We start from the raw sequence: 111912 nt of genomic DNA on the forward strand, positions 1-111912 counted from the left end.
TCGGGCGTCCCGAGGTCCTCCTCGGCAACCGGCTCCGGCGCGGCCGCGGCCGACGGGGCCTCCGGCTCCGCAGGCTGCACGGCCTCCGGTGCCGGGTCCACCGCCGGGGCCAGCGCGGCGGCGACCTGCTCGGCCGTCGCCCGGGTGATGCTGGACTGGGCGCTGCGGATCTCGTGGCCCAGTCCGCTCAGGGCGCCCAGGACGTCCCGGCTGGCCCGGCCGAGCAGCTTGGCCAGTGCGTGGACCCGCATCTTGTCCGGCAGGTCCTGGATGGGCGCGGGCTCCGACACACCGGAGGGCCCGCCGGTGCCACCGGCGGGCGCGTCGTTCACGGACATTCAGCTCCTTCGCCCCCGGGCGCCTCACGTCGGAGGCGGCCACGCAGGGACCTTGCGCGTACTCGTTCCGCAGCTCGCGCGGGTGCGCGGTGCGGCACATCTGGTGTCGCTGCCCCGGATCTCCGGGGTGGTTGCTCGACGACGCGCCGGCAGCTCCTCGCCGCCCGTGTCAGGACGTTCCGGGCCGGCCCCGGGTCGCCGGTGCCGATCCGAGCGGATCCACCAGGTCGCCCCCGTCGTCGAGCAGGCCCTGCGCCAACCGGGTGGCCGTCACCGGAACCGGTGGCGTCAGGTCTGCGACAACGCTGAGCGCACCCAGCACGTCATCGGGTCGAACGGTCGGTGTGGTCTGCCGAACGACCGCCGTCAGTATCGCACAGCCGGTGGCCGCCTCCGGGGAACCCGCCGCCTCGGCCGCGGCATGATCGGCCGGCTCGCCGTTCACCTGCGGTTCGACCGCCAGCGCCACGAGCGCCGCCCGGACGTCGATCTCCTTGCGCCCGGACGGTGTGACCCGGGTCACGACGACCGAGTCCCGCTCCAGGAGCGCGGCCGCCGCGGAGGCGACCTCCTCGTGCGGCACGCCGCGGATCTCCAGCCGCCACCGGGCCGCGTCGATCCGGTCGGCCAGCGCCGGCGGCTCGGCGACCGCGACCGCCAGCACGTCCAGCCCGTCCGGCAGTGCCCGGTCCAGCGCCGCCCGGACCAGCTCGGGATCGACCTCGCGGGTCAGGCCCATCTCGACGTACTCGGCCTCGCTGGCCGCACCGGTCGGCGCCGCCCCCACCCAGGACAGCCGCGGATGCGGGCTGAACCCGTGCGAATGCGACACCGGGACGCCGGCCCGGCGCACCGCCCGCTCGAAGCTGCGGGCGATGTCGCGGTGCGACAGGAAGCGCAGCCGGCCCCGCTTGGCGAAGCGCAGCCGCACCCGCTGCACCGTCGGTGGTGCCGGGTTCGCCGCCGCTCCCGCCTTCACGCGTGCCATGCCCGGGAGTCTAGGAGCCCCCGCCTGCCGCGGGCGCCGCGCGGTAGCGGTCCGGGTCCTCGCGACCACGTCCATGATCGCCGTCGTGGTGCGTCCGGCCACGCGGATCGCGGCCCTGCGCACCGGCACGGCGATCACATCGCTGTCCGGACGGGTGTCCCGGCCGGCGGACATCGCGTCGCACCCGCTCCCGGGACGTCGTACGGTCACCGACGTAACGATCCCCCCTCGAGGAGACGCGATGTTCGTCGGCGTGCGACGGCGCCACGTGGACCTGCTCCGCACCGCGAGCGCGACCTGTCGCGCCCGCCGCAGCCCCGACCCGTCGCCCCCTTCCGAGAGGACCTCCCGTGACCAGCACCCAGACCCCGCGTGACGCCGCGCTGAGCGAGATCGTCACCGCCACCACCCGCGCCGTCGACGCCGACCCGGACAACGCGCACGCGCTGTTCCGGGCCACCGGCTCCGGCGGCGACGGGGTCCGATCCGAGATCCGGATCGGCCGCCACGACGTGGTCGTCGACGAGCCGCCCGCGCTCGGCGGCGACGACGCCGCCCCGAACCCGGTCGAGTTCGCGCTCGCCGGGCTGCTGTCCTGCCAGGTCGTGACCTACCGGTTCTGGGCGGCGAAGCTGGGCATCCCGTTCGACGACGTGCAGGTCGACGTCGAGGGCGATCTCGACGTCCGCGGCTTCTTCGGCCTCGACGACGGCGTCCGGCCCGGCTTCGGCGAGGTCCGCCTGGTCGTCGACCTGCGCGGCCCCGCCTCCGACGAGGACTACCGGCGGCTGCGCGAGACGGTGGACGCGCACTGCCCGGTGCTCGACCTGTTCCGCAACCCGACGCCGGTCAGCACCGCCGCACCGGCCTGAGCGCTACTGCTCCAGCACGAGCAGCGTGTCGCCGGCGGGCCGGAACCCGGCCCGCCGGTAGAACGCCGTGCTGCCCGCCGTCGGGGCCAGCATCAGCCGCCGGTAGCCGCGGTCGCGGGCGTGCGCGACGACCGCCGCGAGCAGCGCGCGCGGCACCCCCGCCTCGGCGAACGAGCCGAGCACGAACGCGTTGCCGACCTGGCCGGTCCGCGTGCCCCGGCCGCCCGGGCGCGGCATCTGCACGGTCTCCAGCACGTTGATCGAGCCGATCGGGGTGTACCCGGCGCGCTCGCTGCCCGCCTCGGCGATCCAGAACGCCCGGCGCGGCTGCTCGACCCGCCACCAGGCGGCGAACGCCTCCTCGAACCCGGGATCGGCCACCGGCCGGCCGGCCCGCTCCTCCAGCCACTGCCTGCGCAGCCGGGCCAGCCCGGCGACGTCGCGCTCGTCGGCGACCCGCACCCGCAGGCGCCTGCCGCCGTGCTCCCACTCGGAACCGCGGGCGCCCGAGCCCGGATCGGGGATGGAGGACAGGCCGTTCGCCGCTCCGGTCGTCTCAGTCACCCGATCCCTGCCGAGACCCCGGCGCCATCGCGCCCGCCGACGCCGTCGGGTTCACCACGGTCAGCGGCAGCAGCGTGGTGCCGCTCGGGCCCACCTCGATGTCGGTGCCGGTGGACGGGCACACGCCGCAGTCGAAGCACGGCGTCCAGCGGCAGTCGTCCTGCTCGCGGCCGGCCAGCGCGTCCTGCCAGTCCTCCCAGAGCCAGTCCCGCTCCAGGCCGGAGTCGAGGTGGTCCCACGGCAGGATCTCGTCGGCCTCCCGCTCGCGGGTGGTGTACCAGTCCAGGTCGACGCCCATCGGCTCCAGCGCCTCGGCCGCCGAGTCCACCCAGCGCCGGTAGGAGAAGTGCTCGGACCAGCCGTCGAACCGGCCGCCGTCGCGCCAGACGCGCTCGATCACCGCGCCGACCCGGCGGTCGCCGCGGGCGAGCAGTCCCTCGATCAGCGAGGGCTCGCCGTCGTGGTAGCGCATGCCGATGTTGCGGCCGATCTTCCGGTCGGCGTTGACCGCCTCGCGCAGCTTGCGCAGCCGGGCGTCGACGACCTCGGGATGGCACTGCGACGCCCACTGGAACGGGGTGTGCGGCTTCGGCACGAACCCGCCGATCGAGATGGTGCAGCGGACGTCGTTGCGGCCGGACGCCTCCCGGCCCGCCTTGATGACGCGGTGCGCCATGCCGGCGATCTCCAGCACGTCCTCGTCGGTCTCGGTCGGCAGGCCGCACATGAAGTACAGCTTGACCTGCCGCCAGCCCTGCGAGAACGCCTCGGCACAGGTGCGGATCAGATCGTCCTCGGACACCATCTTGTTGATCACCCGGCGGATCCGCTCGGAACCGCCCTCGGGGGCGAAGGTGAGCCCGGAGCGGCGGCCGTTGCGGGAGATCTCGTTGGCCAGGTCGATGTTGAACGCGTCCACCCGGGTGCTCGGCAGCGACAGCGAGGTGTTGGTGCCCTCGTAGCGGTCGGCCAGGCCCTTGGTGACCTCGGCGATCTCGGAGTGGTCGGCCGAGGACAGCGAGAGCAGGCCGACCTCGTCGAACCCGGACGCGCGCACGGCGTTGTCGACCATCTCGCCGATGCCCTGCAACGAACGCTCCCGGACCGGCCGGGTGATCATCCCGGCCTGGCAGAACCGGCAGCCACGGGTGCAGCCGCGGAAGATCTCCACCGACGCCCGCTCGTGCACCGTCTCGGCCAGCGGGACCAGCGGCTTCTTCGGGTACGGCCAGTCGTCCAGCTCGACCGTGGTGCGCTTCTGCACCGACGCCGGGACCCGCTCGTCGGCCGGGGTGACCGAGGCGATGGCGCCGTCGGCGCGGTAGCCGACGTCGTAGAGCGACGGCACGTAGCAGCCGGGCGTCCCGGCCAGCCGGACCAGCAGCTCGCGGCGCCCGCCGGGGCGGCCCTGGGCCTTCCAGTCCCGGACGACGTCGGTGATGTCCCCGACGACCTCCTCGCCGTCGCCGATCGCGGCCACGTCGACGAAGTCCGCCACCGGCTCCGGGTTGAACGCGGCGTGCCCGCCCGCGACGACGACCGGATGGGTCTCGTCCCGGTCCGCCGCGTGCAGCGGGGTCCCGGCGAGATCCAGCGTGGTGAGCAGGTTCGTGTACCCGAGCTCGGTGGAGAACGAGACGCCCAGCAGGTCGAAGTCGCCGATCGCGTGGTGCGCGTCGACGGTGAACGCCGGGACCCCGTGCTCGCGCATCAGCGCCTCGAGATCGGGCCAGACCGCGTAGCAGCGCTCGGCGAGCGCGTCGTCCCGCTCGTTGAGCACCTCGTAGAGGATCTGCACGCCCTGGTTGGGCAGGCCGACCTCGTAGGCGTCCGGGTAGAGCAGCGCCCACCGGACCTGCACCGAGTCCCACGGCTTGACCTGCGAGTTCCCCTCACCGCCGACGTACTGCACCGGCTTCGAGACTCGGGGCAGGATCGACTCGAGGGCGGGGAAGACGGAGGTGGGTGCCACGCTGAACCAGGGTAGCCCCGTCCGAACCGGACGACCCGGCGGGTCGGCGCGGTCGCCGGCTCAGTGCACGATCGGCCCGCTGCCCGGCGCCGGGCCGGGCCCGCCGGCACCGCTGCGGGGTGCGGGCCGGGCGGCGGCCGCACCCGGCCGGGCCACCAGCGCCGCGACCAGCAGCACCGCCCCGATCGCCGTCCCCACCTGCATCAGCACGAGATCGGCGATCCCACCGGAACCGAGCAGGCCGTACGCCGTGCGCGGGTCCAGCATCGACAGCGCGCCGAGGGCCAGCAGGGCGGCGCCCGCGGTCACCGGCGCGGCGGGCAGCCGGTGCGCGGCCCCGGCGAGCACCCCGAGCACCGCACCGCCGAGCAGCACGGTCAGCGCGCCGACCGGCAGGTCCTCCAGGCGCATCATCATCATCGCCCGGCGGGTCGACTCCAGGCCGTGGCCGAGCAGTGCGACCCCGATCCCCACCCCGACGAGCCCGCCGACCACCCCGTTGACCGTCCGCATCGCGACTCCCCCACCGGCGTTCCCCCAGGACGGAACGGACACCAACCAACCGGTACCCCGCTCCGGACACGTTCAGGACAACTCCCCTGATATCGCCTGCAGTGCCGCGCGGGTGGCGTCGTCGGCGGGCAGGAAGGTCTCCAGTGCCAGCTCGGCGAGGGTGACGTCGTGCGGCGCACCGAAGGTCGTCATCGTCGAGTGGAACGCCAGCGGCCCGGCCGGTGAGTCGAGCAGCATCGGGAGCAGCACGTCCGACCCGGGCGACGGCAGCGCCGTCGCCGGCGGGGCCGGGTAGCCGCGGCACTCGTCGAGCAGGGCGCCCAGTCGCGGGTCCGCGGTGACCCGGACCTGCCGTTCCAGGCGGTGCAGCAGGTGCTCGCGCCACTGCGCGAGGTTCCGGATCCGCGGCGCGAGGCCACCCGGGTGCAGGCAGGCCCGGTAGACGTTCACCGGCGGCCCGAGCGCGGCCGGATCCAGCCCGTCGAGCAGCGCGGCGACCGACCGGCCGGCCAGCTGCACGTCGCCCCATCGGTCGACGACCAGCGCCGGATACGGGTCGTGCGCGGCGACCAGCCGGTCCAGCGCCTCCCGGACCGGTGCGAGATCCGGGTCGTCGAGCGGGCGCTCGGCGTAGGCGGGCGCGAACCCGGCGGCCAGCAGCAGCGCGTTACGCTCGCGCAGCGGGATCTCCAGCTCCGCGGCCAGTGCGCCCAGCAGCTCCCGGCTCGCACCGGAGCGGCCGGTCTCGACGAAGCTCAGGTGCCGGGTGGAGACGCCGGCGGCGAGCGCCAGGTCCAGCTGGCTGCGGCGCCGCCGGGCCCGCCAGAACCGGAGCATCTCCCCCGGCCCGGCGTTCCGGGACGGCCGGACGTTCGCGCTGGTCACCGGGATCACGCTAGCCGCGCCCCGGCCCGGCGACGACTACCTCGCGGGTCATCGCCGCGCCCACCGGTGCACCGCACGCTGGGCAGCGACCGGCACGACACCGACCAGCAGGGAGCGCACCGTGACCGACCGGACGACCGACCCGACGACCAGCCATACGACCGACTTCGCCGCGCTCGCCCAGCGCTACGTCGACGCCTTCAACGAGACCGACCCGGCCGCCCGCAGGCGGCTGGTCGCCGGCCTGTTCACCGCGGACTGCCGCTACGTCGATCCGCTCGCCGACGTGACCGGGCACGACGGCGTCGACGGCTTCCTCGGCGTCGCCCAGGACCGGATGCCGGGATTCGAGTTCCGGCTGCTCGACGCCGTCGACGCGCACCACAACCGGGCCCGGTTCCGCTGGCAGGCCGCGCCGCCGGAGGTGTACGCGACCGGCGCCGAACCACCGGTGATCGGGTTCGACGTGGTCGTGGTGGACGCCGACGGCCGGATCGGCCAGGTGCACGGGTTCCTCGACCGGGTGCCCGCGCACTGAGCCTGCGCACCGGGCCGGCGCACCGGGCCGGCACACCGGAGCCGTGCTCAGCGCTTCCCGTTGGGCAGCGCCAGCCGGTTGATGGTGCCGAGCACCTGCAGGTACTGCGTCCAGAGCGGGCCGGAGGTGTACTCCAGGCCGTACTCCTCGCAGAGCGCCCGCACCTCGGGCGCGATCTCGGCGTAGCGGTTGCTCGGCAGGTCCGGGAACAGGTGGTGCTCGATCTGGAAGCTGAGCTGGCCGGTCATCAGGTGGAAGAACCGGCCGCCGTCGAGGTTCGCCGAGCCGAGCAGCTGACGGACGTACCACTCGCCACGGCTCTCCTCCGCCAGCTGCTCCTCGGAGAACTGCACCGCACCCGCCGGGAAGTGCCCGCAGAAGATCACCGCGTGCGACCAGATGTTGCGCACCACGTTCGCGGTCAGGTTCCCGGCCAGCACCGGCAGGAAGAACGGGCCGGCCAGCGCCGGGAACGCCAGGTAGTCCTTGAACACCTGCCTGCCGGTCTTGCGGCCGATCGACTTCACCTGCTGCCACACCCGCGACCAGGGCTTCTGCCCCGCGAGGACCTTCTCGACCTCCAGGTCGTGCAGCGCGACGCCGTACTCGAAGAACAGGCTCAGCAGGAAGTTGTAGAGCGGATTGCCCAGGTGGTATGGCGTCCAGCGCTGCTCCTCCGAGAGCCGCAGGATCCCGTAGCCGACGTCGCGGTCCTTGCCGACCACGTTGGTGTAGGTGTGGTGCAGGTAGTTGTGCGAGTGCTTCCACTCCGTCGACGACGAGACGTTGTCCCACTCCCAGCTCGACGAGTGGATCTTGGGGTCGCGCATCCAGTCCCACTGGCCGTGCATGACGTTGTGCCCGATCTCCATGTTCTCCAGGATCTTGGCGATCGAGAGCATAGCCGTGCCGGCGATCCAGGCCGGGGGCAGGACACCGGCGAACAGCAGCGCCCGGCCGCCGATCTCCAGCGCCCGCTGCTTGCGGATGACGTCCCGGATGTAGGCGGCGTCGGACGCGCCGCGCTCGTCGAGGATGCGGTCCCGGATCGCGTCGAGCCGGCGGCCCAGCTCCTCGATCTGCTCGGCGGTCAGCCGGGTGGTGGCCTGCACGTCCTCGCGCCGGCTGGAGGGCACGAGCTCCAGCACCGGGCGCTGCGGCTGCCGGACGGCGGTCGTCTCCTCCGGGCCGGGCTCGTGGCCGGGCTCCCGGCCGGTGACGGACGTGTCGAGCGTGGCGGTCATGGCGGACCTCCTCGGGTCTATGTGGCGCCGGGCCGGACGATCCGGACCCCGGTGACGGTGCTGCGGGCCGGGACGGGCCCCGCGGTCAGGGCAGGTCGATGCTGGCCGGCCCGCAGGCGGAGTTGACGCAGGTCTGGACGAGATCGCCGGGCTCGCCGTGCGCCTGCCCGGTCCGCAGGTCGCGGACCCGGCCCTCGCGCAGCGGCAGCACGCAGCCGAAGCAGATCCCCATCCGGCAGCCGCTGGGCATGATCCGCCCGGCGGACTCGCCCGCCTCCAGCAGGCTCTGGCCCGGCTGCACCTCGACGGTGCCGGTACCGAGCTCGACGGTGCCGCCGGTCCCCTCGACGGCCCGTGCGGGCGGGGTGAACCGCTCGACGACGACGTCGTCCCAGGCGTCGGTGAGGGCGTCGAGCAGCCCGTCCGGGCCGCAGGCGTACACCGTGCGATCGGCCCGGTCCGGGACCGCCGCGTCCAGGCTCGCCGGATCGAGCCGGCCGGTGACCCCGCTGTGCCGCTGCACCACGCGCAGTCCGGGGTGCCGGGCGGCGAGCCCGGCCAGCTCGGCGGCGAAGATCGTGTCCTCGGGGGTGCGGGCACTGTGAACCAGCACCGTGTCGGGCATCGGCGCGGCGCCCGCGTCGAGCGTGCGGAGCATGCTCATCACCGGGGTGATCCCGCTGCCCGCGGTCACGAACAGCAGCCCGGCCGGCAGCGGATCGGGCAGGGTGAACCCGCCGTCGGCCTGCTCCAGGTCGACCACGGTGCCGATCGGGAGATCGCGGACGAGCTTCGTGGAGACCACCCCGCCCGGCACCTCCTGCACGGTGACGGTGAGGTAGCGGGCCCCCTCCGGGGAGGACAGCGAGTAGCTGCGACGGTGCCGCACCCCGTCGACGTCGATCCCGACGCCGACGTACTGGCCTGCCCGGTGCCCGCCCCAGGCCCGCCCGGGCTCGATCGTGACCGACACGGCCCGGCCGGTCTCCCTGCGCCGGGCGACGACCCGGCCGCGCAGCGACGTCGTCGACCACAGCGGGTCGAACAGGGTCAGGAAGTCCTCGGGCAGCAGCGGCGTCGTGAGTGCGCTCGCAGCGGCCAGCAGACGCCCGGGCCGGCCGGGCGCCGGAGCAGCGGAACGGAACATGACATCAACTCTGCACAACTTGATGTCACATAGCAAGTCGCAACGGTCGATCGTCTGTGTCACATGATGTGCTGCTATGGTCCATGTCATGGTGGACGAGCACGCCGACCTGGAGGGCTGGCGCACCATCGACGAGCTGGCCCACGCCAGCGGAGTCACGGTGCGCAACATCCGTGCCTACCAGTCCCGCGGGCTGCTCCCTCCGCCCGAGGTGCGGGCCCGGACCGGCTACTACGGGCCGGGGCACGCCGCCCGGCTCGAACTGATCAAGGACCTGCAGGACGAGGGCGTCAAGCTCGACACCATCAAGAAGCTGCTCGACACCACCGGCGGCTCCACCGAGCAGGTCGTGCAGTTCATCCGGACCGTCCGCGAGCTGTTCGCGCCCGAGACCCGGCAGATGGTGCACCTCGCCGAGCTCGCCCAGCGGTACGAGTCGACCGACACCGGCCTCGCCAAGCGCGGGGTGAAGATGGGCCTGCTGCGCGAGGTCGGCGAGGACACCTACGAGGAGATCAGCCCGCGGCTGATGACCGCCGCCGCCGAGCTCACCGGCCTGGGCATCCCGATCAACCGCTCGCTCGACGTCGTCGAGCAGGTCCGCAAGCACGCCGACGCCGTCGCGAAGCTCTACGTCGATCTGTTCCTCGGCGAGATCTGGCAGCCGTTCGACGCGTCCGGCCGCCCGGACGACCAGTGGCCGCGGGTCTACGAGACGATCGAGCGGCTGCGCCGGATCTCCGGCGAGGTCATGATCGCGGTGCTGGAGCTGGCCGTCGCCGAGCGGGTCGACGTGACGTTCGGGCGGGACATCGTGCGCAACGTCCGCACCAGCAGCGCCGGGCCGACCAGCGGGCCGGACGCCGCGGACCCGGCGGCCGGGCCGGGCCTGCCCGACCCGGCCTGACCGGGGATCAGTTCAGCAGGCCGGCGGCCCGCAGCGCCGCCCGGACGTCCTCGTGGTGCCACTCGTCCAGCGGCACCAGCGGCAGCCGGATGCCGCCCGGCATCAGGCCCAGCTCGGCGAGCGCCCACTTGACCGGGATCGGGTTCGGCTCAGAGAACAGCGCCGAGTGCAGGCCCGCCAGGTCGGCGTCCAGCGCGGCCGAGGTCTCGGCGTCCCCGGCGACGGCGGCCTTGCACATCCGGGCCATCGGCTCGGGCGCGACGTTCGCGGTCACCGAGATGTCGCCGTGGAAACCGGCCAGCATCGACGCGCGCGCGGTGCCGTCGTCGCCGGAGTAGAGGGCGAAGTCGTCCAGGCCGAGCGCTACCAGCTCACGCACCCGGTCCAGATCGCCCTTGGCCTCCTTGAGCCCGACGATGTTCGGGATCTCGGCCAGCCGCGCGACCGTCGACGGCAGCATGTCGCAGGCGGTCCGGCCGGGCACGTTGTACAGGTACTGCGGGATCGCGACGGTCTCCGCGATCCGCTTGAAGTGCTGGTAGAGGCCCTCCTGCGGGGGCTTGTTGTAGTACGGCGTGACCAGCAGGGCGCCGTCGGCGCCCGCGGCGCGCGCGGCCCGGGTCAGGTGGATCGCCTCGTCGGTCGAGTTCGCGCCGGTCCCGGCGATCACCGGGACCCGGCCGTTCGCCACCTCGATCGTGCGGCGCATCACCTCGGTGTGCTCGAGCACCGACAGCGTCGACGACTCGCCGGTGGTGCCGACCGACACGATGGCGGACGTGCCGGCGTCGATCTGCCGTTCGACGAGCTCACCGAGCGCGGAGTGGTCGACCTCGCCGTCCTCGTGCATGGGGGTCACGATCGCGACGATGCTTCCGGTGATCATGCCGAACCTCCTGGTACCTCTGTCGTCGCGGCCGACCGTAGCAAGTGGCCGGGAGAGTTCCAGCGGGTAACGGCGGCTCCGGCCGGGCTCAGCCGAACGCGAGCCGGGCCGGCTCGACCGACCGCCGGATGCGGCGCGCGGCCTGCACCGCGACCAGCACCGCCGCCACCACCGCGACCAGCACCACCGCGATCGGCCGGTCGTTCGCCGCGATCCCGGCGAGCGCCCACACCACGGCCGCGGCGAACCCGGCGAACCCGGCCGTCGTGCCGATCACCGACAGCACCACCGCGGTCAGCATCACCAGCAGCAGCACCGCCGCCGTCTGCGGGAGGGCGCCCTCGCCCGGCAGGCCGACCGCGACCCCGGCCGCCATCAGCCCGAGCAGCAGCGCCCCGGACGTCCAGCCCAGGTAGAGCGCCACCGGCAGCCGGAACGCCAGCCGCTCCGCCCAGCCCTGCGCGGTCTCCCGGGACAGCCGCCCGTAGGTCACCGCCAGCACGACGACCAGCACGATCAGCACCAGCTGCGCGGTGATCACCCAGCCGTTCGAGAACGCCAGGATCCACAGCGGGTTCAGCACCGCCGACGCGGCGAGCCACCAGCCGACCCGCCGGTGCACCGCCCGCCCGCGCTGGCCGGGCAGCAGCGCGTACCCCGCGTAACAGAGGAACCCCAGGTAGATCAGGCCCCAGATGGAGAACGCCCAGCCGGCCGCGAGCAGGGGCGTGTCGTAGGCACGGGCGACCTCCCCGACGCCGGTACCGCCGAACGCGGAGACCAGCACCTGCACGATCGCCAGTGCCGCCACGACCACGCCGCGGACCAGGTCCGCGGTGGTCGGGCGGGGGGTGAGCACCGTCATCCGCACATGGTGAACCTCAACCGGCCCGTCTGCCATCCGGCCAACGGGCGTCACACGATCATCAGGTCGTCAGGAGGTCAGCGGCAGCACGAAGAGATGGACGTCGCGGGCGTCGTCCGGGGCGAGCCGGACGCCGCGCGGGAGCCGCCCGTACTCGACGAAGCCGCGGGCGGCGTAGAAGCCGGGCAGCGCCGTCCCGCCGCGGGCGCCGAGCGTCAGCATCTCGACGCCCATCTCCCGGCCGAGCGCGACGACCGCGTCCAGCAGGACGGTGCCGAGCCCGCGACCCTGCAGCTCCGGCCGGACCATCAGCCGCTGCACGTCCGCCCGGTGTGCGGCGATGCCGCTGCCCCGGGCGAGGAAGACGGTGCCGTCGGGGGCGGCCGGGTCGCCGAGGACGATCATCCGCAGCGCCCCCGACCGGACGTCGTCGATCGTGGCCGCGGCCAGGTCCCGGATCTCGGCGGGATCCCAGCCGGGCACGAAGTCGACCGCGCCACCGGCCTCGGTGACGGCGATCCAGAGCTCCCCGAGCGCGCGGGCCGCGTCCGGGGGCGGGTCGACGACCCTGTGCGGGACGCCGACCTGCGCCGTCACCGGTTCGGGAACCAGAGCTTGATCTCCCGGTCGGCCGAGGACGGCGAGTCCGAGCCGTGCACCAGGTTCGATCCGGTCTCCAGCGCCAGATCGCCCCGAATGCTGCCCGGGGCCGCCTTCTCGACCGGGTCGGTGCCGCCGGCGACCTGCCGCCAGGCGGCGATCGCCCGCGGGCCCTCGACGACCGCGGCGAGCACCGGGCCGGAGGTGATGAAGGAGATCAGCTCCTCGAAGAAGGGCTTGCCGTCGTGCTCAGCGTAGTGCTGGGTGGCCAGCTCGCGGTCGACGGTGCGCAGATCGAGCGCGACGAGATCGAGGCCCTTGCGCTCGATCCGGGAGACGACCTCACCGACGAGCTTGCGCTGGACCCCGTCGGGCTTGACCAGGACGAGAGTGCGTTCAGTCACGCCCGCCAGGGTAACGACGGCCGGTGCCGGCCCCGGACCCGGTGTCACGCACCCTCGGTCAGGTCACGCAGCGCCGCGGCCTTGAGGTGCACAGCCGGATAGGCGTCCTGCCCGAGCACGGTCGTCGCCGGGCGGGCGAGCGCTGACTCCAGGAGCCCGAAAGTCGCGGACCACCGGTTGCTCGCCGAGTGCCGCCTCCGCGAACCTCAGGACGTCGGCCAGGTCGAGGTAGCGGGCCACGCCCTGCCGAGCCGGTCGAGCGCCTCCCGGAAGTTCCTCGTCACCCAGGCGGCGGCGTGGTCGACCTCGTCGGTGTGGTCAGTGGTATCTCGGGCTACTCCTCCTGCTGCGACGGGAGCATCCCGGCCGCCATCCGCCGGGCCACCTCCCGGCGCATCCAGACGAGGATTGCCCAGACGATCACGAACGCGAAAGCGACGATCGCCAGCGACGGCAGGAACACGAACGCCGCGACCACCAGCAGGACCTGCAGCACCAGCGCCGCGTTCAGCCCCCACGGGCGGCGTTGCAGCCCGCTGGTGACGATCATCGCCGCGGCCAGGCCGATGATCACGCCGACGCCGAGCCCGGTGGAGCCGCTGCCGAACTGCGGCAGCACCAGCAGCGCCAGCAGGACCACGATCGCCTCGAGGATCAGGGTCGCCGCGAACACGCCGCGGGCGCCCTTCATCGGGTCGGTGGGCGGCGGCCGCACGCCCTCGGGGACCCCCGGGATGTCGCTCATTCCGGCTCCCTGCCGAACAGGGCGCGGGCCTCGCCGGCCGTCACCACCGAACCGGTGACGACGACGCCGACGCCCGAGCCGCCCGCCTCCTCGGCGAGCTCGCCCGCCTGCTCGATCGCCAGCTGCAGGGACGGCTCCACGCTGACCCGGTCGGCGCCGAACACCTCCGCGGCGAGCGCGCCCAGCTCGTCCGGGTCCATCGCGCGCGGCGAAGAGTTCGCGGTGACGACGACCTCGTGCAGCACCGGTTCGAGGCCAGCGAGGATGCCCCGCGCGTCCTTGCCCTCCAGCACGCCGATCACCCCGACCAGCCGGGTGAACCGGAACTCCGAGGTCAGCGCGGTGGCCAGGGCGGCGGCGCCGGCCGGGTTGTGCGCGGCGTCGAGCAGCACGGTCGGCACGTCCGGCCCGCCCTGCACCGGCTCCAGCCGGCCCGGGGAGCGCACCGACGCGAACGCGGCGCGGACCGCGTCCGGGTCCAGCGGCTGCGCGGTGCCCGCACCGACGAGCGCCTCGGCGGCGGCGAGCGCGATCGCCGCGTTCGACGCCTGGTGCTCGCCGTGCAGCGGGAGGAACACGTCGTCGTAGCGGCCGGACAGGCCCTGCAGCTCGAGGCGCTGCCCGCCGACGGCGATCTCGCGCTCGCGGACGCCGAACTCGGCGCCCTCCCGGGCGACCTGCGCGCCGACCTCGGCGCAGCGCTCGATCAGCACCTCGGCGACCTGCTTGTCCTGCGCCGCGAGCACCGCGACCGAGCCCGGCTTGATGATCCCGGACTTCTCCCGGGCGATCGCGACGACGTCGTCGCCGAGGTACTCGGCGTGGTCGACGCCGACCGGCAGGACGACGGCGACGTGCGCGTCGGCGACGTTGGTGGCGTCCCAGCGGCCGCCGAGCCCGACCTCGATCACGGCGGCCTCGACCGGGGCGTCGGAGAACGTCGCGAACGCCATCGCGGTGAGCACCTCGAACTTGCTCAGCTGCGGCCCGTCGCCGCGCTTCGCGTCGAGCAGCTCGACCACCGGCTCCACCTCGCGGTAGGCCGCGACGTAGCGCTCCGGGCTGATCGGCCGGTTGTCCAGGTTGATCCGCTCGGTGGCCCGCTGCAGGTGCGGGCTGGTGTAGCGGCCGGTCCGCAGGCCGACCTCGGTGAGCAGCGCGTCGATCATCCGCGACGTCGAGGTCTTGCCGTTCGTGCCGGTCAGGTGCACCACCGGGTAGCCGCGCTGCGGCTCGCCGAGCGCGTCGCAGAGCGCCTGCATCCGGTCCAGCGACGGCTCCATGACCGACTCCGGCCAGCGCCGGTCCAGCGCGGCGTCGACCGCGAGGAACTCGGCGAACCCGGTGACGGTGGACTGGGCGGGCACCACGTCCGGGTCCTCGCCGCCGCGGATCCGCTCCAGGACGGCCGCGATCACGGCCTCCTGGGCGTCCTTCTCCGGTGCCTCCGCGGCGTCGGCGCGGGTGGCGGCGTCGGCCCGGTCCCCGTCCCCGTCATCTGCCTCGTCATCGGACTCGGAATCGGCGGTGGCCGTACCGTCCGGGCTGCCGCCGTCGCCGTCGCCGTCGCCGCCGGCGGCGCTGCGGGGGCCGCCAGCCCCCTCGGCGCCGTCAGCCGATCCGCCGTCGGGGTCCTCGTCGTCGCGGCCGAAGCCGCCCTCGGCCCAGCGGTCCCCGCCGTAGGTCGGCGAGTCCTCCTCGTCGAACTGGTCGTAGGTGTACCGGTCGTCCCGGGGTGCCACGCCGCTCAGACCTCCGGCAGCGCGGCCAGCCGCGCCGCGATCCGCTCGATGTCCGCCAGCGCCGTCGCGTGCCGCTCGCGGATCCCGTCGACCACCTCGGCCGGGGCCTTCTCGGTGAACTTCGGGTTGTTCAGCTTCTTCTCCGCCTGGTCGCGCTCCTTCTCGGCGACGGCCAGGTCCTTCCCGAGCCGGGACCGCTCGGCGGCGACGTCGATCGCGCCCGAGGTGTCCAGCTCCACGGTGACCGGGCCCCCGGAGGTGGCGACCTCGAACGTCGCGGTCGCGGAGAACTCCGGGCCGGCGGCGTCGAGCCGGTTCAGGAACCGGACCGCCCGCTCGTGCGCGGCCAGCCCCGCGCCGGACAGCCCGACCAGCCGCGCCGCGACCGAACGACGGTCCGGCAGGCCCTGCTCGGTCCGGAAGCGGCGGATCTCGGTGATCACCTTCTGCACGTCGGCGATCCGGGCGTGGGCGGCCCGGTCCACCGGCGCGCCGGTGTCCGCGGCGGTCGGCCAGGCCGCCGTCACGACGGTCTCCCGACCGGTCAGCGCGGTCCACAGCGCCTCGGTGACGAACGGCGCGATCGGGTGCAGCATCCGCAGCAGCGCGTCGAGCACGTGCCGCAGGACGGCCCGGGTGCCGCGCTCGGTCGCCGGGTCGTCGAGCTGGGTCTTGCACAGCTCGACGTACCAGTCGGCCAGCTCGTCCCACGCGAAGTGGTAGAGCCCCTCGGTCGCCTTCGCGAACTGGTAGGCGTCGAGCAGCTCGTCGGTCTGCTCCCGCACCTCGGCGAGCCGGCCGAGGATCCAGCGGTCGGCGTCGGTCCGGTCGGCCTCCGCGGGCAGGTCCGCGGCGTCGGCGGCCGTGACCCCCTTCGCGAGCGCGAACCGGGTGATGTTCCACAGCTTCGTGGTGAAGTTCCGGGACCCGGCGACCCACTCCTCCGACAGCGACATGTCGGTGCCCGGGTTGGAGCCGCGGGCGATGGTGAAGCGCAGCGCGTCGGCGCCATAGCCGTCGATCAGCGCGAGCGGGTCGATGACGTTGCCCTTGGACTTCGACATCTTCTTGCCGTGCTCGTCGCGGATCAGGCCGTGCAGGTAGACGTCCCGGAACGGGGTCTCCCCCATCGCGTACGTCCCGAACATCATCATCCGGACGACCCAGAAGAACAGGATGTCGTAGCCGGTGACCAGCACCGAGTTCGGGTAGTACGCGGCCAGGTCGGGCGTCTCGTCCGGCCAGCCGAGCGTCGAGAACGGCCACAGCCCGGAGGAGAACCAGGTGTCCAGGACGTCGGAGTCCTGCCGCCAGCCCTCGCCGGACGGCGGCTGCTCGTCCGGCCCGACGCACACGACCTCGCCGGCCGGGCCGTACCAGACCGGGATCCGGTGCCCCCACCACAGCTGACGGCTGATCGTCCAGTCGTGCATGTTGTCGACCCAGTCGAAGAAGCGGCGCTCCTGCTCCTTCGGGTGCAGCGTGGTCGCCCCGGAGCGGACGGCGTCGCCCGCGGCGCGGGCCAGCGGCTCGACCTTCACGAACCACTGCAGGCTCAGCCGCGGCTCGATCGGCACGCCGGTGCGCGAGCAGTGCCCGACCGAGTGCAGGTAGGGGCGCTTCTCGGCGACGATGCGCCCCTGCGCGCGCAGCTCCTCGCGGATCGCGGCGCGCGCCTCGAACCGGTCCATCCCGTCGAACCGGGTGCCGGTCCCGGCGATCGTGCCGGTCTCGTCCATGATCGTCGGCATCGGCAGGTCGTGCCGGCGGCCGACCTCGAAGTCGTTCGGGTCGTGCGCCGGGGTGATCTTGACGGCGCCGGAGCCGAACCCGGGATCGACGTAGTCGTCGGCGACCACCGGGATCCGCCGGCCGGTGATCGGCATCTCGATCTCGGTGCCGACCAGGTGCCGGTAGCGCTCGTCGCCGGGGTGCACGGCGACCGCGGTGTCACCCAGCATCGTCTCGATCCGGGTGGTCGCGACGACGACCGAGGCGTCGCCGTCGCCGTAGCGCATCGAGACCAGCTCGCCCTCGACCTCGGCGTGGTCGACCTCGATGTCGGAGATCGCCGAGCGCAGCGCCGGGGACCAGTTGACCAGCCGCTCCGCCCGGTAGATCAGGCCGTCGTCGAACATCTTCTTGAACACGGTGGCGACCGCGCGGGACAGACCCTCGTCGAGCGTGAAGCGCTCGCGGGACCAGTCGACGCCGTCGCCCAGGCGCTCCATCTGGCCCAGGATCGAGCCGCCGGACTCGGCCTTCCACTCCCAGACCTTCTCGACGAACGCCTCCCGGCCGATCGCGTGCCGGTCCGGCTCGCCCGCGGCGGCCATCCGCCGCTCGACGACCGACTGGGTCGCGATGCCCGCGTGGTCCGTGCCGGGCAGCCACAGCGCGTCGTAGCCCTGCATCCGGCGGCGCCGGGTCAGCACGTCGATCAGCGTGTGGTCCATCGCGTGGCCCAGGTGCAGGCTGCCGGTGACGTTCGGCGGCGGGATGACGATGCTGAACGCCGGCTTGCCCGACGCCGGATCGGCCCGGAAATAACCGCGCTCGACCCAGCGGCGGTACATGTCGCCCTCTACCTCGCCGGGGGTCCACTTGGCGGGCAGTTCGGCAGTACGCGCTGGCAGGGTCTCGGTCACATGTCAAGTCTACGAGTCGGCACCGACAGGATTCCGGCCCGGGTTCGGCGGTTCAGGTCGGGAAGTGCGCCTTCGGGATGACGCCGTGGATGCCGACGGTCCGGTCGACCACCTGGGACACGGAGAAGTCCGCGGCCGCCGACAGGTAGGCGTAGGCGGTCGCCCGGTCCATCCCCCGGTCGGCCTCCAGGAAGTCCAGCGCGTTCACCACGGCCCGGCGCATCGCCACGCCCAGGTCGGTCTCCTGGCCGCCGATCACCCCGTCCGGGTCGGACAGCCCGATCGGCACCCAGGCGTCGGGCGTCTCGCCGAACGGGTAGCCGAACGCGGGCGACGGCGCGGTCCCCTCCCCCGGCCGGCACACGGTCAGCCGGAAGGTGGCGCGCAACGAGCCCTCCAGCGCGGTCAGCGCCACCTCGCCGTCGCCCATCGCCAGGTGCGGGTCGCCCACGTAGAACAGCGCACCCTCGGACCGGACCGGCAGGTAGAACGCCGAGTCCGGGCCGAGCAGCCGGATGTCGATGTTGCCACCGCCCAGCGTCGGCGGGATCGAGTTGAGCTCCGGGGCGTTCTCGCTGCCCGCGGCCGCGTGCGCGACGCCCATCGTGCCCATGAACGGGCGCAGCCCGAACGCCACCTCCTGCCCGTCGCCGTAGGGCAGGACGCCCTGCGGCAGGCCGTCGGCGCCCGGCCGGACGGCGGTGAACAGCGAGACGTTCCCCTGCTGCTGCGGGTCGCCGGTGGGCCTGCCGTCGGTGCCGACCGGCGGCATGATCTCGTCGACCGTGATGCCGTCCGGGGCGCCGCCGTCGCGGGTGCGGGCCAGCGCCCCCTTGCCGTGCCGGCTGGAGATCACGCCGTAGGGCACCCGCGGCACCGCGGACAGCGTCTCGATCTTCAGCACGTCGCCCGGCCGGGCACCCTCGACGAAGATCGGCCCGGTGATGACGTGCGGCCCGTCGGCGTCGAAGTCGCGCGGGGTGCGGCGGTAGTCCCGGGCGATCGCGACCGCGTCGGTCAGCACCCCGTCGGCGGCGACGCCGTGCCGGGCGAACCAGGCGACCGGGTCGCGCCCCTGGTCCTCCAGGATCCCCTCGTGCGAGACCGTGTCGATGGTGACCGTCTGGCCCGAGCGGACGGTCAGCACCGGCTCGGCGCCGATCGCGGGCACGTAGCCCCAGCGGACGGCGTCCGGCTCGGAGCCCAGGTAGTGGTCGCCGGGGATGTCGCCCTGGCCCGGCTGCAGCGGACCGTCCGGCAGCACCCCGTGCGCCGCCGCGGGCAGCACCGCCCCGGCGCCCGAGCAGCCGAGCAGCCCCCCGGTGGCGGTGACGGCGGCGGCCGCCCGGAACAGGTCACGACGGCCGAGTGCGGAGAACAGGGAGCGGGGGTCCGACATGCCCCGAACCCTCACCCGTTCCCGTTACGTTCGGATCACCGCCGGAGCACGCCGCGTTACGACGCTAGGCCGGCAGGAGTACCGCCCAGGCCCGCGGCCACCCGGCCGAGCGCGCCGCCGAGCCGTCCCGGAACGACTCCGGATCGACCGTGCGCACCTGCCCGGAGGACGGCTCGTAGGTCCGCCACCGGCCGTCCGCACCGGCACCGACCACCAACACCCAGTGCCGCGGCAGCCACCGGGAGCCGACCAGCACCGGCACCGGGTGACCGGCGGCGGCGACCCGGCCCAGCACCGCCCGGGTGGCCGGGCGGACCCGGAACCGGCCCGCGGCGGGCGCGTGCCGGTGCAGTCACGCCCGCATGCCCCAGGGCGTGGTGCCCAGCGCCCGCGGCCACAGCCGGTTGGCCTGCCGGTGCGCCAGCCGCTGGGCCGCCCCGAACCGGGCGCCGACCGCACCGGGCCAGCCGGCGCCGGTCAGCGCGGCCGTCACCACCAGCACCGACGGGCCGCAGGACACGCCGTCCACCTGCCGCCCCAGCACCGTCCCCGCCCGCAGCGCCGGTGCGCCGTCCCGGGTGCTCATCGCGGCGCCGCGCCCGGCAGCGGCTCGTCGGCCGGGCGCCCGGCCACCCGCATCAGGGCCCGGCGGAGCACCTCGGCCTCACCGTCCTCGAGCCGCGCGACGAAGTGGGTGCGGATGCTGTCCAGGTACACCGGCGCCGTCGCGCGCAGGGCCGAGCGGCCCGCCTCCGAGATGACAGCCCAGCTCACTCGCCGGTCGTGGGGGTCCGGCCTGCGCAGGACCAGCCCGTCCCGGACCATCTCGTCGACCAGCCGGCTCACCCTGGTCCGGCTGAGCACCACCCGCTCGGCGAGATCCTGCATCCGCAGGCCGTCACCACCCGCCAGCCTCAGCTCGAGAAGCACGTCGTAGCAACTGAGCGAGACCTGCCCGTAGCGCTGCACGTCCCGCTCGATGGCCCGCACTGCGGCGCCGTGCGCGAGCAGCACGGCCCGCCACGCCTCGATCCCCGTCTCCTCGGCCATGCCGACGAGCCTAACCCTTGCGTGCGTACACACCCGTCGATATAGTGCGTGCGTACACACATAAATGGGAGGTGCCAGATGATCCGGACGGTCCATCGGGACGAAGTCAAGGACAAGATCGATGCAGGACGCACCATCGTGGTGGAGGCGCTGCCGCCGGAGTACTACCGCAAGGCCCACCTGCCGGGCGCCCTGAACCTCCCGGTCGACGAGGTGGACAGCCTCGGCCCCACGCTCCTGCCGAACAGGTCCGCCGAGATCATCGTCTACTGCGCGAACTCCCCCTGCCGGAACTCGGCGACGGTCGCGCGGGAGCTGAGCGCCCTGGGCTACACCAATGTCCTCGACTACGACGAGGGCAAGGACGACTGGATCGCCGCCGGCCTCCCGACCGAGTCCGGGGACTAGCCGGGAGGGCGGTCACCCACCAGCCGCGCGACGAGGGCTGCCACGGCCTCGCGCGCGCGGTCCGCGGAGACACCTCGGCCGCGCAGCGCATGGTGCAGGTCGGCACCCAGCGGTGCGAGCAGCAGGTGGGCGGTCACCGTCGCGTCGACCGCCGGTTCCGCCTCGGCCAGAAGGATGACCAGGTGGTGGTGCCAGAACCGGTACGACCCCACCCGGAACCGGGCACCCGGAGACGCGGTCTCCGACAGTCTCAGCAGGTCCAGGCTGACGTCAATCAGTTCCAGGTAGGCGTCGAAGAACGCGAAGATTCTGACCGCCGCCGGCGCACCGGGTCCCAGCGGTGGGGGGCCGAACACGATCCGCTGCTGGAGGTCCCGATCCCGGTCGTCGAGAAGTGCGGCGGCCAGACCCGCCTTGTCCCCGAAGCGCCGGAAGACCGTCCCCTTGCCGACGGACGCGCGCTCGGCGATCGCGTCGAGGGACACCCGGTCGGCCCCGCGCTCCTCGAACAGCTCGGCCGCAGCGGCGAGGATCCGGCTCCGGTTGCGGGCGGCATCCGCACGCTCCCGGGGAGCCGGCGCCGTCGCGGGGAGCGGAACGGGCTCGTTGGCGAGGCCCGCGGGAGCGACGGCGTACACCTGACCGAGCCCGTCGTTCATGAGGTCCGCCTCCATCCCGGAGGTCTGATTGGGAGCGCGCTGATCGTACGCAGTGGTTCGCGGTTCGAGGCCGGGCGGGCACCCCGGACGACGATGGTGGTGACGACCCGCCGTCGCCACCGTCCACCGATCCGTCGTCCGAATTGGCAAGGTTCCGGATACCCACTCGGACATTCGGTCGCCGGACGTGCATCCATTTCCTGATCGGCGCAGCGCGAGCCGAATCGACCCCTTGCCTGCCCATGAGCGCTATGGCACCCTCACTGAAGCGGACTCCAGTCCGCTCGGGGGAAGGGAATGGACCGGGAATCACGTTCACTCGCCCATCGGTCTGGATCTGCGGGTGTCCACGATGCGCTCCACGAATATTCACGGGTCCGCATCATTTACTCACTCGACCAACCGGTCAGACATTTTCCACGACGCGTCCCGTCGACACCCTCGATCACCCTCCACCACATCGGTCGAGCGGGCCCGGAGCCGGTTCGCGACCAGGTGTGGCCGGTCACCGACATCGACGGAGAATCTATGCACGCGAACTGGACGCCCCCTCCCGGCCCCTTGCGGATCGCGGAAGCGGACGCACGTTCGGTCGACCTGACTCAGCACGAGATCGCCGCGCTGCGCACACGGTTCAATCTTGCCGACGCGCACACCCACCAGTCCCAGTCCCCGGCTCAGGAGCTGATCGTCGCCGATCTCCCACAGATCTGGTACGGGGCCGAGTCCGACTTCCAGTCGGCCTGCGAGGACGATTTCATCGACGCCTTCTTCCGGCTCCAAGGCCAGCACACGGCGCGGGGCCTGCGCCGGTCGATGCTGTCCTATGCCGCGTCGGTGTCCACCGTGGTCGTCGGCATGTACCTGCACCGGCACCGGCTCTCCGTCACCTTGATCGAACCGTGCTTCGACAACCTGCACGACGTGCTCGCCAACCAGGGGGTCCCGCTCCGACCGCTCGACGAGTCCGCCATGTACGACGTCGACCGCATCTACGAGACGCTGCGCAGCCGGGTTCGGACCGACGTGCTGTTCCTCGTCGATCCCAACAACCCCACCGGCTCCACCCTGCTCGCCCACGGCACGCGCGGGTTCGAGGAGGTCGTGAGATTCTGCCGAGACCACGACGTACTTCTCGTGCTGGACTTCTGCTTCGCCGCGTTCACCCTCTTCGACCCCATTCTCGATCGGTTCGACGTGTACGAGATGCTGGAGCGTTCCGGCATCCGATACATCGCGATCGAGGACACCGGGAAGACCTGGCCGGTGCAGGACACAAAAGCAGCGATGATCACCGCGAGCAGGGATGTCGAGCCCGAGATCTACAACATCCACACGAGCGTCCTGCTCAATGTCTCTCCCTTCGTGCTCCGACTCCTGACCCGCTACGTCGAAGATTCCGTAACCGACCGGATGCGTTCGGTCCGGAGCCTTCTCCGGACGAACCGGGATGAGGTCCGGAAAGCCCTCGACGGAACGTTCCTCGAACTGATCGACCCGGTCGCGAGCGTCAGTGTCGCGTGGGCCAGAGTCACGCATCCGGTGCTGACCGCGACCAGAATCCAGGAACGATTCGCGCAGGACGACGTGTACGTACTTCCCGGTCGTCACTTCTTCTGGAGCGACCCCGGACGGGGCGAGTCGTACATCCGGCTCGCGCTCGCCAGGGAGCCGCAGATGTTCGCGGCCGCCGTCGGCCGGATGCGCCACCTGATCGACCGTGATGACTTCTGACTACGTGGACGCGGCGCTCTTCCTCGGCATGCACAGCAGCGACGAGCGACTGCGGATAGCCTGCAAGTCGTTCTTCACGTCCCGGATGGACGCCCGGCTCGTCATGAGCATGGAGCAGATCGGCCGCTGCGACGACACGATCTGGAGCCTCGACCGCGCCCTGCAGGACTTCTACTACCCGTTCATGGACAACCTGCACACCCTGGTCGACATCCACCGGCCCGCCTACGACGAGGCCGACGTCCGGCGCGGCCTGTCCAACCCGCTCTGCCGCCGGTTCCCGACGCACGAGCGGCTGCTGCTCGGCATGGTCATGCGGCGGGAGGGGCGGCTGACCTCCGCCAGCCCCCGGCTCGTGCGGAACCGGAAAGCCTGCCTGCCGGTGTACCCCCCGGACCCGGTGACCGGCCCGGAACCGCGCTTCCCGGAAGCACTCGAACACCTCTACCGGGAGTCCCTCGTCGTGCGCCTGCCGCGAGAGGTCCTGTGAGCCGCCGGCCAACGGGGGGCTGGCTCACCGGGGTCGTCGCCGCGCTGGTCACCCCGCTCACCGAGCGCGGCGCCGTCTCGGGTGACTCGGTGGGGCGGATGATGGCGACGGTCCGGCCGCATGTGAACGCGGTGCTGCCGACCCTGAGCACCGGGGAGGGCGCGCTGCTCGGGCGACGGCACTGGCGGGACATGGTAGCCGCGACGGTCCGGCACGCCGGGGACCTCCCGGTGGTCGCAGGGGTGCTCGCGCCCACGACCGGGATCGCACTCAGCCGGATCCGGACCGCCCGCCGGGCCGGGGCCAGGGCCGTCGCGGTCAGCACGCCGTTCGGGGAACGCGTCTCCCAGCAGGACGCCTACCTGCACTTCGCGCAGCTCGCCAGGGGGCAGCTGCCGATCGTCGTCTACCTGGAGCCGGTGGCGGCCCCGACCCCGCTCGAGCTGGACTGCCTGCACCGGATCTGCCGGATCCCGGGCGTCATCGGGATCAAGGACTCCGGCGGCGACCCGGACTTCACCCGCAGGCTGGTCGACTCCGACCCCGGCGTGCCGGTGCTCCAGGGGCTCGAACACCTCGTGGGCAGCCCGACCGGTGTGGACGGCTACGTGCTCGCGCTCGCCAACGTCGAGCCCGAGCTGTGCGCGGCCCTGGCCAGGGACCCCGCCTGCCCGGTCCTCGCCGACCGGCTGACCGCGGCACGCGCGCGGTACGGGCTCGACGCGCCCGACTTCGTCCGTCATCTCAAGGCCGAGCTGTACCGGCGGGGAGTGCTCAGCTCCGCCGCCGACGGAGCAACCATCGCGACCCGGGCGGAGGAGAATCGTCCATGAGTGCACTGTCCGAACCCGTGGCCCACGCGGCAGTGCCGCCGCACCGCCACCAGGAGCTGCTGTTCCGGCTGAACCGCTCGCTCCCGACCGCTGCGAGCAGTGCGGCGATCGAGCGTCTCGAGCAGCAGTGGATCGTCCCGCACGTCGAGCGACTGACCAGGGCCACCACGCCGGTGCGGTCGCGGCGCGACTGGCTCGATCTGCTGCACGCGCTCCTCGAGGAGGAGCGGTCGGGCAGCGACACCGGGCGCTATCTCGCGGAGCACGCGACCAGGGCCCAGTTCACCGACGTCGTCCGGGAGTTCGCGCTCGACGGGCTGACCGAGGCGCAGAACTTCTTCCCGGCCGTCCCGCGGCTGCCGATCAGGGCCCAAATGGCCGTCATGCGTGTCCTGATCGACGAGTTCGGCTGCGGCAACATCATGCAAGCCCACTCGATGCTCTACGCCGACCTGCTCGCCGAGCTCGGGCTCCCCACCGAGCCGGAGCACTACCTGGCGGGCACCGCCGACGAGACCTACCGGTTCCTGAACGCCTTCTACTGGCTCAGCCAGCGGGCCCCCCGGATCGAGTACTTCCTCGGTGCGCTGGCCTACCTGGAATCGAGCATCCCGAACGCCTTCCGGGTCCAGGCCAGGGCCTGCGAGCGACTGCGCATCGCCGGCGGCCGCTACTACACCGAGCACCTGCACATCGACACCTTCCACACCGAGGAACTGCAGGTCGCGATCCGCGAGGTCGAGAAGGCGAACGGGCTCGACGCGACCCGGCTGTGGGTGGGTGCCAGGTTGCTCTCCGGCCTGCTCGACGACGCCTTCGAGGCCGCCGTCGACCGGGCGAGGTCGGCGTCGTGACCGAGGAGTCCTCGATCGAGGAGCTGCCCGGTGAACGGCTGCGGATCCGGGTGGACGGCCGGGAGATCGTGGTCGACTCGCTGTGCCCGCACCGGCTCGGCCGGCTGTCCCACGGCTACCTCAACGCCCGCGCCCTGCGCCTGACCTGCCCGCTGCACCGGACGACGTTCGACCTCACCACCGGGATGCCGGTCGCCGGCCCGGGGACCCGTCCGCTGACGATCCACCGGAGCGGGGTGCCCGGCCGGATCTACCGGGCCGAGCAGGTGTGGCTGCCCGCGTCGGAGCGTCTGGTGGAGTGGGACGACGGCTTCCACGACCTCATGCTCGGCGACGTCCTGCGGATGGCCGCGTTCCGGGCCGCGGTCCTGGATACGGTCCGGCCCGGCGACACCGTGCTCGACCTGGGCACGGGGACCGGGATCCTGGCCCGCTGGGCGCTGGAGGCGGGGGCCGACACGGTGTTCGGGCTCGACCGGGACGAAGGCGTACTCGCCGTCGCCGCCCGGCGGCTCGCCGACGCCGGATTCGGTGCGGACCGCTTCGTCCCCGTGCCGGGGACCTCCTTCGGCGTCGAGCTCCCCCGCCGGGTCGACGTCATCGTCTCGGAGATCCTCGGGAACCTGACCGACAACGAGAACTGCGTCGCGATCCTCGCCGACGCCCGGCGCCGGTTCCTGGCGCCGGGCGGCCGGATGATGCCGCTCCGCTCGGCCACCCATCTGGTACCGGTGGACGCCGGGTACGCGCACCACCAGGTCGGCCGGGCCACCCCGGCGGATGCGGTCTCCCGGGCCCGGTTCGACGAGGCACTCGACGCGACCGGCGCGCTCGGTCCGTTCGACCTCTACTACGACGTGATCGTGCCGCGCAGCTGCTACCTCGGCACCCCGCAGACCGTGCGCATGCACGATCTCGAGACCGCACTAACCGCGGCCGAGTACTCCGTGGCACTGGGCTACCGGGCGACCCGGGACGGCACCCTGACCGGGTTCAAGGGTTGGTTCGTCGCGCAGCTCTCCCCGGCCGTCACGCTGGACATCTCCGGGGACGACATCGAGCGGCGAGCCACCTCCGACAGCTGGAAGCACTGCTACCTCCCGATCGCCGACCCGGTGCCTGTGCGCGCGGGCGACAGGATCTCGGTCCGGTTCGGACGGATGTCGCTGCCCGGCCGCGACGGCGTCGGGCAGAGCTACAGCTGGCAGGGCACGGTCACCTCGCGGGGGCGGACGGTGGCCACGTTCGCGCACGGCACCCGCCCCGTCCACCGCGCTGCGGGGCGCCGATGACCGGATCTGTCCCGGCGCCCCCGACCGGCGATCCCCGGCTGCCGACCGAACCCGGCATCGTCGTCGTCTACGCCGACCTGAACTGCTCGTTCGCGCACGTCGCGGTGCACCGGCTGCACACCACCCGGACCCGGCTCCGGCTGGACGGCGTGGTCCGGTTCGACATCCGGGCGTTCCCGCTGGAGCTGTTCAACCGGGAGGTCAACCCGCGCCCCGGGGTGGACTCGGAGATCTCGGTGCTCGGCGCCGTCGAACCCGGCGCCGGCTGGCAGCTCTGGCAGGGCCCGGACTGGACCTACCCGGTGACCACCCTGCTGCCGCTGGAGGCGGTGCACGCGGCCAAGGCCCAGGGCTGGGCGGCCAGCGAGCAGCTCGACCGGGCGCTGCGCCGGGCGTTCTGGCGGTACGGCCGGTGCATCTCGATGCGGCACGTGGTGCTCGACGTCGCCGCGGAGACCGGCGCGGTCGACGTGCCCGCGCTGGCGCTGGCGCTCGACGCCGGCACGGCGCGGGCCGCGGTGACGGACCAGTTCGACACCGCCCGCGACGGCCGGGTGCTGTGCAGCCCGCACCTGTTCCTGCACGACGGGACCAACATCGCCAATCCCGGCATCGACGTCCGCTGGTGCAACGGCGGCTTCGGCCGCGGCCACCCGGTGATCGACGCCGACCGCCCGGCCGTCTACGAGCAGCTGGTCAGCCGGGCGGCCGGACCGGCGGGGTTAACCTCACGCGATGAGTGACAGCACGCTGACCCCCGAGATCGTCGAGTTCCTCAACGCGGGCACCCGGACCGGCATGCTCGGCTGGACCGCGCGGGACGGCAGGCCGCTCGTCGCCCCGGTCTGGTTCCTCGTCGAGGACGGCCGGATCGTGTTCAACACCGGTGCCGGCACCGCGAAGGGCCGGGCCATCGCCCGCGATCCCCGGGTGGTGCTCAGCGCCGACCTCTCCGCCCCGCCGTACGCGTTCGTGCAGGTCCAGGGCGTCGCCGAGACCAGCGACGATCCCGCCGAGCTGCTGCGCACCGCGACCGCGCTCGGCGGCCGGTACATGGGCGCGGACCGGGCCGAGGAGTTCGGCAGGCGCAACGGGGTGCCCGGCGAGCTGGTCGTCCGGATCCGGCCGACGAAGGTCATCGCCTCGCTCGACGCGACCACCTGAACCCGCCCGTCAGGCCGCCGGGTCACCCCGGAGGCGGTGCAGCCGCAGCGCCAGCTGCATCTCCAGGGCACCGCGGGGCTCCCGCCAGCCCACGTCGCCGAGCACCCGGTCGACCCGGTCCAGCCGCTGGTACACCGTGTTCACGTGCACCCCGAGCGCCCGGGCGGCGTCCGGGGCGTTGCGCCCGGCCCCGAAGTAGCCGTCCAGCGTGCCGACCAGCTCGGTGCCGTGCTCGACGTCGTAGCGCAGCAGCGGGCCGAGCGTCCCCTCCAGCAGCCGGCCCACCTGGGCCGGGGTGACGTCGTCGAGCACCGAGCCCACCACCCCCAGCTCGTCGATGCCCGCGCCGGTCCCGGCCCGGTCCAGCGCCAGCAGCAGCCGGTGGCAGCGGGTGGCGGCACCGTGCAGCCGGCGCAGCGCCTCCGGGCCCCGGCCGGGGCCCGCGGCCCCGACGGTGACCCGCCCGCCGGTCACCCGGCCGAGCCGGGCCGCCACGGTCCGGGCCACCGCGCCCGCCGACTCCCCGTCCGCGCGGTCGGCGGGCAGCAGCAGGACGACCCGGCCGTCGCGTTCACCGGCGGCACCACCGACCGGCGCGGCCAGCGCCGCCACCGCCCGCAGCAGCCGCCTGCGGGGCACCGCCATCGCGGTGAACACCAGGACCGTGTGCGGACGGTCGGTGTCCAGCACCCCCAGCCGGTGCGCCCGTCTGCGGAAGTCCTCCGGATCCGGGGCGGGATCGGCGAGCAGGTCGTCGACCAGCTCCGCCTGCATCTCCTCGGTCACCAGGGTGGCCTGCCGCTCCATGAGCAGCAGCAGCGCCGCGGTCTGCGCGGACCGTTCCAGGGTGCGCACGTCGACGTCGGTGATCGCCCCGGCCCGGGACAGCACCAGCCTGCCGAACGACTCCTGGCCGGCCCGGACCGGCACCGTGCGCACGCTCGGCCCGTCCGGGCCGTTCCGCTGCGCCGGCAGCGACGGGCGACCGGGCGCCGCTCCTCTGGCCAGCACCTCCCCGCTCGGGCCGAGCAGCAGCACGGTGCCCTCCAGCAGACCGGCCAGGGTGCCCACCAGGTGCGGCAGGTCGACCCGGGTCAGCGCCATCGGGATCAGCTGCTCGTGCACCCGGGCCGCCCGCTCCAGGGCCTGCCGCTGCGCCTGCAGCCGCCCGTTCGCGTCCCGCAGCTCCACCGAGTCCTGCTGCACCCGCTCGTAGAGCCGGGCGTTCTCGATGACGACGGTGGCGTGCACCGCGAGCGAGGTCAGCAGCGCGATCTCGCGCTGCTCGAACGCCCGCTCCCGGCGCTCGGCGGCGAACAGCGCGCCGATCACCCGGGCGCCGCGCTTGATCGGCACGCCGGCGATCGCGACCAGCCCCTCCTCGTCGACCGCCGAGACCACCGCGGGCTCGCGCAGCAGCCGCGGATCGCGGCGGTAGTTCGCGGTCGCGGCCGGCTGGCCGGTCTGCAGCACCCGGCCGCCGACCCCGGAACCGGGCCGCTGCCGGACCGTCGCGATCGCCGGCGTCCGCGTCCCGGAGGTCACCCGGACCGCGGCGATCCCGGTGTCCGGGTCGACCAGCGCGAGATAGCTGCAGTCGCAGCCGAGCAGCCGGCGCACCCGCTCGACGATCGCGCCGAGCACCTCGTCGGTGCCGCGCAGCGACGTCAGGTCGCGCGCGGTCTCGTAGAGCCCGTGCATCTCCCGCTCCCGGTGCGCCCGCAGGTCCAGCAGCGACCTGACCCGGACGACGTCCTCCAGCGCCTCCCGCACGAACGGTGCGACGTCGAGCCGGGACAGCTCGCGCACCGCGGCGGAGAGCTCCTCGGCGGGGGCGTCGTCGGCGAGCAGGTGCAGCAGCGTGGAGAGCAGCCTGGTCACCGCACCGGGGGCGGGCGTGTGGTGGGCGGGGTCGTGGATGGTCAGGGACATCGATGGCCCTTCATCGGGGGGACGGGACGGATGGCGGTCGCTGCCCTCAGCCCGGTGCGGGGAGCAGCTCCTCCACCGGGATCCGGTCGAGGACCCGGCGCAGCTGCAGCGCGACCTGCATGGCGAGCGCACCGTCCGGGTCCCGCCAGTGGCTGCCGCCGAGCACCCGGTCGATGCGGTCCAGGCGCTGGTAGACGGTGTTCGGATGGACCTGCAGCGCGCGGGCGGCGGACCGCGGGTTCTCCCCGTTGTCGTAGTAGGACTCCAGGGTGGCGACGAGCATCGCGTTGTGCTCCTCGTCGTAGCGTTCGAGCGGCCGGATCGTCTCCTCCAGCAGCGAGCGGAGCTGGCGCTGCGACGACCCGTCGAGCACCAGGCCGAGCGCGCCGAGCCCGTCGCGGGTGGTGCCCTCGCCGTCCCGGCCGAGCGCGAGGAGCAGCCGCAGGCAGCGGCGGGCCTCGTGGTGGCCGGTGCGCACCGCCCGGGCCGAGGTCGCCGGTCCGGCGACCCCCGCGGTGACCGGGCCGCCGGTGGCCCGGGCCAGCTCGGCGGGGAGCCGCCGGGCCACCTCGCCCGGATCGGCCTTCGGGAGCAGCAGCACCACCCGGGAGGCGTGTTCCAGGGCGAGCCCGCCGTGCCGGGCGGCGTGCTCCGCGGCCGCGAGCACCAGCGACCGGCGGCCCGCCTCCGCCGAGGCGAGCACGACCACGGTGTGCGGCACCGCGAAGTCGATCCCGCCGGAGCGGCGGGCCCGCCGCTCGAACGCCGTCCAGTCCGGTTCGCGCTCGGCCAGCAGGTCGTCGATCAGCTCCCCGCGGACCTGCTGCTCGGCCCGCCACACCTGGCGTTCCATCAACAGCAACAGCGCGGCCGTCTGGGCGGCGCGCTCCAGGGTGCGCACGTCGGTCTCCGGCAGGTCCGGCTGGTCCGGCGGGTCGCTCGCGGGCGTGAGAAACACCAAGTGGCCGTAGTCCTCCGCGCCGGCCCGCACCGGGACCGTCCAGACGCCGGGGGCGGCCAGCTGGGCGCCGAGCGCCCCGGCCCGGGGGGCCGGCAGCGGATCCGGGACCGGGGCCGCACCGGCGACGGCCAGCACGGCGCCGTCCGAGCCGACGGCGACCACCGTCCCGTCCAGCATCCGGGCGACGGTCTCCGCCAGCTCCCCGATGTCGGCCCGACGCAGCGCCAGCGGCATCAGCTGCTCGTGCGCGGTGCCCGCCCGCTCCAGCAGCTCGCCCTGGTGGGCCAGCTCCTCGTTGGCCGCGCGGAGCCGGCGGGCGGTGGCCTCGGCCTGCTCGAACAGCCGAGCATTCCCGATCACCACCGAGGCGTAGTCGGCCAGCGAGGTGAGCAGGTCCACCTCGGACGGGTCGAACGTGCGCTCGTGCCGGTTGGCGACGAACAGCGCCCCGATCACGTCGCTGCCGACCCGCACCGGCACCCCGATCATGCTGACGATGCCGTCCTCGATGACCGCGTCGGTGACGCTCGGGTCGCGCTGCAGCCGCGGGTCGTTGAGGTAGTCCGAGGTCGCGAACAGCTCGCCGGTGGCGATGATCCGGCCACCGGCGCCGGTGCCGAGCGGCTGGCGGATCGACTCGATCGCCCGGGTCACGGTGCCCAGGGTGGTCCGCATGTAGACGTCGCCGATCTCGTCGTCGCGCAGCGCCAGGTAGGTGGTGTCGGTGCCGAGCAGCTGCCGGGCCCGGTGCACGATCGCCTCCAGCACCTCGTCGACGTCGCGCAGCGACGCCAGGTCCCGCGCGATCTCGATCAGCGCGAGCGTCTCCTTCTCCCGGCGCTTGCGGTGCGCGAGCAGCTCCCGGACCCGGCCGGCCCGGCCGATCGCGACCAGGAGCTCGTCGCGGTCGTGCTCCGGCGGGCCGGCGGCGGCGTCCTCCAGCGAGCCGGTCAGCCGGTCGAACTCGGCGCCGGGTGCCTCAGCGGCCAGCAGGTGCAGCAGCCGGGCGATGATCCCGGCGGCGGCGGGCCGCTCGTCCCCCTCCGCGATCACCACAGGCTCCACCGCCCTCTCCGCGCACCACGCCGTCGGTGCACCCACGCTAGGTCACGACCGGGCGTTCCGGACAGATCAGTCGCGGCCGCACCGCCCGCTCCCGGTCCGGGCGGCACCCGCGGAGGCGGCCCGGCCGGGAGCGGGCGAGGGGCTCACGCCGCGATCCCGCCGAACTTCGCCGCGACCCGGTCCTGGCTGATCCGCGGCGTCCAGCGGTCCTCCTCGTCGGCCCACAGGTCGCGCAGCTTCGGGATGACCCGGGTGCCGAACAGCTCGTTGTTCCGGGCCGCCACCTCCTCCGGCAGGTCGCCCACGTGCATGCAGGTGATGAGCTGACCGATGCGCAGGTCGGTCGCGAGCTCGCGGACCCGCTGCTCCACCCGCTCCGGGGTGCCGGCGATGATGTAGCCCAGCTCGTCGTACTCCCAGAAGGACAGCTCGCCGCGGGTCGCCCTGAGCCGCTCCTCGGCGGACTGGGTGCGGGCCCTGGTCAGGTTCGCCCGGATCGACGCCGGCGTGTTGTAGCCGGGCGGCGTCGCGAACTCGATGCCGGTCGGGTTCTGCCGGTAGAAGTAGCGCACCGCGTCGCCGTAGAGCCGCTCGGCCTCGGCGTCGGAGTCGGCGGTGCAGATGATCTGGGTGAACGCCATCCGGTTCGGGTTCATGTTGGCGCCCTGGCTCTCGGTGTAGTCCCAGAAGCCGCCGACGATCGGAGCGGCGCTCTGCTTACCGGAGAACGACAGGTAGCCGTAGCAGTAGTCGAGGGCGTTGACGACGTCCCAGGTCTCCGGGCTGCCGGAGCCGGGGATCCAGACCGGGATCTCGTCCTGCACCGGCCGCGGCCACGGGTTGACGTAGCGCAGCTTGGTGTAGCGGCCGTTGAAGGCGAACGGCTCCCGGGCGGCCCAGGCCCGGGTGATCAGTTCCCGGGCCTCGTGGAACCGTTCGCGGAGCTCGATCGGCGGCACGCCGTAGGCGAACGCGGTGTCCATCGGCGTGCCGAACACGATGCCGGCGATGATCCGGCCGCCGGACAGGCAGTCCAGCATCGCGATCTCCTCGGCCACCCGGATCGGCGGGTTGTACAGCGCCAGCGAGTTGCCGCAGAGCGCGATCGCCGCGTTCTCGGTGGTCGCGGCCAGGATCGAGGCGATCAGGTTCGGCGACGGCGTCATCGCCAGCGAGGTCTGGTGGTGCTCGTTGAGCAGCAACGAGTCCCAGCCGAGGCCGTCCGCCTGCTGCATCAGGCGCAGGTAGGTGTGGTAGTCCTCGCCGACCTGCACCGGATCGGCCACCGAGGCCGGCGGCGTCACCCACGAGCTGTGGACGGTGTCGCCGTAGTCGGCGGGCAGCTTGGTGTAGTACTGCTGGGCGAACCAGTGGAACTTCACGGTGCTCCTTCGGGTGGTCAGGCGACGGAGCCGAGCAGCCTGGTCGCCGGGGTGCCGCCGAGGTTGGCGACATCGGCGCCCAGTGCCCGGCCCTCCGGGGTGGCGAGGGCGGCGCCCATCGCGTCGGCGTCGGCGAAGTAGAGCTCCGCCATCAGGTGGAACTCGGGTGCGGCGCCGTCGGCACCCGGCTGGAAGCGGGTGACCTCGACCTTCTCGATCCCGGGCACCCGCTGCGCCAGCGGGACGTGGGTGCCCAGGTAGTGGGCGTCGAAGGCGTCGACGTCGGACGGGGTGCCGTACAGCACGGTCAGCTTGATCACGGGGTCTCCCGGGTCCGGTGGTGCAGGGTCGGTCGCAGGGTCATCGGGGGCCTGCGGCCATCGCGCCGCCGTCGACCCGGTAGACCTCGCCGTTGACGAAGGCCGACTCGTCGGAGGCCAGGAACAGCACCATGTTCGCGATGTCGGAGGGCTCGCCGACCCGCGGCGACGCCACCCCGGGCAGCGCCTGGGCGGGCAGGTCGGGCACCGCGTCGAGCAGCTGGCGGGTCCGGATCACGCCCGGCGCGACGGCGTTGCAGCGGATCCCCTGCTTGCCGTGCTGGGCGGCGACGAAGCGGGTGAAGCCGATCACGGCGGCCTTCGTGGTGCCGTAGGCGGTGAGCGCCGCGCCGCCGCGCATGCCGCCGACCGACGCCATGTTGACGATCGACCCGCCGCCGGTCCCGATCATGTGCGGGAGGGCGTTCTTGCAGATCAGGAAGATGCTGCGGACGTTGGTGGCGAACGCGCGGTCCCACATCTCGACGCTGGTGCCGACCACGGTGCCGTCGGTGAACCAGGCGTCCGGGCCGACCAGCGCGGCGTTGTTGTGGATGACGTCGATCCGGCCGTGCTCGGCGACCACCCCGGCGACCAGGTCCTCGATGGAGCCCTGGTCGGTGGCGTCGAACCGGACGGCGGTGGCGGCGTCGCCGATCCCGGCGGCGGTCTCCTTCGCCCCGTCGACGTTGATGTCGGCGACCACGACGCGGGCGCCCTCGCGGGCCAGCGTCCGCGCCGTCTCCCGGCCGATCCCGGCGGCACCGCCGGTGACCAGGGCGACCTTGCCCTCGACTCGTCCCATGCTGCGGTCTCCTCGCTGTTCGACGCGGTTCACTGGTTGAGGAAGTCGGTGACGAGCGAGACGAAGGTGTCCTCCTGCTCGACCATCGGGTAGTGCCCGGCGGACTCGACCGGGGCGAGCCGGGCGTCCGGGACGAGCCGGACGAACTCCTCGGCGTAGGACAGCGGGAGCAGTCCGTCGGAGGTGCCGTGCACGACGAGCGTGGGGGCGGCCACCAGCGGCAGCCGCCTGCGCAGGCCGCGCTCGGCGATCGGCCACATGAACTTCGTGGCCGAGCCGAGGTTCTGCGCGTCGAACAGGATCGCGGCGTGCGGGTCGTCCGGGTCCGGGGTGAAGTTCGACGGCTCCCGGGCGGGCGGTTCGCCGTGCCACTTCGCGGCCTTCACCTCAGCGGCCGCACCGAACGGGTCCAGCGTCGGCTGCTCGTCGAGCCACAGGCCGTAGGCGTTGACCAGGACCAGTCTGCGGACCAGCTGCGGGGCGAGCACCGCCAGCTCCGCGGCGAACATGCCGCCGAGCGAGTGCCCGACGACGTCGATCGAGTCGATGCCCCAGGACCGCACGAGCTCGCGGTGGTAGAGCGCGACGTCGTGCACGTCGACGAACGACTCGAAGCCGGTCGACCCGCCGTACCCGGGCTGCTCGGGCGCGAGCACCCGCCGGTCCTCGGCCAGGCGGCGCAGGAAGCCGGCGCCGCCCGGGTGCCGCTCGTATCCGTGCAGGTACAGCAGCGGCTTCCCACTGCCCTGGTCCCACAGCTCGACGTCGAACGTGCCGACGTTCGGAATCTCCAGGGTGGTCATGTGGTCCTCTCTCGGATTGCCGGATCGGGGATCAGAAGTCGGGGCCGAGCCCGCCGAGCGGCGGCATCCCGGAGTGCGCCCACAGCCCCCCGTCGGCGACGACGTGGGTGCCGGTGACGAACGCGGCCTCGTCGGAGGCGAGGAACAGCACCACGGCGGCGATCTCCTCCGGGCGCCCGTAGCGGCCCATCGGGATGGCGTCGCGGATGTCCTCCCAGGTCTGCGGTGCGCGCTCGCGGAGCCGGTCGATCGGCGGGGTGCCGATCGGGCCGGGGCAGACGGCGTTGCACCGGATGCCCTTGCGCGCGTACTCGATCCCGGTGACCCGGGACAGGTTCACCACCCCGGCCTTGAGCACGTTGTAGGCGCCGAGCCCGAAGTCGCCCGCCAGCCCGGACACCGACGCCGTGTTGACGATCGAGCCGCGGCCGGCGGCCAGCATCGGCACCAGCGCGACCTTGGTCGCGTACCAGTACGAGACGAGGCCGATGTCCAGCGAGCGGCGGAAGCCGTCGAGGGTCAGGTCGCCGATCCGCCCCGCCTCGAAGCCGACGTGGTTGTTGTGCAGGATGTCCAGCCCGCCGTGCTCGCCGACGGCGAACCCGACGACCCGGTCGATCTCGGCCGGGTCGGCGGCGTCGGCGTGCAGGAAGTCGATCGTGGCGCCGCCCGCGCGCAGCTCGGCGGCCACCCGCCCGCCGGCGTCGGCGTCGATGTCGGCGAGCACCACCCGGGCCCCCTCCCGGGTGAACGCGCGGGCGGTCGCGGCGCCGATGCCGGAACCGCCGCCGGTGATCACGGCGACCTTGCCGTCGAGACGCATGGGGGTCCTTCCAGATGGGGTCACAGCAGGGACGACCGGGGCCGGCGGGATGGTCACGCCCGGCGCGGGACGGTGTCGCACATCGAGTCTGTGCAGATCGGGCCGCCCGGACAATGGGAGGCCGTCCACGGCTGTCGCCGTTGTCGTGGACGGCCTCCCACGCCGCGGGCGGGTCAGGGCGTCACGAGGTGACGCCGACCCCGCGGAAGGTGGGCGCGTACGCCGGCCGGTAGCCCTCGGGGAACACGGCCCGGTCGGTCCACGCGCTCGGCGGGTAGTGCGCGTGCAGCGGGAACACCTTCCGGACGTTCTTCTCCTCCTGGATCATCCGGTGCATCGCAGGTGTCCGCGCCTCCCGGTCGGCGCCGGCCAGCGCCTGCAGCCAGGCGTCCTGGAACTCCGGTGTCGAGGTGTTCCACGGGTTGGCGAACTGGCCCGGCAGGCTGGCCTGATAGACCGTCGTCGGGTCCTGGAACGGGGCACCCATGCCGGGGAAGGCGTCGCCCTCCTGGCGGCCGTAGAAGGTGACCGCGGTGGTCGGCGACTCGACGACCCGGGTGCTCGCCCGGAGCCCGGACTCGGCCAGCATCGGCACCAGCGCCTCCGCGACGGCCCGGTGGTCGTCCAGCCCGGGGACGATCATCTCGAAGTCCACGCCGTCGGGATGGCCCGCCTCGGCGAGCAGCGCGCGGGCCCGCTCCGGGTCGTAGGCGTAGTCCGGGTTCGCCGGGGTGACGGTGGGATCGAACGCCCAGTAGTCCGGCGGCATGTACTGGGCGACCGGGGTGCCGATCCCGAAGAAGACGCCGTCGACGATCGCCTGCCGGTCGATCGCGTGTTCCATCGCCCGGCGCACCCGGATGTCGTCGAACGGCGGCCGGCCGGTGTTCATGTACATCGACATGATCGACAGGCTCTTGGACGGGGCGGTCTGCAGCCCGGCGGCGGCCGCCTGGTCTGCCTGCGACGGGTCCAGGTAGGTCAGCTCGGCCTGCCCGGTCTGCAGCATGTTCAGCCGGGTCGGCGCCGAGGTCTGGACGTAGATCTCGTAGTGCGCCGCGCGGGCGGCCTCCGGGTCCCAGTACTCCGGGTTGCGGTCGTAGCGGGTGATCTGGCCGGGGATGTACTCGGCGAGGGTCGCCATGCCCGAACCGACCGGGTTCTGGTCGAGATCGGGATTGTCGAACGCCGCCGGGCTGATCATCGACCCGGCCGAGCCGCTGAACAGCGCGGGCAGGTTGCCGCCCGGGCCGGACAGCTCGACGCGGGCGGTGAACTCGTCGACGACCTCGACGCCGGACACCCGGGCCAGCGCCCCGCGCTGGGTGCTCTCCTCCATCGTGCGGGCGCGCTCCAGGTTGGCGCGCACCGCCTCGGCGTTGAACGGGGTGCCGTCGACGAACGTCACGTCCTCGCGCAGGGTCAGCACGATCGCGGTGTCGTCGTCGACGAACTCCCAGGACGTGGCGAGCTGCGGGACGAGCTCACCGTCCTCGTCCTCCATGACGAGCTGGTCGTAGACGAGCCGGAAGAAGATCATGTCCCACGGGTTGGCGGACCGGTGCGGGTCGAACGTCGACGGGTTCTGCACGAACACGTAGCGGAACGTGCCCTCGGGGTCGATCTCGCCGTTGCCCGCGGCCCGCGACGCCCCACCGCACGCGGACAGGGCCAGTGCGAGCACCGCTATCACGGCGATCGGCCAGCGGGAGCGCGGACGCAGCACCATTGCTGTGTTCACTCGGATCTCCTGACGGGATGGAAGGGGTCAGCGGCTGATCGCCACGCCCCGGAAATGTGCTGCATAGGCGGGGCGGTAGCCCTCGGGGAACAGGACGTCGTCGCTCCACACGCTGGGCGGCTGCGCGGCGAAGATGCCGAACTGGCGCAGCAGGCCCTTCTCCTCCTCGATCATGCGGTGCACCGCGTCCAGCCGGTCCTCGCGGGTCTCCCCGCGCAGCGAGTCGTCCCAGGCCTGCTCGAACTCCGGGGAGGTGGTGCCCCACGGGTTCATGAACTGGCCGGGCAGGTTCGACTCGTACTGGTTGGACGGGTCGACGAACGGGGCCTGGGCGCCGATGTAGGCGTCGCCCTCCTGGCGGCCGAAGAAGGTGGCCGGCGTGGTGGCCGGCTCGACCACCTGCGGCCGGGCCCGGATCCCGACCTCGGCGAGCATCGGGATGACCGCCTCCGCGACGGTGCGGTGGTCGTCCAGCGCCGGGATGAGCATGTCGAACTCGAGGCCGTCCGGATGGCCCGCCTCGGCGAGCAGCGCCCGGGCGCGCTCGGGGTCGTAGCCGTACTGCGGATCCTCGGCGCCGATTCCCGGGTGGTGGGCCCAGTGGTCCGGCGGCACCAGCTGCGCGACCGGTTCGCCGATCCCGAAGAACACCCCGTCGACGATCGCCCTGCGGTCCACCGCGTGCTCCATCGCCTGCCGGACCCGCAGGTCGTCGAACGGCGGGGACCCGGTGTTCATCGTCATCCGGAAGATCGTCGTGCTGACCGACGGCTGCACCTGCAGACCGGCGGCGACCGCCTGGTCCTGGGTGGACGGGTCGAGGTAGGTCATGTCGATCTGGCCGGTCAGCACCATGTTCAGCCGGGTCGGCGACGAGGGCTGCACGTAGATCTCGACACCGGCCACCCGCACGGCGTCCGGATCCCAGTACCCCTCGGCGCGGGCGTACCGGGAGACCTGGCCCGGCACGTGCTCGGTGAGGGTGAACATGCCCGAGCCGACCGGGTTCTGGTCCAGGTCCGGATTGTCGAACGCGCCCGGGTTGATCATGGAGCCGTGCCGCTCGGTGAACAGGGCGGGCAGGTTCCCGCCGGGGCCGTCGAGCAGGATCCGCACGGTGGTCGGGTCGGGCGTCTCGATCGACCCGATCGCCCGCAGCGCCCCGGCGACGGTGCTGCCCTCCAGCTCGCGGGCGCGCTCCAGGTTGGCGGCCACCGTCGAGGAGTCGAACGGGGTCCCGTCGTGGAAGGTGACGTCGTCGCGCAGCGTCAGCTCCAGCACCCGGCCGTCGTCGAGGAACTCGTAGCCGGTGGCGAGCATCGGCAGGATCTCGCCGTCGGAGTTCTCCTGCAGCAGCTGGTCGTAGACCAGGCGCAGGTTCACCATGTCCCAGGCGTTGCCGGAGCGGTGCGGGTCGAACGTCGACGCCGCCTGCACGAACGCGTAGCGGAACACGGCGTCCGGATCGGGTTCGCCGGACGCGGCGGCCTGGCCGCCGCCGCCACAGGCGGTCAGCACCAGCGCGAGTGCGGCGACGAGGGCGCCGAGCAGGCGCCCACGTCGGGTGGGGGTGGTCATCGGGGTTACCTCCGGGGAGCGGGTCAGCCGGTGAACTGCCCACCGGCGGGCAGCAGGAGCTGGCCGGTGGTGAACGACGATTCGTCGGAGGCGAGGAACAGGCAGCTCGCCGCGATCTCCTCGGGGCGGCCCAGCCGGTTCATCGGGGTGATGCTCATGGCCATCCCGAGCGCGGTGGCGTCGTCCTCGATGCCGGCGATCATCGGGGTGGCGGTGTAGCCGGGGCCGACGGCGTTGACCCGGACGCCGGTGGCGGCCAGCTCCAGCGCCAGCACCTTGGTCAGCATGAACACGCCCGCCTTGGACACGCAGTACGGCGCCGCCCCGGCGAGCGGGATCTTCGCCGCGCTGGAGGCGATGTTGACGATCGACCCGCCGGTGCCCTGCGCGAGCATCTGCCGGGCCAGCGCCCGGTCGGTGAGCATGACGCCGGTGACGTTGATGTCGAGCACCCGCCCGAACGCCTCGGTGTCCAGGTTGACCAGGTGGGTGCTCTGCTCACCGGCCGCCCGGTTCTGCACGTTGCTGCGCCCGGCGGCGCTGGCGACACCGGCCGAGGCGACCCCGACGTCGACCCTGCCGAAGCGCTCGACGGCGGCCGCGACGAGCGCGTCGCACTGCTGCCCGTCGGTGGTGTCGGTGCGCACGTACAGCGCGCTGCGGCCGGCCTTCTCGACGAGCGCGACGGTCTCGTCGGCCGGGGCGATGTCGCCGACGACGACGTCGGCGCCCTCCTGCGCGAACCGCTCCGCGGTGGCCCGGCCGATCCCGCTGGCCCCGCCGGTCACGACCGCGACCCGGCCCTCCAACGCCCTGCCCATGGGGTGCTCCTCTCCTGCGTGTGATCGTTCGGGGGTGGTTCAGCGGTCCGGGACGACGACGACCTTCACCGAGCCGTCGACGGCGTGCTGCGCGGCGAACGCCTCGTCCACCCGGGACAGCGGCACCCGGTGCGACACCAGCGACGTCACGTCGACCGCTCCGCCGGTCAGCAGCCGGAACGCCTCCGCCCCGTCGTCGGCGGTGTAGGCGAAGCTGCCGCGCAGCCGGAGCTCCTTCTGGACCACGGTGTCGACGTCGACCGGCGGGACGTGCCCGGCCAGCCCGGCGAGCACTACGGTGCCGCCGGCCCGGGTGAGCGCGGTCGCCGCGGCGAGCATCGGCCCGGCCCCGGAGCACTCGACGAACGCGGCGACGTTCCCGCTGCCCGGCTGGTAGGGCGAGTCCGAGGTCCCCCAGCGCTCCCGGACGTGGGCGACCGGATCGGTGCGCCGGGCGTCGATCACGGCGGCGCCGGTCTCCGCGGCCCGTTCCAGCCGGGGCGGCGAGACGTCGATGCCGAGCACGTCGGTGACGCCGTGGGCGGCGAGCACCCGCAGCACGCACTGACCGATCGACCCGAGGCCGGCGACCACGACCGGGCCGCCGCCGGCGGTGGCGCCGGACAGCCGCACCGCGCGGACCGCGACCGACAGCGGCTCCAGGAACGCGCCCTCCTCGAAGGTGACCGGATCGGGCAGCCGGTAGAGCTTGCCGTCCTCGGCGTCGGGCACCAGCACCTGCTCGGCGAGCCCGCCGCCCGCGCTGCTGCGCGGGCCGGCGCACAGGTTGGTGCTGCCCTCCCGGCAGCGCGTGCAGGAGCCGCAGGGCCCCATCGGGATGACGGCGACCCGGTCGCCGGGGGCGAGCGTGGTGATCCCCTCCCCGACCGACGCGACGGTGCCTGCGTACTCGTGGCCCATCCGGGCGCCCGCGGTGATCCAGGCGCCCTCGGCGTAGGCGTGCACGTCGGAGCCGCAGATGCCGCAGGCCCGCACGTCCAGCACGACGGCGCCGGGGCCGGGATCCGGGGCGGGCTCGTCGACGAGCCGGACGTCGCCGACACCGTGCCAGCGGGTGGCCCTCATGCCGACACCTCCGCCCCGGACGGCGCGCGCGGCGGCCGCGCCCCGGCGGCCGGCCGGTCCAGCGTCCGCACCGACGCCCCCGACAGGCGCGGGCCGGTGGTGTGCAGGTGGCAGGCGACCTCGCCGGCGCCGGGCACCCGGGTCGGCAGCGGGACCTCGGTGCGGCACAGGTCCATCACGTACGGGCAGCGGGTGTGGAACCGGCACCCCGGCGGGACCCGGGACGGGTCCGGCGGGTCCCCGGCCAGCACGATCCGTTCGCGCCGGCGCTGCACCCGCGGCGCGGGCACCGGCACCGCCGACAGCAGCGCCTCGGTGTAGGGGTGCGCCGGGGCGTCGAACACCCGGGCGGCCGGGCCGTGCTCGACGATCTGCCCGAGGTACATCACGGCGACCCGGTCGGAGATGTGCCGGACCACCGACAGGTCGTGCGCGATGAACAGGTAGGTCAGCCCGATCGCCGCGGAGAGCTCCTCCAGCAGCGCGATGACCTGGTTCTGGGTGGACACGTCGAGCGCGCTGACGGCCTCGTCGAGGACCAGGATCCGCGGCTCGGCGGCGATCGCCCTGGCGATCGTGATGCGCTGGCGCTGGCCGCCGGAGAACTCGTGCGGGTAGCGCATCATGTACTCCGGCGGGAGCCCGACCCGCCGCAGCAGCTCGGCCACCCGCTCCACCCGCTCCCGGCGGTCCAGCCGCAGGTGCACGTCGAGCGGCTCGGCGACCGAGTCCCGGACCAGCATCGACGGGTCCAATGAGGAGTACGGGTCCTGGAACACCATCTGGATGTCCCGGCGCGCCGACCGCAGCGGGCGGGCCGGCAGGTCCAGCAGCTCCCGGCCGTCCAGCCGGACCGAGCCGGACTCCGGCTCGACCAGCCGCATCAGGCCGCGCGCGGTGGTGGACTTGCCGCATCCGCTCTCGCCGACCAGCCCGAGCGTCTCGCCCTGGTGCAGCTCGAAGGACACGCCGTCGACCGCCCGGACCGGCGCCGGGCGCCTGCGCAGCAGCGAACGCCGGGCCGCGAACGACACGACGAGGTCCTGCACCTCCAGCAGCGGGGTCACGACGCACCTCGCAGGGTCAGCTCGGTGTGCCGCAGGCAGCGTGTGCTGTGTGCGCTGCCCGCCCGGTGGGCGCCGTCGGCGGGTCGGGCGGCCCGCAGCTCGGGCGCGGAACCGGTGGTGCACCCGTCGGTGGTGTAGGGGCAGCGCGGATGGAACCGGCAGCCCGCGGGCATCCCGCCGACGCGTGGCGGCTGACCCTCGACCACCGAGAGCTCCGCGGCGGGCCGGTCCATCCGGGGCATCGCCGCCAGCAGGCCCTCCATGTACGGGTGGTGCGGCGCGTCGAACAGGTCGTCGATCGCCGCACTCTCCACGATCTGCCCGGCGTACATCACCAGCACCCGGTCGCAGACGTCGGCGACGACGCCGAGATCGTGCGTGATGACGATGACCGACATGCCGTGCTCGCGCTGGATCTCGCGCAGCAGCTCCAGGATCTGCGCCTGCACGGTGACGTCCAGCGCGGTGGTGGGCTCGTCGGCGATGATCACGTCCGGGTTGCAGGCGAGCGCGATCGCGATCATCACGCGCTGGCGCATCCCGCCGGAGAACTCGAACGGGTACTGCGCGGCCCGCCGTCGCGGATCGGGCACCCCGACCCGTTCGAGCAGGCCGACCGCGCGGTCCCGGGACGCCCGCCGGGACAGGCCCTCGTGCCTGCGGAGCACCTCGGCGATCTGGTCGCCGACCGTGAACGCCGGGTTCAGGCTGGTCATCGGCTCCTGGAAGATCATCGCGATGTTGGGACCGCGGATGTCGGACATCTCCCGGGGGGTCAGCCTGGTCAGGTCGTGATCGAGCACCCGCAGCACCTCGGCCCGCACCCGGGTCTGGCGGGCCGGCATCAGCCCGGCGATCGACAGGCAGGTCACGCTCTTGCCGGAGCCGGACTCGCCGACGATGCCGAGTGTCTCGCCGCGGGCGACGGCGAAGCTGACGCCGTCCACGACGCTCGCCCAGCCGTCCTCGGTGAGCACCTCGACGACGAGGTCCTCGACCTGCAACGTGTACCGGGTGTCGGGTGCGCCGGTTCCGGGCGCCGGGGCGGGTCCGCTGTGCGGCACGGGAATCTCCGTCCGGGATACGGGGGTCATCGGCTCTCGGTCCGTTCCTCGCGGCCCAGCGCGTCGCGCAGGCCGTCGCCGAGGGTCACGAAGGTGAAGACGGTCAGTGCGATCAGCGCACCGGGGAAGATCCCCAGCCAGGGCGAGCGGCCGTAGTACAGGAAGCCCTCGCGGATCATCGATCCCCAGCTCGCGTCGGGCGGCTGGACACCCAGCCCGAGGAAGCTCAGCCCGGCCTCGGCGAGCATCGCGTAGCCGGCGGTGACCGCGATCGCCACGGTCAGCGGGGAGAGCGTGTTCGGCAGCACGTGCCGGACGATGATCATCCAGGTGGGCGTGCCGATGCTGCGGGACGCCTCGACGAAGGTCTCCTCCTTCAGCCCCATGACCACACCGCGGACCAGCCGCAGGAAGCGCGGGGCGAGCAGCAGCCCGACCGCCAGCATCGCGTTGCGCAGGCTCGGGCCGAGCACCGCGACCAGGGCGATCGCCAGCAGCAGCGGCGGGAAGCTCATCGCCGCGTCGTTGAGCCGCATCACCACCGCGTCCAGCCGGCCGCCGACGAAGCCGGTGAGGAAGCCCAACGGCACCCCGATCACCATCGCGACGGCCAGCGCCAGGCAGATCGCGAGCAGCGAGACCCGGGTGCCGACGATCAGCCGGCTCAGCGTGTCCCGGCCGAGCTGGTCGGTGCCGAGCAGGTGCCCGGGCGAGAACGGGTCGAGCAGCACGCCACGCAGGTTCTGCGCGTTCGGGTCGGCCGGGGTGATCAGCGGGCCGAACAGGGCCACCAGCACCAGCACCGACAGCACACCGAGGGCGATCATCGCGGACCGGTTGCGGCGCACCCGCCTGCGGAAGTCGGCGAACGCCCCGCCACCGCCGTGGGTGACGGCCGCGGGCACCGGCGCCGGTTCGTCGTTCGTCATCGGGGTCGCACCTTCGGGTTGAGGTAGCCGTACGCGAGATCGACCAGCAGGTTCGACACGACCGCCACCAGCACCGCGACCAGCACGATGCCCTGGATCACCGGGATGTCCCGGGTGGTGACGGCGTTGATCGCGACCTGGCCGAGCCCCGGCACGCCGAACACCTGCTCGACCAGCACCGCGCCGCCGAGCAGCGCGGTGATCTGCAGGCCGAGCACCGTCACCAGCGGGACGCTCGCGTTCTTGAGGACGTGTTTCCCGATCACCATGCGGCCGCGCAGGCCCTTCGCCCACGCCGTGCGCACGTAGTCCTGTTGCAGCACACCGATGATGGAGCCGCGCAGCTGCCGGGCGCTCTCCGCGGCGCCGGCGATGCCCAGCGTCAGCGCGGGCAGCAGCAGGTGCGAGAGCCAGCCGGTCGGGTCCTCGGTCAGCGGCACGTAGCCGGTGGCGGGCAGCCAGCCGAGGGCGAGGCTGAAGATCAGCACGAACACCAGGCCGAGCCAGAACGACGGCATCGCGATCCCGAGCGACGAGCCGATCCCGGCGATCCGGTCGATCCAGGTGCCGCGGCGCAGCGCCGAGACGATCGCCGTGGGGACGGCGATGAGCAGGGAGAACACCAGTGCCGTCGCGGCGAGCGCGATCGTGACCGGCAGGCCGTCGCCGATCGAGGTGGCGACCGGGCGGCTGGTGAACAGCGAGGTCCCGAGATCGCCGGCGACGGCGGCGGTGACCCAGTCCCAGTACTGGACCGCGGTCGGCCGGTCCAGCCCGAGCCGGTCGCGCACGGCGGCGACCTGCTCGACCGTGGCGTCCGGGCCCGCGATGGTCACGGCCGGGTCGCCGGGGATGAGCAGCACGAGGCCGAAGGCCACGAACGTGACCAGGACCAGCACCGGCACCGTGGCCAGCACGCGCAGGGCGAAGAACTTCAGCACCGTTGGTCGACCTCCTCGTTGACGTCGGCATGCGGCGGTGCGGCCGGGCGCCCGCGCAGCGGCCCGGTCGGCAGGAGTGGGGAATCGCCGTTTCCGGCGGAGTCAGAACGGCGGGGTGACGCCGGACACGGACGCTAAGCGCAGCGCCGCGCGAGCCGCAATGGGCTCGTCGGATTTTCCGGAATCCCGGCCCGGTTGTGTGTGGATGCCCACCGGGGACGAGCCGAAAGTGGACACCGTCCCATTGTTCGGCATTCTCGGCGGCCCACACGATAGCGCGGTCCACACCGTGGACGCCGAGAGCACCCGCTCGTGTGGAGGGGACAGCGATGAAGTTCCACTGGTTCGCGGAGGTCACCTACGACGGCCTGCCGGACTCGTTCCCAGCCCCCGGGCAGGGCGCCTGGGTGGACAGCCCGGTCGCGATGGCCGACCCGCACCGGATCGGGGCGAACTACCGGAGCTTCGTGCGGCTCATGCAGCAGGCCGACCGGGAGGGGTTCGACGGCCTCGCCGTCAACGAGCACCACCAGACGCCGTTCGCGATGACGCCGTCGCCGAACCTGCTGGCCGCCAGCCTCGCGAGCTCCACCGAGCACGCCGCCATCCTGGTCATCGGGGACTCACTGGCGCTGTACAACCCGCCGGTCCGGGTCGCCGAGGAGCTTGCCTACCTGGACTGCCTGTCCGGCGGGCGGGTGATCGCCGGCTTCGTGTTCGGCACCCCGATGGACTCCTCCTACGCCTATGCGCGACCGCCGGTGGAGCTGCGCGAACGCTTCCACGAGGCGCGCGAGCTCGTGCTGCGGGCCTGGCGCGAGCCGGAGCCGTTCGCGTTCAACGGCAGCTACACCCAGCTGCGCTACGTCAACCTGTGGCCGCGCCCGATCCAGCAGCCGCCGCCGATCTGGGTCCCCGGCTCCGGCAGCCCGGAGACCTGGGAGCTGGTCACCCGGGAGAACTACTGCTACGGGCACCTCTCGTTCTCCGGCCTGCGCGCGGCGAAACCGATCGTGAATCGGTACTGGGATTACGTGGCCGACCACGACGGCGACCTGAACCCGCATCGCATGGCATTCACCCAGCTGATCTGTGTCGCGGATTCCGATGCCGAGGCGGAACGGAAGTACGCGGATGCCGTGCGCTATTTCCAGCGGGTGCGCGATCCCGCACTGCGGTTCGCGACGCCGCCCGGCTACACCAGCCCGGCCGCGCTGCGCGGGATGCTCGCCCGGACCACCGACCCGCAGGCGATGGAGGACAAGCGGCGCGCGGTGGCCGGCGAGATGAGCTTCTGGGAGTACGACGAGAAGGGCTACATCATCGCCGGCACCCCGGACCGGGTCGAGCAGCGGGTCCGCGAGCTGGCGACCGAGCTGCGGGTCGGGCAGCTGATCGCGTCGCTGCACATGGGCGACCTGCCCGAGGAGACCGCGGCCGAGAACACCCACCTGTTCGCCACCCGGGTCATGCCGAAGCTGCGTGACCTGTGGGCCGACCGGCCCGACCACTGGACCCCGGCCGGGCTGCGCCCGGGACCGGCGATCGGCGACGCGGCGCTCGCCGGAGGGAGCTGACCATGCCCACGGTCACCGTGAACGGTGTCGGGATCCACCACCAGATCCACGGCGAGGGACCGCCGCTGCTGCTGATCTCCGGGCTGGGGGCGAACTCCGCGGCCTGGGCGGGCGTGCTGCCCCGGCTGGCCGCGACGCACCGGGTGATCACCCTGGACAACCGCGGGACCGGGCGCAGCGCCGTCCCGCCCGGCCCGTACCCGGTCGACACGATGGCCGACGACGTCGCCGCGCTGCTCGAGCACCTCGGTCCCGGCCCGGTCGCGGCCGTCGGCTGGTCGATGGGCGGCTCGATCCTGCAGTCGCTGCTGGTCCGGCGGCCCGAGCTGCTCTCCCGGGCCGTGCTGCTCAACGCGTTCCCGTCCTACACCCCGGTCCAGCACGCCTGGCTGGACTGCGGGCTCGCGCTGCGGCGGGCCGGCGTCGATCCGGTGGCGATCGCGCTGCACGGCCTGCCGTGGGGCTTCACCGGCGCCGCGCTCGCCGACCACGATCTCGCCGCCGCCCAGGCCGGGCTCGTCGCACAGGACCCGTACCCGACGTCGCGGGCCGGCTTCGAGGCGCAGGCCGCCGGCCTGCGGGTCTACGACTCGCGCGCCGGTCTCGGCTCGGCCCGGACCCCGACGCTGGTGCTGACCGGCGCCGAGGACGTGCTCACCCCGGTCGCGCAGTCGGTGGAGATGGCCGCGCTGCTGCCGGACGCGACGCTGCAGGTACTGCCCCGCGGCGGGCACGGCATGATCGTCGAGTACCCCGAGCCGACGCTGGCCGCGATCACCGCCTTCCTCGCCGCCCCGGCCGGGGTGCCGGCGTGAGCCGCCCGGCCCGGGACCGCGGCCGGACCGCCCGGCGGGACGCCCCGTGACCCGGCCGGCCGGTACCGCCGGGTCCGGCCTGTCCGCGGCGCTCGACGCGCTGCACGCCGGCCGGCCGGTCGGGCTGCTCGACGATCTCGTCCCGGCACCCGCGGCCGCCGGCGCGATCGTCGTCGCCGGGGACCGGATCGACACCGCCACGATGGCCCTGCTGGTCCGGGTCACCAGCGGCGTCGTCGCCGTCGCCGCACCCGCCGAGCGGCTCGACGCACTGCGGATCCCGCCGATGCCGGGCGGGCACGGCGATCCCGGCCGGCCCGGGTTCGCGGTCGCCGTCGACCTGGCCACCGGCATCACCACCGGCATCTCCGCCCGGGACCGCTCGGCCACCGTCCGGGCGCTGGCCGATCCGTCGAGCTCGGCCGAGGCGTTCACCCGGCCCGGTCACGTGCTCCCGGTGCGGTCCCGCGACGGCGGGGTGCTCGCCAGGGCGCGGCCGGCCGAGGCCGCGATGGACCTGTGCCGGGCCGCGGGCCGGGAACCGGTCGCGGCGCTCGCCACCGCCGTCGACGACGCGGGTGGCGCCGGCTCCGCGGCGGTGCTGGAGTCGGTCGCCGCGCGGCACCCGATGCCGCTGGTCCGCGTCTCCGAGGTGCTCTCCCACCGGCGGGCGGAGATCGCCCGGGTGCTCGGCGACCTCGGCGCCGGCCGCGGGGTCCTCATCGGCGGAACGGCGCTCGGCGGGACGGCGGTCGCCTGAGCCGTGCACCCTCCCCTTCCGGACGGTCCCCCGACCACCCGCCCGGCCGGGACCGCACCCGCGGTCACCCGGCGCGGCCTGTTCCTCGCGCTCGTCTGCAGCACCCAGTTCGTGCTGCTGGTCGGCGGGACCGTCGTCACCGTGTCGCTGCCCGCCATCGGCGCCGAGCTGGCGTTGTCCCCCGCGGGCCTGCAGTGGGTGCTCACCGCGTTCATGCTGACCTTCGGCTGCCTGCTCCTGCTCGGCGGGCGCACCGCCGACGTGCTGGGCAGGCGCCGGGTGTTCCTGGCCGGCCTGGTGCTGTTCGCCGCCGGATCGCTGCTCTGCGCGCTCACCACCACCCCCGGCCTGTTCATCGCGGCCCGGGCCGCCGCCGGAGCCGGCGCGGCCCTCGCATCACCGGCCGCGATGTCGCTGCTCACCACGGTGTTCGTCGCACCCGGCGAACGCAGCCGGGCGCTGGGCGCCTGGGCGGCGGTCGGGGCCGCGGGGGCGACGCTGGGCAACGTGGTGGGCGGACTGCTGACCACCGCCGGGGGCTGGCGCTGGATCTTCCTGGTGAACGTCCCGATCTGCGTGCTCGCCGTCGTCGGGGCGTTCCTGCTGGTACCGGCGCTGCCCGGGGTCCGCGGCCAGCGGCTGGCGATCGTCGACGGGCTGCTCGGCACGGTCGCGGTCGGCATGCTGATCCTCGGGCTGACGCTGGTCCAGACCCGCGGCGTGGACCCGGTCGCGATCGCGCTGCTCGCCGGGACCGTGCCGGTGGCCGGGCTGTTCCTGCTGATCCAGGCCCGGCACCCGGATCCGCTGCTGCCGCTGTCGCTGTTCCGCTCCCGCACCGCGATCGCCTACCTGTTCATGCTGGTCACCGCCGGGACGTCGATCGGGCCGTACTACGTCAGCTCGCTGTTCATGCAGCAGACGCTGGGCTGGACGGCGCTGCAGGCCGGGGCGGCGTTCGTCCCGTGGGCGGTGCTGATCGCGGTCGTCGCGCAGGTGGTGTCCCGGGTCCTGCAGCGGACCGGGCCGCGGCTGGTCATCCCGCCCGCGCTGCTGGCCGTGGCCGCGGGCGGTGCGGTGCTCGCGACGGCGATGCGGCCGGACGCGACCTACCTCGGCGGGCTGCTGCCGGCGTTCCTGCTGCTCGGCCTGGGCACCGGCGCGGCGGGCGTCGCCTGCACGGTGACCGCGATGTCCGGCATCCCGCCCGAGCGGCACGGGGTCGGCGCCGGGGCGCTGAACAGCACCCAGGCGGTCGGCAGCGCGCTCGCGATCGGGATCGCCGTGCTGCTCGCCGGGGCCGGCGGGTCCGTCCCCGGCGCGGCCCCCGGCCTGGACGGCTACCGGTTCGCGCTGCTCACCGTCGCCGGTGTGGCCCTGGCCGCCGCCGCGCTGGCCGCGGCCACGCTCCCGCCCCGGAACCCGCACACCCCCTGAGCCCGCCGCACACCTGTTGCGGCGGGTGTGCGGCGGCGCGCAGGGGTGTGCGGTCAGGACGCGGTGAGCGTCCGGCTCCAGAGGGAGGCGCCGGTCTGGTCGCGCAGGTGCACGGTCAGGGCGGAGCCGTCGCCGGCCACGTCCAGCTCGCCGAAGTGCTGGAAGCCCTCCAGCGGGGACGCGCCCGGGCGGTCCGGGCCGCGGACGAACTCGGCGCGCGGGCCGAACGTCGGGTCCAGCTCGTTCGGCCCGAACGCCCCGGCGTGCAGCGGCCCGGACACGAACTCCCAGAACGGGTCGAAGTCGTCGAACGCGGCCCGGTCCGGCGAGTAGTGGTGGGCGGCGGTGTAGTGCACGTCCGCCGTCACCCAGACGACGTCGCGGACCTGCCTGCGGTGCAGCGCCGCGAGCACCCCGGCGATCTCCGACTCGCGCCCGGACGGCGGCCCGGGGCGGCCGTTCGCGACGGCCTCCCAGGCGGTGTCGCCGTCGGGGACCAGCACGCCCAGCGGCATGTCCGACTGGACGATCTTCCAGGTCGCCCGGGACGACGCCAGCGCGTCGACCAGCCAGCGCGCCTGCCGCTCCCCCAGGATCCGCTCGTCCGGCCCGGTGTTGGCGGTGTTCGGGCCGCGGTAGGAGCGCATGTCGATCACGAACACCTCGACGTGCGGGCCGAACGTCAGCCGCCGGTACACCCGCCCGTCGACGGCGGCGCGCGGATCGAGCGGCTGCCACTCGTGGAACGCGCGGAACCCCCGGGCGGCGAGCACGTCGACCCGCCGCTCGGTGTAGCCCTCGGCGGGCCCGCCGGTGAGGACCTCCCCCGGGTACCAGTTGTTGGTGACCTCGTGGTCGTCCCACTGCACGATCTGGGCGACCGACGCGGCGTACCGGCGCAGGTGCTCGTCGAGCAGGTTGTAGGCGTACTGGCCGCGGAACTCGGCGAGCGACTCGGCGACCTTCGCCTTCTCCGGGGTCAGCTCGTTGCGCCAGATCCGGCCGTCCGGCAGCGTGAGGGACTCGGTCAGCGGCCCGTCGGCGTACACCGTGTCGCCGCAGTGCAGGAACAGGTCGGGTCGGCGGTCGGCCATCGCGGAGAAGATCCGCATGCCGCCGTGGCCGCGGTCGATCCCCCAGCCCTGCCCGGCGACGTCGCCGGACCACTGGATCCGGACCGGCTCGCCCGGCCCGGGCGGGGCGCGGAACGACCCGGTCAGCGGCTCGCTCGCCGGCCCGCCGTCGAGCGGATCGGCGCGGACCCGGTAGTGCACCCGGCCGGTGCCCGCGGGCACCCGCAGCTTCCCGGCCAGGTCGGTGTCCGGGGTCAGCACCGGGCCGGGGATCCGGCGGGCGCGCCGGAACCCCGGATCGTCGGCGACCTCGACCACCATCCGGGACGGCCGGTCGGCCCGGGTCCACACCAGACCCGAGCCAAGCCGGACGTCGCCGGCCTGCACCCCGTGGGTGAGGACGGGACGGCCGGTCCGGAGCAGGGCCGGTCCGGCGGAGGCGGCGGCGGGCAGCCCGAGCGCGGCGGCACCGGCGATGCCGCCGGCGACCGCGGTGCGCAGCAGGGCGCGTCGGTTCAGGACGTGTCGTTCGGAGACCACGACGACCGATGCTCACCCGTCGGGGTGACCCGGTGCCCCCGTCCGGCCGACGTCCGGATGAACGTCGGGTGCCCGGCCGGTCAGCCGAACAGCGCCGGGATCTTCAGCACCAGCTGGTACAGGCCGTAGGCGAACGGCACCCCGACCCAGATCCAGGCCAGCACTGCGCCGACCCACTGCAACGGCCCCCACGTGGCGGCGGCCTCCGGTGTGCTCACGACTGCGCTCCCTTCGACGCGACGGCCTCGCGGTCGGCCGGTTCGTCCGGCTCCGGCTCGTGGTGCTTCGGGTCCACCGGCTTGATCAGCTCGTTGCAGACGAAGGCGATCACGAGCAGTACGATCATGATCGCGAACGCCGCGGTGTAGCGGCCGGGGCCCTCGACCCCGGCGTCGATCCGAGCGTCGGCGATCGCGTTGACGATCAGCGGCCCGAGCACGCCGGCGGTGGACCAGGCGGTCAGCAGCCTGCCGTGGATCGCGCCGACCTGGTAGGTCCCGAACAGATCGCGCAGGTAGGCGGGCACGGTGGCGAACCCGGCGCCGTAGAACGACAGGATCAGCACCGACGCGACCAGGAACAACGCCCGGCTCTGGTTCGGGATCAGCGTGATCAGCAGGTACAGCAGCGCACCGACGCCGAGGTAGATGCGGTACATGTTCTTCCGGCCCAGCACGTCGGACAACGACGACCAGGCGATCCGGCCCAGCGAGTTCGCCAGCGACAGGATCGAGACGAACCCGACCGCGGCGGCGGCCAGCGTCTCCGCCGTGCCGGTCTCGGCGAAGAAGTCCTGGAAGATCGGGTTGGCCCGCTCCAGGATGCCGATGCCAGCCGTGACGTTGAAGCAGAGCACCACCCAGAGCAGCCAGAACTGCGGCGTCCGCAGCGCGTTGCGGGCCGACACCTGGCCGGTCGAGATCATCCCGGACTTCTTCGCCTGGCCCGGCGTCCATCCGGCGGGCGCCCAGCCCTCGGCGGGCACCCGGATGAGCAGCCAGCCCACCGACATGAACACCAGGTAGATGGCGCCCATCGCGAGGAACGTGTTCCCGATCCCCGGCACCGACGGCGAGTCACCGCTCGCGCCGAACGTCGACAGCAGCGACGCGGTCAGCGGCGATGCGATCAGCGCACCGCCACCGAAACCCATGATGGCCAGCCCGGTCGCCAGTCCCGGCCGGTCCGGGAACCACTTGATGAGCGTCGACACCGGGGAGATGTAGCCGACCCCGAGACCGATCCCGCCGACGAAGCCGTAGCCCAGCACCACCAGCCAGAACCAGCCCAGGTGCAACCCGATCCCGGAGATCATGAAGCCGGACACGAAGCAGGCCGTCGCGACCACCATCGCCCAGCGCGGCCCGTTGGCGTCGACCTTGGTGCCGAACAGCGCGGACGACAGCCCCAGCATGATGATCGCGAGGGTGAACGGCAGCGCGCTCGCGACGCCGGAGATGTCCAGCCCGCTCTCCAGCGGCGCCTTGAACGCGCTCCACGCGTACGCCTGGCCGATCGCCAGATGGATGGACAGCGCGGCCGGCGGAACGAGCCAGCGGCTCCATCCCGGCGGTGCGACGATGCGCTCCCTCGTCAGAAACCCGGCCGTCATGGCCCTCCTTCAAGCTCGTTGATAGCGCAACGCTAAGTAACCGTTCGGAGTACAGCAACCGGAGTAGCCGATCGATCGGCTCACCCCGCCGCACACACGACGACGCCGGTCCCGCCAGATGGCGGGACCGGCGTCGGCCGGGTACGAGGGTACTCAGGCGGAACGGTCGCGGCGCTCCCGGCGCGGGGACTGCGTCCGCGGGACGATCGTCGGGTTCACGTTCTCCTTGACGGTCTCCGCGGTGACCACGACCTTGGCGACGTCGTCGCGGCTCGGGATGTCGTACATGACCGGCAGCAGGACCTCCTCCATGATGGCGCGCAGGCCGCGGGCCCCGGTGCCGCGCAGGATCGCCTGGTCGGCGACGGCGTCCAGGGCCTCCTCGGCGAAGTCCAGCTCCACGCCGTCCATCTCGAAGAGCTTGCGGTACTGCTTCACCAGCGCGTTGCGCGGCTCGGTGAGGATCTTGACCAGCGCGTCCTTGTCCAGCGAGGTCACCGACGCGACGATCGGCAGCCGGCCGATGAACTCCGGGATCAGGCCGAACTTGATCAGGTCCTCGGGCAGCGTCTCGGCGAAGCTCTCCGCCGGGTCCATGTCCTTCTTCGAGCGGATGTCGGCGCCGAAGCCGATGCCGGACTTCCCGACCCGCTCGCCGATGATCCGCTCCAGCCCGGCGAACGCGCCCGCCACGATGAACAGCACGTTCGTCGTGTCGATCTGGATGAACTCCTGGTGCGGGTGCTTGCGGCCGCCCTGCGGCGGGACGCTCGCCGTGGTGCCCTCCAGGATCTTGAGCAGCGCCTGCTGGACGCCCTCGCCGGAGACGTCCCGGGTGATCGACGGGTTCTCCGACTTGCGGGCGATCTTGTCGACCTCGTCGATGTAGATGATCCCGGTCTCGGCGCGCTTCACGTCGTAGTCGGCGGCCTGGATCAGCTTCAGCAGGATGTTCTCGACGTCCTCGCCGACGTAGCCCGCCTCGGTCAGCGCCGTCGCGTCGGCGATCGCGAACGGGACGTTGAGCAGCTTGGCGAGGGTCTGCGCGAGGTAGGTCTTGCCGCAGCCGGTCGGGCCGAGCATCAGGATGTTCGACTTGGCGATCTCGATGTGGTCGCCGCCGTCGCCACCGGCGGCGCGGTTCCGCTCGCCGGCCTGGATGCGCTTGTAGTGGTTGTAGACCGCCACCGACAGCGTGCGCTTGGTGCCGGACTGGCCGACGACGTACTGGTCGAGGAACTCGTGGATCTCGGCGGGCTTGGGCAGCTCGTCGAGCTTCACCTCACCGGCCTCGGCCAGCTCCTCCTCGATGATCTCGTTGCAGAGATCGATGCACTCGTCGCAGATGTAGACGCCGGGGCCGGCGATGAGCTTCTTGACCTGCTTCTGGCTCTTCCCGCAGAACGAGCACTTCAGCAGGTCCCCGCCGTCGCCGATGCGTGCCATAGGTGTCGATCCCCAGTCCTGGTCCGGCGTTCTAGCGTCTACCCGTCCGACGAGCCCGAGCTCGACCGACGCAGCGTGGCTCCGACTCTCACCGCAGGCCCCCGAAGCCACGTCGAGGTCTCCGGAGGAGACGGTACCTGCCCGGACCCGCCGCCGGGGACTCTCGGGGAGTCCGATTCGGCAGCGGGTCGGCGGGCGGTCACCGGTGGCACGGCGGCCACCGGTGACCGGATGTCGCTTACCTGCCGCTGGTGGCGGACAGCTTCCTGCTCTGCACGATCTCGTCGACCAGGCCGTAGTCCTTGGCCTCCTCGGCCGTCAGGATCTTGTCCCGGTCGATGTCCTCGCGCACCTGCTCGGCGGTGCGGTTCGAGTGCCGCGCGATGACCTCCTCCATCCGCTTGCGGATGCGGGAGATCTCGGTCGCCTGGATCTCCAGGTCCGACACCTGGCCGTAGACGCCCTGGGTGGCCGGCTGGTGGATCAGGATGCGGGCGTTCTCGACCGCCATCCGGCGGCCGGGGGTGCCGGCGCAGAGCAGCACCGCCGCGGCCGACGCCGCCTGCCCCAGGCAGACGGTCTGGATGTCGGGCCGGATGAACTGCATCGTGTCGTAGATGGCCATCAGCGACGTGAAGGACCCGCCGGGCGAGTTGATGTACAGCGAGATCTCGCGGTCCGGGTCCAGCGACTCGAGCACCAGCAACTGGGCCATGGTGTCGTTCGCCGAGGTGTCGTTGATCTGCTCACCGAGGAAGATGATGCGCTCCTCGAAGAGCTTGTTGTACGGGTTCGACTCCTTGACCCCGTAGCTGGTGCGCTCCACGTAGGACGGCAGCACGTACCGGGCGCGGGCCGGGTCCGGGGCGTAGCCGCCGGGGCCGCGCAGGTCGGCCATTGACTCCGGGTGGCGCGGATCGAAGGTGCTCATCAGGCGCTCCCGTTCTGCGATCCCGCGCCCGGCGCCCGGCCGGCGTGGGTCACGACATGATCGACGAAGCCGTACTCGAGGGCCTCCTGCGCCGAGAACCAGCGGTCCCGGTCGGAGTCCCGCTCGATGGTCTCGACGGTCTGGCCGGTGTGCTCGGCGATCAGCTCCGCCATCTCCCGCTTGGTGCGGCGGAACTGCTCGGCCTGGATCGTGATGTCGGCCTCGGTGCCGCCGACGCCCGCGGACGGCTGGTGCATCATGATCCGCGCGTGCGGCAGCGCGAAGCGCTTGCCCCGGGCCCCGGCGGAGAGCAGGAACTGCCCCATCGACGCGGCCATCCCCATCACCGTGGTCGACACGTCGCACGGCACCAGGTTCATGGTGTCGAAGACGGCCATGCCGTCGGTGACCGAGCCGCCCGGCGAGTTGATGTAGAGCTCGATGTCCTTCTCGGGGTCCTCGGCCGCGAGCAGCAGCATCTGCGCCGCGATCCGGTTCGAGATCTCGGCGTCGACCTGCTGGCCGAGCACGATGATCCGCTGCTGCAGCAGCCGCTCGTAGACCGAGTCGGACAGCGACATGGCGCTGAGTCCGGACCGCATCTGCGCCCCGGTTCCGCGGCCCTGGAGCGGGCCGGTGTCCTGCTGGCTCACTTCACCCTGCTTTCCGAAGTCTCGCCCGGCCGGCGCGAGGCGCCCGCCGGATCGGAGAAAGTCTTCCTCTGGATCGCTCTCGTTCTCCGGTGTCGGGTCTTGCGAACCCGCTCCGGCCCTCGTGGGGACCGGTTCGGGGCCGACCCTACGCGGACCGGGAGGCCCACGTGGGGAGCGACGCCCGATGTTCGCCGAGAGCGCACCGACCGGTCCGCCGGAGCGCCGGCCGGACCCGGCCGGTCGGCGCTCCGGCGCCGTCGGTGGACCGGATCAGGCCTTGGCGTCGGCCTTCTCGTCGGCCTGCTCGGCCGTGCCGTCCTCGGTGGACCCGGCGGTCCCCGTGTCGGTCCCACCGTCGGTCGCGACGACCTCGCCGGGGACCTCCTCGACGGTGCCGTCCTCGGTGCCGTCCTCGGTGCCGTCGTCCGAGCCGAGCAGGTCGGACAGGTCGACCGCCTCGCCGCCGGGCAGCGTCACCGACGCCGACCGGACGGCCGTGATGAGCGCCTTCGAGCGGCGGACGTCCTGGTAGATCACGCCGAGCTGGCCGGCCTGCTGGATCTGCTGGACGAACTGCTCGGGCGGCATCCCGTACTGCTGGGCCTGGTAGACGATCCGCTCGGTGAGCTCCTGGTCGCCGACCGAGATCTGCTCGGAGTCGGCCAGGGAGTCGAGCACCAGGCGGTACCGGACGGCCTTCTCGGCCTCCTCGCGGGTCTCGGCGTCGAACTGCTCGCGGGTCTTGTCCTGCGAGGACAGGAACTCGGCGAACTTGTCCTCGTCGTGGTCGAAGGCGTGCACCGCGTCGTGCGCGCGGGTGTCGACCTCGGCCTGCACGACGCTCTCCGGCAGCGGGACCGGGTCCTCGCCGACCCGGGCGCCCTCGACCAGCTTGTCGAGCAGCCGGTCGCGGGCCTGCGCGGCCTGCTCCATCCGCTTCGACTGGCCGAGCCGCTCGCGCAGGTTCTCGGTCAGCTCGTCGAGGGTGTCGAACTCCGACGCGAGCTGGGCGAACTCGTCGTCGGCGTCGGGCAGGTGCCGCTCCTTGACCGTCGTCACCTTCACGGTGATCTCGGCCTCGCGGTCGGCGTACTCGCCGGCGACCAGCGTGGAGGTGAAGGTCTTCTCGTCGCCGGCCGACATGCCCTGCAGGGCCTCGTCGATGCCCTCGATCAGGCCGCCCTGGCCGACCTCGTAGGAGAAGCCGGTGGTGGTGGCCTCCTCGATCTCCGTGCCGTCGACGGCCGCGGAGAGGTCGATCTGGACGTAGTCGCCGTCTTGGGCGGGACGCTCAACGCCGGCGAGGGTGCCGAACCGGGCGCGCAGCTGGTCGAGCTGCTCGGTCACGTCGTCCTCGGAGACCTCGGTCTCGTCGACCTCGACGGTCAGGCCGGCGAGGTCGGGGAGCTCGATCTCCGGGCGCACGTCGACCTCGGCGGTGAACGCGAGGCGCTCGCCGTCGGCGATCTCGGTGACCTCGATCTCCGGGCGGCCGATCGGGGTGACGTCCTCGGACGACACCACGGCCTCCTGGTACTTCGTCGGGATCGCGTTGTTCACGACCTCGTCGAGGACCGGGCCGCGGCCGATGCGGGCCTCCAGGATGCGGGCCGGCGCCTTGCCCGGGCGGAACCCGGGGATGCGGACCTGCTCGGCGATCTTCTTGTACGCGCGGTCGAAGTCGGGCTTGAGCTCGTCGAACGGCACCTCGACGTTGATCCGGACGCGCGTCGGGCTGAGGTGCTCGACGGTGCTCTTCACGGTGGAACTCCTTGGGCGGTACGGCTGTGCGAACGGGCCGCGTGCAGCGGCCCCCGGTCTGTGCTGTGACCCACCTGCCGGTACGGCGGACGACCCGGGGGGTCGCTCCTGGCCGGGTGCGGGCACGTCGGACGTGCTCGGCTGGCGGCGGGGCGCCCGCGCGAGTCTAGGCGAGGCCGGTCACGGTGCGTCGGGCCGGGCGTCGCGTCGCGTCGCAACGCCCCCGGCCTCAGCTCGCCACGGCCCCGACGTCGGCGACGGTGACCTCCACCTCGAGGGTCTCGTCGCCGAGCACGACGCGGACCCGCGCGGCGACCTCGTCGGCGATCTCGCCGAACGGCCTGCCCAGCGCGACGACCACGGCGATCTCCACCGGGTCGCCCAGCCGGACCCCGTACACCCGCAGGCCCGGCAGGTAGGAGGCGACGGTGCCGAACGGGCCACCGTCGAGCCGCAGCACGGCGGGATGCGCCAGCACGGCCGCCGCCACGTCCTCGGGCCCCGGTCCCGTCCGCTCGGTCACCCGGGCAGCCTAGCGACCGGAACCGGCCCCGCGGCACCGGAACACGACCGCGCCCCCGGACCGGGTCCGGGGGCGCGGTGGCGTGCGACGGCGGGATCAGTCCTTGGTGAAGGCGTCCTTGATCTTCTCGCCGGCCTGCTTCAGGTTGCCGGTGGCCTGGTCGGCCTTCCCCTCGGCCTGAAGGTCCTTGTCGTCGGTGGCCTCGCCGGCGGCCTCCTTGGCCTTGCCGCCGAGCTCCTCGGTCTTGTTGCTGACCTTGTCGCCGAGTCCCATGCGCGTTCCCCCTCCGGAGTGCGTGTCCGACGGGCGCGAGGACGACGCCCTCGCTACCGTCGCTGTCCCGGAACGGGTACCCGACAGCCCCGTTCCCACACATCGAGGAGCGAGGCGCCGCCGTGCAGGCCACCGACCCGGCATCCGGGGCGTCCGCGGTCCCGGAGGCCGCCGCGCCGGCCGCGGCCCGCCCGGCGCTCGACGACCTGACACTGGTCGCGAGGGCCCAGGACGGCGACGTCCACTCCTTCGCCGAGCTCGCCCGCCGGCACCAGGACGCCCTGTTCCGGGTCGCGGTCCGGGTGCTCGGGCACCGCGCGGACGCCGAGGACGCGCTGCAGGAGGCGCTCATCGACGCCTGGCGCAAGATCGGGACCTTCCGCGGCGACGCCGCCTTCTCCACCTGGATGTACCGGATCGTGACCAACCGGTGCACCGCGCTGATGCGGCGGAAGCGGCCCACCGTGCCGCTCCCGGACGACGACGCCGCCGGTGCCATGCTCGTCGCCGGGTCCGGCTCGCCGGAGCGGGCCGCCGAGGTGGACGCCGAGCTGGCCGCGCTGTCCCGCGCACTCGCCGACCTGCCCGGCGACCAGCGCACCTGCTGGGTCCTCCGCGAGCTGGAGGGACTGGGCTACGCGGAGATCTCGCACATCACCGGGGCCTCCGAGACGGCCGTGCGCGGTCGTCTGCACCGGGCACGGACGGCGCTGGCGGAGAGGATGCGGGCATGGCGGTAGAGCAGGTGGAGCCGTTGGCCTGCGGCCGCGACGCCGCCGACGTCTGGGACCACGCGGACGCGGGCACGCTCGACGAGCACGAGCTGGGCTGCCCGCACTGCCGGTCGGCGCGGGCCGACCACGACCGGCTCGGCGGGCTGGTGACCCGGATGGCGGCGGAGCCGCTGCGGCCGCCGCCGTCGGTGCTGGAACAGGTGCTCGGCGCGGTCGTCGCCGACCTGCGCCCGCACGAGCTGCTGGCCCTCGGCCCGGACGCCTGGCTGGGCAGGCCGACCGCGGAGGCCGCGCTGCGGCACGTTGTCGACTCGATGGGCGGGCTGCGCGCCCGGCACTGCCGGATCGAGCAGCGCAGGCCCGCCGAGCCCGGCGCCGCACCGGTGTGGGTCCGGATGACGGTGACCGCCCGGTTCGGGGTCGACCTGGCGTCGGTCACCGCCCGGGTCCGGCAGATGGTCATCTCGGCCGGGGAGCGCACCCTCGGCGTCCCGATCGCCGGCGTCGACATCCATGTGGAGGACCTGTGGGACGACACGGCGGAGGCCCGGCGATGACGACCAGGCTGCGGATCTCCGATCTGGCGCTGGCCCGGGTCGCCGCGTACCGGGCCCGCTCGGTGCCCGGGGTGGAGATGCTGGTCGGCGACGTGGCGCAGACGCTGCTCGGGCTGGCCGCGGAGTGGCTCCCTCGCGAGCCGGTACCCGCGGAGCTGCGCAGCCAGGGCGTCGTCGCGACGGTGCACGGCTCGGAGGCCGAGGTCCGGGTGACCGTGGCGGTCCGGTTCGGCACCGAGTGCGCCGCCCTCGCCGCCCGGGTGCGGGCCGAGGTGTCCGAGGAGATCGCCGCGACGACCGGGCTGGTCCCCCGGGTCCGGGTCACGATCGCCGAGATCGCCCTGCCCGACTAGCGCACCGGCGCCGCCCTCCCCCGGGTCAGCGGAGCACGCAGTCCCCGCACGCCCCGCCGCCGGGGACGTGCACGTAGAGGCAGCAGGAGCGGCGCCGGAAGGCCCAGCCGCCGGACGGCCCCCGGTCGCCCGCCGGGTGCCGCAGCAGCGCACCGGTCGCCCCGGACGGCAGCGGCCCGCGCAGCGCCGGATGGTCGGCGAGCGCGCCGAGCAGGGCGAGGAACGCGGGCCGGGCGGCCGGGCGGGCCGGGTCCAGCACCCGGGCCGCCCCGGCGACGGCGGACACCACGTTGCCGCGCAGCACCCGCCCGGACACCCGCACCCGGGCGGTGACCGCGGCGTACAGCGGCTCCAGGTGGGTCCGCGCGAGCTCGCGGGCCAGCAGGTCGGCGGCGCCGGCGGGGTCCCGGAGCGGGTCCGGCGTCCGGACGGCGGCCGGGCCGGGATCGCCGTCGGGCAGTCCCGGGGCCCAGGGGTCCTCGCCGCCGGGGTCCCGGCGCAGCCCGGCGAGCCGGGGCAGCGTCGCGTGCAGCGCGACGGCCGCGAACGGCGCCGACACCAGCCGGGCCGCCATCCCCTGCACCGCGATCGACGCGGCGATCCGCCGGCCGGTCCCGAGCGCCGCGGCCACCTCGTCGATCCGGGCCGACAGCGGATCGCCGCCGGCCCCCGGCGGGCGGTGGAGCTCGTCCCACCGCTGCCAGCCCGGCCCGGCCGGGACGGTCACGGCGAACCAGGGGCCGATCCGGGCGACGTCGGCCAGCACGGCGGCGGCCTCCTCCGGGGGGACCGGCGGGGCGGGCACATCGGCGGGAATGTCGGGCGGGCGCATCGGGCTCCAGTGTCCCCGCCCGCGCCGCGCAGCGGCGGTCCTGTAACGGTTCGACCACGGTCGGCGATCTCAACGGGCGAGAGGCTGCTCCCGGCCGCTGGTCACGCCTCGCTCACCGTCCGGACACGGGACGGCAACGTCTGCCTGCTCGAATGGCCAGCGATCCACATCACGGGGCCGACGGCCGATCATCAGTAGCGCGCTCGGGTAGCGGCGTGCGACTCTGTGCACTCGCCAGACCGCACTCGCCGGGGTGTGCGGTCGAACCGTGCCGCAGGGAGTTGGCCGGGTACTGAAAGTCAGCGCCCGGCCGCTAGGCGTGCCCGGAGGAGGAATCTCCGCCGGTCGCCCCGCCCGATGGCACGGTGCACCCGAACGGTCCGCATCGTACGCCCCATCCCGGGTGCTCGCTGTATTCTGGAAACCCTTTCGGACCGCAGCGAGCTGCCGGTTCCCGGGTCGTCCGATGCGGGTGGCAGAGGTGCACCGAGACGACAGGAGGAGCAGTTGGCCGCGATCAGTGACCAGACGCGTCGCCCCTCGCCCGGTGGTCTGTATGCCGCCGATCACGAGCACGACGCCTGCGGTGTGGCCATGTTGGCCGACGTCACCGGCAAGCGCGACCACGCCATCGTGCAGAAGGCCATCGAGGCACTTCTGCGCCTGGAGCATCGTGGTGCGCGCGGTTCCGAGCACAACACCGGTGACGGCGCAGGGATCCTGATCCAGGTCCCCGACGGGTTCTACCGCGAGGTCACCGACTTCGAGCTGCCCCCCGAGGGCGCCTACGCGGTCGGCATCGCGATGCTCCCGCAGGATCCGGAGCGGGCCGACGCCGCGGTCGCCGCGGTGGACGCGCTGGCCGCCGAGGAGAACCTCACGGTCCTGGGCTGGCGCGAGCTGCCGACCGACCCCGACGCCGCCGACCTGGGCCCGACCGCGCTCGCCGCGATGCCCACGTTCAAGCAGCTGTTCGTCGGCGGCGCCGAGCTGACCGGCGACTCCCCGGAGAGCGCGCCGACCGGGATCGACCTGGAGCGGCGCGCGTTCTGCCTGCGCAAGCGGGTGGAGCACGCGCACGACACCTACTTCGCGTCGCTGTCCCCGCGCACCATCATCTACAAGGGCATGCTCGCCGAGCCGCAGGTCGCCGCGTTCTACCCGGACCTGACCGACGAGCGGGTGACCTCGGCGCTGGCGATCGTGCACTCGCGGTTCTCCACGAACACGTTCCCGGCCTGGCCGCTGGCGCACCCGTTCCGCTACGTCGCGCACAACGGTGAGATCAACACGCTGCGCGGCAACCGGAACTGGATGGCCGCCCGCGAGGCGCTGCTGGAGTCCGCGAAGCTGCCCGGGGACCTCTCCCGGCTGACCCCGATCGTCACCCCGGACGCGTCGGACTCGGCCACCTTCGACGAGGTCCTGGAGCTGCTCCACCTGGGCGGGCGCAGCCTGCCGCACGCGGTGCTGATGATGATCCCGGAGGCCTGGGAGCACAACACCGAGATGTCGCCCGAGCGGCGGGCGTTCTACGAGTACCACTCCACCCTGATGGAGCCGTGGGACGGCCCGGCGCTGGTCGCCTTCACCGACGGCACCCAGATCGGCGCCGTGCTCGACCGCAACGGCCTGCGCCCGGCCCGCTACTGGGTCACCGAGGACGGGCTGGTCGTGCTCGCCTCCGAGGTCGGCGTGCTGGACGTCGAGCCGGACAAGGTGGTCCGCAAGGGCCGCCTGGAGCCGGGCCGGATGTTCCTCATCGACACCGAGCGCGGCACGATCGTCGACGACGACGAGATCAAGGGCGAGCTCGCCGCCGAGCACCCGTACGCGGAGTGGCTGCACGCCGGCCTGATCCGGCTCGACGAGCTCCCCGTCCGCAAGCGGGAGATCCCGTCGCACGAGGCGCTGACGCTGCGCCAGCAGGCCGCCGGGTACACCGAGGAGGAGCTGAACCTGCTGCTCCGCCCGATGGCCGTGTCCGGCGCCGAGCCGATCGGCTCGATGGGCAACGACGCGCCGCTGGCCGCCATCTCCGAGCGCCCGCGTCAGCTCTACGACTACTTCATCCAGCTGTTCGCGCAGGTCACCAACCCGCCGCTGGACGCGATCCGCGAGGAGCTCGTCACCTCGCTGTTCAGCCAGCTGGGCCCGGAGCAGAACCTGCTCGACGCCACGCCGGCGCACTGCCGGACGATCGTCGTGCCGTTCCCGGTGCTCACCAACGACGACCTCGCCAAGGTCGTGCACATCAACGACGACAAGGAGTTCCCCGGGTTCGCCTCGCACGTCGTCCCCGGGATCTTCCTGGCCCGCGACGGCGGCAAGGGCATGCTGTCCCGGCTCGCCGAGATCAAGCAGGAGGTCTCCCGCGCGATCGACGGCGGCGCCCGGCTGATCGTGCTCTCCCAGCGCGGCGTCGACGCCGAGCACGCCGCCATCCCGTCGCTGCTGCTCACCGGCGCGGTGCACCACCACCTGGTCCGGGAGCGCTCGCGCACCCGGGTCGGGCTGATCGTCGAGTCGGCGGACGCCCGCGAGGTGCACCACATCGCGCTGCTGCTCGGCTACGGCGCCTCCGCGGTGAACCCGTACCTGGCGATGGCCACCGTCGAGGACCTCGCCGAGCGCGGCGACATCCCCGGCGTGGACGGGCGCACCGCGGCCAAGAACCTGGTCAAGGCGCTCGGCAAGGGCGTCCGCAAGACCATGTCGAAGATGGGCGTCTCGACCGTCGCGTCCTACACCGGCGCGCAGATCTTCGAGGCCGTCGGGCTCGGCCAGGACGTCGTGGACTCGGCCTTCACCGGGACCACCTCCCGGCTCGGTGGCGTCGGCTTCGACGTGCTCGCCGAGGAGGTGCTGGCCCACCACCGCCGCGCCTTCCCGGCCGACGACGTCCGCGCCTCGCACCGGGCGCTGCCGGTCGGCGGCGAGTACCAGTGGCGCCGCGAGGGCGAGCTGCACCTGTTCAACCCGCAGACGGTGTTCAAGCTGCAGCACTCCACCCGGTCCGGGCGCTACGACGTCTTCAAGGAGTACACCCGGGCCGTCGACGACCAGGCGAAGCGGCTGATGACGCTGCGCGGCCTGTTCACCTTCAAGGAGGGCCTGCGCCCGCCGGTGCCGATCGAGGAGGTGGAGCCGGTGGAGTCCATCCTCACCCGCTTCGCCACCGGCGCGATCTCCTACGGCTCCATCTCCCAGGAGATGCACGAGACCCTGGCGATCGCGATGAACCGGATCGGCGGTCGCTCGAACACCGGCGAGGGCGGCGAGGACCCGGACCGCTTCACCCCGGACCCGAACGGCGACTCCCGGCGCAGCGCGGTCAAGCAGGCCGCGTCCGGCCGGTTCGGCGTCACCAGCGAGTACCTGGTCAACGCGGACGACATCCAGATCAAGATCGCGCAGGGCGCCAAGCCCGGCGAGGGCGGCCAGCTGCCCGGCGGCAAGGTCTACCCGTGGATCGCGACCACCCGGTACTCCACGCCCGGGGTCGGCCTCATCTCGCCGCCGCCGCACCACGACATCTACTCGATCGAGGACATCAAGCAGCTCATCCACGACCTGAAGAACGCCAGCCCGCGGGCCCGCATCCACGTGAAGCTGGTGTCCCAGGTCGGCGTCGGGACCGTGGCGGCCGGGGTGTCCAAGGCGCACTCCGACGTCGTGCTGATCTCCGGGCACGACGGCGGCACCGGCGCCTCGCCGCTGTCCTCGATCAAGCACGCCGGCGGCCCCTGGGAGCTCGGCCTGGCCGAGACCCAGCAGACGCTGGTCGCAAACAACCTGCGCGACCGGATCGTCGTGCAGGCCGACGGCCAGCTCAAGACCGGCCGGGACGTGGTGATCGCCGCGCTGCTCGGCGCCGAGGAGTTCGGTTTCGCCACCGCCCCGCTGGTCGTCTCGGGCTGCATCATGATGCGGGTCTGTCACCTGGACACCTGTCCGGTCGGCGTCGCGACCCAGAACCCGGAGCTGCGCAAGAAGTTCGACGGCAAGGCCGAGTACGTCGTCAACTTCATGAAGTTCGTGGCCGAGGAGGTGCGGGAGTACCTGGCCCGGCTGGGCTTCCGCTCGATCGACGAGGCGATCGGCCGGGCCGACGTGCTCGACGTCGACGCCGCCGCGCAGCACTGGAAGTCCCGGCACCTGGACCTGTCGCCGATCTTCAAGGTCGGTGAGTACGGCGAGGACGTGCCGCGCAAGCGCACCCGCGAGCAGGACCACGGCCTGGACAAGGCGCTGGACAACACGCTCATCCAGCTCGCCGAGGGCGCGCTGCGCAACGGCGACCAGGTCCGGCTCGACCTGCCGGTCCGCAACGTGAACCGCACCGTCGGGACCATGCTCGGCTCCGAGCTGACCCGGATCCACGGCGGCAAGGGCCTGCCCGACGACACGATCGACATCACGTTCACCGGCTCGGCCGGGCAGAGCTTCGGCGCGTTCGTGCCGAAGGGGATCACGCTGCGGCTGGTCGGCGACACCAACGACTACTTCGGCAAGGGCCTGTCCGGTGGCCGGCTGACCCTGCGGCCGGACCCGTCGGCGCCGTTCGCCGCCGAGGAGAACGTGATCGCCGGCAACGTGATCGGCTACGGCGCCACCTCGGGCGAGATGTACGTCCGCGGCGTCGTCGGCGAGCGGTTCTGTGTCCGGAACTCGGGCGCGGTGGCCGTCGTCGAGGGCGTCGGCGACCACGGCTGCGAGTACATGACCGGTGGGCAGGTCGTCGTCCTCGGGCGGACCGGGCGGAACTTCGCCGCCGGCATGTCCGGCGGCGTCGCCTACCTGCTCGACGTCGACCGCAACCGGGTCAACCCGGAGATGGTGGACCTGGACCCGCTCGGTGACGACGACCGGGCGATCCTGCGGGACCGGGTGGAGCGCCACCACGCCGAGACCGGCTCCGAGGTCGCGCGGGCGCTGCTCGCCGACTGGGACGTCGCGGTCGAGCGGTTCGGCAAGGTCATGCCCAAGGACTACAAGCGCGTGCTGCTCGCGACGGAGAACGCCGAGCGCGAGGGGCGCGACGTGAACGAGGCGATCATGGAGGCTGCTCATGGGTGACCCGAAGGGCTTCATGACCACCCCCCGCCGGACGCCCGCCCGGCGGCCGGTGGACCTGCGGCTGATGGACTGGCGCGAGGTCTACGAGGACTTCCCGCGCAAGAGCCTGGAGTCGCAGGCGGGCCGCTGCATGAACTGCGGCATCCCGTTCTGCCACCAGGGCTGTCCGCTCGGGAACCTCATCCCCGAGTGGAACGACCTGGTGCACCGCAAGGACTGGCGGGAGGCGATCGAGCGGCTGCACGCCACCAACAACTTCCCGGAGTTCACCGGGACGCTGTGCCCCGCGCCCTGCGAGGCGGCCTGCGTGCTGGCCATCAACGACGACGCCGTCACCATCAAGCAGGTCGAGATCGAGATCATCGACCGGGCCTGGGACGAGGGCTGGGTCAGCCCGCAGGCGCCGTCGGCGAAGACCGGGAAGAAGGTCGCCGTCGTCGGGTCCGGGCCGGCCGGGCTGGCCGCCGCCCAGCAGCTCACCCGGGTCGGGCACGACGTCGTCGTGTTCGAGCGGGCCGACCGGATCGGCGGGCTGCTGCGCTACGGCATCCCCGAGTTCAAGATGGAGAAGGCCCGCCTGGACCGGCGGCTGGAGCAGATGGTCGCCGAGGGCACCCACTTCCGGGCCTCGGTCGACGTCGGCACCGACATCACCGTCGAGCAGCTGCGCTCCGAGTACGACGCGGTCGTGCTCGCCGGCGGGGCCACCGCGTGGCGCGACCTGCCCGCCGACGGCCGCGACGCCGAGGGCGTCTACCAGGCGATGGAGTTCCTGCCGTGGGCCAACCACGTGCAGCAGGGCGACATCGACGCGCCGCCGATCTCGGCCGAGGGCAAGGACGTCGTGATCATCGGCGGCGGCGACACCGGCGCCGACTGCCTGGGCACCTCGCACCGCCAGGGCGCGCGCTCGGTGACCCAGCTGGAGATCATGCCGACCCCGCCGGAGCACCGCACCGAGAACATGCCGTGGCCGACCTACCCGACGGTCTACCGGGTGTCCTCGGCGCACGAGGAGGGCGGCGAGCGGCTGTTCTCGTGCAACACGACCGAGTTCGTGAAGGACGCCGACGGCAAGCTCGCCGGCATCCGGATCTGCGAGGTCAAGCGCGGCGACAACGGCTTCGAGCCGGTCGAGGGCACCGAGCGCGAGCTGCCCGCCCAGCTGGTCCTGCTGGCGATGGGCTTCGTCGGCCCGGAGAAGGGCAAGCTGCTCGACGACCTGGCGGTCGAGCTCGACGAGCGCGGCAACGTCGCCCGCGACGACAGCTACATGTCCTCGGCGGACGGCGTGTTCGTGGCCGGCGACATCGGCCGCGGGCAGTCGCTGATCGTGTGGGCGATCGCCGAGGGCCGCGCGGCGGCCGCCGGGGTGGACGCCTACCTCACCGGGCGGAGCGTGCTCCCCCGGCCGATCAACCCGACCGACCGGCAGATCGGCTGACCGGACGGACGTTCGACGGGGCCCGGCCGCACGGCCGGGCCCCGTCGCGTTCAGTCCACCCGCTCCAGCTCGAACGCGTCGTCGCCGATCCAGATGCGCAGGCCGTCGCCGTCGTCGGTGACGTAGCCGTCCTCCTCCTCGCCGAGCTCCCGGATCGCGCCCATCGCGAGCCGGTTGAACTCGACGATCCCCTCGCCCGCGTCGACCGGGCGGTACTCGCGGGCCAGCCGCGCGGTGCGGCACTCGGTCGCCAGCCAGGCAGCGTTCTCCGGACCGACCTCGACCCGCCAACGTTCATCTCGCATGGATTCGATTATGGCGCAGGTCACCCCGTCCGTCGCCCGTCCGCTACCGACAATCGCGGCATTGCGCCGCGCACCGTCGTGAACGGAACCGATTCACCGCCCGCCGCGGGCACGGCGCCGCTCGCGGTCGGATCCGAGACTGACGCCACTCCCCCCACAACTCGCGGCGCTCTCGTGCGTTGAACCGGGCGACCGGCACCTGCAGAACCGGGAGCCCCTGTCGGTGCCGGGCACCATCGGGACACCGGGCATCGCGACTCCGGTCGCGATCCCGGTTCCCGGTGGTGTATCCCCTCCGGACGCCCCGGCCGCCGTGATCGGCGCGGCCGATGAGTCCCGGCGCCCCGGGCGGTCCACTCCGGTGAGCGCTGCGGGAGGTCCGCGGCGACCGCATCCCGGAGGTCCACCGTGTCCACCCAGCCGAGCGCCCGTCCCGTCCTCTCCCCCGTCGCGCACCGCGCCCTGTGGGTGCTGCAGATCCTGCTCGGGCTGTTCTTCGTGTTCGCCTCGGCGGTGCCGAAGTTCTACGGCGACCCGTACGCGGTGCTGATCTTCGAGGAGATCGGCGCCGGCCAGTGGCTGCGCTACGTCGTCGGGGCGCTCGAGCTGGCCGGCGGGATCGGGCTGATGACCAGGCGGTTCGCCGGTCCCGCCGCGGTCGGGCTGGTGCTGCTGATGGTCGGCGCCGGCCTCACCCAGGCGTTCGTGCTGCACGGCGGGTTGCTGGTGCTGACCCCGGTCGTGCTGGGCCTGCTCGCCGCCGCGATCGCGTACGGGCGCCGGGAGACCTTGCGCACAGGGCGCTGACCAGCGTTTACCTCCGCGACGGCCCGGGAATCCACCGGCAGCACGAGCGCCGGAACCCGGCGCCACCCGTGATTTCCACGTACAGGAGGACACCGCCATGGCCGACCGCCATGTGAAGCCGGCCGACGACGGCTGGACCGTCGAGAAGCAGGGCGCGCAGCGCCCCAGCGCCAAGGCCGGTACCCAGGCCGAGGCGATCACCCGGGCGGTGGAGATCATCGCCAACGACGGCGGCGGCACCCTCGTCGTGTACGGCACCGACGGCGCGGTCCGCGAGCGCCGGTCCGTGGATTCCGGGTCCGACGGCACCGGCAGCACCGCGGGGACCGCGGCGGGCGCCGTCGCGGGTGCGACGGCCACCGCCGCGCGCGACACCGCGTCGAAGGCCGCCTCCGCGACCGCGCGGACCGCCGACGAGGTCGCCTCCGACACCCGGACGACCGGGAAGAAGGTCGCCGGCGAGACCCGCAGCGCCGCGTCGAAGGCGGCGGACACCGCGCGGTCGGGCGCCGAGGACGTCGCGAAGGAGGCCCGCAAGGTCTCCCGCAACGGCAAGGCGCCCGGCAACGCGGGCAAGGCGGCCGCCGACGCCGCCCGGACCACCGGCCGGCAGCTGGCCGGCAACGCCTCGCGCACCGGACGTCAGGTCGCCGGCGAGGTCAACGCCTCCGCCGAGCGCTCCGCGGCGACCGTGCAGGCCGCGGCCGATCGCGGCGCGGACACCGCGGTGCGCACCGCGGACCGGGCCGCCCGGGTCGGCGAGACGATCTCCGACGACATCGACGACACCGGCGCGAAGCTCGCCCGCAGGCTCTACGAGGGCGGCGAGCGGGCCGCGACCCAGCTCGACGAGTTCGCCGCGCGGGTCTACCGGCCGCTCAACCCGATCCGGTTCGGCAGCCGGGTCGCCGCCGGCGCGGTCGCGACCGCGTTCGGTGTCTCCGGCGCCGTGGTCTCCCGGGCCGGCACGCTGTTCCAGCGCGGCACCCGCCGGGCCACCGGCCGCTGACCGGTCCCGCTCCCGACGAGGGCCCCGCCACGGCGGGGCCCTCGTCGCGTGTCAGGAGCGCGGGCTGAGCACGTAGTCGCCGGTCTCGTCCTGCCAGGCCATCCCGATCAGCTCCCGGGCCCGGGCCGCCTTCGCGAAGGACAGGAAGCTGCCGAAGCCGTAGCGCTTCTCGGAGAAGTCCGGCACCCGCTTGCGCAGCTGGTCCTTCAGCCCGGACAGCTGCGGCGGGCCGCCGGCCGCGGTCAGGTCCCGCACCACGTCGACGAGCAGGGTGAACGCGTCCTGGTCGGCGTCCGGGTCGTCCGGGACGGCGACCTCCGGGTCGCCCTGCGCGGAACCGGGGGTGAGCGCGACCGCACCCTGCCCCTCCAGGTGCCGCAGCAGCTCGCCGAACCCGCGGAAGCCGTGGTCGGACTCGTCGAAGGTGGGGTCCTTGCGCAGCACCGCCCGCTTCAGCCGGGACGCCAGCACCGGGCCGTCGGCCTGCCGGGACAGCCCGGCCAGGGTGCTCACGACGAGCCCGGCGACGTCGCGCTCCTCGGCGCCGGTGGTCGCGGTCTCCTCCGCGTCGGGTGAGCCGGGCGCGGCCCGGAAGGTCAGGTCGAACGGGGCGGGCTCGGGCTGCGGCTCGGCAGGCGCGACCGGGGCGGGCGCCGGTGCCGTGGTGCTCGCGGCGGGCGGGCGGGTGCCGCGGCGGCGGCGCGGCGGGGCCGGTTCCCGGCTCGGCTCCAGGCCCGGCAGCCGGTCGTAGAACAGGAACTCGTCGCAGGCCGGGGGCAGCAGCGCCGAGGTGGACGACTGCACGCCGATCCCGATCACCCGCTTGTCCAGCTCGCGCAGCTTGTGCATCAGCGGCGTGAAGTCGGAGTCGCCGGTGGCGATCGCGAAGGTCGTCACGAACTCGCGCTCGTAGGCGAGCTCGATCGCGTCGACCGCGAGCTTGATGTCGGCGGCGTTCTTGCGGGAACCGCCGATCCGCTGCGGGATCTCGATCAGCTCGACCTGGGCGCGGGCCATCAGGCGCCGGTCCTCGTCGAACGACGACCAGTCGGCGTAGGCGCGCCGCACCACGACCCGGCCGCGCTCGGCGAGTGCGTCGGCGACCGGCCCGAAGTCGAACGGGACGACTCCGAGACCGTCGCGCGCGCCGATCGCCAGGTTCTCGTAGTCGAGCAGCAGTGCGATGCGTTCGTCCTCGTGGGCCACCGCGGAAGCCTACGGCCGGTGCGCCGGGCGGGCGGGTCGGGTCCTCCGTCCGAGAGCCGGGTGACCGACGGCCCTGCCCGGCCGGTCCGGCCGGGGGCACGCTCGGGGGGCCACCGAGGGGAGGACCCCATGACCGACCGGATTCCGCAGGACGGCACCGTCCTGATCGCGCTCACCTCCGCCGACCACCGCACGCTGCGGGCGGCCGCGGAGATCGGGCACGAGCTGTCCCTGCGCGGGTTGCGCCCGCTGATCACCACCGCCGCCGACGTGCCGTCGCTGGCCGGGGTCCGGGCCGTCGTGCTGGGTGGTGCCTGGGACCGGCCGTGGGCGCGGTCGGCGGCCCGGCGGTTCCTGCGCAGGCACCGCGTCGTGCTGCGGGTCCGGCCGCTGTGGATGTTCGACGCCACACCCGCGGGCGGGGCGCACCCGCATCCCGCGCCGGCCCCGGAGCTGGAGCTGCGGGCGCCGGTGCAGGCGCCCGGCGCGGACGGCTGGGGCGCCTGGGCCGCCACCGTCGCCGCCGAGCTGACGGCGGCCGGTCCCGCGCCGGACGGCGGGCAGGGCGCTGCGGCCGGGACGGCGGTGGCCCGGTGAGCGCCGCCGAGGCCCCGGCGCTGCCCCGCCCGGACACCGTCCGGCACGCCGTCGCGACCGCGCTGACCGCGCCGTCGGTGCACAACGCGCAGCCGTGGCGGTGGCGGATCGCGGCCGACCGGGTCGAGCTGTACGCCGATCCGGACCGGCGGCTGCCGTTCACCGACCCGGACCGGCGCGACCATCTCGTCAGCTGCGGGGCGGCGCTGGCCACCCTGCACGTCGCGCTGGCCGCGTCCGGGATCGGGCACCGGACCGAGCGGTTCCCGGACGACGACCGCGACCATCTGGCGACCGTCCGGTTCACCGGCCGGCCGCCGACCGCGGCGGACCGCAACGACGCGCAGCTCGCCCCGGCGATCCGGCGCCGCCGGACCGACCGCAGGCCGTTCCGCGACGGCGGGCTCGCCGACCACACCCGGGCCGCGCTCGGCGCCCGCGCCGCCCGCTACGGCGTCACCCTGCACACGGTCACCGATCCGGTGGCCCGCAACCATCTCGTCGAGCTGGAGCAGGAGGCCGCCCGGGAGCTGCGGGCGCGGCCCGGGCACGCCGCCGAGCTGCTGGTGTGGACACACCGCTACGCGGACTCCCGGGACGGCGTGCGCACCGGCTCGGTGCCGGCGGGGGTGCCGTGGCCGCGCGAGCCGGAGATCGGTGTCCGGTTCCCCGCGGGATCGCTGCCGGTGCCGCCGCTGGTCACCGACCGGGCGACGATCCTCGCGCTGAGCACCCCGGCCGACGACGACCCGGCGCGGCTGGCCGCCGGTGAGGCGCTCGGGATCGTGCTGCTCGCCGCGACCAGGGCCGGACTGGCGACCTGCCCGCTGTCCCGGATCCTGGAGACCGTCCGCACCCGGTCCGGGCTGGCCACCCGGGCGCTGCGCACCACCGAGCACCCGCAGCTGATCATCCGGGTCGGTCGCGCCCCGGACGGCCGGGAGCTGCCCGCCACCCCGCGGCGCCGGCTGGGGGACGTGCTGCTGCGCGGCGAGTAGCCCGGCGGGTGACGGCCGACACGGACCATCGACCCACCCGTCCGGGGCCGATCGGTCGCTGCGGGAGTCGGCCGCCTGCCACTACCGTCGCTCTCGACCGGCCCGCGACCCGGAGGCGACTGTGACGATCTCGGTGTTCCTGCTCGACGACCACGAGATCGTCCGGCGTGGGCTGGCCCAGCTGCTCGAACTGGAGGACGACATCGAGGTCGTCGGCGAGGCCGCGACGGCGGCACAGGCCGCGGCCCGGCTGCCGGCGCTGCGACCGGACGTCGCGATCCTCGACGTCCGGCTGCCCGACGGCGACGGCGTGAGCGTCTGCCGGGACATCCGGTCCACGGTCACCCCACCGCCGGCCTGCCTGATGCTGACCTCCTACGCCGACGACGAGGCGCTGTTCGGCGCGATCATGGCCGGCGCCTCGGGCTACCTGCTCAAGCAGGTCGCCGGGGTGGACCTGGTCGGTGCGGTCCGCACGGTCGCCGCGGGCGGCTCGCTGCTCGACCCGAAGGCGACCGCCGCGGTGCTGGACCGGCTGCGCCGCGGCGTCGACGCCGACGCCGATCCCCGCTACGACGCGCTGAGCCCGCAGGAGCAGCGGATCCTGGAGCTCATCGCGGACGGCCTGACCAACCGCCGGATCGGCGACGAGCTCCACCTGGCCGAGAAGACCGTCAAGAACTACGTCTCCTCGGTGCTGCACAAGCTCGGCTACTCGCGGCGCACCGAGGCCGCCGTGTACGCCGTCGAGCGGCGCCGCGCCCGGCGCTGAGCCGAGGGCGTCACGGCAGCGGGACGGTCCAGAGCACCCGGGTCCCGGTGGCCGGGGAGTCGAGCGTGCACTCCCCGCCCAGCTGGGCGGCGCGATCGGCGAGATTGCGCAGCCCGCTGCGCCGCTCGGTGTCGCCGAGGCCGCAGCCGTCGTCGGAGATCTCGGCGCTCAGGTCCCGGCCGGCCGCGACGATGACCGACAGCGTGTTCGCCCCGGAGTGCCGCACGGCGTTCGTCGCGGCCTCCCGGACGACCGCCAGCAGATGGGCCGCGACGGTCGGCGGGACGAGCGTGTCGACCGGCCCGGTGGTGTGCACCGAGGTCGCGATCCCGGACTCCGAGGTGACCTCGGCGACGGTGTCGAGCAGCGCGCGGCGCAGCCCGCCGGTGCCGTGATCGGCGGTGTGCAGGTCGAAGATCGTCGTCCGGATCTCGCGGACGGTCCGGTCCAGCTCGTCGACGGTCTGCTCGACCCGCTCGCGCACGTCGGCGTCGGTGGTGCGGCGCAGCGTCCCCTGCAGCTTCAGGCCGACCGCGAACAGCCGCTGGATCACGTGGTCGTGCAGGTCGCGGGCGATCCGGTCGCGATCGGCGAGCACCGCCAGCTGCTGCTGCGCCCGGTTCTTCTCCCCCAGCTCCAGGGCCAGCGCCGCCTGGTCGGCGAACGACACCAGCAGCGGCACCTCGGACGGCCGGAACGGCGGGTCGCCCGGCTCGCGCTGCGCGATCAGAACGCCGATCACCCGCTCGACCGCCCTCATCGGGACCGCGACGGTGGGGCCGCCGCCGGCCCGGTCGTCGTGCGCGGGGGCGTTCATGAACGCCCGCGGGCTCTGCGCCAGCACCGGCTGCAGGCCCTCGACGACGTCGCGCAGCAGAGTCCCGCCGAGCCCGCCGGACGGCCACGGCCGGCCCGCGGTGGCGCCCTCGCGGAACTCGCGGTCCTGGTCCGGGCCGAGCGCGATCAGCGTGCCGCTGGCCCGGGACAGCTCCAGGCAGCGGCGGGCCACCAGGGCCAGCGAGTCGGCCTCACCGGTCCCGGCCAGCACCTCGCCGCGGATCTCGGCGGACGCCTCCAGCCACTGCTGGCGGAGCAGCCCCTGCTCGAACAGGTCGGCGTTCTGCACGGCGATCCCGGCGGCGGCGGCGAGCGCCTGCAGGATCAGCTCGTCATCGGCGGTGAACTCGGCCGCACCGACCTTCTCGGTGAGGTAGATGTTGCCGTAGACGGCCTCCCGGACCCGGATCGGGACGCCGAGGAAGCTGCGCATCGGCGGGTGGTTCGGCGGGAAGCCGACCGACGACGGGTGCGCCGACAGATCGGCCAGACGCAGCGGCCGGGGGTCCTCGATCAGCTGCCCGAGCAGGCCCTTGCCCTCCGGCGGGCGGCCCAGCGCGGCGCGGGTACCGGCGTCCAGTCCGACGTCGATGAAGCGGGCGATCGAGCCGTCCGGGGCGAGCACGCCGAGCGCGCCGTAGCGGGCGTCGACCAGGTCGACGGCGGACTGCACGATCCGCTCCAGGGTCGCGTCGAGCTCCAGCCCGGCCGCGACGCCCAGCACGGCGTCGAGCAGCTTCTGCATCCGCCACCGCGCGGTCGCGATCTGGCCGAGCCGGTCCTGCACCTCGCCGATGAGCTGGTCGAGCCGCAGACCGGACAGCATCCGGGCGAGTTCGCCCGACGCCGGATCCCCCATACCGCCCACCTCGTTTCCGCTCCCGGCGCCGAACCTGGCACCCCAGGTGTACTCGCACAAGCGTTCCCGGCGGTTACCCACCGGCGGGTGGGCCCGCGGTCCCGGGCACGACGGGACCTTCGCACCTGACCGGCCGGCCCGGGCCGGGCCACCATCGGCCCGTCGACCGGGCGGGACCCAGGCACCGCCCGCAGAGGGGGACCGCATGGACGCGACCTGTCACTCCGGGGCGGTCACCGGCGCGCTCGGGCTGGACGAGGAGACGACCGCAGCGGTGGTCCGGCTCGCCACCCGCGCGCCGTCGCTGCACAACAGCCAGCCGTGGCGGTTCCGGCTGCTGCCCGACCGGATCGAGCTGCGCGCCGACCCGCAGCGGCTGCTGCCGGTCGCCGACCCGACCGGCCGGGAGCTGCGGATCGGCTGCGGCGGGGCGCTGTTCACGCTGCGGCTGGCGCTGATCGGCTCCGGGATCCGGCCGCTGGTCAGCCGCTACCCGCAGCCCGGCCGACCGGACCTGGTCGCGGTCGTCCGGCACGGCGGCATCGTGCGCGCCACCCCCGAGCAGCGCAACCTGCTGGAGGCGGTGCCGCGGCGGCGCACCAACCGGCGGCCGTTCCGGGACACCGCGGTGCCCGATCCGGCCCGGTCCGCGCTGCGCCGCGCCGCCTTCGAGGAAGGCGCGTGGCTGCAGCTGGTCACCGACCCGATGCAGCTGGCCGAGCTGGGCAAGCTGGCCCGCGAGGCGCACCTGCTGCAGCAGGCGGACGCCGCCTTCACCGCCGAGCTGGCCGCCTGGACCGGGCGGTCCCCGGCCCGCGACGACGGCGTCCCCGCCTCCGCGGGCGGCCCCTGCCCGCCGCCGAACCAGCCGTGGGTGGTGCGCGACTTCGGCGGCGACGCGCATCCGCGCCCGGCCCCGGCCGCCTTCGAGTCCGATCCGCTGATCGCGGTGCTGAGCGTGCACACCGACGGGCCGCGCGAGGAGCTGCGCGCCGGGGAGGCGCTGCAGCGGGTGCTGCTGACGGCCACCGTCGCGGGCCTGTCCGCGTCGTTCCTGTCCCAGCTCGTCGAGGTCCCCGACATCCGCGAACAGGCCCGGCGGCTGTTCGGCGGAACCCGTCCCCCGCAGGTCGTCCTGCGGCTGGGGCACGGCGTCCCGGTGCCCGCGACGCCGCGGCGGGCGCCCGAGAAGGTCGTCGACGCCCTCTGAACGCCGGTCCGGGCCCACGTGGGGGTGGGCCCGGACCGGTCCCGCGCGGTGCCGGGGACCGGCCGGGGTGGGCCGAACGTCCCGGTCCCGGCCGGACCACCGACGCCGCACGGCCGGTCCTCCGCCCGGTCCGCCCCGCCCCCGCGGCGGCGAGGCTCGGAGCCGACGGCCCGGACGACCGGGCCACTCATCGGCTCGGAGGGGCGCTGAGATCGGATGAATCTCGACCTGGCGCGGTGGCAGTTCGCCGTCACCACCGTCTACCACTTCCTGTTCGTGCCGCTCACGATCGGCCTGTCCGTGCTCGTCGCGAGCATGCAGACGGTGTGGGTCGCGACCGGTGACGACCGCTGGCTGCGGATGACGAAGTTCTGGGGCAAGCTGTTCCTGATCAACTTCGCGATGGGCGTCGTCACCGGGATCGTCCAGGAGTTCCAGTTCGGGATGAACTGGAGCGACTACAGCCGGTTCGTCGGCGACGTCTTCGGGGCGCCGCTGGCGGTCGAGGGGCTGCTGGCCTTCTTCCTGGAGTCCACCTTCCTCGGACTCTGGATCTTCGGGTGGGACCGGCTGTCGAAGCGGGTGCACCTGGCCTGCATCTGGCTGGCCGCGATCGGCACGATCCTGTCGGCGTACTTCATCCTGGCCGCGAACTCGTGGATGCAGCACCCGGTCGGGTACGCGGTCAACCGGGCCACCGGGCGGGCCGAGCTGAACGACTTCGGTGCTCTGCTCACCAACTCGACGGCGGTCGCCGCGTTCGGCCACACGATCACCGCCTGCTTCGTCACGGCCGGCATGTTCCTGGTCGCGATCAGCGCCTGGAACCTGGCCCGGAGCCGGTACCCGGAGGTCTTCCGGCCCTCGATCCGGCTGGGCCTGTGGACGGTGCTGGTCGCGAGCCTCGGCGTCATCCTCACCGGCGACATCCAGGCCCGCCTGATGACCCAGCAGCAGCCGATGAAGATGGCCGCCGCCGAGGCGCTCTGGGACACCGTCGCGCCGGCGTCGTTCTCGATCTTCACGATCGGCACCCCGGACGGCACCCAGGAGCTGTGGAGCCTGCGCGTCCCGCGGCTGCTGTCGTTCCTGGCGACCGGCACCTGGGACGGCCGGGTCGAGGGCATCAATCAGCTGCAGGCGCAGGCGGTGGCCGTCTTCGGGCCCGGCCTCTACACCCCGGACATCGCGATGACGTACTGGATGTTCCGGCTGATGATCGGGTTCGGGCTGCTCGCCGCGCTGGTGTCGGTGATCGGGCTCTGGCTGACCCGGCGCCGGGCGGGCCGCTTCCCCGCCTGGTTCGGCACCGTCGCGCTGCTCGGGCTGGTCACCCCGTTCGCGGCGAACTCGGCGGGCTGGATCTTCACCGAGATGGGCCGCCAGCCGTGGGTGGTGTTCGGCGTGCTGCAGACCGCGGACGGGGTGTCCCCGTCGGTCGGGTGGGCGTCGGTGCTGACCTCGCTGATCGTGTTCACCCTGCTCTACGGGGTGCTCGCGGTGGTCGAGGTGGTGCTGCTGATCCGGGCGGTGAAGGCGGGCCCGCCGCCACCGGGCGGGGCCACCGCCGGCGAACCGGCGTCCGTCGCCGATCCCGTACCGAGCTACTGAGGAGGACGGCGTGGAACTCGTCGACGTGTGGTTCGTCCTGATCGCGTTCCTGTGGACCGGCTACCTGTGCCTGGAGGGCTTCGACTTCGGGGTCGGGATGCTGCTGCCCGCGGTGGCCCGCGACGAGCACGACCGGCAGGTCGCGCTCGGCACGATCGGCCCGGTCTGGGACGGCAACGAGGTGTGGCTGCTGGTCGCGGGCGGCGCGACGTTCGCGGCGTTCCCCGAGTGGTACGCGAGCCTGTTCTCCGGGTTCTACCTGGCGTTCCTGCTGCTGCTCGTGGCGCTGATCCTGCGCGGCATCCCCTGGAGTACCGGTCCAAGGAGCCGCGCTGGGCGCCGGTACTGGACCGGATCCTGACCGGGTCGTCGCTGGTCGCGGCGCTGCTGGTCGGCGTCGCGTTGTCGAACATCGTGCACGGTGTCCCGCTGGACGCCGACCACGAGTTCACCGGGACCCTGCTCACCCTGCTCAACCCCTACGCGCTGCTCGGCGGGGTGACCCTGGTGCTGGTGTTCGCGCTGCACGGCGCGGCGTTCCTGGCGCTGAAGACGGACGGGCCGGTGCGCGAGCGGTCCGCCGCCGTCGCGGTGACGGCCGGGCTGCTCGCCGTCCCGGCCGGCGGGGTGTTCCTGGTGTGGACGCTGCTCGACGGCGCACCGCTGTGGGCGCTCGCCCCGGTCGCGGGCGCCGCGCTCAGCCTGGTCCTGGCGACCGTGCTGGTCGCCCGCGGCCGGGAGGGCTGGTCGTTCACGGCGACGACGGTGGCGATCGTCGCCGTCGCGGTGACCCTGTTCGGGTCGCTGTACCCGGACGTCCTGCCGTCCACCATCGATCCCGCCCACTCGCTGACCGTGGTGAACGCGGCGTCCACCCCGTACACGCTGACGATCATGACCTGGGTCGCGGGGATCTTCACCCCGATCGTGATCGGCTACCAGGCGTGGACGTTCTGGGTGTTCCGCAGGCGGTTGACCCGCCAGGACCACGGCGCCCCCGCCGAGGTCGCCGGGGGTGTGTCGTGAGCGCCGCCGACGAGCCGGTCCGGCTCGCCGCGCCACCGGAGACGCTCGACGAGCGGCCGGACCCGCAGCTGCGGCAGATCATGTCGGCCCGGCTGGTCGCGGTCACCCCGGACACCCCGGTGCGGACCGCGCTGGAGGCCATGCTCGCCCAGGACGTCCATCACCTCCCGGTGCTCGCCGGCGGCCGCTGCCGCGGCATGGCCACCGAGGCGGACCTGCTGCGCGGCATCGCCGCCCAGCGCAGCCCGCTCGGCTGGACCGTGCTGCGGGTCGCCGACGTGCACGGCCCCGCGCTGCTGCTGCCCGGCACGTCCCGGCTCTCCGAGGCCGCGCGGGTGATGGCGGCCCGCGGGCGGGACGCGGTGCTGGTCGAGACCGGCGGCCGCATCCGCGGGATCGTGACCGCCGCCGACCTGGTGCGCCGCTGGCGGCCCTGAGCCCGGCTCAGGGAGCGCCGAACCCGGCGGCCTCCAGCACCTGGCGTCCCTCGTCGCCGTTCACGAAGTCCACCCACTGCTGGGCGAGGGCCTGGTTCGGCGCGTCGCGCAGCACCACGATCGGGTACTCGTTCACCGCCTGCGCCGCCTGCTCGAAGTCGACGCCCTGGGCCTGGCCGCCCGAGGCGGCGACGTCGGTCCGGTAGACCAGCCCGGCGTCGGCGTTGCCGGTGGTGACCTTCTGCAGCACCGACTTCACGTCCTGCTCCTCGGACACCGCCGGGATGTCGACGCCGGCGGCCTGCTCCACCTTCTCGGTGGCCGAGCCGCACGGCACCTGCGGCGCGCACACCACCGTGCGCAGGTCCGGGTTCACCAGGTCCTGCAGCGACGCCACCGCCTTCGGGTTCTGCGGGGCGACCGCGATCTGCAGGGTGTTCGTCGCGAAGACCACCGGCTCGCCCTCGGCGTTGTCGCCGTCGGTCACCTTGGTCATGTTGTTCTGGTCCGCCGAGGCGAAGACGTCGGCCGGGGCGCCCTGGTTGATCTGCTGGGCCAGCGCGGAGGACCCGGCGAAGTTGAACACCACGTCGGTCCCCGGGTTCGCCGCCTCGAACCGCTGCTCCAGGTCCTCGAAGGTGCCGGTCAGCGAGGCGGCCGCGAACACCGTCAGCGTGCCGCCCGCGGCCTCCCCGCTCGCCGGGGGCTGCTCCCCGCCGGTGTCTCCCCCGCCGCAGCCGGCCAGCACGGCCAGCGCGGTCGCGGCCAGTGCGGCACCGACGGTGCGGGGAACGGATCGGCTCTTCACGTGGGATCTCCCGGTGCTCGGCGACATGTCCGCAGCGCCGATCGCCGAAACCGGGGCTGCGGTACCGCGAGGATGATAGGGACGCATCAGCGTCATTGCCACCCATGGATCGACGCAGATCGGAGATCGGCTCCCGCTCCGCCCGGGTGCGGGTCGCCCGCCCCGTGCCGCGTGCGCGGGAGGGTGCGCGGGTCCGGTGCGAACCCGGTCGTGCCGGCGGAACAGCGGCTGTCCGGGTGCGGGGCGGGGTGCTCAGGGTGTCGCGGAGGCGGCCGCGGCGTAGGCGGCCGCGGCGAGGACCTGGTCGACCCCGAACACGACGTGCCCGACGGCGACCTGACCGGCGACCCCGCTCGCGGCATCCCCCACCGCGGCGGTGACGGCGGCGACGTCGGCGCTGCCGAAGCCGCCGCACAGCTCGATCAGGCCCACGCCCTCGTCGCGGACCAGCGCGGCGGCCACCGCGGGCGCCGCCGCGGTGCCGGGCACGGCGACGAGGAGCGACCGCACCCCGCCGGAGTCGAGGACCATCCGGTCCCGTTCCGGGTCGGCCCCGGGGTGCTCGAAGAGGTAGGCCCAGCGGACGCTCGCATCGGTGCTCATGGCACGAGCCTGGATGCTGAACCCGGGTCGAGGTCAACCGCGTTCGACGGGCGGGGTCCGGCAGCACTTCCTAGGCTCCGATCGTGACCCATCACGATCTCGCCGTCGTCGGCACCGGCTCCGGGAACACGATCGTCGACGAGCGGTTCGCCGGTCTCGACGTGGTGCACGTCGAGGCGACCCGGTTCGGCGGCACCTGCCTGAACGTCGGCTGCATCCCGACGAAGATGCTCGCCCACACCGCCGAGGTCGCCGAGTCGGTGCGCACGGCGTCCCGTTTCGGGGTGGATGCCCGGATCGACGGTGTGCGGTGGCGCGACATCGTGGACCGGGTGTACGGCCGTCTCGACCCGATCGGCGACGACGGCCGCGAGTACCGCAGCGAGCACGGCACCGTGCACATCGGGCACGCCCGGTTCACCGGGCCGCGGGCGATGACCGTCGAGCTCGCCGACGGTGGCAGGACCGCGTTCACCGCCGACCGCATCGTGCTCGCCACCGGTGGCCGGCCGTCGGTGCCACCGCCGGTCGCGGAGTCCGGCGTCCCGTTCGACACCTCGGACACGATCATGCGGATCGAGGAGCTGCCCCGGCGGCTCGCCGTGCTCGGCGGCGGCTACATCGCGGCCGAGCTCGCGCACGTCTTCGGTGGCCTCGGCTGCGAGGTGACGATCGTCGAGGTCGCCGACACCCTGCTCGGCGGGATGGACGAGACGGTGGCGGAGCGGTTCACCGCGGCCGCCCGGGAGCGGTTCGACGTCCGCACCGGACGGTCGGTGGAGCGGGTGACCGGCGGCCCGGGCGGGGTCACCCTGCATCTCGACGACGGCACCCAGGTGCACGCCGACCGGCTCCTGGTGGCGGCCGGCCGCACCCCGAACGGCGACCGGATGGATCTCCCGGGCGGCGGCGTCGCCACCCACGACGACGGCCGGGTCCGCATCGACCGGCACGGCCGCACCACCGCCGAGGGTGTCTGGGCGCTCGGCGACATCAGCACCCCGCACCCGCTCAAGCACGTCGCCAACCACGAGGCGCAGGTCGTCGCGCACAATCTCGCGCATCCCGACGACCTGCGCGCCGTCGACCACGATCCGGTGCCGGCGGCGGTGTTCGCGAACCCGCAGGTGGGGATGGTCGGCCGGACCGGGCAGCAGTGCCGCGACGAGGGCCTGGCGCACCGGATCGGGTTGCACGAGTACGCCGACGTCGCCTACGGCTGGGCGCTGGAGGAGCGCCGCGGCTTCTGCAAGGTGATCACCGCGCCGGACGGGTCGCTGCTCGGGGCGCACGTGCTCGGCCCGCAGGCGGCCACCCTGATCCAGCAGCTGGTCCAGGCGATGGCCCTCGGACTCACCGCGCAGCGGACCGCGGACGTGCAGTACTGGATCCACCCGGCGTTGTCGGAGGTCGTGGAGAACGCGCTGCGGGACGCTCAGTAGGCGGGCGTCCGTCGCGCCAGCTGGGTGACGACGGCCAGCCCGATCAGCACGGCCAGCACCACCAGCCCGGTCACGATCGCCGGGAGCGCCTCGCCGAGCAGCAGCGCCGGCACCGCCGCGACGACCAGGATCCCGGCCGCGACGTAGCGGCTGCGGCCGGCCGTGCCCGTCCGGCTGTGCAGGTAGATCGCGTTGCCCGCCAGGTAGAGCAGCGGCCCGCCGACCGAGACGAGCACCAGCGCCGGACCGCTCTGCGGGTGCGTGAGGTGCAGGTCGATCGCGACCGCGAAGAGCACCGCGCCGCCGACCATCAGGCCGTGCGCGTAGGCGAACGCCGACCGGGCGGCGCGGGTGCTGCCGTCGCCGCGGCCGGCCGGCGCGTCGTGCCCGGCCACCGCGAAGTAGGACCACCACAGCGCGACCAGGCCGGTGAACCCGAGCACCGCGATGAGCACCGTGTACGGGGTGATCGGCTCCAGCTCCGACAGCGTGAAACCCATGATCAGGATGGACTCGCCGAGGGCGATGATGAAGACCAGCCGGTTGCGCTCGGCGAGGTGCTCGACGTCGACCGGCCAGCTCCGCATCGGCGTCGAGCCGAGGCCGGGCACCCGGAACTCGACCAGCGGCCCGACCAGGTCGACCGCCACCGCGAGCCCCCAGACGACCAGCCGGGCGGTCGGCGGCAGCAGCGCGCCGACCAGGAACAGCGCCCCCGCGACCGAGCTCCACACCAGCAGGTTCCGGTAGTTGCGGGAGAGCACGTGGCCGCGCATGGTGATCCAGACGAACAGCGGGCGCCCGATCTGCGCCGTGGCGTAGCAGGCGGCGAAGAGCAGACCGCCGTCACCGAAGGCGGTCGGCAGCGCCAGCGCCATCCCGAGCGCGGCCAGCATCAGCAGCGCGTTCAGCAGCCGGACCGACGTCCGCGCCGGATCGAGGTAGTTCATCGCCCAGGCCGAGTAGTTCCACAGCCACCACACCGCCGCGAACAGCAGCGCCGTCTCGACCGCCCCGCGCGGGGTGAGGTGGTAGAGCAGGGTGTGCGAGACCTGGATGATCGCGAACACGTAGACCAGGTCGAAGAACAGCTCGATCGGCGCGACCTCGGAGTCCCCGCGTCGCCGCAGCAGCCGCGGCGCCCTGTCCCGGACCGTCATCGACGGAGGGTACTGCGGCGCCCCCGGCGCCCTGCGCGTCAGGGCCGTTCAGCCCTGTCCGGGCGCTCCGCCGCCGCACTAGCGTCGCTCCCGGCGATCGCGGTGGATCATCCGCACGCCGGAGGAGGAACGTGTCCATGACGGGTGCAGGTCCCGGCGATCCGGTGGTGGGCCCGCTCGGGCCCGTCGAGTGGGTCGCCATCGAGTTCGACGGCGACCGGCTGGCCCCCGCGGTCGTCGGGCCGCTGGCGGAGCTCGTCGACGCCGGAACGGTGCGGCTGCTGGACGCGGCCGTCGTGCACAAGGACGCCGGTGGCGCCGTCCGCGGCGCGGAGCTGACCGAGGCGGGTGTCGACTTCGACGCCGTCGACGGCGACGTCCTGGAGCTGCTGTCCGACGACCTGGACGGCATCGCCGCCGAGCTCACGCCGGGCAGCACCACGCTGGTCCTGGTCTGGGAGAGCCTGTGGGCGAGCCGGTTCGCCGGCGCCGTCCGGGCCGCGTCCGGCCGGCTGATCGCGCACGACCGGATCCCGGTGGAGCAGGTGCAGCGAGCGCTGGCCGCCCTGGACACCCCCGAGACGGCGGAGGCGGCCCGATGAGGTTCGCCCGTGGGCGGGGCCGCCGCGGCCCGGGGCTGCTCGGCACGATGGCCCGGACCGCGGTCGTGGCCGGGACGGCATCGGCGGTGTCCGGGCGGGTCGCCGAGGCCCAGCACGACCGCCGGGCCGCCCGGCACGCCGCCGCGGCCCAGCAGGCCGCGGCGACGCACCAGGCCCCGGCACCGCAGGCCGCACCGCAGGCCCCGGCAGCACAGGCCGCAGCGCCGCAGGCCGCAGCGCCGTCGGTCGACGACCTGCACGCCCAGCTCCTCAAGCTCGGCGAGCTGCGCACCGCGGGCCTGCTGACCGAGGACGAGTTCGCGGTCCAGAAGTCCCGCCTGCTGGGCGGGTGAGCCCGGTGCACCTCACGTCCGTCGCGCTCGCCACCCCACCGGCCGATCTCGCACCCGGCGGCTCCGGCGGCGGCCTGCTGCTCATCCTCGCCGGGCTGGTGCTGTGCTTCGGCGGCGCCCGCTCGATCCTGCTGGCCGCGGGCGCCGCCGGGTTCGGCCTGGCCGGTGGGCTCGCCGCCGCGCTCGGCGGGCCGGTCGCGGTCACCGTGCTGGTCGGCGTCGCGGGCGCCGCCGGGGCGATCGCGCTCGTCCGGTTCGCGGCCGGCGCCGCGGTGTTCGTCGTCGGCGGGCTCGCCGGCGGCGCCGCCGTGCTCGGGCTGCTGGCCGCGCTGCCCTCCGGCGGCGGGCTGTCCCGCACGCTCACCCTCGTCGTGGTCGCGGCGGCGGCGCTGGTCGCCGGGCTCGCGATGGCCCGGGCCCGGGGCGTCGTGCTGCGGATCGCGACCGCGCTCGGCGGCGCCGCGCTGATCGTGCGCGGCGCGATCTCCGCCGGGCCGGCGTTCCTGGCCGGCCTTCAGGCACCGGCGACGCCGCTGGAGAGCATCGCCGCGGTCGTCGTGCTGGCCGTGCTCGCCTGGACCGGCTACCGGGTGCAGGTCGCGCTGGACCGGCGCCGCACCACCGCCTGACCGGCCGCGCCCGGAACATCGCGGCCACCACGGTGGTTGTCGGGGGCATGTCGGAGAACCAGGACCCGGTCGTCGCGAACGAACCGGAGCAGCACCGCTACGTGATCACCGTGGACGGCGTCCGGGCCGGGTTCGCGGCCTACGTCGAGGACGGCGACCGGCGGATCTTCCACCACACCGAGATCGAGGACGCCTTCGGCGGGCGCGGCCTCGCCGGGACGCTGGTCCGCGCGGCGCTCACCGACACCCGCGCGGCCGGGAAGCGGATCGTCCCGATGTGCCCCTACGTGCGGCGCTGGGTGGGCTCGCACGACGGGTTCGCTGACGTCCTCGACCCGGTCACCCCCGCCGCGATCCAGACCGTCGAGCAGGCCCTGCGATGAGCGGCCGGGTGCTGGTCGACAAGCAGACCCCCGAGGTGTTCAGCGCGATGAAGCAGGTCTCGCGCACCGTCCGGGAGGCGGCCGACGCCACCGGGATCGGCCGGGCGCTGCTGGAGCTGCTCAACGTCCGGGTCTCCCAGATCAACGGCTGTGAGTTCTGCCTGGACGTGCACTGGCGGGCCGCGGTGGCCGCCGGGGTCACCCCGCAGCGGATCGCGCTGCTGCCGGCCTGGCGGGACAGCCGGCTCTTCGACGACCGCGAGCGCGCCGCGCTGGAGATCGCCGAGGCGGTCACCCTGACCGCCGGCCCGCACCTGGACGAGGAGGCGTACGCCAAGGCCAGGGCCGGGCTCGACGACGACGAGACCTCGGTGCTGATCTGGGCCGCGATCACGATCAACGCGTTCAACCGGGTCTCGGTACTGTCCCGCCATCCGGTACCCGACCGCCCCGCGGGAGCACAGCGATGAGCAACGTCGAGGCCGCACCGCAGGAGCTCGTCTGCGACGGCGGCTCCGCCCGGGCCGAGCTGGTGACGCCGCGGGAGGTGCCGCTCGGCGGGCCGCGGGCGATGACCGTGCGCCGCACCCTCCCGCGCCGGGCCCGGTCGCTGATCGGCGCCTGGTGCTTCATCGACCACTACGGGCCCGATCCGGTGCCCTCGACCGGCGGGATGGCCGTGCCCGGGCACCCGCACACCGGGCTGCAGACGGTGTCCTGGCTGTTCGAGGGCGAGATCGAGCACCGCGACACCACCGGCGCGCACGCACTCGTGCGGCCCGGCGAGCTGAACCTGATGACGGCCGGATCGGGCATCGCGCACTCCGAGTACTCCACCCCGGACACCCGGACGCTGCACGGGGTACAGCTCTGGCTGGCTCTCCCGGTCGCGCACCGGGAGACCGCCCCGGGGTTCCGGCACCACGTCCCGCCGCAGTTCGCCCACGGCGACGCCACGCTGCGGGTGCTGCTGGGCTCGCTGGCCGGGCGGACCTCACCGGTGGAGACGTTCTCCCCGCTGCTCGGCGCCGAGGTGGTGCTCCCCGCGGACGGGCGGCTGTCGGTCCCGGTGACGCCGTCGTTCGAGCACGGGGTGCTCGTCGACACCGGCTCGGCGGACGTGTGCGGCACCGCCGCCGCGCCGGGCGAGCTGGTCTACCTGCCGCCGGGGGCGTCCGGCATCGACATCCGGGCCACCGGCGGCGCGGGCACCCGGGTGCTGCTGCTCGGCGGTGAGCCGCTCAGCGAGCAGATCGTCATGTGGTGGAACTTCATCGGGTCCTCGCACGACGAGATCGCCGCCTTCCGCGAGCAGTGGCAGCGGGAGCGCAGCAGCGGCGGATCCGCGGCCGGCCGGTTCGGCGCGTTCCCGGACGCCTGGGACTCGACGCTGCCCGCCCCCGAGCTGCCGAACGCCCGGCTCACCCCGCGGGAGTGACCCGGGCCGGTTCCCGGTCCGCCAGCTCGACCAGCATGTCGGCGACCCGGTGCAGGCCGTGCGCGAGCTCCGCCGGATCCGGCAGGTCCGGCGCGGCCGCCGTCGCCGCCATGGTCGGCAGCATCGCGGCCAGCAGCCCGTCGGTCACCTCGTGCCCGGCGGCGGTCAGCTCGACCAGCACGACCCGCCGGTTCTCCGGCGGGCGCACCCGCGCGACGAACCCGCGCCGCTCCAGCCGGTCGACCAGCGCCGTCACGCTGCCCTGGCTGAGCCCGGTGCGCTCGGCCACCTCACCGGCCCGGACCGCCCCGGTCACCGCGAGGTGCGCGAGCGTGACCACCTCGGGGACGCCGAGCCCGAGGCGGGTCCCGACGGCCAGCCGGTAGCGGTCGATGCCGTGCGCGAACGCGTGCACGCCCGCGAGCACGGCGCGGGCCTGTTCGGACGCCTCCGGCATCGTCGCGGAACCTTCCGTTGTCGATGTTTCGACCGGCGAACACTTTGACTGCCCAAGGGTGCATCTGTCATCGTGGTACAGATCACATCAGTGGTCGCTCACCGCCGACGACGCCGGTGTCTCGCTCCCGCCCCCCACCCTGCCGGAGGTTCCGATGACGGCTGCTCCGCTGTACCCCGGGTCCGACGACGCCGAACACCTCCGGTACGCGCTGCGGCACGTGCTCGCCGGGCTGGCCCTGCCGGCCCAGCGCTGGCAGATCCTCACCCACGCGACCGACTGGGGCGCCCCGGCCGGCCTGCGGCTGCGGCTCGCGGCGCTGCCGGAGGGCACCTACCGCAGCTACGAGGCGATCGTCGCGGCGGCGCTGGCGGCGCTGCGCCGCTGACACCGGCCGGGCCCGGGGCCGCTCAGCCGTGCTCGGCCCGCACCACCGCGACCACCCGGCGCAGCTGCTCGAGCAGCAGCTCCGGATCGCGGCCGTCCGGCTCGACGCTGCCCTCGACCCGGCCGATGTCACCGCTCAGGTCGACGTGCAGCTCGCGCAGCTCGTAGCGGCGCGAGCGCAGGGTCACCAGCACCTTGGTCAGCCCGTCACCGCCGCCCGCGACGAGCAGGCTGAACGAGTGGGCGGCCCGGCCGTCGGTGACGGACGGGGCGACGGGCGGGCTGGCGGACGGGGTGCTGTCGACGGAACTGGGGCTGGGCATCGCGGTCATCACGGATCTCCCGGTCGGCGGGTACGGAGGATCCGGCCAGGTCCGGTGGCGGCACAGCGGCACGGAGGCACGCGCGCCGGCGACCTGGGTTCAGCCGGCGCGCCGGATAATGATCAGTCCGCGCACGCCGGTCAGGGTAGCAGCCGCTCAGACCTGGCAGCTGCCGTCGGTGCAGGCCTCGCCCTCGCCGCCGACCGGGGTGAGCGGGTGCGCGTCGGCCCATGCCTGGTCGAGGGCCTGCCCGAACGCCTCGGCCGGCTGCGCGCCGGAGATGCCGTACTTGTCGTCGATCACGAAGAACGGGACGCCGGAGATGCCGTAGCGGCGGGCCAGGTCCTGGTCGCCGCGGACGGCGTCGAGATGGCGGTCCGAGTCGAGCACCGCACGGGCCTCGGCCTCGGGCACCCCGGCCGAGGCGGCCAGCCGGACCAGGGTGTCCGGGTCGCCGATCGGCTCCCCCTCGGCGAACGACGCGCGCAGCAGCCGGTCCTTCAGCGCACCCTGCAGCGCCGCGCCGCCCAGCTCCCACGCCAGGTGCAGCAGCCGGTGCGCGTCGACGGTGTTGCCGTGCCGGGCGATGTCGAACCGGAACTCCAGTCCGTCCGCCGCCGCGGTCGCGGTCACCGAGTCCTGCATCTCACGGGCCTGCTCGACGCTCACGCCCAGCTTGGCGGCCAGCGGCCCGGCGCCGCCGTCGCGCTCGCGCGGCGCCTGCGGGTCGAGCTCGAAGCTGCGCCAGCGGATCTCGACGTCGTCGCGGTGCGCGAAACCGGCCAGCGCCGTCTCGAACCGCCGCTTGCCGATCGCGCACCACGGGCACACCACGTCGGACCAGATCTCCACCTTCACGCACGGGTGAACGCCGCCGGTGTGACCGGCCATTCCCGGCCGGGGCTCAGCGGGTGCGCCGGTCCTGCAGCCGCTGCAGCTTCCCGACCGACCGCTCCAGGGTGTCCGGGTCGACCACCTCGCAGGCGACGGTCACGCCGACGGTCTCCTTGACCGTCTGGACCAGCTCCCCGGCCGCGCTCCCGCGGCGGCCGGCCGGCGCGTCGTGCCGGGCCTCGACCCGGACGGTGAGCGCGTCCATCCGGCCCTCGGTGGTGAGCACCAGCTGGAAGTGCGGAGCCAGGCCGGGCGTGCGCAGCACGATCTCCTCGATCTGGGTCGGGAAGACGTTCACCCCGCGCAGGATGATCATGTCGTCGGACCGGCCGGTGATCTTGGCCATCCGGCGCATCGCGGGCCGCGCGGTGCCCGGCAGCAGCGTCGTCAGGTCCCGGGTGCGGTACCGGATGATCGGCAGCCCCTCCTTGGTCAGCGAGGTGAACAGCAGCTCGCCCTCCTCGCCGTCGGGCAGCGGCGCCGGCGGGCGGCCGGGATCGCCGAGCGGATCGACGACCTCGGGCAGGAAGTGGTCCTCCCAGATGTGCAGCCCGTCCTTGGTCTCGACGCACTCCTGGGACACGCCGGGACCCATCACCTCGGACAGGCCGTAGATGTCGACGGCGTGCATGTCGGTGCGGTCCTCGATCTCGACCCGCATCCGCTCGGTCCACGGCTCGGCGCCGAAGATGCCGACCTGCAGCGAGGTGGACGCGGGATCGACGCCCTGGCGGGCGAACTCGTCGAGCAGGGTGAGCATGTAGGACGGCGTCAGCATGATGATGTCGGGCTCGAAGTCGCCGATCAGCTGCACCTGGCGCGGCGTCATCCCGCCGGAGACCGGGATCGCGGTCGCGCCGAGCTTCTCGATGCCGTAGTGCGCGCCGAGCCCGCCGGTGAACAGGCCGTAGCCGTAGGCGTTGTGCACCCGGTGCCCCGGGCGCCCGCCGGCGGCCCGGATCGAGCGGGCCATCAGGGTCGCCCAGTTGTCGATGTCGGTGGCGGTGTAGCCGACCACGGTCGGCCGGCCGGTGGTGCCCGACGACGCGTGGATCCGGGCGATCCGCTCGCGCGGCACCGCGAACATGCCGAACGGGTAGGTCTCGCGCAGGTCGGCCTTGCTGGTGGTCGGGAACCGGGCGAGATCGGACAGCTCGCGGCAGTCGTCGGGGTGCACGTCGTGCGCCTCGAACGCCGCCCGGTAGTGCGGCACGTTGTCGTAGGCGTGCCGCAGCGTCCACTGCAGCCGGCGCAGCTGCAGGGCGCGCAGCTCGTCGACCGAGATGCGCTCCTCGGGATCGAGCAGGTCCGGTGGCGGGGCGTCGCCGAGGCGGCGGGCGGTGGTGGTCATGCGTCCTTCTTCGCGACGAGGGTGAGCACGTCGTAGCGGGCGACGGACTCGCCGTCCTGGCGGGTCACGTCGGCGTCCCAGCGGACCTCGGCGTAGCCGGCGGAGTCCCGCGGGGTGAGCTGCTTGCAGGTGAGCGTCACGGTCAGCTCGTCGTCGAACCGGACGGGGGTGAGGAACCGCAGCCCGTCAACGCCGAAGTTCGCCAGCACCGGCCCCGGATCGGGATCGACGAACAGGCCGGCGGCCAGCGAGACGACCAGGTAGCCGTGCGCCACCCGCTGCCCGAACAGCGGGTTCGCGGCGGCGGCCGCCTCGTCCATGTGCGCGTAGAAGGTGTCGCCGGTGAACTCGGCGAAGTGCTCGACGTCGGCCCGGGTGACCCGGCGCGGCCCGGCGACCAGGCAGTCGCCGGGGCGGAGCTCCTCGAGGTGCTTGCGGAACGGGTGCACGCCGTCGTCGTGCCGCTGCGCGCCGGTCACCCAGCGGCCGGTGATCGCGGCGAGCGAGTCCGGATCGGCCTGGACCGCGGTGCGCTGCATGTGGTGCAGCACCCCGCGGATGCCGCCCATCTCCTCGCCGCCGCCGGCCCGGCCGGGCCCGCCGTGCACCAGCTGCGGCAGCGGCGAGCCGTGCCCGGTGGACTCCTGCGCGTCCCGGGCGTTGAGCACGTGCACCCGGCCGTGGAACGGGGCGATGCCGAGCACCACCGCGCGGACGAACGCCGGATCGGCGGACACCACCGAGCCGGCCAGCGAGCCCTGCCCGCGCGCGGCGTACTCGACGAGCCGGTCCGCCGAGTCGTAGGGCAGCACCGTCGACACCGGGCCGAACGCCTCGACCTCGTGCGGCTCGGCCCGGTCCGGGTCGCCGACCAGCAGCATCGGCGAGACGAACGCGCCCCGGTCGGCGTCGGCGCCGGCCACCTCGACGTGGTCCGGATCGCCGGACACCAGCCGGCCGGCGTCGCGCAGCGCCTTCACGCTGCGCCGGACCTCCTCGCGCTGGTCCAGGCTCGCCAGCGCGCCCATCCGGACGCCGTCGGTCCCGGGCGCGCCCACGACCACCGACGCCAGCCGCGCCGAGACGGCCTCGACGACGGCGTCGACGTGCTCGCGGGGAACGAACGCGCGCCGGATCGCGGTGCACTTCTGCCCGGCCTTGACCGTCATCTCGGTGATCAGCGCCCGCACGAACAGGTCGAACTCCTCGGTGCCGGGGCCGGCGTCCGGGCCGAGCGCGGCCAGGTTCAGCGAGTCGGCCTCGGCGGTGAAGCGGACGGCGTTGCGCACGATCACCGGATGGCTGCGCAGGGTCTGCGCGGTCGAGGCGGACCCGGTGAACGACACCAGGTCCTGACCGGTGAGGTGGTCGAAGCAGTCGCCGAGCGAGCCGGCGACGAACTGCAGCGCGCCGTCGGGCAGCAGGCCGGAGTCCACCACCAGCTCGATCAGCCGCGCGGTCAGGAAGGCGGTCGGCGAGGCCGGCTTGACCAGCGTGGGCACGCCGGCCAGGAACGCCGGGGCCAGCTTCTCCAGCGGCCCCCACACCGGGAAGTTGAACGCGTTGACCTGCACCGCGACCCCGTGCAGCGGGGTGAGCAGGTGCTGGCCGAGGAACGTCCCGCCGCGGCCCAGCGGCTCGACCGGCCCCTCGACGTACACGGTGTCGTTGGGCAGCTCCCGCTTCGCCTTCGACGCGTACGCCAGCAGTACGCCGATGCCGCCGTCGACGTCGAACTTCGAGTCCGCGAGCGTCGCGCCGGTGCGGGCGGAGACCGCGTACAGCTCGTCGCGGTGCTCGCGCAGGTGCCCGCCGAGCGCCTTGAGCAGCGCCGCCCGCTGGTGGAAGGTCAGCTCGCGCAGGGCGGGACCGCCGGTCCGGCGGCCGTACTCCAGTGCGCCGGCGAGATCGAGACCGTCGGCGGAGATCCGGGCGACCTCCTCGCCGGTCACCGCGTCGTGCAGCGGCCGGCCGTCGCCGGTCCCGGTCTGCCACGAACCCGAGAGGTGGCTGCGGAGCAGGGTCATCGGCGACGCCTCCGGTGGTGTCCGTCCTGCGGCCGGTGCTGGACCGACCGTTCGTTCGGCACGGGACGGTAGCACTCCGGCAGCCGGTTGGGGAGACACAGGAGCGGGACCGACCGTTCGGTCGGCGGCTAGGGTGCTCGCATGGCCGACCCCGTGCAGCCCGCCGTCCTCGTCACCCGCGACGACACCGATCCCGCCGTCGCGGTGGTCACCCTGAACCGGCCGGCGAAGTACAACGCGCTCACCGTCGAGCTGAAGGAGGCGCTGCTCACCGCGCTCGCCGAGGTCACCGGCGACGACTCGGTGCGCGCCGTGGTGATCACCGGGACCGGGAAGGCGTTCTGCGTCGGGCAGGACCTCGGCGAGCACGCCACCGCGCTGGAGCGCGACCCGTCGACGTCGTTCGACACCGTGCGGGAGCACTACAACCCGCTGATCCTCGCCGTCACCGGGGCCGCGAAGCCGGTGATCGCCGCGATCAACGGCGCCTGCGTCGGCGCCGGGCTCGGCCTCGCGCTGGCCGCCGACCTGCGGATCGCCGCCGAGGGACTGAGCTTCGCCACCGCCTTCACCGGGATCGGGCTGACCGCGGACTCCGGGCTCTCGGCGAGCCTGGCGCACGCCGTCGGCGTGTCCCGGGCCACCGAGCTGCTGCTGCTCGGCGAGAAGTTCACCGCCGAGGACGCCCGCAACTGGGGCCTGGTGCGCGACGTCGTGCCCGCCGAGGACGTGCTCCCCTCCGCGCTCGGGCTGGCCCGCCGGCTGGCCGCCGGACCCACCCGCGCCTACGCGGAGGTGAAGAGCGCGATCCGGTTCGGCGCCGTCAACGAGCTGCCCGCGGTGCTCGAGCACGAGGCGGACGCGCAGGCCCGGCTCGCCGGCACCGCCGACCACCAGCGCGCGGTCGCGGACTTCCTGGCGAAGAAGGCCCCCACCTTCGAGGGCCGATGAGCTCGGCGGTGCGGCGGACCCGCCGGCCCAGCGGCGGGCGTGACCAGCTGCTGGAGACCGCGGTCGGCGAGTTCATCGCCCGCGGCTACGACGCCACCTCGATGGAGGACCTGTCCCGGGCCGCCGGGATCACCAAGTCCTCGTTCTACCACCACTTCACCGGCAAGGAGGCGCTGCTGCGGGCCGCGCTGGAACGCGCCGTGGACGGCCTGTTCGGGGTGCTGTCGCTGCCCGTCGCGCAGACCGGCGGCCCCGCGCAGCGGTTGCGCGCGATCGTCGCCGAGCAGGTCCGGGTGCTGATGCGCGAGCTGCCCTACGTGACGCTGCTGCTGCGGGTGCGGGGCAACACCGAGACCGAGCGGTGGGCGCTGGAACGGCGCCGCGCCTTCGACGCGGCGGTGACCCGGCTGGTCCGCGAGGCGGTCGAGGCCGGCGAGGTCCGCGCCGACGTCGATCCGGCGCTGGCCGCCCGGCTGCTGTCCGGCCTGGTCAACTCGATCGTCGAGTGGTACCGCCCGGGCCGCCCCGGCAGCTCCACCCTGCCCGACGACGTCGTGAACGCCGCCTTCACCGGGATCGTCCCGGCGCCGGCCGAGCGGGCGTGATCCGGCACCGCTCGGCGAGCAGCCTGCGGATCCCGCCGGCCACCAGCTCCGGGCGGCGGAGCACGTCCCGGGCGTCGGGCCGGTGGATCGGCCAGCCCCGCTCGGTGAGGAACTGCTGACGGCCCAGGTCCGCGCGGGCCCGGGACGGGTCGAGATGGTGCCGTCCGTCGTACTCGATGCCGAGCCGGACCGCCGGACAGGCGAGATCGATCCGGTACCGGCCGACCGGGTGCTGCAGGACCGGGGGCGGCAGGCCGCCGTCGTGCAGGACGAGCCGGACCCGAGTATCCATCGGGGACTCCGCGAGCGGGCTCGCGAGCGAGACCGGCGCCGGGAGCCGCGCCGATCCGCGGGCACCCGGATGCCGGGCCGCGACCTCCGGCACCGCCGCCGGTTCGAACCCGCCGATCCGGGACAGCGCGTCCAGGGCGATCACCGCCGCGGTCCGCCGCTCCCGGCGGGCCAGGTCGAACGCGGTCCGGGGTGCCGAGGTCACCCGGACCGCCCGGCCGGGCCGGTACGGCGGGCCGGCCCCGGGAGCCGGGGCCGGGAAGCCCACCAGGATCTCGCCGGGCAGCACCGAGCCCCGGTGGACCACCCGCCCCGGGGTGCTGCGGCGGCTCCCCCCGGACACGATCAGCTCGACCGGGACCCCCGTACGGCGCACAGCCGGCGCCCAGCATCTCGGCGGCCGACCAGCCGGCGAGCGCGACCTGACACCGGCCGTTCCCGGTCCGGCCGGCGCACCGGCCTCCAGCGCGACCGCCTCGCAGCGCACCAGGTAGGTCACCTCGACGTCCGACGCGAGATGGACGCCGTACGCCACCTGCCGGAACCCCGGACCGCGCAACCGGGCCCGGGTCACGATCCCGGCCCGGACCGCGTCCGCCCCCGGAACGGCCTGTTCAGATCCACAGACCTTGGACGACGCCCGGGCCCGACCGGTTCCATCCGATTCCGAGCGTTGCACGATGGCGGTCCCGGCAGCCATCGTGCAACGCTCGACCGCGGGCTTGTCACCGGCAGCCCCGTGGGACAGGGTGCGAGGTGTGGCGGAGCGGCGGCGGGCGGCGGCGTGGCAGGCCCGGGCGAACCAGGCCGGCGGGCGGACCACCCGGGCCCTGGACCAGGAGATCGCGGCGTTGCTGGCCGAGGACCCGGGCCCGGCGGGCCCGGCGGGCCCGGACCCGGCACCGAGCGGCCCGGCGGACCCGGACCCGGGTGGACCGGAGGGCCTGGCACCGGGCGGACCGGCTGACCCGGCACCGGGCGGACCGGCGGACCCGGACCCCGGTGGACCGGAGGGCCTGGGTGGCCCGGGACCGGCCGTCCCGGCGGGATCGGCCGGCCCGGAGGACCCGGACCCGGCCCGGTGACCCCACCGGACCGGGCCGTCACACCGACCCGCGGCCGCCCGGCCGGACCGACCGGCTCGGTCGTCGCCCGGGCGCTCGGCATGCTCGACGCGTTCGGACCCGACCGGCCCGCGCTGACCCTGAGCGAGCTGGCCCGGCACGCCGGTGTCCCGCTGTCCACCGCGCACCGGCTGGTCGGCGACCTCGGCGGCTGGGGCGCCCTGGAGCGGGACGAGACCGGCCGCTACCGGATCGGCCTGCGGATGTGGGAGCTCGGCGCGCTCGCCCCGAGGGGGCAGGCGCTGCGCGAGACGGCGCTGCCGTTCCTGGAGGACCTGTCCCACGTCACCCGGGAGAACGTGCAGCTGGCCGTCCGGGAGGGCACCGAGCTGGTGTTCGTCGAGCGGCTCGCCGGGTCCGGTGCGGTGCCGGTGCACACCCGGGTCGGCGGCCGGTTCGGGCTGACCGCGACCGGGGTCGGGCTGGTACTGCTCGCGCACGCGCCGCCCGAGCTGCAGGAGGAGGTGCTCGCCGGGCACGTCGAGCGCTACACCCCGTTCACCGTGACCGATCCGGCCCGGCTGCGGCGGATGCTCGCCGACGTGCGGCGGGACGGCTTCTCGGTCAGCGACCGCCAGGTCACCGACGACGCGCTGTCCGTCGGCGCCCCCGTGCAGGACGCACAGGGCCGGGTGGTCGCCGCCGTCTCGCTGGTCGTCCGGCGCGGCAGCGCCGCCCCGCGGGCGCTCGCGCCGCTGGTGCGGACCACCGCGCGCGGGATCGGCCGGGCCCTCACCGACTGACCGGCCTTCCATTTCCCGGAAGTGCGCTTCGCCGGGGCCGGGGACCGACCGCATCCTCGGTCCTGCCGAGCCGTCCCGGCACACGCGAAGGAGCGTCGTCGTGAGCACCATTCCCCGCGACCAGTGGTATGTCGCCGCCTACACCGCCGAGATCGGCCGCGAGCTGTTCTCCCGCACCATCTGCGGTGATCCGATCCTGTTCTGGCGCACCGAGGCCGGCGAGATCACCGCGCACGCCGACCGGTGCGTGCACCGCCGGTTCCCGCTGTCCCGGGCACCCAGCCGGCTGATCGGTGACACCGTGGTCTGCGGCTACCACGGCTTCACCTACGGCGCCGACGGCCGCTGCGTCGCCGTCCCCGGCCAGACCCGGGTGCCGCGGACCGCGCGGCTGGCGCAGTACCCGGTCGTCGAGCAGGACTCGCTGGTGTGGGTCTGGATCGGTGACCCGGCGCTGGCCGATCCGGGCCGGATCCCGCGAGCGTCCTACCTGGACTCGCCGGGCTGGACGACGGTGCGCGGGATGGAACCGCTCGCCGCCCGCTACTCGCTGCTGGTGGACAACCTGCTCGACCTCTCGCACGAGACCTACCTGCACGGCGGGTACATCGGCACCCCCGAGGTCGCGGCGACACCGATCAGCACCGAGGTCGACGACGACGCCGGGATCGTCTACGTCTCCCGGCACATGGCCGACGCCGAGTGCCCGCCGTTCTACGAGCGGTCCACCGGACTGTCCGGCCGGATCTCGCGCTGGCAGGACATCGAGTACACCCCGCCGTGCCTGTACAAGCTGCACTCCCGGATCGCCCCGGTCGGCTCGGTCCCGGACCCGGACGGCAGCGACCCGGACGCCTTCCACGTCGAGGTGGTGTACGCGATCACCCCGGAGACCGAGCACTCCACGCACGACTTCTGGCTGGTCGCCCGGGACTTCGCGCTCGACGACGAGGAGGTGTCGGCGTTCCTGGCCGAGCAGAACCGCACCGTCGTGCTCCAGGACGTGGCCGCGCTCGACGTGCTGGAGCAGGTGATCGCCACCGAGCCGCCGGGCTACCAGGAGCTGTCGGTCAACATCGACACCGGTGGCCTGGCCGCGCGCCGGATGCTCGCCCGGATGGCCGGTGCGGTGCCCGCGGAGCGCGCGGTCCCGGCCCGATGAGCGGCCTCCCGCCGGTGCTGACCGGTGAGCGGGTGCACCGCATCCACTGGGTGCTCGGGACCGACCGGCTGCGCGCGGTCTGCCACTGCGGCGCCGAGCGCCTGTTCGACGATCCGGTGGAGCTGTGGGAGTGGCTGCTCGGCCATCCCGACGACCACCGGCCGACCGCGGGAGCGGCCGACCGCTCCCCCGCACTCGCCGGGAGCCCGACATGACCGATCTGGACCTGGTGGTCGCGGACAAGCAGGTCGTCGCCGACGGCGTCGCACTGCTCACCCTGCGCCGCGCCGACGGCGGCGAGCTGCCGGCCTGGGAGCCGGGCGCGCACGTCGACCTGGTGCTGGGCGCGGACCTGGTCCGGCAGTACTCGCTGTGCGGGGACCCGGCCGACCGCACCGGCTGGCGGCTCGCGGTGCTGCGTGAGCAGAGCGGACGCGGCGGATCGGCGCACGTGCACGACGTGCTCGCGACCGGCGACACGGTCACCGCGCGCGGGCCGCGCAACCGGTTCCCGCTGGTCCCGGCGGCGTCCTACGTGTTCGTCGCCGGCGGCATCGGGATCACCCCGATCGTGCCGATGGTCGCCGCCGCGGCGGCGGCCGGTGCGGACTGGCGGCTCGTCTACGGCGGCCGGACCCGCGCGTCGATGGCGTTCACCGAGCTCGCCGAGCGCCATCCGGACCGGGTGGAGATCCGGCCGCAGGACGAGACCGGGCTGCTCGACCTGGCCGGGATCCTCGACGTGGCGCCGGACCGGCCGGTGTACTGCTGCGGGCCGGAGGGGCTGCTCGGCGCCGTCGAGCAGGAGTGCGCGCGGCGCGGTGCCGTGGTGCACGTGGAGCGGTTCGCACCGAAGGACGGCGTGCTGGACGGCCCGCAGGATGCGTTCGAGGTGGAGCTCGCCGGGACCGGCGAGGTGTTCGCGGTCCCGGCCGGCCGGTCGGTGCTCGACGTGCTGGAGGACGCCGGCGTCGAGGTGCTGTCGTCCTGCCAGGAGGGGACCTGCGGGACCTGCGAGACCGGCGTCCTGGCCGGGGTGCCGGACCACCGGGACTCGCTGCTCGACGACGACGAGCGGGCCGCGAACGACGCCATGATGATCTGCGTGTCGCGGTCCCGGTCGGCGCGCCTGGTGCTGGACCTCTGAACCGGCCGCCGCGCGCTCAGTCCAGGCCGAACTCGCGGATCTTGCGGTAGAGGGTGGTCCGGCCGATCCCGAGCGCCTGTGCGGCGCGGCTGCGGTTGCCGCCGGCGGCGCGCAGCGCGTCGGTGATCGCGTCCCGCTCGGCGGCGGCGAGCAGCCCGGCGGGCGACCGGGACCCGCGCAGCTCGGCGGGCAGGTCGGCGGGCCCGATCGGGCCGCCGCGGGCCCGGCGGGCGAGCGCGACGACGGTGCCGGCGAGCTCGGCGACGTCGCCGGGCCAGTGCCGGGCGATGAGCATCTCCCAGGCGGCCGGCGTGAAGGTGGTCGCGGCCGCGGGGCCGTCGAGCCCGGCGAGCACCTCCCGGACCAGTGCCGGGACGTGCTCGCGGCAGCGGGCCAGCACCGGCAGCGGCACGGTCGTCGCGATCTGCCCGACCAGCCCGGCGACCGGGTCGGGGGTGGCGGCGGGGTCGAGGGTGAGCACCAGCGGCCCGGGCGTCTCGGCGAGCCGGCGCACCTGCCACAGCGCCGGGTCCGGGAGCCGTTGCAGCCGCCGGAGCAGCACCCCCCGGCCGCTGCGCAGCGCGGCGTGCGCGCCGTCCCAGTTCGGCGGGCCGTGATCGGCGTCGAGCACCATCGGGTCGCCGGCGCCGAGCCGGTCGAGCACCCGCCGGGCGGTGTGCGCCTTCCCGCTGCCGGGGCCGCCGGCGATCGCGACCCGTTCGCCGAGGCCGAGCGCGGTGACCAGCGCGCGATCGACGTCCGGCGCGACGTGCAGCGGACGGCCCGCCGGCGCGGGCCCGGCCGGGACGGCCCGGCGCCGCCGCGCCGGGAGCAGCCGCACGCAGTAGGCGGTGTGCGCGCCGTCCCCGATCCGTTCGACGACGGCGTCGTGCGGGCCGTCCACCAGCGGCACCCGCAGCCGCCGGATCCCGGGCCCGCCGTGTTCGAGCAGGAACTGCCAGAGCACGACGTGCAGCTCCGGGCCGGTGTGCGCGAGTCCGGCACCGTTCGCCAGCACCGTGTCCTGGTCGATGACCAGCGCGCCGGCCCCGGTCCGGTCCACCCGCAGGTAGGCGTCGACGAGCAGGCGGCGCCGCTCGCCGCCCTCCTCGGCGACCCGCGTCTCGATCTGCCGGCCGATGTCGCCGGCCAGCACCGCCATCAGCGGGTGCACGTCGCGGACCGAGCAGGCCAGCGCGAAGGAGCCGAGCATCCGGCCGGTCCCGGGTTCGACGATCGGGGTCCCGGCGCAGGTCAGGTTCTCCAGCAGCGGGTTGTAGTGCTCGGGCCCGCGGACCAGCATCGGGTGGCGCTCGACGAGGACGGTGCCCAGGCCGTTGGTGCCGATCGACCGCTCGGAGAAGTCGAAGCCCTCGGCGGCGTTCGCCCGGTCCATCAGCGAGCGCTGGCGGCGGACGTCGGCGTGCCGCACCACGATCCGGCCGGCCGGGTCGGCGAGCACCATCGCCACCGGCACGTCGGCCAGGCTGTCGCGCAGCCGGGCCAGCACCGGCTCGGCGGCCCGGCACAGGATCGGCGCGAGATCGGCGGGCTCCCGGTAGCGGGTGACGTCCGGGGCGACCGGCACCGCCTCGCCGACGCAGCGCCGCCAGCTCCGCTCGATCAGCTGCGGCACGCCGCTGTCCCCGGGAGGCAGTACCAGCAGCCCGCCGTCGACGAGCGCCTCCCGGGTCCGCCGGGTGCGTTCGCGGTCCGCCGTGGTCATCGACGGTTCCCCGCAGGTGTCCTGTCGAAGCATCGTCGCTCCGTCGTCCGTGCCCGTCGGGGCTGTCCGGCCGTGATGTCGGGTCGTGCTCCACGGTGCCGCACCGACACCGTGGCTGGGAAGGGGCCGGCCGGCCCGGTCGGTCCTTGCTCTCTCGGCCCTGTCAGTCCGCGGCCGGCCGGCCCTCTGTCAGCCCGCGGTCAGGGCGAGGCCCGGGTAGCCCCGGGCCCGCTCCCCCGCCAGCTCGCCGCGGTAGGCGCCGATGCCCGCCATGTAGAACATCACCGCCTGCCGCTTCCCCGGGATGTTCGCGCCGAAGATCCACGAGTCGGCCTTCGGGAACAGCGTCGCGTCGGCGATCTCCCGGCAGGTCCGGTTCCAGCGCTGCTCGGCCTCGGCGGTCGCCTCGATGATCGGCGTGCCGCGCCCGCGGGCCTCCTCGATCAGCGCGGCGATCCACTCCACCTGGGACTCGATGCTCGGCGGCAGGTTGGTGAAGGGCCCGTTCGGGCCGAGGATCATGAACATGTTCGGGAACCCGGCGGTGGTCACGCCGAGGTAGCTGCCCGGTGCCTCGGCCCAGTGCTCGGCGATGGTGCGCCCGCCGCGGCCCCGGATGTCCATCCGGACGTAGTTGCCGTCGACGGCGTCGAACCCGGTCGCCAGCACGAGCACGTCCAGCTCGTGGAAGGTGCCGTCGGCCAGCCGCACGCCGGTCGGCTCGACCGCCGCGACCGGGTTCTCGGCGACGCTGACCAGCGTCACGTCGTCCCGGTTGAACGTCTCGTAGTAGCCGTTGTTGCACAGCGGCCGCCGCGCGTAGAGGTCGGTCGGGGTCAGCAGCCGGGCCGTCTCCGGGTCCCGGACGATCTCGGCGATCTTGCGCCGGATGAACCGGGCCGCCTCCTCGTTCGCCTGCGCGTCGGTGGCGATGTCGCAGAAGGTGCCGAACATGAAGCGGAACCCGTTGCCGATGTCCCAGTTCTCCTGGAACACCCGCTCCCGCTCGGCGCCGGGGACGCTCATCGCCGGGACGGTGCTCTCCTCGAACCCGAACGCGACGACCGAGTTGCGGACCTGCTCCCAGATCTCGTCGTAGCGGGACCGGACGTCGGCCAGGTAGCGCTCGTCGACCGGGCCGTTGCCGGAGGGCACGCTGTACTGCGGGGTGCGCTGGAACACGGTGAGGTGCCGGGTGCGCGGCGCGGCGGCGCAGATGAACTGGGTCCCGGTGGAGCCGGTGCCGAACACGCCGATCCGGCGGTCGTCGATCCGCAGGTCCGCCGGCCAGGCCCCGGTGTGCGCCACCACGCCCTCGAACGAGTCGAGCCCGGGCAGGTCCGGGACGTTGATCCGGGACAGCAGGCCGAGCGCGGTGACCACGTAGCGGGCCACGATCCGCTCGCCGCCGTCGGTGAGCAGCGTCCACCGCCCGCTCGCCTCGTCGAACCGCATCGACTCGATCCCGGTCTCCAGCCGGATGTCCCGGGCCAGGTCGTGCCGGTCGACGACGGCCTGCAGGTAGCGCAGGATGTCGGGCTGGTCGAGGTAGCGGCTGGTGAAGTCCCACTCCTGCAGCAGCTGCTCGTCGAACGAGTAGCGGTAGACGTAGCTCTCGGTGTCCGACATCGCGCCGGGATAGCGGTTCCAGTACCAGGTCCCGCCGACGCCGCCGGCCCGGTCCACGCAGAGCACGGACAGCCCGAGATCGTCGCGGAGCCTCTTGAGCATGTACAGGCCGCCGAACCCGGCGCCGATCACCACCGCGTCGAGCTCGGCGCTCATGCCGCCACCCCGGCGCGCCGCGACCGGTACCACTCGGCGATCGCCGCGATCTCGGCGTCGGCCTCCCCGCCGCGGCCGGCCGCGAACGGGAAGACGTGCTGCAGGCCGTCGACGACCGACAGCGTGGCGTCCACCCCGGCGAGCCGGGCCCGCTCGGTGAAGCGGACCGCGTCGTCCAGCAGCACCTCGGCGCCGCCGGCGTCCACGAACACCGGCGGGAACCCGGTCAGGTCGGCGTGCAGCGGGTTCGCCAGCGGGGTGGCCGGGTGCACGGCCGGGCCGTCGCCGGTGTCGCCGAGCACCCCGGCGATCATCCCGGCCAGCAGCGGCACCGTGACCAGCGCGTCGGTGTCCGCGTTCGACTCCAGCGTCTTGCCGGTGTTCGCCATGTCCAGCCACGGCGAGAACGCCACCACCGCCCCGGGCAGCGGCCGGCCGCGCTCGCGCAGCGCGAGCGGGATCGCGATGGCCAGGTTGCCGCCCGCGGAGTCGCCCGCGGTGACGACGTCGGCGGCGGCGATCCCCCGCTCCAGCAGCCCGTCGAAGGCGGCGACCCCGTCGTCGACCTGCGCGGGGTGCGGGTGCTCCGGCGCGCGGCGGTAGTCGAGCACGAACGCGGTCGTGCCGAGCGCCTTCGCGAGGTGCCCGGCGAGCTTGCGGTGGCTCGCGGCGGACCCGACGGCGAACCCGCCGCCGTGGGTGAACAGCACGACCCGGCCGCGGTCGGTGCCCACCGGCAGCGCCCAGATCCCGGGCACCCCGCCGACGACGTCGTCGGCGTAGGTCACGTCGGTGGGCTCGGCGGTGGCCTGGTGCCACTCGTCGAACAGGCTGCGCAGCAACCGGATGTCGAGATCCGGCCGGCCCGCCATCACGGCGGACCAGTCGGCGTAGAGGTTCCGCAGGGCCTCGGCCCCGGGGGACGGCGCGTCGCTCATGCGGCACTCCTTCGTCTGGGTCGGCGTTCTCCGATCGGCACGACATCCAGACTGTGACCGGCATCGCAGCGTCCGAGGTGTTCCGATCCGGTACACGGGCGCACGTAGGGTCGGCCGTGTGTTCGTGAAGGTGTGCGGCCTGCGCAGCGTCGACGACGTCCGGGCGGCCGGGGCGGCCGGGGCCGACGCGGTCGGGTTCGTGCTGCACCCGGCCAGCCCCCGGTACGTCGATCCGGAGCTCGCCCGCCAGCTGGTGGCGCACGTCCCGGAGCCGGTGCTGTCGGTGGTCGTCGTCGCCGAGCACGCCGCCGACGACGCCGCGCGGATCACCCGGGAGATCGGCGCCGACGTGTTGCAGCTGCACGGCGGCTACACCGCCGAGGACTTCGCGCGGGTGGCCGGCCGGGGCGTCCGCTCGTGGCGGGCCACCTCGCTCGCCGACGACCCGCAGCCGCGGGTGGGCCGGTTCGGCGAGGAGGCGCTGCTGCTCGACTCGCCGCGCGCCGGGTCCGGCGAGACCTGGGACGTCGAGGCGCTCGATCCGCCGCCGGCCGGGCACTGGCTGCTGGCCGGGGGCCTGGACCCGGACAACGTCGCCGGCGCGATCCGCCGCATCCGCCCCTGGGGGGTGGATGTCTCCAGCGGCGTGGAGCGCACCCGCGGCGTCAAGGACCACAGCAGGATCGCCGAGTTCGTCGCGGCGGCCCGCTCGGTGCACACCCGATGACCGCGCGACACACCTGCTGCAGCGGGTGCGCAGGACCGCGAAGGGGTGTGCGGTGGGGCGCGTGAGTCTTCCGTTGGACGGGATCGTGGTGGTGTCGTGTGAGCAGGCCGTGGCGGCGCCGCTGGCGACCCGGCAGCTCGCCGACCTGGGCGCGCGGGTGATCAAGATCGAGCGCCCGGGGAGCGGTGACTTCGCCCGCGGCTACGACGAGACGGTGCAGGGCATGTCCAGCCACTTCGTGTGGCTGAACCGGTCCAAGGAGTCGGTCGCGCTGGACCTGAAGGACCCGGGCGACCGGGCGACGATGCTGCGCCTGCTGGAGCGGGCGGACGTGTTCGTGCAGAACTTCGCGCCGGGCGCCGCGGAGCGGCTCGGGCTCGGCGCGCCCGCGCTGCGCGAGCGCTTCACCAGGCTGGTGACCTGCTCGATCTCCGGCTACGGCTCGTCCGGGCCGTACCGCGACGCGAAGGCCTACGACCTGCTCATCCAGTCCGAGGCCGGGCTGGTGTCGATCACCGGGTCACCGGACGCGCCGGCCAAGAGCGGGATCCCGGCGGCCGACATCGGCGCCGGGATGTACGCGTTCTCCGGGATCCTGGCCGCGCTCTACGAGCGGGAACGCACCGGCGAGGGCGCCGACCTGGAGGTGAGCCTGTTCGACTCGCTCGTCGAGTGGATGGGCTACCCGCTGTACTACGCCGGCTACGGCGGCACCCCGCCGCAGCGCACCGGGACCAGCCACGCCGCGATCGCCCCGTACGGCACGTTCAGCGCGGGCGACGGGACCGACGTCGTGCTGTCGATCCAGAACGAGCGGGAGTGGACGACGTTCTGCGAGGTCGTGCTGGGTCGCCCGGAGGTGGCGACCGATCCGCGGTTCGCCGGCGGCGGGCGCCGGGTGGCGCACCGCGACGAGCTGCACGCCGAGATCACCGCCGTGTTCGGCGGGCTGACCGGCGAGGAGCTGCTCCGGCGGCTGACCACGGCCCGGATCGCGCACGCGCGTCAGCGGGAGCTGCCCGAGGTGCTGGAGCACCCGCAGCTCACCGCGCGGGACCGGTGGACCGAGATCGGCAGCCCGGTAGGGCCGCTGCGTGCCACGCTCCCTCCGATCGGCATCGCCGGGCGGACGCCCAGGATGGGCCCCGTCCCCGCGGTGGGTGAACACACCCGGGCCGTCCTCGACTGGCTCGCCGAGGACACCCGGATGTAGACGGCCCCACCGCCTGCGGCGTCTGAACCGGTAGGGCCTGCACCGGTCGGCGCGCCCGGGCCCGTCGACGGTATGACGGCTGATTACCCGTCCAGACGGTTCCCACACACACAACGCGCCTCCCCGGTTCGACACCGATACCCCCCAGGGGTATGGTCGTGTTGCGGACGGAGGAGGTACGCGATGCACGGTTACACCGACAACAAGGACGCGCACATCAAGCGCATGCGCCGGATCGAGGGCCAGGTCCGGGGGATCAGCAAGATGATCGAGTCGGACAAGTACTGCATCGACGTCCTGACCCAGGTCTCGGCCGTCAACAAGGCCCTGGAGGCCGTCGCGCTCGGCCTGCTCGACGAGCACCTCAAGCACTGCGTCGCCGACGCCGTCGCCGAGGGCGGCGAGCTCGCCGACGAGAAGATCGAGGAGGCCAGCGCCGCCATCGCGCGCCTGGTCCGCTCCTGAACACCCCGCTCCCCGCGGGCACGCACGAGGAGGAAACGCCCATGAGCACCGCCACCTACACCGTCACCGGCATGACCTGCCAGCACTGCGTCAGCTCGGTCACCGAGGAGATCGAGGAGATCTCCGGCGTGACCGGCGTGGCCGTCGACCTGCCCACCGGCGCCGTCACCGTCACCGGCGAGGGCGAGATCCCGGCCGAAGCGGTCCGCGAGGCCGTCCGCGAGGCGGGCTACGAGGTCACCGCCGGGGCCTGAGCCGGGCCCCGTCCACCACCCGGTGCGGGTCACGGCACGGCGCCGTCCACCCGCATCGGGTCCTACCGAGGGACCGAACGATGCACACAGCCGTTCGGCTGACCGTCTACGGGGCGGCAGTCGTCCTGCTCGCCGTCGGCGCCTACGCCGCAGGCACCTCCGCCGGTGCGTCCACCGACCACCTGCGGGCGCCCGCCGCGCACGCCCCCGCTCCGGACGCCGCGGCGGGCCCGCAGCAGCCCGGCGGGCTGGCGAGCACCGCGGGCGGCTACACCCTGGAGCCGCTGACGCCGGTGCTGCCGGCCGGCACCGGGGCCGAGATCGCGTTCCGGATCACCGGGGCCGACGGCGCCGCCGTCACCGACTTCGACGTCACGCACGAGAAGCGGATGCACCTGGTGCTGCTGCGCCGCGACACCGCGGGCTTCCAGCACCTGCACCCCACGATGTCCGGCGACGGCACCTGGCGGGTGCCCGCGACGCTCGACGGCGGCGGCACCTACCGGGCCTTCGCCGACTTCGTCCCGGCCGGCGGCGCACCGACGACGCTCGGCGTCGACCTGTCCGCGCCGGGCCCGTTCGAGCCGGTCACCCCGCAGCCGAGCCGGGACGCCGAGCTGCCCGGCGGCTACCAGGTCCGGCTCGACGGCGAGCTCGCGCCGGGCGCCACCGCACCCCTCACGCTGACCGTCACCCGGGACGGGCGGCCGGTCACCGACCTGCAGCCGCACCTGGGCGCCGCCGGGCACCTGGTCGTGCTGCGCGGCGGGGACCTCCGCTACCTGCACGTCCATCCCGAGGACGCGCCCGGCACCGGCCCGGAGATCACCTTCCACGCCGAGGTCCCGTCGGCGGGCACCTACCGGCTGTTCCTCGACTTCCGGCACGACGACGCGGTGCACACCGCCGAGTTCACCGTCCCGGCCGGCGGGGCACCCGCCCCTGCCGGCGACGGGCACGCACACGACGAGGGAGGCCACCGATGACCGCGGCGACGGGCACGGCGACGGGCACGGCGACGGGCACGGCTCTGCCGCCGACCGACACCCCGGTCCACGAGATCGAGCTGTCCATCGGCGGCATGACCTGCGCCTCCTGCGCGAACCGGATCGAGCGCAAGCTCAACAAGCTCGACGGCGTGACCGCCACGGTCAACTACGCCACCGAGAAGGCCAAGGTCACCGCGCCGGACGGGATCGCCACCGAGCGGCTCGTCTCGACCGTGCAGGCCGCCGGGTACAGCGCGACCCCGGTCCGCGTGCCGCAGGACGATCCCGCGAGCGACGGGGCCGGGGACGACGAGGTCGAGGGCGAGGGCGAGGGCACCGCGGCGCTGCGCGAGCTGCGGCACCGGCTGGTGGTGTCCGCGCTGCTCTCGCTGCCGGTCGTGGTGCTGGCGATGGCGCCGCCGCTGCAGTTCGTGAACTGGCAGTGGCTGTCGCTGGTGCTGGCCGCGCCGGTGTGGGCGTGGGCCGGGGCGCCGTTCCACCGGGCCGCCTGGACGAACCTGCGGCACGGCGCGGCCACCATGGACACCCTGGTGTCGCTGGGCACGACGGCCGCGATGGCCTGGTCGGTCTACGCGCTGTTCCTCGGCACCGCCGGGATCCCCGGGATGGTGCACCCGTTCGAGCTGTCGATCTCGCCCTCCGACGGCGCCGGGAACATCTACCTGGAGGTCGTCGCCGGGGTCACCACGTTCCTGCTGGCCGGGCGCTGGTTCGAGATGCGGTCCAAGCGCCGGGCCGGTGCCGCGCTGCGGGCGCTGCTGCATCTCGGTGCGAAGGACGTGCTGGTGCTCCGGGACGGCGCCGAGGTGCAGATCCCGGTCTCCCGGCTCGCCGTCGGCGACCGGTTCGTGGTCAAGCCGGGCGAGAAGATCGCCACCGACGGCCGGGTCGTCGAGGGCCGCTCCGCGGTGGACGCCTCGATGCTCACCGGCGAGTCGGTGCCGGTCGAGGCGACCGTCGGCGACGCCGTGGTCGGCGCGACCGTGAACGCGGGCGGCCGGCTCGTCGTCGAGGCCACCCGGGTCGGGTCGGACACCCAGCTCGCCCAGATGGCGCGGCTGGTGGAGGACGCGCAGAACGGCAAGGCCGCGGTGCAGCGGCTGGCCGACCGGATCTCCGGGGTGTTCGTCCCGGTGGTGATCGTGGTCGCCGCGGTCACCCTCGGATTCTGGCTCGGTGCCGGGGCGGGCACCGCGGCGGCCTTCACCGCCGCCGTCGCCGTCCTGATCATCGCCTGCCCCTGCGCGCTCGGCCTCGCCACGCCGACCGCGCTGCTGGTCGGCACCGGCCGCGGCGCCCAGCTGGGCATCCTGATCAAGGGGCCGGAGGTGCTGGAGTCGACCCGGCGGGTGGACACCGTGGTGCTGGACAAGACCGGCACCGTCACCACCGGCGCGATGTCGCTGGTCGGGGTGCACACCGCCGACGACGCAGCCGGGGCGGCCGGGGTGAACGGTGCCGAGGGTGCGGCCGGCGCCGACGGTGCAACCGATGCCGACGGCCCTGCCGGTGCTGCCGGTGCTGCCGAGGCGGCCGAGACGACCGCGTTGCGGCTCGCCGGGGCGCTGGAGCGGGCTTCCGAGCACCCGATCGCCGCCGCGATCGTCGCGGCCGCCCGGGACCGCGTCGGCGAGCTGCCCGAGGTCACCGACTTCACCAACCACGAGGGGCTCGGCGTGCAGGGCGTCGTCGACGGGCACGCGGTGCTCGTGGGCAGGCCCCGGCTGCTGGAGCAGTGGTCGATGCCGCTGACCGGCGCGCTCGCCGAGGCCGTCGAGACCGAGACCGCGCAGGGCCGGACGGCGGTCGCGGTCGCCTGGGACGGGCAGGCCCGCGCGGTCCTCGTCGTCGCCGACACGATCAAGCCGACCTCCGCCGAGGCGATCGCCGAGTTCCGCAGGCTGGGCCTGGTCCCGGTGCTGCTGACCGGGGACAACCACGCCGTCGCCGCATCCGTCGCGGCCGAGGTGGGGATCGACCCGGAGGTCGTGGTCGCCGACGTCCTGCCCGAGGAAAAGCTGGCCGTCATCGAGCGGCTGCAGGCCGGCGGCAAGGTCGTCGCGATGGTCGGCGACGGCGTCAACGACGCCGCCGCGCTCGCCCGGGCCGACCTGGGCCTGGCCATGGGCACCGGCACCGACGTGGCGATCGAGGCGTCCGACATCACCCTGGTCCGCGGCGACCTGCGGGCCGCCGCGGACGCGGTGCGGCTGTCCCGGCGGACCCTGGGCACCATCAAGGGCAACCTGTTCTGGGCGTTCGCCTACAACACCGCCGCCATCCCGCTGGCCGCGATGGGCCTGCTGAACCCGATGATCGCCGGTGCGGCGATGGCGTTCAGCTCGGTCTGCGTGGTCGCGAACAGCCTGCGTCTACGCCACTTCCGCGCGCACGCGGTCTGATCCGCGGGCGGCTCCCCCGTCAGGTGAGCCAGCCGCCGTCGCGGGCGATCCGGTGCGCCTCGGCCCGGGACGGGGCACCCAGCTTCCCGGCGGGTACGGCGGCGCGGTCAGGGCGTCGGCGGCCAGCGCCGGATCGACGTAGCGGCCCCCGGCCCGCACCCGTCGCACCACGTCCGCCAGCACCGACCCCGGGGCCCCCTTCGGCACGAAGCCGGCCGCCCCCGCGGTGAGCGCCTGCCGCAGGTGGGGCGGTCGCCCGTGTCCGGTGAGGATCACCACGGCGCAGTCCGGCAGGACGGCGCGCAGCTCCCGGGTCACGGCCAGCCCGTCGCCGCCCGGCATCTCCAGGTCGATCACGGCGACGTCCGGCCGGTGGGCCAGTGCGAGCTCCACAGCACTGCGCCCGTCGCCGGCCTGCGCCACCACGACGATGTCGGGTTCCAGACCGAGCAGCGCGGCGATCCCGGCCCTGATCAGCTCCTCGTCGTCGGCCAGCAGCACCCGGACCGGCTCGGCGGCGGTCACGGCCGCGGCACCGCGGCCCGCAGGGTGAACACCCCGGAGCCGGCACCGGTGTCGAGGGTGCCGCCCACCCCGGCCAGCCGGTCGGCGAGCCCGCGCAGTCCGGAGCTGTGCGGGTCGCCGGCGGGGGGCCCGGTGACGCCGTCGTTGGCGACGGTCAGTACGGTCGCCGAACTCGAGTGCACGACGGCGATGGTGCACCAGCGGGCCCGGCTGTGCCGCAGCACGTTCGTCCCGGCGGGTGGCGGCGGCCAGCACGGCCGCGAGCGGGACCGGCAGGCCCGGGTCGGGTCCGGTGTCCAGGGTGACGCGCACACCGGAGGCACGCAGCACCTCGGCGACCGCGTCGAGCTGCGCCGGGAGGTCGACCTCCCGGTAGCCGCTCACCGTCCTGCGCAGCTCCCCCAGCGCGGACGCGGCGAGCGAGCGGGCGTGCTCGGCGTGCCCGGCCGAGGTGTCCGGGTCGGTTCCGACGGTGCGCGCCGCCAGCTCGGCCTGCAGGGCGATCACCGTGAGGTGGTGGTCGAGCAGGTCGTGCACGTCGGCGGCGAAGCGCAATTGCTCCTCGGCGGTGGCCAGCCGGGCGGCCGCGGTCCGGCCCACCCGGGCCTGTTCGAGCAGCTCCCAGAGGCGCCACGGCAGGAACGCCACCGCCAGCACGACGGCCGCCGACCCGGCGGTCACACCGGCGTAGGTCCACGGCGCCGCCGCGATCCCGAGCCCGACCGCGGCCGACGCCGCGGTCAGCGCCGCCCCCACCGGGAGGCCCGCCCGCCATCCCAGGAGCAGCGGTGCCGACCCGGCGACACCGGCCGCCAGCCAGGCCCAGGTCTCCCAGCCCTGCTCCGTCCCGGCCGGTGCCGGCAGCGGCACCGAGACCGGCACCGAGACCCGCGAGCACCAGCAGGGACACCCGGCGCGGATGGTCCGGCCGGGCCGGGCCGGGCCGGGCCGGGCAGCGCGAGGTACAGGGCCGCCGCCAGCGCGGCCAGCACCACCAGCAGCATCACCGCGCCGACCAGCCGTCGTGCCGGGTCGGGTTCGAGCAGGGGGCCGACGCCCGCGGCGGCCGACGTCAGCACCGCGACCGGCAGCACCGCCAGTACCAGCAGCCCGCGGGCCCGGTTCGGCCGCATCAGCGGTGCAGTGGGCGGGTGTACTCGTCCGGGCGCAGCAGCATCACCACCGCCATCGCGGGCAGCATCAGCAGGTGCTCCCAGAGCATCAGCTGGTCCGGGGGGATCGTCTCGGTCCACAGCGGTACGAACAGTGCCAGAAACGGCACGTACATGGCGGCGCACATCTGCAGCACCGGCGCCCGGCGGTGCCCGCGATGGCGCATCCACAGCGCCATCCCGGCCGCCATGGTGGTGGCCATCAGCAACGCGTCGATCTCGGTGCCGAAGGAGACCGGCAGGCCCAGCGCCGTCAGCAGTCCCGCCGCGAGGGCGCCGAGGACCAGCATCCCGGCGGCCATCGCCAGGACCATCTCGAGGTAGTGCCGGACCGCATGCCGTAGCCGGGCGGGAGCGTGGCCGGTCGTGGAAGGGGTCGTCTGCACGGGAATCGCCTCCTGGACGGGTCGGTGACCGTTCAGGGACGGCACTCCCGCCGCGGACCGCACGCGGACCCGGGTGGATCGCACGGTCCGGCCGTGCGCCGCCCGTGGCGCCGCCGACGGTCAGGACTCCGCGAGGGCGGCCAGCCGGTCCAGCGAGGCGCTGAGCATGTCCGCCGTGGTGGCCCGGGCCCGGACCAGACGGTTCGAGTCGGTCAGGTCGGTCCAGTCGTAGGTGTGCACGACCCGGGTGCGGCCGTCGTCGAGCGGCTCCAGCTCCCAGCGCCACAGGTGGCCGGGCTGCGGCCGCCCCGGCTCGGACGGCCGCCAGGCGATCAGCCTGCCCTCGGTGAACTCGACGACGTGGTTCTCCCGGACGCTGCCCTGGGTGAGCAGGGTCGAGAACACCTCCCCCACGCCGCGGACCCGCTGCCCGGGTGCGGCCTCGGCGAGATTGTCGTTGCCGTCCCACTCCGGCTGGCGGGCCGGGTCGGCGATCAGCTCGAACAGCTGCGCGGCGGGCGCGGCGACGACGCGGTGACTGGTGATGACGGTCGGGGCTGCTTCGCTCACCGGGGCAGTCTGCCATCTCCCGCGCCCGGCCGAGTGCGTTCCCGGCACAACCGGTACATGATCTGCACAGATAATGGATTCGTAACCCTCACTGCCTGGTGAAATCACCCGTCAGGCCGCCGAAATATCTGCGTACTGATCGGTCCAAGACTATTGCGATCAGGACGGCCCGGATGTTCTCCTGAGCCGGCAGGCCACCGCGACGGAGCGGTGCCGCCACCGGAGGAGGATCCGATGAGGACGACACGAGGCGCGATCTGCTGGGAGCCCGGAGCCGGCAAGGGCTGGGCCGTGGAGGACATCGAGCTCGGCGACCCGCGTCCGGACGAGGTCGTGGTGAAGCTGGCCGCCTCCGGGCTGTGCCACTCCGACGACCACATCGACTCCGGTGTCTACGTCGGCCTCGATCCGATGCTCGGCGGCCACGAGGGCGCCGGCGTCGTCGAGGAGGTCGGTTCCGCGGTGACCGGGCTCGCCCCCGGCGACCACGTCGTGCTCGCCTTCATCCCGTCCTGCGGGCGGTGCTTCTCCTGCGTCTCCGGCCGCACCCACCTCTGCGACCTGGGCGCGCACCTGTTCGGCGGGGTCGCGCTGTCCGACCGGACGCACCGGGTCACCGCGCGCGGCCGCGGCGTCGGCACGATGTGCCTGCTCGGGACGTTCGCGCCGTACGCCGTGGTGAACGAGGCCAACGTGGTCAAGATCCGCGAGGACGTGCCGCTGGAG

The 111912-nt window shown here is 73.9% G+C and carries 113 protein-coding genes and 1 pseudogene (2 of these 114 running past the window's edge); 51 read left to right on the forward strand and 63 right to left on the reverse strand.

Features of this window, described 5'->3' with window-relative positions; all coding sequences use genetic code 11:
• On the reverse strand, positions 1-338 hold the start of the coding sequence (locus ACVJO7_RS10915; protein WP_491672764.1) for a translation initiation factor IF-2 N-terminal domain-containing protein. 3352 nt of this gene lie to the left of the window's left edge; only the first 338 of its 3690 coding nucleotides appear in the window; the start codon lies at positions 336-338; the stop codon falls past the left edge of the window.
• Positions 339-507: 169 nt separating this feature from the next.
• Entirely contained in the window at positions 508-1326 is an 819-nt protein-coding gene (locus ACVJO7_RS10920) for a TIGR03936 family radical SAM-associated protein (protein ID WP_344020536.1), read from the reverse strand.
• A gap of 350 nt (positions 1327-1676) precedes the next feature.
• Here ACVJO7_RS10920 and ACVJO7_RS10925 point away from each other — a divergent pair, with 350 nt between their 5' ends.
• Entirely contained in the window at positions 1677-2198 is a 522-nt protein-coding gene (locus tag ACVJO7_RS10925) for an OsmC family protein (protein ID WP_491672765.1), read from the forward strand.
• 3 nt (positions 2199-2201) lie between these two features.
• Here ACVJO7_RS10925 and ACVJO7_RS10930 read toward each other — a convergent pair whose 3' ends face one another.
• From ACVJO7_RS10930 to ACVJO7_RS10945, 4 genes are all read right to left on the reverse strand, one after another.
• Positions 2202-2762, reverse strand: a complete 561-nt coding sequence (locus tag ACVJO7_RS10930) for a GNAT family N-acetyltransferase (protein WP_344020541.1) — start codon at positions 2760-2762, stop codon at positions 2202-2204.
• Positions 2755-4734, reverse strand: coding sequence for a TIGR03960 family B12-binding radical SAM protein (locus tag ACVJO7_RS10935; RefSeq protein WP_491672766.1), 1980 nt, complete (start codon positions 4732-4734; stop codon positions 2755-2757). The genes ACVJO7_RS10930 and ACVJO7_RS10935 overlap by 8 nt, the downstream gene beginning before the upstream one ends.
• A 60-nt stretch (positions 4735-4794) precedes the next feature.
• Positions 4795-5247 carry a hypothetical protein gene (locus ACVJO7_RS10940; protein ID WP_491672767.1) on the reverse strand — a complete coding sequence of 151 codons (453 nt, stop codon included), beginning with the start codon at positions 5245-5247 and terminating at the stop codon, positions 4795-4797.
• Positions 5248-5319: 72 nt separating this feature from the next.
• Positions 5320-6132, reverse strand: coding sequence for a helix-turn-helix domain-containing protein (locus tag ACVJO7_RS10945; RefSeq protein ID WP_491672768.1), 813 nt, complete (start codon positions 6130-6132; stop codon positions 5320-5322).
• Positions 6133-6253: 121 nt separating this feature from the next.
• Here ACVJO7_RS10945 and ACVJO7_RS10950 point away from each other — a divergent pair, with 121 nt between their 5' ends.
• A complete protein-coding gene (locus ACVJO7_RS10950) occupies positions 6254-6670 on the forward strand; it encodes a nuclear transport factor 2 family protein (protein WP_491672769.1) in 417 nt (138 codons plus the stop codon).
• A 47-nt stretch (positions 6671-6717) separates the two neighbouring features.
• Here the strand turns inward: ACVJO7_RS10950 and ACVJO7_RS10955 are convergent, their stop codons facing one another.
• Positions 6718-7914, reverse strand: coding sequence for a fatty acid desaturase family protein (locus ACVJO7_RS10955; RefSeq protein WP_491672770.1), 1197 nt, complete (start codon positions 7912-7914; stop codon positions 6718-6720).
• Positions 7915-7999: 85 nt separating this feature from the next.
• Positions 8000-9061: a ferredoxin reductase gene (locus ACVJO7_RS10960; protein ID WP_491672771.1), complete on the reverse strand. Its 1062-nt coding sequence runs from the start codon at positions 9059-9061 to the stop codon at positions 8000-8002.
• Positions 9062-9149: 88 nt separating this feature from the next.
• Here ACVJO7_RS10960 and ACVJO7_RS10965 point away from each other — a divergent pair, with 88 nt between their 5' ends.
• Entirely contained in the window at positions 9150-9968 is an 819-nt protein-coding gene (locus ACVJO7_RS10965; protein WP_491672772.1) for a MerR family transcriptional regulator, read from the forward strand.
• Positions 9969-9975: 7 nt separating this feature from the next.
• Here ACVJO7_RS10965 and dapA read toward each other — a convergent pair whose 3' ends face one another.
• From dapA to ACVJO7_RS11020, 11 genes are all read right to left on the reverse strand, one after another.
• Positions 9976-10854 carry a 4-hydroxy-tetrahydrodipicolinate synthase gene (dapA, locus tag ACVJO7_RS10970; protein WP_344020555.1) on the reverse strand — a complete coding sequence of 293 codons (879 nt, stop codon included), beginning with the start codon at positions 10852-10854 and terminating at the stop codon, positions 9976-9978.
• 88 nt (positions 10855-10942) lie between these two features.
• Positions 10943-11719 (reverse strand): TspO-related membrane protein, encoded by a 777-nt coding sequence (locus tag ACVJO7_RS10975; RefSeq protein ID WP_344020557.1) that lies wholly within the window; start codon positions 11717-11719, stop codon positions 10943-10945.
• A gap of 69 nt (positions 11720-11788) precedes the next feature.
• Positions 11789-12316, reverse strand: coding sequence for a GNAT family N-acetyltransferase (locus tag ACVJO7_RS10980; protein ID WP_491672773.1), 528 nt, complete (start codon positions 12314-12316; stop codon positions 11789-11791).
• Entirely contained in the window at positions 12313-12723 is a 411-nt protein-coding gene (ndk, locus tag ACVJO7_RS10985; protein ID WP_491672774.1) for a nucleoside-diphosphate kinase, read from the reverse strand. The genes ACVJO7_RS10980 and ndk overlap by 4 nt, the downstream gene beginning before the upstream one ends.
• A 334-nt stretch (positions 12724-13057) precedes the next feature.
• Positions 13058-13468, reverse strand: a complete 411-nt coding sequence (locus ACVJO7_RS10990; protein WP_344020563.1) for a DUF4233 domain-containing protein — start codon at positions 13466-13468, stop codon at positions 13058-13060.
• Positions 13465-15210, reverse strand: a complete 1746-nt coding sequence (locus tag ACVJO7_RS10995) for a bifunctional folylpolyglutamate synthase/dihydrofolate synthase (RefSeq protein WP_491672775.1) — start codon at positions 15208-15210, stop codon at positions 13465-13467. The genes ACVJO7_RS10990 and ACVJO7_RS10995 overlap by 4 nt, the downstream gene beginning before the upstream one ends.
• Positions 15211-15215: 5 nt before the next feature.
• Positions 15216-17858: a valine--tRNA ligase gene (locus ACVJO7_RS11000; protein ID WP_491672776.1), complete on the reverse strand. Its 2643-nt coding sequence runs from the start codon at positions 17856-17858 to the stop codon at positions 15216-15218.
• A 52-nt stretch (positions 17859-17910) separates the two neighbouring features.
• Positions 17911-19257, reverse strand: a complete 1347-nt coding sequence (locus tag ACVJO7_RS11005; RefSeq protein WP_491672777.1) for an acetamidase/formamidase family protein — start codon at positions 19255-19257, stop codon at positions 17911-17913.
• A 64-nt stretch (positions 19258-19321) separates the two neighbouring features.
• Positions 19322-19552 (reverse strand): hypothetical protein, encoded by a 231-nt coding sequence (locus ACVJO7_RS11010; protein WP_491672778.1) that lies wholly within the window; start codon positions 19550-19552, stop codon positions 19322-19324.
• Between the two features lie 57 nt (positions 19553-19609).
• Positions 19610-19843 (reverse strand): hypothetical protein, encoded by a 234-nt coding sequence (locus tag ACVJO7_RS11015; protein ID WP_491672779.1) that lies wholly within the window; start codon positions 19841-19843, stop codon positions 19610-19612.
• A complete protein-coding gene (locus ACVJO7_RS11020; RefSeq protein ID WP_491672780.1) occupies positions 19840-20307 on the reverse strand; it encodes a MarR family winged helix-turn-helix transcriptional regulator in 468 nt (155 codons plus the stop codon). Before ACVJO7_RS11020 ends, ACVJO7_RS11015 begins: the two co-directional genes overlap by 4 nt.
• Positions 20308-20385: 78 nt before the next feature.
• Here ACVJO7_RS11020 and ACVJO7_RS11025 point away from each other — a divergent pair, with 78 nt between their 5' ends.
• A complete protein-coding gene (locus ACVJO7_RS11025) occupies positions 20386-20715 on the forward strand; it encodes a rhodanese-like domain-containing protein (RefSeq protein ID WP_491672781.1) in 330 nt (109 codons plus the stop codon).
• Here ACVJO7_RS11025 and ACVJO7_RS11030 read toward each other — a convergent pair.
• A complete protein-coding gene (locus ACVJO7_RS11030) occupies positions 20712-21374 on the reverse strand; it encodes a TetR/AcrR family transcriptional regulator (RefSeq protein ID WP_491672782.1) in 663 nt (220 codons plus the stop codon). The genes ACVJO7_RS11025 and ACVJO7_RS11030 overlap by 4 nt on opposite strands.
• 528 nt (positions 21375-21902) lie before the next feature.
• On the opposite strand from ACVJO7_RS11030, the gene ACVJO7_RS11035 reads away from it, so the two are divergent.
• Genes ACVJO7_RS11035 through ACVJO7_RS11065 form a run of 7 tightly spaced genes read left to right on the forward strand, consistent with a single transcriptional unit; the run spans position 21903 to position 27741 of the window.
• A complete protein-coding gene (locus ACVJO7_RS11035; protein ID WP_491672783.1) occupies positions 21903-23108 on the forward strand; it encodes an aminotransferase class I/II-fold pyridoxal phosphate-dependent enzyme in 1206 nt (401 codons plus the stop codon).
• On the forward strand, positions 23098-23598 hold the full coding sequence (locus ACVJO7_RS11040; RefSeq protein ID WP_491672784.1) for a DUF6190 family protein: 501 nt from the start codon (positions 23098-23100) through the stop codon (positions 23596-23598). Before ACVJO7_RS11035 ends, ACVJO7_RS11040 begins: the two co-directional genes overlap by 11 nt.
• The gene (locus tag ACVJO7_RS11045; protein WP_491672785.1) at positions 23595-24431 is read left to right on the forward strand and encodes a dihydrodipicolinate synthase family protein; all 837 of its coding nucleotides are present in this window, start codon (positions 23595-23597) and stop codon (positions 24429-24431) included. The genes ACVJO7_RS11040 and ACVJO7_RS11045 overlap by 4 nt, the downstream gene beginning before the upstream one ends.
• Positions 24428-25285, forward strand: coding sequence for an iron-containing redox enzyme family protein (locus tag ACVJO7_RS11050; RefSeq protein ID WP_491672786.1), 858 nt, complete (start codon positions 24428-24430; stop codon positions 25283-25285). The genes ACVJO7_RS11045 and ACVJO7_RS11050 overlap by 4 nt, the downstream gene beginning before the upstream one ends.
• Positions 25282-26577 (forward strand): methyltransferase domain-containing protein, encoded by a 1296-nt coding sequence (locus ACVJO7_RS11055; RefSeq protein WP_491672787.1) that lies wholly within the window; start codon positions 25282-25284, stop codon positions 26575-26577. The genes ACVJO7_RS11050 and ACVJO7_RS11055 overlap by 4 nt, the downstream gene beginning before the upstream one ends.
• Positions 26574-27320: a DsbA family oxidoreductase gene (locus tag ACVJO7_RS11060; RefSeq protein ID WP_491672788.1), complete on the forward strand. Its 747-nt coding sequence runs from the start codon at positions 26574-26576 to the stop codon at positions 27318-27320. The genes ACVJO7_RS11055 and ACVJO7_RS11060 overlap by 4 nt, the downstream gene beginning before the upstream one ends.
• A complete protein-coding gene (locus ACVJO7_RS11065; RefSeq protein ID WP_491672789.1) occupies positions 27313-27741 on the forward strand; it encodes a PPOX class F420-dependent oxidoreductase in 429 nt (142 codons plus the stop codon). Before ACVJO7_RS11060 ends, ACVJO7_RS11065 begins: the two co-directional genes overlap by 8 nt.
• A 9-nt stretch (positions 27742-27750) precedes the next feature.
• Here ACVJO7_RS11065 and ACVJO7_RS11070 read toward each other — a convergent pair whose 3' ends face one another.
• The 15 genes from ACVJO7_RS11070 to ACVJO7_RS11140 all read right to left on the reverse strand — a co-directional run bounded on the left by ACVJO7_RS11070 (position 27751) and on the right by ACVJO7_RS11140 (position 45059).
• Positions 27751-29673, reverse strand: coding sequence for a helix-turn-helix domain-containing protein (locus tag ACVJO7_RS11070; protein WP_491672790.1), 1923 nt, complete (start codon positions 29671-29673; stop codon positions 27751-27753).
• Positions 29674-29719: 46 nt separating this feature from the next.
• Positions 29720-31699 (reverse strand): helix-turn-helix domain-containing protein, encoded by a 1980-nt coding sequence (locus ACVJO7_RS11075; protein WP_491672791.1) that lies wholly within the window; start codon positions 31697-31699, stop codon positions 29720-29722.
• A gap of 143 nt (positions 31700-31842) precedes the next feature.
• Entirely contained in the window at positions 31843-33081 is a 1239-nt protein-coding gene (locus ACVJO7_RS11080) for an LLM class flavin-dependent oxidoreductase (protein ID WP_344020593.1), read from the reverse strand.
• Between the two features lie 17 nt (positions 33082-33098).
• Positions 33099-33401: an EthD family reductase gene (locus ACVJO7_RS11085; protein WP_344020595.1), complete on the reverse strand. Its 303-nt coding sequence runs from the start codon at positions 33399-33401 to the stop codon at positions 33099-33101.
• 40 nt (positions 33402-33441) lie between these two features.
• Positions 33442-34206, reverse strand: a complete 765-nt coding sequence (locus ACVJO7_RS11090) for an SDR family NAD(P)-dependent oxidoreductase (RefSeq protein ID WP_491672792.1) — start codon at positions 34204-34206, stop codon at positions 33442-33444.
• Between the two features lie 29 nt (positions 34207-34235).
• Positions 34236-35009: an alpha/beta fold hydrolase gene (locus ACVJO7_RS11095; RefSeq protein ID WP_344020599.1), complete on the reverse strand. Its 774-nt coding sequence runs from the start codon at positions 35007-35009 to the stop codon at positions 34236-34238.
• Positions 35010-35040: 31 nt separating this feature from the next.
• The gene (locus ACVJO7_RS11100) at positions 35041-35832 is read right to left on the reverse strand and encodes an SDR family NAD(P)-dependent oxidoreductase (RefSeq protein WP_491672793.1); all 792 of its coding nucleotides are present in this window, start codon (positions 35830-35832) and stop codon (positions 35041-35043) included.
• Between the two features lie 181 nt (positions 35833-36013).
• On the reverse strand, positions 36014-37573 hold the full coding sequence (locus tag ACVJO7_RS11105) for an ABC transporter substrate-binding protein (protein ID WP_491672794.1): 1560 nt from the start codon (positions 37571-37573) through the stop codon (positions 36014-36016).
• A gap of 27 nt (positions 37574-37600) precedes the next feature.
• Complete coding sequence (locus ACVJO7_RS11110; protein WP_491672795.1) at positions 37601-39151, reverse strand: ABC transporter substrate-binding protein; 1551 nt, start codon at positions 39149-39151, stop codon at positions 37601-37603.
• A gap of 23 nt (positions 39152-39174) precedes the next feature.
• Positions 39175-39972: an SDR family NAD(P)-dependent oxidoreductase gene (locus ACVJO7_RS11115; RefSeq protein WP_491672796.1), complete on the reverse strand. Its 798-nt coding sequence runs from the start codon at positions 39970-39972 to the stop codon at positions 39175-39177.
• Positions 39973-40011: 39 nt separating this feature from the next.
• A complete protein-coding gene (locus ACVJO7_RS11120; RefSeq protein WP_491672797.1) occupies positions 40012-41058 on the reverse strand; it encodes a zinc-dependent alcohol dehydrogenase in 1047 nt (348 codons plus the stop codon).
• Entirely contained in the window at positions 41055-42125 is a 1071-nt protein-coding gene (locus ACVJO7_RS11125) for an ABC transporter ATP-binding protein (protein ID WP_491672798.1), read from the reverse strand. The genes ACVJO7_RS11120 and ACVJO7_RS11125 overlap by 4 nt, the downstream gene beginning before the upstream one ends.
• Positions 42122-43189, reverse strand: coding sequence for an ABC transporter ATP-binding protein (locus ACVJO7_RS11130; RefSeq protein WP_344020613.1), 1068 nt, complete (start codon positions 43187-43189; stop codon positions 42122-42124). The genes ACVJO7_RS11125 and ACVJO7_RS11130 overlap by 4 nt, the downstream gene beginning before the upstream one ends.
• 26 nt (positions 43190-43215) lie before the next feature.
• Complete coding sequence (locus tag ACVJO7_RS11135; protein WP_344020615.1) at positions 43216-44118, reverse strand: ABC transporter permease; 903 nt, start codon at positions 44116-44118, stop codon at positions 43216-43218.
• Positions 44115-45059, reverse strand: coding sequence for an ABC transporter permease (locus ACVJO7_RS11140; RefSeq protein ID WP_491672799.1), 945 nt, complete (start codon positions 45057-45059; stop codon positions 44115-44117). Before ACVJO7_RS11140 ends, ACVJO7_RS11135 begins: the two co-directional genes overlap by 4 nt.
• 329 nt (positions 45060-45388) lie before the next feature.
• Between ACVJO7_RS11140 and ACVJO7_RS11145 the strand changes: the two genes are divergently transcribed.
• The 4 genes from ACVJO7_RS11145 to ACVJO7_RS11160 are packed head-to-tail and all read left to right on the forward strand — an operon-like array spanning position 45389 to position 49648.
• On the forward strand, positions 45389-46636 hold the full coding sequence (locus ACVJO7_RS11145; RefSeq protein WP_491672800.1) for an LLM class flavin-dependent oxidoreductase: 1248 nt from the start codon (positions 45389-45391) through the stop codon (positions 46634-46636).
• A 2-nt stretch (positions 46637-46638) separates the two neighbouring features.
• Positions 46639-47451, forward strand: a complete 813-nt coding sequence (locus ACVJO7_RS11150) for an alpha/beta fold hydrolase (protein WP_491672801.1) — start codon at positions 46639-46641, stop codon at positions 47449-47451.
• A gap of 46 nt (positions 47452-47497) precedes the next feature.
• Positions 47498-48211 (forward strand): 3,4-dihydroxy-2-butanone-4-phosphate synthase, encoded by a 714-nt coding sequence (locus ACVJO7_RS11155; protein WP_344020623.1) that lies wholly within the window; start codon positions 47498-47500, stop codon positions 48209-48211.
• A gap of 3 nt (positions 48212-48214) precedes the next feature.
• Complete coding sequence (locus ACVJO7_RS11160; protein WP_491672802.1) at positions 48215-49648, forward strand: MFS transporter; 1434 nt, start codon at positions 48215-48217, stop codon at positions 49646-49648.
• A 53-nt stretch (positions 49649-49701) separates the two neighbouring features.
• Here ACVJO7_RS11160 and ACVJO7_RS11165 read toward each other — a convergent pair whose 3' ends face one another.
• The 9 genes from ACVJO7_RS11165 to ACVJO7_RS11205 form a co-directional block, all read right to left on the reverse strand.
• Positions 49702-51261: an alkaline phosphatase D family protein gene (locus ACVJO7_RS11165; protein ID WP_491672803.1), complete on the reverse strand. Its 1560-nt coding sequence runs from the start codon at positions 51259-51261 to the stop codon at positions 49702-49704.
• A gap of 80 nt (positions 51262-51341) precedes the next feature.
• Positions 51342-51479: an MFS transporter small subunit gene (locus ACVJO7_RS11170; RefSeq protein WP_344020919.1), complete on the reverse strand. Its 138-nt coding sequence runs from the start codon at positions 51477-51479 to the stop codon at positions 51342-51344.
• Complete coding sequence (locus tag ACVJO7_RS11175; protein WP_491672804.1) at positions 51476-52873, reverse strand: L-lactate MFS transporter; 1398 nt, start codon at positions 52871-52873, stop codon at positions 51476-51478. Before ACVJO7_RS11175 ends, ACVJO7_RS11170 begins: the two co-directional genes overlap by 4 nt.
• Positions 52874-53026: 153 nt before the next feature.
• Positions 53027-54319: an ATP-dependent Clp protease ATP-binding subunit ClpX gene (gene clpX / locus ACVJO7_RS11180; protein WP_344020631.1), complete on the reverse strand. Its 1293-nt coding sequence runs from the start codon at positions 54317-54319 to the stop codon at positions 53027-53029.
• 238 nt (positions 54320-54557) lie between these two features.
• A complete protein-coding gene (locus ACVJO7_RS11185; protein WP_085913253.1) occupies positions 54558-55217 on the reverse strand; it encodes an ATP-dependent Clp protease proteolytic subunit in 660 nt (219 codons plus the stop codon).
• Between the two features lie 32 nt (positions 55218-55249).
• A complete protein-coding gene (locus ACVJO7_RS11190; RefSeq protein ID WP_344020913.1) occupies positions 55250-55852 on the reverse strand; it encodes an ATP-dependent Clp protease proteolytic subunit in 603 nt (200 codons plus the stop codon).
• Between the two features lie 321 nt (positions 55853-56173).
• Positions 56174-57664, reverse strand: a complete 1491-nt coding sequence (gene tig / locus ACVJO7_RS11195) for a trigger factor (RefSeq protein ID WP_491672805.1) — start codon at positions 57662-57664, stop codon at positions 56174-56176.
• Positions 57665-57893: 229 nt separating this feature from the next.
• Positions 57894-58187 (reverse strand): hypothetical protein, encoded by a 294-nt coding sequence (locus ACVJO7_RS11200; RefSeq protein ID WP_491672806.1) that lies wholly within the window; start codon positions 58185-58187, stop codon positions 57894-57896.
• A gap of 96 nt (positions 58188-58283) precedes the next feature.
• The gene (locus ACVJO7_RS11205) at positions 58284-58460 is read right to left on the reverse strand and encodes a CsbD family protein (protein WP_344020636.1); all 177 of its coding nucleotides are present in this window, start codon (positions 58458-58460) and stop codon (positions 58284-58286) included.
• 122 nt (positions 58461-58582) lie between these two features.
• On the opposite strand from ACVJO7_RS11205, the gene ACVJO7_RS11210 reads away from it, so the two are divergent.
• From ACVJO7_RS11210 to ACVJO7_RS11220, 3 genes are read left to right on the forward strand one after another with little or no spacing between them, the layout of a single operon-like run.
• Positions 58583-59200, forward strand: a complete 618-nt coding sequence (locus ACVJO7_RS11210; protein WP_344020638.1) for an RNA polymerase sigma factor — start codon at positions 58583-58585, stop codon at positions 59198-59200.
• The gene (locus ACVJO7_RS11215) at positions 59191-59751 is read left to right on the forward strand and encodes an Asp23/Gls24 family envelope stress response protein (RefSeq protein ID WP_344020640.1); all 561 of its coding nucleotides are present in this window, start codon (positions 59191-59193) and stop codon (positions 59749-59751) included. The genes ACVJO7_RS11210 and ACVJO7_RS11215 overlap by 10 nt, the downstream gene beginning before the upstream one ends.
• On the forward strand, positions 59748-60104 hold the full coding sequence (locus tag ACVJO7_RS11220) for an Asp23/Gls24 family envelope stress response protein (protein ID WP_491672807.1): 357 nt from the start codon (positions 59748-59750) through the stop codon (positions 60102-60104). Before ACVJO7_RS11215 ends, ACVJO7_RS11220 begins: the two co-directional genes overlap by 4 nt.
• Positions 60105-60129: 25 nt before the next feature.
• Here the strand turns inward: ACVJO7_RS11220 and ACVJO7_RS11225 are convergent, their stop codons facing one another.
• Positions 60130-60936 carry a (2Fe-2S)-binding protein gene (locus ACVJO7_RS11225; protein ID WP_491672808.1) on the reverse strand — a complete coding sequence of 269 codons (807 nt, stop codon included), beginning with the start codon at positions 60934-60936 and terminating at the stop codon, positions 60130-60132.
• Positions 60937-61530: 594 nt separating this feature from the next.
• Here ACVJO7_RS11225 and gltB point away from each other — a divergent pair.
• Together gltB and ACVJO7_RS11235 are read left to right on the forward strand one after the other, a co-directional pair.
• Positions 61531-66015 (forward strand): glutamate synthase large subunit, encoded by a 4485-nt coding sequence (gene gltB, locus ACVJO7_RS11230; protein WP_491672984.1) that lies wholly within the window; start codon positions 61531-61533, stop codon positions 66013-66015.
• On the forward strand, positions 66008-67459 hold the full coding sequence (locus ACVJO7_RS11235; RefSeq protein WP_491672809.1) for a glutamate synthase subunit beta: 1452 nt from the start codon (positions 66008-66010) through the stop codon (positions 67457-67459). Before gltB ends, ACVJO7_RS11235 begins: the two co-directional genes overlap by 8 nt.
• Before the next feature lie 50 nt (positions 67460-67509).
• Here ACVJO7_RS11235 and ACVJO7_RS11240 read toward each other — a convergent pair whose 3' ends face one another.
• Positions 67510-67764, reverse strand: coding sequence for a hypothetical protein (locus tag ACVJO7_RS11240; protein WP_344020650.1), 255 nt, complete (start codon positions 67762-67764; stop codon positions 67510-67512).
• A gap of 408 nt (positions 67765-68172) precedes the next feature.
• On the opposite strand from ACVJO7_RS11240, the gene ACVJO7_RS11245 reads away from it, so the two are divergent.
• Both ACVJO7_RS11245 and ACVJO7_RS11250 read left to right on the forward strand, forming a co-directional pair.
• Entirely contained in the window at positions 68173-68571 is a 399-nt protein-coding gene (locus tag ACVJO7_RS11245) for a DoxX family protein (protein ID WP_344020652.1), read from the forward strand.
• 97 nt (positions 68572-68668) lie between these two features.
• Entirely contained in the window at positions 68669-69580 is a 912-nt protein-coding gene (locus ACVJO7_RS11250) for a DUF2188 domain-containing protein (RefSeq protein ID WP_491672810.1), read from the forward strand.
• A gap of 51 nt (positions 69581-69631) precedes the next feature.
• On the opposite strand, the gene ACVJO7_RS11255 is transcribed toward ACVJO7_RS11250, so the two are convergent.
• Complete coding sequence (locus tag ACVJO7_RS11255) at positions 69632-70786, reverse strand: PIN domain-containing protein (RefSeq protein WP_491672811.1); 1155 nt, start codon at positions 70784-70786, stop codon at positions 69632-69634.
• 129 nt (positions 70787-70915) lie between these two features.
• Here ACVJO7_RS11255 and ACVJO7_RS11260 point away from each other — a divergent pair, with 129 nt between their 5' ends.
• The 3 genes from ACVJO7_RS11260 to ACVJO7_RS11270 all read left to right on the forward strand — a co-directional run bounded on the left by ACVJO7_RS11260 (position 70916) and on the right by ACVJO7_RS11270 (position 73153).
• Positions 70916-71383, forward strand: coding sequence for a hypothetical protein (locus tag ACVJO7_RS11260; protein ID WP_491672812.1), 468 nt, complete (start codon positions 70916-70918; stop codon positions 71381-71383).
• The gene (locus tag ACVJO7_RS11265; protein WP_491672813.1) at positions 71380-72381 is read left to right on the forward strand and encodes an Acg family FMN-binding oxidoreductase; all 1002 of its coding nucleotides are present in this window, start codon (positions 71380-71382) and stop codon (positions 72379-72381) included. The genes ACVJO7_RS11260 and ACVJO7_RS11265 overlap by 4 nt, the downstream gene beginning before the upstream one ends.
• Positions 72382-72502: 121 nt before the next feature.
• Positions 72503-73153: a response regulator gene (locus ACVJO7_RS11270; protein ID WP_344020662.1), complete on the forward strand. Its 651-nt coding sequence runs from the start codon at positions 72503-72505 to the stop codon at positions 73151-73153.
• Between the two features lie 10 nt (positions 73154-73163).
• Here the strand turns inward: ACVJO7_RS11270 and ACVJO7_RS11275 are convergent, their stop codons facing one another.
• Positions 73164-74849: a sensor histidine kinase gene (locus ACVJO7_RS11275; protein WP_491672814.1), complete on the reverse strand. Its 1686-nt coding sequence runs from the start codon at positions 74847-74849 to the stop codon at positions 73164-73166.
• Positions 74850-75054: 205 nt separating this feature from the next.
• Here ACVJO7_RS11275 and ACVJO7_RS11280 point away from each other — a divergent pair, with 205 nt between their 5' ends.
• The 4 genes and pseudogenes from ACVJO7_RS11280 (at position 75055) to ACVJO7_RS11295 (ending at position 79133) form a co-directional block, all read left to right on the forward strand.
• Complete coding sequence (locus ACVJO7_RS11280) at positions 75055-76059, forward strand: Acg family FMN-binding oxidoreductase (RefSeq protein WP_491672815.1); 1005 nt, start codon at positions 75055-75057, stop codon at positions 76057-76059.
• Between the two features lie 216 nt (positions 76060-76275).
• On the forward strand, positions 76276-77670 hold the full coding sequence (locus ACVJO7_RS11285) for a cytochrome ubiquinol oxidase subunit I (RefSeq protein WP_491672816.1): 1395 nt from the start codon (positions 76276-76278) through the stop codon (positions 77668-77670).
• A 10-nt stretch (positions 77671-77680) separates the two neighbouring features.
• Positions 77681-78696, forward strand: a pseudogene (gene cydB, locus ACVJO7_RS11290) (cytochrome d ubiquinol oxidase subunit II).
• A complete protein-coding gene (locus tag ACVJO7_RS11295; protein WP_344020672.1) occupies positions 78693-79133 on the forward strand; it encodes a CBS domain-containing protein in 441 nt (146 codons plus the stop codon). Before cydB ends, ACVJO7_RS11295 begins: the two are co-directional and overlap by 4 nt.
• 7 nt (positions 79134-79140) lie before the next feature.
• Here the strand turns inward: ACVJO7_RS11295 and modA are convergent, their stop codons facing one another.
• Positions 79141-79941, reverse strand: a complete 801-nt coding sequence (modA, locus tag ACVJO7_RS11300) for a molybdate ABC transporter substrate-binding protein (protein WP_491672817.1) — start codon at positions 79939-79941, stop codon at positions 79141-79143.
• Between the two features lie 252 nt (positions 79942-80193).
• On the reverse strand, positions 80194-80544 hold the full coding sequence (locus tag ACVJO7_RS11305; RefSeq protein WP_491672818.1) for a DUF6506 family protein: 351 nt from the start codon (positions 80542-80544) through the stop codon (positions 80194-80196).
• Positions 80545-80627: 83 nt separating this feature from the next.
• On the opposite strand from ACVJO7_RS11305, the gene ACVJO7_RS11310 reads away from it, so the two are divergent.
• Positions 80628-81986, forward strand: a complete 1359-nt coding sequence (locus tag ACVJO7_RS11310) for a mycothione reductase (RefSeq protein WP_491672819.1) — start codon at positions 80628-80630, stop codon at positions 81984-81986.
• Here ACVJO7_RS11310 and ACVJO7_RS11315 read toward each other — a convergent pair.
• Positions 81980-83146, reverse strand: coding sequence for a low temperature requirement protein A (locus tag ACVJO7_RS11315; protein WP_491672820.1), 1167 nt, complete (start codon positions 83144-83146; stop codon positions 81980-81982). The two genes, ACVJO7_RS11310 and ACVJO7_RS11315, sit on opposite strands and share 7 nt — an antisense overlap.
• A gap of 137 nt (positions 83147-83283) precedes the next feature.
• Between ACVJO7_RS11315 and ACVJO7_RS11320 the strand changes: the two genes are divergently transcribed.
• Genes ACVJO7_RS11320 through ACVJO7_RS11345 form a run of 6 tightly spaced genes read left to right on the forward strand, consistent with a single transcriptional unit; the run spans position 83284 to position 86551 of the window.
• Complete coding sequence (locus ACVJO7_RS11320) at positions 83284-83748, forward strand: DUF6325 family protein (protein ID WP_491672821.1); 465 nt, start codon at positions 83284-83286, stop codon at positions 83746-83748.
• Positions 83745-84101 carry an SHOCT domain-containing protein gene (locus ACVJO7_RS11325; RefSeq protein ID WP_491672822.1) on the forward strand — a complete coding sequence of 119 codons (357 nt, stop codon included), beginning with the start codon at positions 83745-83747 and terminating at the stop codon, positions 84099-84101. Before ACVJO7_RS11320 ends, ACVJO7_RS11325 begins: the two co-directional genes overlap by 4 nt.
• Positions 84102-84106: 5 nt before the next feature.
• Positions 84107-84730, forward strand: coding sequence for a hypothetical protein (locus ACVJO7_RS11330; protein ID WP_491672823.1), 624 nt, complete (start codon positions 84107-84109; stop codon positions 84728-84730).
• Positions 84731-84777: 47 nt separating this feature from the next.
• The gene (locus ACVJO7_RS11335; protein ID WP_491672824.1) at positions 84778-85113 is read left to right on the forward strand and encodes a GNAT family N-acetyltransferase; all 336 of its coding nucleotides are present in this window, start codon (positions 84778-84780) and stop codon (positions 85111-85113) included.
• The gene (locus tag ACVJO7_RS11340) at positions 85110-85583 is read left to right on the forward strand and encodes a carboxymuconolactone decarboxylase family protein (protein WP_491672825.1); all 474 of its coding nucleotides are present in this window, start codon (positions 85110-85112) and stop codon (positions 85581-85583) included. The genes ACVJO7_RS11335 and ACVJO7_RS11340 overlap by 4 nt, the downstream gene beginning before the upstream one ends.
• Positions 85580-86551, forward strand: a complete 972-nt coding sequence (locus ACVJO7_RS11345; RefSeq protein WP_491672826.1) for a pirin family protein — start codon at positions 85580-85582, stop codon at positions 86549-86551. The genes ACVJO7_RS11340 and ACVJO7_RS11345 overlap by 4 nt, the downstream gene beginning before the upstream one ends.
• Here ACVJO7_RS11345 and ACVJO7_RS11350 read toward each other — a convergent pair.
• A complete protein-coding gene (locus ACVJO7_RS11350) occupies positions 86535-87008 on the reverse strand; it encodes a MarR family winged helix-turn-helix transcriptional regulator (RefSeq protein ID WP_358484044.1) in 474 nt (157 codons plus the stop codon). The genes ACVJO7_RS11345 and ACVJO7_RS11350 overlap by 17 nt on opposite strands.
• A gap of 154 nt (positions 87009-87162) precedes the next feature.
• On the opposite strand from ACVJO7_RS11350, the gene ACVJO7_RS11355 reads away from it, so the two are divergent.
• The gene (locus ACVJO7_RS11355) at positions 87163-87396 is read left to right on the forward strand and encodes a DUF2795 domain-containing protein (RefSeq protein ID WP_344020697.1); all 234 of its coding nucleotides are present in this window, start codon (positions 87163-87165) and stop codon (positions 87394-87396) included.
• 22 nt (positions 87397-87418) lie between these two features.
• Here the strand turns inward: ACVJO7_RS11355 and ACVJO7_RS11360 are convergent, their stop codons facing one another.
• The 4 genes from ACVJO7_RS11360 to paaZ form a co-directional block, all read right to left on the reverse strand.
• Positions 87419-87718: a hypothetical protein gene (locus ACVJO7_RS11360; protein WP_491672827.1), complete on the reverse strand. Its 300-nt coding sequence runs from the start codon at positions 87716-87718 to the stop codon at positions 87419-87421.
• A gap of 156 nt (positions 87719-87874) precedes the next feature.
• Positions 87875-88570, reverse strand: a complete 696-nt coding sequence (locus ACVJO7_RS11365) for a DsbA family oxidoreductase (protein WP_491672828.1) — start codon at positions 88568-88570, stop codon at positions 87875-87877.
• A gap of 52 nt (positions 88571-88622) precedes the next feature.
• On the reverse strand, positions 88623-89963 hold the full coding sequence (gene paaK, locus ACVJO7_RS11370) for a phenylacetate--CoA ligase PaaK (RefSeq protein ID WP_491672829.1): 1341 nt from the start codon (positions 89961-89963) through the stop codon (positions 88623-88625).
• On the reverse strand, positions 89960-91990 hold the full coding sequence (paaZ, locus tag ACVJO7_RS11375) for a phenylacetic acid degradation bifunctional protein PaaZ (RefSeq protein ID WP_491672830.1): 2031 nt from the start codon (positions 91988-91990) through the stop codon (positions 89960-89962). The genes paaK and paaZ overlap by 4 nt, the downstream gene beginning before the upstream one ends.
• Positions 91991-92131: 141 nt before the next feature.
• Here paaZ and ACVJO7_RS11380 point away from each other — a divergent pair, with 141 nt between their 5' ends.
• Positions 92132-92941, forward strand: coding sequence for an enoyl-CoA hydratase/isomerase family protein (locus ACVJO7_RS11380; protein WP_491672831.1), 810 nt, complete (start codon positions 92132-92134; stop codon positions 92939-92941).
• Complete coding sequence (locus ACVJO7_RS11385) at positions 92938-93546, forward strand: TetR/AcrR family transcriptional regulator (protein WP_344020709.1); 609 nt, start codon at positions 92938-92940, stop codon at positions 93544-93546. The genes ACVJO7_RS11380 and ACVJO7_RS11385 overlap by 4 nt, the downstream gene beginning before the upstream one ends.
• On the opposite strand, the gene ACVJO7_RS11390 is transcribed toward ACVJO7_RS11385, so the two are convergent.
• Positions 93509-94372 (reverse strand): endonuclease domain-containing protein, encoded by an 864-nt coding sequence (locus ACVJO7_RS11390; protein WP_491672832.1) that lies wholly within the window; start codon positions 94370-94372, stop codon positions 93509-93511. The two genes, ACVJO7_RS11385 and ACVJO7_RS11390, sit on opposite strands and share 38 nt — an antisense overlap.
• 223 nt (positions 94373-94595) lie before the next feature.
• Here ACVJO7_RS11390 and ACVJO7_RS11395 point away from each other — a divergent pair, with 223 nt between their 5' ends.
• The 5 genes from ACVJO7_RS11395 (at position 94596) to ACVJO7_RS11415 (ending at position 98013) form a co-directional block, all read left to right on the forward strand.
• Positions 94596-94922 carry a hypothetical protein gene (locus tag ACVJO7_RS11395; protein WP_491672833.1) on the forward strand — a complete coding sequence of 109 codons (327 nt, stop codon included), beginning with the start codon at positions 94596-94598 and terminating at the stop codon, positions 94920-94922.
• The gene (locus ACVJO7_RS11400; RefSeq protein WP_344020715.1) at positions 94919-95704 is read left to right on the forward strand and encodes an IclR family transcriptional regulator; all 786 of its coding nucleotides are present in this window, start codon (positions 94919-94921) and stop codon (positions 95702-95704) included. Before ACVJO7_RS11395 ends, ACVJO7_RS11400 begins: the two co-directional genes overlap by 4 nt.
• A gap of 100 nt (positions 95705-95804) precedes the next feature.
• Positions 95805-96866, forward strand: a complete 1062-nt coding sequence (locus tag ACVJO7_RS11405) for a Rieske 2Fe-2S domain-containing protein (RefSeq protein WP_491672834.1) — start codon at positions 95805-95807, stop codon at positions 96864-96866.
• On the forward strand, positions 96863-97081 hold the full coding sequence (locus ACVJO7_RS11410; protein ID WP_344020719.1) for a hypothetical protein: 219 nt from the start codon (positions 96863-96865) through the stop codon (positions 97079-97081). Before ACVJO7_RS11405 ends, ACVJO7_RS11410 begins: the two co-directional genes overlap by 4 nt.
• A complete protein-coding gene (locus ACVJO7_RS11415) occupies positions 97078-98013 on the forward strand; it encodes a PDR/VanB family oxidoreductase (RefSeq protein ID WP_491672835.1) in 936 nt (311 codons plus the stop codon). The genes ACVJO7_RS11410 and ACVJO7_RS11415 overlap by 4 nt, the downstream gene beginning before the upstream one ends.
• Positions 98014-98029: 16 nt before the next feature.
• Here the strand turns inward: ACVJO7_RS11415 and ACVJO7_RS11420 are convergent, their stop codons facing one another.
• The 3 genes from ACVJO7_RS11420 to ACVJO7_RS11430 all read right to left on the reverse strand — a co-directional run bounded on the left by ACVJO7_RS11420 (position 98030) and on the right by ACVJO7_RS11430 (position 102462).
• A complete protein-coding gene (locus ACVJO7_RS11420; protein WP_491672836.1) occupies positions 98030-99739 on the reverse strand; it encodes a sigma-54-dependent Fis family transcriptional regulator in 1710 nt (569 codons plus the stop codon).
• Positions 99740-99928: 189 nt separating this feature from the next.
• Positions 99929-101524, reverse strand: coding sequence for a flavin-containing monooxygenase (locus ACVJO7_RS11425; RefSeq protein ID WP_491672837.1), 1596 nt, complete (start codon positions 101522-101524; stop codon positions 99929-99931).
• On the reverse strand, positions 101521-102462 hold the full coding sequence (locus ACVJO7_RS11430; RefSeq protein WP_491672838.1) for an alpha/beta hydrolase: 942 nt from the start codon (positions 102460-102462) through the stop codon (positions 101521-101523). Before ACVJO7_RS11430 ends, ACVJO7_RS11425 begins: the two co-directional genes overlap by 4 nt.
• Positions 102463-102580: 118 nt before the next feature.
• On the opposite strand from ACVJO7_RS11430, the gene ACVJO7_RS11435 reads away from it, so the two are divergent.
• The 6 genes from ACVJO7_RS11435 (at position 102581) to ACVJO7_RS11460 (ending at position 108533) form a co-directional block, all read left to right on the forward strand.
• Positions 102581-103189 (forward strand): phosphoribosylanthranilate isomerase, encoded by a 609-nt coding sequence (locus ACVJO7_RS11435; RefSeq protein ID WP_491672839.1) that lies wholly within the window; start codon positions 102581-102583, stop codon positions 103187-103189.
• Positions 103190-103250: 61 nt separating this feature from the next.
• Positions 103251-104402: a CaiB/BaiF CoA transferase family protein gene (locus ACVJO7_RS11440; protein WP_491672840.1), complete on the forward strand. Its 1152-nt coding sequence runs from the start codon at positions 103251-103253 to the stop codon at positions 104400-104402.
• A 183-nt stretch (positions 104403-104585) separates the two neighbouring features.
• Entirely contained in the window at positions 104586-104867 is a 282-nt protein-coding gene (locus tag ACVJO7_RS11445) for a metal-sensitive transcriptional regulator (protein WP_344020732.1), read from the forward strand.
• Between the two features lie 41 nt (positions 104868-104908).
• Positions 104909-105121 (forward strand): heavy-metal-associated domain-containing protein, encoded by a 213-nt coding sequence (locus ACVJO7_RS11450; RefSeq protein WP_344020734.1) that lies wholly within the window; start codon positions 104909-104911, stop codon positions 105119-105121.
• Between the two features lie 80 nt (positions 105122-105201).
• Positions 105202-106107 (forward strand): DUF8832 domain-containing protein, encoded by a 906-nt coding sequence (locus ACVJO7_RS11455; RefSeq protein WP_491672841.1) that lies wholly within the window; start codon positions 105202-105204, stop codon positions 106105-106107.
• A 95-nt stretch (positions 106108-106202) separates the two neighbouring features.
• Complete coding sequence (locus tag ACVJO7_RS11460) at positions 106203-108533, forward strand: heavy metal translocating P-type ATPase (protein ID WP_491672985.1); 2331 nt, start codon at positions 106203-106205, stop codon at positions 108531-108533.
• Here ACVJO7_RS11460 and ACVJO7_RS11465 read toward each other — a convergent pair.
• The 3 genes from ACVJO7_RS11465 to ACVJO7_RS11475 all read right to left on the reverse strand — a co-directional run bounded on the left by ACVJO7_RS11465 (position 108504) and on the right by ACVJO7_RS11475 (position 111186).
• Positions 108504-109928, reverse strand: coding sequence for a response regulator (locus ACVJO7_RS11465; RefSeq protein ID WP_491672842.1), 1425 nt, complete (start codon positions 109926-109928; stop codon positions 108504-108506). The genes ACVJO7_RS11460 and ACVJO7_RS11465 overlap by 30 nt on opposite strands.
• A 262-nt stretch (positions 109929-110190) precedes the next feature.
• Positions 110191-110616, reverse strand: a complete 426-nt coding sequence (locus ACVJO7_RS11470; RefSeq protein WP_491672843.1) for a hypothetical protein — start codon at positions 110614-110616, stop codon at positions 110191-110193.
• A gap of 120 nt (positions 110617-110736) precedes the next feature.
• Entirely contained in the window at positions 110737-111186 is a 450-nt protein-coding gene (locus ACVJO7_RS11475) for an SRPBCC family protein (protein ID WP_491672844.1), read from the reverse strand.
• 234 nt (positions 111187-111420) lie between these two features.
• Between ACVJO7_RS11475 and ACVJO7_RS11480 the strand changes: the two genes are divergently transcribed.
• On the forward strand, positions 111421-111912 hold the 5' portion of the coding sequence (locus ACVJO7_RS11480; RefSeq protein ID WP_491672845.1) for an NDMA-dependent alcohol dehydrogenase. 636 nt of this gene lie beyond the right edge of the window; 492 of the gene's 1128 nt are visible here — the first part of the coding sequence; it begins with the start codon at positions 111421-111423; its stop codon lies off the right edge, out of view.

This window comes from Pseudonocardia sp. DxW (assembly GCF_058448985.1).

Bases quoted from the DNA above. Each gene is read 5' to 3' on its own strand.
- ACVJO7_RS10990 (WP_344020563.1), bottom strand. From the start codon at position 13,468: ATGAGCGACATCCCGGGGGTCCCCGAGGGCGTGCGGCCGCCGCCCACC.
- ACVJO7_RS11205 (WP_344020636.1), bottom strand. From the start codon at position 58,460: ATGGGACTCGGCGACAAGGTCAGCAACAAGACCGAGGAGCTCGGCGGC.
- ACVJO7_RS11065 (WP_491672789.1), top strand. From the start codon at position 27,313: ATGAGTGACAGCACGCTGACCCCCGAGATCGTCGAGTTCCTCAACGCG.
- ACVJO7_RS11035 (WP_491672783.1), top strand. From the start codon at position 21,903: ATGCACGCGAACTGGACGCCCCCTCCCGGCCCCTTGCGGATCGCGGAA.
- ACVJO7_RS11015 (WP_491672779.1), bottom strand. From the start codon at position 19,843: ATGAGCACCCGGGACGGCGCACCGGCGCTGCGGGCGGGGACGGTGCTG.
- ACVJO7_RS11050 (WP_491672786.1), top strand. From the start codon at position 24,428: ATGAGTGCACTGTCCGAACCCGTGGCCCACGCGGCAGTGCCGCCGCAC.
- ACVJO7_RS11340 (WP_491672825.1), top strand. From the start codon at position 85,110: ATGAGCGGCCGGGTGCTGGTCGACAAGCAGACCCCCGAGGTGTTCAGC.
- ACVJO7_RS10965 (WP_491672772.1), top strand. From the start codon at position 9,150: ATGGTGGACGAGCACGCCGACCTGGAGGGCTGGCGCACCATCGACGAG.
- ACVJO7_RS11220 (WP_491672807.1), top strand. From the start codon at position 59,748: ATGACGACCAGGCTGCGGATCTCCGATCTGGCGCTGGCCCGGGTCGCC.
- ACVJO7_RS11240 (WP_344020650.1), bottom strand. From the start codon at position 67,764: ATGCGAGATGAACGTTGGCGGGTCGAGGTCGGTCCGGAGAACGCTGCC.
- ACVJO7_RS11235 (WP_491672809.1), top strand. From the start codon at position 66,008: ATGGGTGACCCGAAGGGCTTCATGACCACCCCCCGCCGGACGCCCGCC.
- paaK (WP_491672829.1), bottom strand. From the start codon at position 89,963: ATGACCACCACCGCCCGCCGCCTCGGCGACGCCCCGCCACCGGACCTG.
- ACVJO7_RS11215 (WP_344020640.1), top strand. From the start codon at position 59,191: ATGGCGGTAGAGCAGGTGGAGCCGTTGGCCTGCGGCCGCGACGCCGCC.
- ACVJO7_RS11020 (WP_491672780.1), bottom strand. From the start codon at position 20,307: ATGGCCGAGGAGACGGGGATCGAGGCGTGGCGGGCCGTGCTGCTCGCG.
- ACVJO7_RS11450 (WP_344020734.1), top strand. From the start codon at position 104,909: ATGAGCACCGCCACCTACACCGTCACCGGCATGACCTGCCAGCACTGC.
- ACVJO7_RS11090 (WP_491672792.1), bottom strand. From the start codon at position 34,206: ATGGGACGAGTCGAGGGCAAGGTCGCCCTGGTCACCGGCGGTGCCGCC.
- ACVJO7_RS11025 (WP_491672781.1), top strand. From the start codon at position 20,386: ATGATCCGGACGGTCCATCGGGACGAAGTCAAGGACAAGATCGATGCA.
- ACVJO7_RS10975 (WP_344020557.1), bottom strand. From the start codon at position 11,719: ATGACGGTGCTCACCCCCCGCCCGACCACCGCGGACCTGGTCCGCGGC.
- ACVJO7_RS11250 (WP_491672810.1), top strand. From the start codon at position 68,669: ATGGCCGACCGCCATGTGAAGCCGGCCGACGACGGCTGGACCGTCGAG.
- ACVJO7_RS11460 (WP_491672985.1), top strand. From the start codon at position 106,203: ATGACCTGCGCCTCCTGCGCGAACCGGATCGAGCGCAAGCTCAACAAG.
- ACVJO7_RS11380 (WP_491672831.1), top strand. From the start codon at position 92,132: ATGGCCGACCCCGTGCAGCCCGCCGTCCTCGTCACCCGCGACGACACC.
- ACVJO7_RS11315 (WP_491672820.1), bottom strand. From the start codon at position 83,146: ATGACGGTCCGGGACAGGGCGCCGCGGCTGCTGCGGCGACGCGGGGAC.
- ACVJO7_RS11040 (WP_491672784.1), top strand. From the start codon at position 23,098: ATGACTTCTGACTACGTGGACGCGGCGCTCTTCCTCGGCATGCACAGC.
- ACVJO7_RS11430 (WP_491672838.1), bottom strand. From the start codon at position 102,462: ATGAGCGACGCGCCGTCCCCCGGGGCCGAGGCCCTGCGGAACCTCTAC.
- ACVJO7_RS11320 (WP_491672821.1), top strand. From the start codon at position 83,284: ATGACGGGTGCAGGTCCCGGCGATCCGGTGGTGGGCCCGCTCGGGCCC.
- ACVJO7_RS11410 (WP_344020719.1), top strand. From the start codon at position 96,863: ATGAGCGGCCTCCCGCCGGTGCTGACCGGTGAGCGGGTGCACCGCATC.
- ACVJO7_RS11060 (WP_491672788.1), top strand. From the start codon at position 26,574: ATGACCGGATCTGTCCCGGCGCCCCCGACCGGCGATCCCCGGCTGCCG.
- ACVJO7_RS11095 (WP_344020599.1), bottom strand. From the start codon at position 35,009: ATGACCACCCTGGAGATTCCGAACGTCGGCACGTTCGACGTCGAGCTG.
- ACVJO7_RS10940 (WP_491672767.1), bottom strand. From the start codon at position 5,247: ATGCGGACGGTCAACGGGGTGGTCGGCGGGCTCGTCGGGGTGGGGATC.
- ACVJO7_RS11345 (WP_491672826.1), top strand. From the start codon at position 85,580: ATGAGCAACGTCGAGGCCGCACCGCAGGAGCTCGTCTGCGACGGCGGC.
- ACVJO7_RS11445 (WP_344020732.1), top strand. From the start codon at position 104,586: ATGCACGGTTACACCGACAACAAGGACGCGCACATCAAGCGCATGCGC.
- ACVJO7_RS11190 (WP_344020913.1), bottom strand. From the start codon at position 55,852: ATGCGGTCCGGACTCAGCGCCATGTCGCTGTCCGACTCGGTCTACGAG.
- clpX (WP_344020631.1), bottom strand. From the start codon at position 54,319: ATGGCACGCATCGGCGACGGCGGGGACCTGCTGAAGTGCTCGTTCTGC.
- ACVJO7_RS11455 (WP_491672841.1), top strand. From the start codon at position 105,202: ATGCACACAGCCGTTCGGCTGACCGTCTACGGGGCGGCAGTCGTCCTG.
- ACVJO7_RS11420 (WP_491672836.1), bottom strand. From the start codon at position 99,739: ATGACCACGGCGGACCGCGAACGCACCCGGCGGACCCGGGAGGCGCTC.
- ACVJO7_RS11115 (WP_491672796.1), bottom strand. From the start codon at position 39,972: ATGGGCAGGGCGTTGGAGGGCCGGGTCGCGGTCGTGACCGGCGGGGCC.
- ACVJO7_RS11175 (WP_491672804.1), bottom strand. From the start codon at position 52,873: ATGACGGCCGGGTTTCTGACGAGGGAGCGCATCGTCGCACCGCCGGGA.
- ACVJO7_RS11280 (WP_491672815.1), top strand. From the start codon at position 75,055: ATGGACGCGACCTGTCACTCCGGGGCGGTCACCGGCGCGCTCGGGCTG.
- ACVJO7_RS11120 (WP_491672797.1), bottom strand. From the start codon at position 41,058: ATGAGGGCCACCCGCTGGCACGGTGTCGGCGACGTCCGGCTCGTCGAC.
- ACVJO7_RS11135 (WP_344020615.1), bottom strand. From the start codon at position 44,118: ATGACGAACGACGAACCGGCGCCGGTGCCCGCGGCCGTCACCCACGGC.
- ACVJO7_RS11415 (WP_491672835.1), top strand. From the start codon at position 97,078: ATGACCGATCTGGACCTGGTGGTCGCGGACAAGCAGGTCGTCGCCGAC.
- ACVJO7_RS11325 (WP_491672822.1), top strand. From the start codon at position 83,745: ATGAGGTTCGCCCGTGGGCGGGGCCGCCGCGGCCCGGGGCTGCTCGGC.
- ACVJO7_RS11275 (WP_491672814.1), bottom strand. From the start codon at position 74,849: ATGGGGGATCCGGCGTCGGGCGAACTCGCCCGGATGCTGTCCGGTCTG.
- ACVJO7_RS11285 (WP_491672816.1), top strand. From the start codon at position 76,276: ATGAATCTCGACCTGGCGCGGTGGCAGTTCGCCGTCACCACCGTCTAC.
- ACVJO7_RS11110 (WP_491672795.1), bottom strand. From the start codon at position 39,151: ATGACCACCCCCACCCGACGTGGGCGCCTGCTCGGCGCCCTCGTCGCC.
- ACVJO7_RS11030 (WP_491672782.1), bottom strand. From the start codon at position 21,374: ATGAACGACGGGCTCGGTCAGGTGTACGCCGTCGCTCCCGCGGGCCTC.
- ACVJO7_RS11225 (WP_491672808.1), bottom strand. From the start codon at position 60,936: ATGCGCCCGCCCGACATTCCCGCCGATGTGCCCGCCCCGCCGGTCCCC.
- ACVJO7_RS11305 (WP_491672818.1), bottom strand. From the start codon at position 80,544: ATGAGCACCGATGCGAGCGTCCGCTGGGCCTACCTCTTCGAGCACCCC.
- ACVJO7_RS11350 (WP_358484044.1), bottom strand. From the start codon at position 87,008: ATGCCGGAGGCGTCCGAACAGGCCCGCGCCGTGCTCGCGGGCGTGCAC.
- ACVJO7_RS11355 (WP_344020697.1), top strand. From the start codon at position 87,163: ATGACGGCTGCTCCGCTGTACCCCGGGTCCGACGACGCCGAACACCTC.
- ACVJO7_RS11260 (WP_491672812.1), top strand. From the start codon at position 70,916: ATGACCGACCGGATTCCGCAGGACGGCACCGTCCTGATCGCGCTCACC.
- dapA (WP_344020555.1), bottom strand. From the start codon at position 10,854: ATGATCACCGGAAGCATCGTCGCGATCGTGACCCCCATGCACGAGGAC.
- ACVJO7_RS11360 (WP_491672827.1), bottom strand. From the start codon at position 87,718: ATGCCCAGCCCCAGTTCCGTCGACAGCACCCCGTCCGCCAGCCCGCCC.
- gltB (WP_491672984.1), top strand. From the start codon at position 61,531: ATGTTGGCCGACGTCACCGGCAAGCGCGACCACGCCATCGTGCAGAAG.
- ACVJO7_RS10960 (WP_491672771.1), bottom strand. From the start codon at position 9,061: ATGTTCCGTTCCGCTGCTCCGGCGCCCGGCCGGCCCGGGCGTCTGCTG.
- ACVJO7_RS10955 (WP_491672770.1), bottom strand. From the start codon at position 7,914: ATGACCGCCACGCTCGACACGTCCGTCACCGGCCGGGAGCCCGGCCAC.
- ACVJO7_RS10920 (WP_344020536.1), bottom strand. From the start codon at position 1,326: ATGGCACGCGTGAAGGCGGGAGCGGCGGCGAACCCGGCACCACCGACG.
- ACVJO7_RS11070 (WP_491672790.1), bottom strand. From the start codon at position 29,673: ATGTCCCTGACCATCCACGACCCCGCCCACCACACGCCCGCCCCCGGT.
- ACVJO7_RS11100 (WP_491672793.1), bottom strand. From the start codon at position 35,832: ATGCGTCTCGACGGCAAGGTCGCCGTGATCACCGGCGGCGGTTCCGGC.
- ACVJO7_RS11150 (WP_491672801.1), top strand. From the start codon at position 46,639: ATGCCCACGGTCACCGTGAACGGTGTCGGGATCCACCACCAGATCCAC.
- ACVJO7_RS11145 (WP_491672800.1), top strand. From the start codon at position 45,389: ATGAAGTTCCACTGGTTCGCGGAGGTCACCTACGACGGCCTGCCGGAC.
- ACVJO7_RS11185 (WP_085913253.1), bottom strand. From the start codon at position 55,217: ATGGCCGACCTGCGCGGCCCCGGCGGCTACGCCCCGGACCCGGCCCGC.
- ACVJO7_RS11005 (WP_491672777.1), bottom strand. From the start codon at position 19,257: ATGTCGGACCCCCGCTCCCTGTTCTCCGCACTCGGCCGTCGTGACCTG.
- ACVJO7_RS11425 (WP_491672837.1), bottom strand. From the start codon at position 101,524: ATGAGCGCCGAGCTCGACGCGGTGGTGATCGGCGCCGGGTTCGGCGGC.
- paaZ (WP_491672830.1), bottom strand. From the start codon at position 91,990: ATGACCCTGCTCCGCAGCCACCTCTCGGGTTCGTGGCAGACCGGGACC.
- ACVJO7_RS11385 (WP_344020709.1), top strand. From the start codon at position 92,938: ATGAGCTCGGCGGTGCGGCGGACCCGCCGGCCCAGCGGCGGGCGTGAC.
- ACVJO7_RS11335 (WP_491672824.1), top strand. From the start codon at position 84,778: ATGTCGGAGAACCAGGACCCGGTCGTCGCGAACGAACCGGAGCAGCAC.